105 protein-coding genes, 1 tRNA gene and 1 riboswitch (2 of these 107 cut by a window edge) are annotated in these 114,094 nt (G+C 57.6%); of the genes, 42 read left to right on the top strand and 64 right to left on the bottom strand.

The window, feature by feature from the left end; translation table 11 throughout:
• Positions 1–1,169: the 3' portion of a serine dehydratase subunit alpha family protein gene (locus IM300_RS02965; protein WP_193035236.1), read on the top strand. It extends 133 nt beyond the left edge of the window; only the last 1,169 of its 1,302 coding nucleotides appear in the window; its start codon lies off the left edge, out of view; it ends in the stop codon at positions 1,167–1,169.
• A gap of 47 nt (positions 1,170–1,216) precedes the next feature.
• On the opposite strand, the gene IM300_RS02960 is transcribed toward IM300_RS02965, so the two are convergent.
• A complete protein-coding gene (locus tag IM300_RS02960; RefSeq protein ID WP_063451087.1) occupies positions 1,217–1,918 on the bottom strand; it encodes a pirin family protein in 702 nt (233 codons plus the stop codon).
• Between the two features lie 104 nt (positions 1,919–2,022).
• Between IM300_RS02960 and yhaJ the strand changes: the two genes are divergently transcribed.
• Positions 2,023–2,925, top strand: coding sequence for a DNA-binding transcriptional regulator YhaJ (gene yhaJ / locus IM300_RS02955; protein ID WP_003862655.1), 903 nt, complete (start codon positions 2,023–2,025; stop codon positions 2,923–2,925).
• Positions 2,926–2,965: 40 nt separating this feature from the next.
• Here yhaJ and IM300_RS02950 read toward each other — a convergent pair whose 3' ends face one another.
• The 12 genes from IM300_RS02950 to IM300_RS02895 form a co-directional block, all read right to left on the bottom strand.
• On the bottom strand, positions 2,966–3,316 hold the full coding sequence (locus IM300_RS02950) for a DUF805 domain-containing protein (protein ID WP_193035234.1): 351 nt from the start codon (positions 3,314–3,316) through the stop codon (positions 2,966–2,968).
• Positions 3,317–3,471: 155 nt separating this feature from the next.
• On the bottom strand, positions 3,472–3,834 hold the full coding sequence (locus IM300_RS02945; protein WP_193035232.1) for a DUF805 domain-containing protein: 363 nt from the start codon (positions 3,832–3,834) through the stop codon (positions 3,472–3,474).
• 105 nt (positions 3,835–3,939) lie between these two features.
• Positions 3,940–4,926, bottom strand: a complete 987-nt coding sequence (locus IM300_RS02940) for a glutathione S-transferase family protein (RefSeq protein ID WP_112792114.1) — start codon at positions 4,924–4,926, stop codon at positions 3,940–3,942.
• A 72-nt stretch (positions 4,927–4,998) separates the two neighbouring features.
• Positions 4,999–5,391 (bottom strand): DoxX family protein, encoded by a 393-nt coding sequence (locus tag IM300_RS02935; protein ID WP_063867629.1) that lies wholly within the window; start codon positions 5,389–5,391, stop codon positions 4,999–5,001.
• Positions 5,392–5,644: 253 nt separating this feature from the next.
• Entirely contained in the window at positions 5,645–5,941 is a 297-nt protein-coding gene (locus IM300_RS02930) for a YqjK-like family protein (RefSeq protein WP_193035230.1), read from the bottom strand.
• The gene (locus IM300_RS02925; RefSeq protein WP_003862647.1) at positions 5,938–6,336 is read right to left on the bottom strand and encodes a phage holin family protein; all 399 of its coding nucleotides are present in this window, start codon (positions 6,334–6,336) and stop codon (positions 5,938–5,940) included. Before IM300_RS02925 ends, IM300_RS02930 begins: the two co-directional genes overlap by 4 nt.
• Positions 6,337–6,338: 2 nt before the next feature.
• Complete coding sequence (locus IM300_RS02920; RefSeq protein ID WP_003862645.1) at positions 6,339–6,644, bottom strand: YqjD family protein; 306 nt, start codon at positions 6,642–6,644, stop codon at positions 6,339–6,341.
• 29 nt (positions 6,645–6,673) lie between these two features.
• Positions 6,674–7,042, bottom strand: coding sequence for a DUF1090 domain-containing protein (locus IM300_RS02915; RefSeq protein WP_063451091.1), 369 nt, complete (start codon positions 7,040–7,042; stop codon positions 6,674–6,676).
• Positions 7,043–7,185: 143 nt separating this feature from the next.
• Positions 7,186–7,569 (bottom strand): EnvZ/OmpR regulon moderator MzrA, encoded by a 384-nt coding sequence (gene mzrA, locus IM300_RS02910; RefSeq protein ID WP_063867631.1) that lies wholly within the window; start codon positions 7,567–7,569, stop codon positions 7,186–7,188.
• Positions 7,570–7,571: 2 nt separating this feature from the next.
• On the bottom strand, positions 7,572–8,234 hold the full coding sequence (gene yqjA, locus IM300_RS02905; RefSeq protein ID WP_022649475.1) for a DedA family general envelope maintenance protein YqjA: 663 nt from the start codon (positions 8,232–8,234) through the stop codon (positions 7,572–7,574).
• Between the two features lie 341 nt (positions 8,235–8,575).
• Positions 8,576–9,352 (bottom strand): transcriptional regulator ExuR, encoded by a 777-nt coding sequence (gene exuR, locus IM300_RS02900; RefSeq protein ID WP_063451093.1) that lies wholly within the window; start codon positions 9,350–9,352, stop codon positions 8,576–8,578.
• A 180-nt stretch (positions 9,353–9,532) separates the two neighbouring features.
• Entirely contained in the window at positions 9,533–10,831 is a 1,299-nt protein-coding gene (locus IM300_RS02895) for an MFS transporter (protein WP_063451094.1), read from the bottom strand.
• 475 nt (positions 10,832–11,306) lie between these two features.
• Here IM300_RS02895 and uxaC point away from each other — a divergent pair, with 475 nt between their 5' ends.
• Together uxaC and IM300_RS02885 are read left to right on the top strand one after the other, a co-directional pair.
• Complete coding sequence (uxaC, locus tag IM300_RS02890) at positions 11,307–12,719, top strand: glucuronate isomerase (RefSeq protein WP_107533925.1); 1,413 nt, start codon at positions 11,307–11,309, stop codon at positions 12,717–12,719.
• 16 nt (positions 12,720–12,735) lie between these two features.
• Positions 12,736–14,223 (top strand): UxaA family hydrolase, encoded by a 1,488-nt coding sequence (locus IM300_RS02885; protein ID WP_112792112.1) that lies wholly within the window; start codon positions 12,736–12,738, stop codon positions 14,221–14,223.
• A gap of 86 nt (positions 14,224–14,309) precedes the next feature.
• On the opposite strand, the gene sstT is transcribed toward IM300_RS02885, so the two are convergent.
• The 4 genes from sstT to IM300_RS02865 all read right to left on the bottom strand — a co-directional run bounded on the left by sstT (position 14,310) and on the right by IM300_RS02865 (position 18,600).
• Positions 14,310–15,551, bottom strand: a complete 1,242-nt coding sequence (gene sstT / locus IM300_RS02880; protein ID WP_112792111.1) for a serine/threonine transporter SstT — start codon at positions 15,549–15,551, stop codon at positions 14,310–14,312.
• Positions 15,552–15,809: 258 nt separating this feature from the next.
• Positions 15,810–16,775 (bottom strand): TerC family protein, encoded by a 966-nt coding sequence (locus tag IM300_RS02875; RefSeq protein WP_063867641.1) that lies wholly within the window; start codon positions 16,773–16,775, stop codon positions 15,810–15,812.
• A 252-nt stretch (positions 16,776–17,027) separates the two neighbouring features.
• Entirely contained in the window at positions 17,028–18,026 is a 999-nt protein-coding gene (locus IM300_RS02870) for a Gfo/Idh/MocA family protein (protein ID WP_063867643.1), read from the bottom strand.
• A gap of 70 nt (positions 18,027–18,096) precedes the next feature.
• Positions 18,097–18,600 (bottom strand): YgjP-like metallopeptidase domain-containing protein, encoded by a 504-nt coding sequence (locus IM300_RS02865; RefSeq protein ID WP_063451100.1) that lies wholly within the window; start codon positions 18,598–18,600, stop codon positions 18,097–18,099.
• 83 nt (positions 18,601–18,683) lie between these two features.
• Between IM300_RS02865 and rlmG the strand changes: the two genes are divergently transcribed.
• A complete protein-coding gene (gene rlmG / locus IM300_RS02860; RefSeq protein ID WP_193035228.1) occupies positions 18,684–19,820 on the top strand; it encodes a 23S rRNA (guanine(1835)-N(2))-methyltransferase RlmG in 1,137 nt (378 codons plus the stop codon).
• Between the two features lie 82 nt (positions 19,821–19,902).
• On the opposite strand, the gene IM300_RS02855 is transcribed toward rlmG, so the two are convergent.
• The 3 genes from IM300_RS02855 to lsrR all read right to left on the bottom strand — a co-directional run bounded on the left by IM300_RS02855 (position 19,903) and on the right by lsrR (position 24,694).
• Positions 19,903–21,924, bottom strand: a complete 2,022-nt coding sequence (locus IM300_RS02855; protein WP_193035226.1) for an NADPH-dependent 2,4-dienoyl-CoA reductase — start codon at positions 21,922–21,924, stop codon at positions 19,903–19,905.
• Positions 21,925–22,109: 185 nt separating this feature from the next.
• Positions 22,110–23,690 carry an autoinducer-2 kinase gene (lsrK, locus tag IM300_RS02850; RefSeq protein ID WP_193035224.1) on the bottom strand — a complete coding sequence of 527 codons (1,581 nt, stop codon included), beginning with the start codon at positions 23,688–23,690 and terminating at the stop codon, positions 22,110–22,112.
• 32 nt (positions 23,691–23,722) lie between these two features.
• A complete protein-coding gene (lsrR, locus tag IM300_RS02845; RefSeq protein ID WP_063867652.1) occupies positions 23,723–24,694 on the bottom strand; it encodes a transcriptional regulator LsrR in 972 nt (323 codons plus the stop codon).
• A 215-nt stretch (positions 24,695–24,909) separates the two neighbouring features.
• Between lsrR and lsrA the strand changes: the two genes are divergently transcribed.
• Genes lsrA through lsrG form a run of 6 tightly spaced genes read left to right on the top strand, consistent with a single transcriptional unit; the run spans position 24,910 to position 30,595 of the window.
• The gene (lsrA, locus tag IM300_RS02840) at positions 24,910–26,397 is read left to right on the top strand and encodes an autoinducer 2 ABC transporter ATP-binding protein LsrA (protein WP_193035258.1); all 1,488 of its coding nucleotides are present in this window, start codon (positions 24,910–24,912) and stop codon (positions 26,395–26,397) included.
• Positions 26,394–27,425 carry an autoinducer 2 ABC transporter permease LsrC gene (gene lsrC, locus IM300_RS02835; RefSeq protein ID WP_193035222.1) on the top strand — a complete coding sequence of 344 codons (1,032 nt, stop codon included), beginning with the start codon at positions 26,394–26,396 and terminating at the stop codon, positions 27,423–27,425. Before lsrA ends, lsrC begins: the two co-directional genes overlap by 4 nt.
• Positions 27,426–28,403, top strand: a complete 978-nt coding sequence (lsrD, locus tag IM300_RS02830) for an autoinducer 2 ABC transporter permease LsrD (RefSeq protein ID WP_193035219.1) — start codon at positions 27,426–27,428, stop codon at positions 28,401–28,403.
• A gap of 1 nt (position 28,404) precedes the next feature.
• Positions 28,405–29,406 (top strand): autoinducer 2 ABC transporter substrate-binding protein LsrB, encoded by a 1,002-nt coding sequence (gene lsrB / locus IM300_RS02825; protein WP_107533906.1) that lies wholly within the window; start codon positions 28,405–28,407, stop codon positions 29,404–29,406.
• Between the two features lie 11 nt (positions 29,407–29,417).
• Positions 29,418–30,305 carry a 3-hydroxy-5-phosphonooxypentane-2,4-dione thiolase gene (lsrF, locus tag IM300_RS02820; RefSeq protein WP_193035217.1) on the top strand — a complete coding sequence of 296 codons (888 nt, stop codon included), beginning with the start codon at positions 29,418–29,420 and terminating at the stop codon, positions 30,303–30,305.
• Positions 30,302–30,595 carry a (4S)-4-hydroxy-5-phosphonooxypentane-2,3-dione isomerase gene (lsrG, locus tag IM300_RS02815; protein WP_047355093.1) on the top strand — a complete coding sequence of 98 codons (294 nt, stop codon included), beginning with the start codon at positions 30,302–30,304 and terminating at the stop codon, positions 30,593–30,595. The genes lsrF and lsrG overlap by 4 nt, the downstream gene beginning before the upstream one ends.
• Before the next feature lie 143 nt (positions 30,596–30,738).
• On the opposite strand, the gene IM300_RS02810 is transcribed toward lsrG, so the two are convergent.
• Together IM300_RS02810 and ygjG are read right to left on the bottom strand one after the other, a co-directional pair.
• Positions 30,739–31,587, bottom strand: coding sequence for a dihydrodipicolinate synthase family protein (locus IM300_RS02810; RefSeq protein ID WP_193035215.1), 849 nt, complete (start codon positions 31,585–31,587; stop codon positions 30,739–30,741).
• Positions 31,588–31,647: 60 nt separating this feature from the next.
• A complete protein-coding gene (ygjG, locus tag IM300_RS02805) occupies positions 31,648–33,027 on the bottom strand; it encodes a putrescine aminotransferase (protein WP_052682963.1) in 1,380 nt (459 codons plus the stop codon).
• Positions 33,028–33,449: 422 nt separating this feature from the next.
• On the opposite strand from ygjG, the gene IM300_RS02800 reads away from it, so the two are divergent.
• Both IM300_RS02800 and IM300_RS02795 read left to right on the top strand, forming a co-directional pair.
• Positions 33,450–34,970, top strand: coding sequence for a PAS domain-containing methyl-accepting chemotaxis protein (locus tag IM300_RS02800; RefSeq protein ID WP_112792151.1), 1,521 nt, complete (start codon positions 33,450–33,452; stop codon positions 34,968–34,970).
• Between the two features lie 240 nt (positions 34,971–35,210).
• Positions 35,211–36,770, top strand: a complete 1,560-nt coding sequence (locus IM300_RS02795) for a methyl-accepting chemotaxis protein (protein ID WP_193035213.1) — start codon at positions 35,211–35,213, stop codon at positions 36,768–36,770.
• On the opposite strand, the gene IM300_RS02790 is transcribed toward IM300_RS02795, so the two are convergent.
• The gene (locus IM300_RS02790) at positions 36,767–37,261 is read right to left on the bottom strand and encodes a PadR family transcriptional regulator (RefSeq protein ID WP_131636419.1); all 495 of its coding nucleotides are present in this window, start codon (positions 37,259–37,261) and stop codon (positions 36,767–36,769) included. The genes IM300_RS02795 and IM300_RS02790 overlap by 4 nt on opposite strands.
• A gap of 145 nt (positions 37,262–37,406) precedes the next feature.
• Between IM300_RS02790 and IM300_RS02785 the strand changes: the two genes are divergently transcribed.
• Positions 37,407–38,171 (top strand): siderophore-interacting protein, encoded by a 765-nt coding sequence (locus IM300_RS02785; RefSeq protein ID WP_193035211.1) that lies wholly within the window; start codon positions 37,407–37,409, stop codon positions 38,169–38,171.
• On the opposite strand, the gene IM300_RS02780 is transcribed toward IM300_RS02785, so the two are convergent.
• From IM300_RS02780 to IM300_RS02770, 3 genes are all read right to left on the bottom strand, one after another.
• Positions 38,172–39,341, bottom strand: coding sequence for a DNA repair protein (locus IM300_RS02780; protein WP_193035209.1), 1,170 nt, complete (start codon positions 39,339–39,341; stop codon positions 38,172–38,174). It lies immediately after the preceding gene.
• Between the two features lie 212 nt (positions 39,342–39,553).
• On the bottom strand, positions 39,554–40,126 hold the full coding sequence (locus tag IM300_RS02775) for a serine acetyltransferase (RefSeq protein WP_107533890.1): 573 nt from the start codon (positions 40,124–40,126) through the stop codon (positions 39,554–39,556).
• 217 nt (positions 40,127–40,343) lie between these two features.
• Positions 40,344–40,419, bottom strand: a tRNA-Ile gene (locus IM300_RS02770).
• 124 nt (positions 40,420–40,543) lie between these two features.
• Between IM300_RS02770 and mug the strand changes: the two genes are divergently transcribed.
• Positions 40,544–41,050, top strand: a complete 507-nt coding sequence (gene mug / locus IM300_RS02765) for a G/U mismatch-specific DNA glycosylase (protein WP_063451124.1) — start codon at positions 40,544–40,546, stop codon at positions 41,048–41,050.
• Positions 41,051–41,139: 89 nt separating this feature from the next.
• On the opposite strand, the gene rpoD is transcribed toward mug, so the two are convergent.
• The 3 genes from rpoD to rpsU form a co-directional block, all read right to left on the bottom strand.
• Positions 41,140–42,984 (bottom strand): RNA polymerase sigma factor RpoD, encoded by a 1,845-nt coding sequence (gene rpoD, locus IM300_RS02760; RefSeq protein ID WP_006812010.1) that lies wholly within the window; start codon positions 42,982–42,984, stop codon positions 41,140–41,142.
• A 153-nt stretch (positions 42,985–43,137) separates the two neighbouring features.
• Positions 43,138–44,883 carry a DNA primase gene (gene dnaG, locus IM300_RS02755; protein ID WP_063867680.1) on the bottom strand — a complete coding sequence of 582 codons (1,746 nt, stop codon included), beginning with the start codon at positions 44,881–44,883 and terminating at the stop codon, positions 43,138–43,140.
• A gap of 115 nt (positions 44,884–44,998) precedes the next feature.
• Positions 44,999–45,214 carry a 30S ribosomal protein S21 gene (gene rpsU / locus IM300_RS02750; protein ID WP_001144069.1) on the bottom strand — a complete coding sequence of 72 codons (216 nt, stop codon included), beginning with the start codon at positions 45,212–45,214 and terminating at the stop codon, positions 44,999–45,001.
• 236 nt (positions 45,215–45,450) lie between these two features.
• On the opposite strand from rpsU, the gene tsaD reads away from it, so the two are divergent.
• The gene (gene tsaD, locus IM300_RS02745; protein ID WP_193035207.1) at positions 45,451–46,464 is read left to right on the top strand and encodes a tRNA (adenosine(37)-N6)-threonylcarbamoyltransferase complex transferase subunit TsaD; all 1,014 of its coding nucleotides are present in this window, start codon (positions 45,451–45,453) and stop codon (positions 46,462–46,464) included.
• An 84-nt stretch (positions 46,465–46,548) separates the two neighbouring features.
• On the opposite strand, the gene ureG is transcribed toward tsaD, so the two are convergent.
• The 10 genes from ureG to plsY all read right to left on the bottom strand — a co-directional run bounded on the left by ureG (position 46,549) and on the right by plsY (position 54,345).
• Complete coding sequence (ureG, locus tag IM300_RS02740; protein ID WP_063867682.1) at positions 46,549–47,166, bottom strand: urease accessory protein UreG; 618 nt, start codon at positions 47,164–47,166, stop codon at positions 46,549–46,551.
• 9 nt (positions 47,167–47,175) lie between these two features.
• Positions 47,176–47,850, bottom strand: coding sequence for an urease accessory protein UreF (locus IM300_RS02735; protein ID WP_193035205.1), 675 nt, complete (start codon positions 47,848–47,850; stop codon positions 47,176–47,178).
• Entirely contained in the window at positions 47,850–48,389 is a 540-nt protein-coding gene (locus tag IM300_RS02730) for a HupE/UreJ family protein (protein WP_193035203.1), read from the bottom strand. Before IM300_RS02730 ends, IM300_RS02735 begins: the two co-directional genes overlap by 1 nt.
• A 9-nt stretch (positions 48,390–48,398) precedes the next feature.
• Complete coding sequence (ureE, locus tag IM300_RS02725; protein WP_193035256.1) at positions 48,399–48,863, bottom strand: urease accessory protein UreE; 465 nt, start codon at positions 48,861–48,863, stop codon at positions 48,399–48,401.
• 9 nt (positions 48,864–48,872) lie between these two features.
• Positions 48,873–50,576, bottom strand: coding sequence for an urease subunit alpha (gene ureC / locus IM300_RS02720; protein WP_193035201.1), 1,704 nt, complete (start codon positions 50,574–50,576; stop codon positions 48,873–48,875).
• A complete protein-coding gene (locus IM300_RS02715; RefSeq protein WP_063451131.1) occupies positions 50,569–50,883 on the bottom strand; it encodes an urease subunit beta in 315 nt (104 codons plus the stop codon). The genes ureC and IM300_RS02715 overlap by 8 nt, the downstream gene beginning before the upstream one ends.
• 10 nt (positions 50,884–50,893) lie before the next feature.
• A complete protein-coding gene (locus tag IM300_RS02710; RefSeq protein ID WP_063438602.1) occupies positions 50,894–51,196 on the bottom strand; it encodes an urease subunit gamma in 303 nt (100 codons plus the stop codon).
• 10 nt (positions 51,197–51,206) lie between these two features.
• Positions 51,207–52,034, bottom strand: coding sequence for an urease accessory protein UreD (locus tag IM300_RS02705; protein ID WP_193035199.1), 828 nt, complete (start codon positions 52,032–52,034; stop codon positions 51,207–51,209).
• Between the two features lie 137 nt (positions 52,035–52,171).
• Positions 52,172–53,638 carry an MFS transporter gene (locus IM300_RS02700; RefSeq protein WP_193035197.1) on the bottom strand — a complete coding sequence of 489 codons (1,467 nt, stop codon included), beginning with the start codon at positions 53,636–53,638 and terminating at the stop codon, positions 52,172–52,174.
• Positions 53,639–53,730: 92 nt separating this feature from the next.
• Positions 53,731–54,345, bottom strand: coding sequence for a glycerol-3-phosphate 1-O-acyltransferase PlsY (gene plsY, locus IM300_RS02695; protein WP_022649440.1), 615 nt, complete (start codon positions 54,343–54,345; stop codon positions 53,731–53,733).
• A gap of 107 nt (positions 54,346–54,452) precedes the next feature.
• Here plsY and folB point away from each other — a divergent pair, with 107 nt between their 5' ends.
• The gene (gene folB, locus IM300_RS02690) at positions 54,453–54,821 is read left to right on the top strand and encodes a bifunctional dihydroneopterin aldolase/7,8-dihydroneopterin epimerase (protein ID WP_063451134.1); all 369 of its coding nucleotides are present in this window, start codon (positions 54,453–54,455) and stop codon (positions 54,819–54,821) included.
• A gap of 106 nt (positions 54,822–54,927) precedes the next feature.
• The gene (gene bacA / locus IM300_RS02685; RefSeq protein WP_193035195.1) at positions 54,928–55,749 is read left to right on the top strand and encodes an undecaprenyl-diphosphate phosphatase; all 822 of its coding nucleotides are present in this window, start codon (positions 54,928–54,930) and stop codon (positions 55,747–55,749) included.
• Positions 55,750–55,762: 13 nt separating this feature from the next.
• Here the strand turns inward: bacA and IM300_RS02680 are convergent, their stop codons facing one another.
• On the bottom strand, positions 55,763–57,004 hold the full coding sequence (locus IM300_RS02680) for a multifunctional CCA addition/repair protein (RefSeq protein ID WP_193035193.1): 1,242 nt from the start codon (positions 57,002–57,004) through the stop codon (positions 55,763–55,765).
• A 61-nt stretch (positions 57,005–57,065) separates the two neighbouring features.
• A complete protein-coding gene (locus tag IM300_RS02675) occupies positions 57,066–57,686 on the bottom strand; it encodes a TIGR04211 family SH3 domain-containing protein (protein ID WP_001303390.1) in 621 nt (206 codons plus the stop codon).
• A 237-nt stretch (positions 57,687–57,923) separates the two neighbouring features.
• On the opposite strand from IM300_RS02675, the gene IM300_RS02670 reads away from it, so the two are divergent.
• Genes IM300_RS02670 through hldE form a run of 3 tightly spaced genes read left to right on the top strand, consistent with a single transcriptional unit; the run spans position 57,924 to position 63,573 of the window.
• Positions 57,924–59,225, top strand: coding sequence for an inorganic triphosphatase (locus IM300_RS02670; RefSeq protein WP_193035191.1), 1,302 nt, complete (start codon positions 57,924–57,926; stop codon positions 59,223–59,225).
• Between the two features lie 21 nt (positions 59,226–59,246).
• Positions 59,247–62,102: a bifunctional [glutamate--ammonia ligase]-adenylyl-L-tyrosine phosphorylase/[glutamate--ammonia-ligase] adenylyltransferase gene (gene glnE, locus IM300_RS02665; RefSeq protein ID WP_193035189.1), complete on the top strand. Its 2,856-nt coding sequence runs from the start codon at positions 59,247–59,249 to the stop codon at positions 62,100–62,102.
• 40 nt (positions 62,103–62,142) lie between these two features.
• Positions 62,143–63,573: a bifunctional D-glycero-beta-D-manno-heptose-7-phosphate kinase/D-glycero-beta-D-manno-heptose 1-phosphate adenylyltransferase HldE gene (hldE, locus tag IM300_RS02660; protein WP_063867704.1), complete on the top strand. Its 1,431-nt coding sequence runs from the start codon at positions 62,143–62,145 to the stop codon at positions 63,571–63,573.
• Positions 63,574–63,689: 116 nt separating this feature from the next.
• Here hldE and ubiK read toward each other — a convergent pair whose 3' ends face one another.
• Positions 63,690–63,986 (bottom strand): ubiquinone biosynthesis accessory factor UbiK, encoded by a 297-nt coding sequence (ubiK, locus tag IM300_RS02655; RefSeq protein ID WP_063451141.1) that lies wholly within the window; start codon positions 63,984–63,986, stop codon positions 63,690–63,692.
• Between the two features lie 120 nt (positions 63,987–64,106).
• Positions 64,107–64,257, top strand: a riboswitch (FMN riboswitch).
• 105 nt (positions 64,258–64,362) lie between these two features.
• Between ubiK and ribB the strand changes: the two genes are divergently transcribed.
• On the top strand, positions 64,363–65,016 hold the full coding sequence (gene ribB / locus IM300_RS02650; RefSeq protein ID WP_063451142.1) for a 3,4-dihydroxy-2-butanone-4-phosphate synthase: 654 nt from the start codon (positions 64,363–64,365) through the stop codon (positions 65,014–65,016).
• A 44-nt stretch (positions 65,017–65,060) separates the two neighbouring features.
• Here the strand turns inward: ribB and IM300_RS02645 are convergent, their stop codons facing one another.
• From IM300_RS02645 to zupT, 5 genes are all read right to left on the bottom strand, one after another.
• Positions 65,061–66,119, bottom strand: a complete 1,059-nt coding sequence (locus IM300_RS02645) for a type 1 fimbrial protein (RefSeq protein WP_131636410.1) — start codon at positions 66,117–66,119, stop codon at positions 65,061–65,063.
• The gene (locus IM300_RS02640) at positions 66,103–66,864 is read right to left on the bottom strand and encodes a molecular chaperone (RefSeq protein ID WP_193035254.1); all 762 of its coding nucleotides are present in this window, start codon (positions 66,862–66,864) and stop codon (positions 66,103–66,105) included. The genes IM300_RS02645 and IM300_RS02640 overlap by 17 nt, the downstream gene beginning before the upstream one ends.
• Before the next feature lie 9 nt (positions 66,865–66,873).
• Complete coding sequence (locus IM300_RS02635; RefSeq protein WP_193035187.1) at positions 66,874–69,321, bottom strand: fimbria/pilus outer membrane usher protein; 2,448 nt, start codon at positions 69,319–69,321, stop codon at positions 66,874–66,876.
• A gap of 75 nt (positions 69,322–69,396) precedes the next feature.
• On the bottom strand, positions 69,397–69,957 hold the full coding sequence (locus IM300_RS02630) for a fimbrial protein (RefSeq protein ID WP_063867712.1): 561 nt from the start codon (positions 69,955–69,957) through the stop codon (positions 69,397–69,399).
• A gap of 333 nt (positions 69,958–70,290) precedes the next feature.
• Entirely contained in the window at positions 70,291–71,064 is a 774-nt protein-coding gene (gene zupT, locus IM300_RS02625; protein WP_063867714.1) for a zinc transporter ZupT, read from the bottom strand.
• A gap of 130 nt (positions 71,065–71,194) precedes the next feature.
• On the opposite strand from zupT, the gene ygiD reads away from it, so the two are divergent.
• Positions 71,195–71,983 carry a 4,5-DOPA dioxygenase extradiol gene (gene ygiD, locus IM300_RS02620; protein ID WP_193035185.1) on the top strand — a complete coding sequence of 263 codons (789 nt, stop codon included), beginning with the start codon at positions 71,195–71,197 and terminating at the stop codon, positions 71,981–71,983.
• Between the two features lie 82 nt (positions 71,984–72,065).
• Here the strand turns inward: ygiD and IM300_RS02615 are convergent, their stop codons facing one another.
• The 3 genes from IM300_RS02615 to tolC form a co-directional block, all read right to left on the bottom strand.
• Positions 72,066–73,226, bottom strand: coding sequence for a glutathionylspermidine synthase family protein (locus IM300_RS02615; protein WP_107533828.1), 1,161 nt, complete (start codon positions 73,224–73,226; stop codon positions 72,066–72,068).
• 2 nt (positions 73,227–73,228) lie between these two features.
• Positions 73,229–73,894 (bottom strand): DUF1190 family protein, encoded by a 666-nt coding sequence (locus IM300_RS02610; RefSeq protein WP_063867719.1) that lies wholly within the window; start codon positions 73,892–73,894, stop codon positions 73,229–73,231.
• 193 nt (positions 73,895–74,087) lie between these two features.
• Positions 74,088–75,566, bottom strand: a complete 1,479-nt coding sequence (gene tolC, locus IM300_RS02605; RefSeq protein WP_063867721.1) for an outer membrane channel protein TolC — start codon at positions 75,564–75,566, stop codon at positions 74,088–74,090.
• 203 nt (positions 75,567–75,769) lie between these two features.
• Between tolC and nudF the strand changes: the two genes are divergently transcribed.
• The 5 genes from nudF to parE are packed head-to-tail and all read left to right on the top strand — an operon-like array spanning position 75,770 to position 80,178.
• Positions 75,770–76,402, top strand: a complete 633-nt coding sequence (nudF, locus tag IM300_RS02600) for an ADP-ribose diphosphatase (protein ID WP_102751121.1) — start codon at positions 75,770–75,772, stop codon at positions 76,400–76,402.
• Positions 76,399–76,821 carry a DUF1249 family protein gene (locus IM300_RS02595; RefSeq protein ID WP_063451153.1) on the top strand — a complete coding sequence of 141 codons (423 nt, stop codon included), beginning with the start codon at positions 76,399–76,401 and terminating at the stop codon, positions 76,819–76,821. The genes nudF and IM300_RS02595 overlap by 4 nt, the downstream gene beginning before the upstream one ends.
• A 27-nt stretch (positions 76,822–76,848) precedes the next feature.
• On the top strand, positions 76,849–77,676 hold the full coding sequence (gene cpdA, locus IM300_RS02590) for a 3',5'-cyclic-AMP phosphodiesterase (protein ID WP_063867725.1): 828 nt from the start codon (positions 76,849–76,851) through the stop codon (positions 77,674–77,676).
• Positions 77,676–78,257: an esterase YqiA gene (gene yqiA / locus IM300_RS02585; protein WP_023306967.1), complete on the top strand. Its 582-nt coding sequence runs from the start codon at positions 77,676–77,678 to the stop codon at positions 78,255–78,257. The genes cpdA and yqiA overlap by 1 nt, the downstream gene beginning before the upstream one ends.
• Positions 78,258–78,285: 28 nt before the next feature.
• Positions 78,286–80,178: a DNA topoisomerase IV subunit B gene (parE, locus tag IM300_RS02580; protein WP_063451156.1), complete on the top strand. Its 1,893-nt coding sequence runs from the start codon at positions 78,286–78,288 to the stop codon at positions 80,176–80,178.
• 66 nt (positions 80,179–80,244) lie between these two features.
• Here parE and IM300_RS02575 read toward each other — a convergent pair whose 3' ends face one another.
• From IM300_RS02575 to IM300_RS02555, 5 genes are all read right to left on the bottom strand, one after another.
• The gene (locus tag IM300_RS02575; protein WP_226842003.1) at positions 80,245–82,383 is read right to left on the bottom strand and encodes a fimbria/pilus outer membrane usher protein; all 2,139 of its coding nucleotides are present in this window, start codon (positions 82,381–82,383) and stop codon (positions 80,245–80,247) included.
• A gap of 38 nt (positions 82,384–82,421) precedes the next feature.
• Positions 82,422–82,856, bottom strand: a complete 435-nt coding sequence (locus tag IM300_RS02570) for a DUF1090 domain-containing protein (RefSeq protein ID WP_063451158.1) — start codon at positions 82,854–82,856, stop codon at positions 82,422–82,424.
• A 126-nt stretch (positions 82,857–82,982) separates the two neighbouring features.
• On the bottom strand, positions 82,983–86,135 hold the full coding sequence (locus tag IM300_RS02565) for a transporter substrate-binding domain-containing protein (RefSeq protein WP_193035183.1): 3,153 nt from the start codon (positions 86,133–86,135) through the stop codon (positions 82,983–82,985).
• Complete coding sequence (locus tag IM300_RS02560) at positions 86,122–86,757, bottom strand: response regulator transcription factor (RefSeq protein WP_063867728.1); 636 nt, start codon at positions 86,755–86,757, stop codon at positions 86,122–86,124. Before IM300_RS02560 ends, IM300_RS02565 begins: the two co-directional genes overlap by 14 nt.
• A gap of 265 nt (positions 86,758–87,022) precedes the next feature.
• Positions 87,023–89,152, bottom strand: coding sequence for a TonB-dependent siderophore receptor (locus IM300_RS02555; protein WP_193035181.1), 2,130 nt, complete (start codon positions 89,150–89,152; stop codon positions 87,023–87,025).
• Positions 89,153–89,528: 376 nt separating this feature from the next.
• On the opposite strand from IM300_RS02555, the gene IM300_RS02550 reads away from it, so the two are divergent.
• Genes IM300_RS02550 through IM300_RS02530 form a run of 5 tightly spaced genes read left to right on the top strand, consistent with a single transcriptional unit; the run spans position 89,529 to position 94,190 of the window.
• Complete coding sequence (locus IM300_RS02550; RefSeq protein WP_193035179.1) at positions 89,529–90,341, top strand: ABC transporter ATP-binding protein; 813 nt, start codon at positions 89,529–89,531, stop codon at positions 90,339–90,341.
• Complete coding sequence (locus IM300_RS02545) at positions 90,338–91,321, top strand: iron ABC transporter permease (protein ID WP_193035177.1); 984 nt, start codon at positions 90,338–90,340, stop codon at positions 91,319–91,321. The genes IM300_RS02550 and IM300_RS02545 overlap by 4 nt, the downstream gene beginning before the upstream one ends.
• A complete protein-coding gene (locus IM300_RS02540) occupies positions 91,318–92,358 on the top strand; it encodes an iron ABC transporter permease (RefSeq protein WP_193035175.1) in 1,041 nt (346 codons plus the stop codon). The genes IM300_RS02545 and IM300_RS02540 overlap by 4 nt, the downstream gene beginning before the upstream one ends.
• A 9-nt stretch (positions 92,359–92,367) precedes the next feature.
• The gene (locus IM300_RS02535) at positions 92,368–93,318 is read left to right on the top strand and encodes an iron-siderophore ABC transporter substrate-binding protein (protein WP_193035173.1); all 951 of its coding nucleotides are present in this window, start codon (positions 92,368–92,370) and stop codon (positions 93,316–93,318) included.
• Complete coding sequence (locus IM300_RS02530; RefSeq protein ID WP_063451166.1) at positions 93,315–94,190, top strand: MurR/RpiR family transcriptional regulator; 876 nt, start codon at positions 93,315–93,317, stop codon at positions 94,188–94,190. Before IM300_RS02535 ends, IM300_RS02530 begins: the two co-directional genes overlap by 4 nt.
• Before the next feature lie 52 nt (positions 94,191–94,242).
• Here the strand turns inward: IM300_RS02530 and IM300_RS02525 are convergent, their stop codons facing one another.
• The gene (locus IM300_RS02525) at positions 94,243–95,082 is read right to left on the bottom strand and encodes an AraC family transcriptional regulator (protein WP_063867740.1); all 840 of its coding nucleotides are present in this window, start codon (positions 95,080–95,082) and stop codon (positions 94,243–94,245) included.
• A 166-nt stretch (positions 95,083–95,248) separates the two neighbouring features.
• On the opposite strand from IM300_RS02525, the gene IM300_RS02520 reads away from it, so the two are divergent.
• From IM300_RS02520 to IM300_RS02510, 3 genes are read left to right on the top strand one after another with little or no spacing between them, the layout of a single operon-like run.
• Positions 95,249–97,063, top strand: a complete 1,815-nt coding sequence (locus IM300_RS02520; RefSeq protein ID WP_193035171.1) for a DUF2264 domain-containing protein — start codon at positions 95,249–95,251, stop codon at positions 97,061–97,063.
• 32 nt (positions 97,064–97,095) lie between these two features.
• Positions 97,096–98,361, top strand: a complete 1,266-nt coding sequence (locus IM300_RS02515) for an oligosaccharide MFS transporter (RefSeq protein ID WP_112792129.1) — start codon at positions 97,096–97,098, stop codon at positions 98,359–98,361.
• A 27-nt stretch (positions 98,362–98,388) separates the two neighbouring features.
• On the top strand, positions 98,389–99,576 hold the full coding sequence (locus IM300_RS02510) for a glycoside hydrolase family 88 protein (RefSeq protein WP_193035169.1): 1,188 nt from the start codon (positions 98,389–98,391) through the stop codon (positions 99,574–99,576).
• A gap of 12 nt (positions 99,577–99,588) precedes the next feature.
• Here the strand turns inward: IM300_RS02510 and IM300_RS02505 are convergent, their stop codons facing one another.
• The 6 genes from IM300_RS02505 to qseB form a co-directional block, all read right to left on the bottom strand.
• Positions 99,589–100,116, bottom strand: a complete 528-nt coding sequence (locus IM300_RS02505) for a hypothetical protein (protein ID WP_193035167.1) — start codon at positions 100,114–100,116, stop codon at positions 99,589–99,591.
• Positions 100,117–100,155: 39 nt separating this feature from the next.
• A complete protein-coding gene (gene lysM / locus IM300_RS02500) occupies positions 100,156–100,596 on the bottom strand; it encodes a peptidoglycan-binding protein LysM (RefSeq protein ID WP_003862507.1) in 441 nt (146 codons plus the stop codon).
• Between the two features lie 152 nt (positions 100,597–100,748).
• Complete coding sequence (locus IM300_RS02495; protein ID WP_008502984.1) at positions 100,749–101,063, bottom strand: putative quinol monooxygenase; 315 nt, start codon at positions 101,061–101,063, stop codon at positions 100,749–100,751.
• A gap of 30 nt (positions 101,064–101,093) precedes the next feature.
• On the bottom strand, positions 101,094–101,675 hold the full coding sequence (locus IM300_RS02490) for an NAD(P)H-dependent oxidoreductase (RefSeq protein ID WP_063451173.1): 582 nt from the start codon (positions 101,673–101,675) through the stop codon (positions 101,094–101,096).
• A gap of 103 nt (positions 101,676–101,778) precedes the next feature.
• The gene (gene qseC / locus IM300_RS02485) at positions 101,779–103,128 is read right to left on the bottom strand and encodes a quorum sensing histidine kinase QseC (protein ID WP_193035165.1); all 1,350 of its coding nucleotides are present in this window, start codon (positions 103,126–103,128) and stop codon (positions 101,779–101,781) included.
• Entirely contained in the window at positions 103,125–103,784 is a 660-nt protein-coding gene (gene qseB, locus IM300_RS02480; protein ID WP_193035163.1) for a quorum sensing response regulator transcription factor QseB, read from the bottom strand. Before qseB ends, qseC begins: the two co-directional genes overlap by 4 nt.
• Before the next feature lie 139 nt (positions 103,785–103,923).
• Between qseB and IM300_RS02475 the strand changes: the two genes are divergently transcribed.
• The 5 genes from IM300_RS02475 (at position 103,924) to IM300_RS02455 (ending at position 111,398) form a co-directional block, all read left to right on the top strand.
• On the top strand, positions 103,924–104,325 hold the full coding sequence (locus IM300_RS02475; RefSeq protein WP_063867755.1) for a YgiW/YdeI family stress tolerance OB fold protein: 402 nt from the start codon (positions 103,924–103,926) through the stop codon (positions 104,323–104,325).
• Between the two features lie 118 nt (positions 104,326–104,443).
• Complete coding sequence (parC, locus tag IM300_RS02470; protein ID WP_063867757.1) at positions 104,444–106,702, top strand: DNA topoisomerase IV subunit A; 2,259 nt, start codon at positions 104,444–104,446, stop codon at positions 106,700–106,702.
• 162 nt (positions 106,703–106,864) lie between these two features.
• Positions 106,865–107,602, top strand: a complete 738-nt coding sequence (gene plsC, locus IM300_RS02465) for a 1-acylglycerol-3-phosphate O-acyltransferase (protein WP_063451180.1) — start codon at positions 106,865–106,867, stop codon at positions 107,600–107,602.
• A gap of 60 nt (positions 107,603–107,662) precedes the next feature.
• Positions 107,663–109,075, top strand: coding sequence for a cell division protein FtsP (gene ftsP, locus IM300_RS02460; protein WP_063867761.1), 1,413 nt, complete (start codon positions 107,663–107,665; stop codon positions 109,073–109,075).
• A 151-nt stretch (positions 109,076–109,226) separates the two neighbouring features.
• Positions 109,227–111,398, top strand: coding sequence for a YgiQ family radical SAM protein (locus IM300_RS02455; RefSeq protein WP_226842001.1), 2,172 nt, complete (start codon positions 109,227–109,229; stop codon positions 111,396–111,398).
• Between the two features lie 33 nt (positions 111,399–111,431).
• On the opposite strand, the gene dkgA is transcribed toward IM300_RS02455, so the two are convergent.
• Together dkgA and yqhD are read right to left on the bottom strand one after the other, a co-directional pair.
• The gene (gene dkgA, locus IM300_RS02450) at positions 111,432–112,259 is read right to left on the bottom strand and encodes a 2,5-didehydrogluconate reductase DkgA (RefSeq protein ID WP_193035161.1); all 828 of its coding nucleotides are present in this window, start codon (positions 112,257–112,259) and stop codon (positions 111,432–111,434) included.
• A 105-nt stretch (positions 112,260–112,364) separates the two neighbouring features.
• Positions 112,365–113,528 carry an alcohol dehydrogenase gene (yqhD, locus tag IM300_RS02445; RefSeq protein WP_193035159.1) on the bottom strand — a complete coding sequence of 388 codons (1,164 nt, stop codon included), beginning with the start codon at positions 113,526–113,528 and terminating at the stop codon, positions 112,365–112,367.
• 195 nt (positions 113,529–113,723) lie between these two features.
• On the opposite strand from yqhD, the gene IM300_RS02440 reads away from it, so the two are divergent.
• On the top strand, positions 113,724–114,094 hold the 5' end (the start) of the coding sequence (locus IM300_RS02440; RefSeq protein WP_063451185.1) for an AraC family transcriptional regulator. The gene runs 529 nt beyond the window's last position; only the first 371 of its 900 coding nucleotides appear in the window; it begins with the start codon at positions 113,724–113,726; its stop codon lies off the right edge, out of view.

Raw genomic sequence — 114,094 nt, 5'->3', positions numbered from 1 at the left:
GTGAGGTGACGCGTATTGAGGCGTGGGTATCGCCAAACCTGATGAAAAACGGGCTAGGCGTAACGGTGCCCGGCACCGGCATGGTCGGTTTACCCATCGCGGCGGCGCTGGGCGCGACGGGCGGTAATGCCCACGCCGGGCTGGAGGTGTTGAAAGACGCTTCTGCCGAGGCGCTAACGCGCGCCAAAGCCATGCTCAAAGCAGGCCTGGTGCAGGTGAAATTGCAGGAGCCGTGCGATGAGATCCTTTATTCACGTGCCTGCGTGTACGCTGGAGATTCCTCGGCGATGGTGACTATCGCCGGCGGGCATACCCGCGTGGTGGAGGTGGTTTGTCAGGGCGAAACGCGCTTCAGGTTTGACGATCGGCAGACCGAGGTAAGTAACGATCCGCTGGCGGTACTGTCAAACACCACGCTCTCGCAGATCCTGGAGTTTGTGGAGCAGGTGCCGTTCGAGGCGATCCGCTTTATCCTGGAAGCAGGGCAATTGAACGATGCGCTCTCTCGTGAAGGGCTCAATGGGAAGTGGGGGTTGCACGTTGGCGCGACGCTCAATAAACAGCGCGCACGCGGATGGATGGGGCAGGATCTGGGTTCAGACATCGTTATCCGCACCAGCGCGGCTTCGGATGCTCGCATGGGCGGCGCGACGCTGCCGGCGATGAGCAACTCGGGCTCCGGGAATCAGGGGATTACGGCTACCATGCCGGTGGTGGTTGTGGCTGAGCACGTTCAGGCCGATGACGAACGGCTGGCGCGGGCGCTGATGCTCTCGCATCTGTCGGCTATCTACATCCATTACCAGCTTCCGCGTTTGTCCGCGCTGTGTGCGGCGACGACGGCGGCGATGGGCGCTGCGGCGGGAATGGCGTGGCTAATGGGCGGTTCTTACCAGACCATTTCCATGGCCATCGGCAGTATGATCGGTGATGTCAGCGGGATGATCTGCGACGGGGCGTCTAACAGCTGCGCCATGAAGGTCTCGACCAGCGTCACCAGCGCCTGGAAAGCCGTGATGATGGCGCTGGATGATACAGCCGTGACGGGTAACGAGGGGATTGTGGCCCACGACGTGGAACAGTCTATCTCTAACCTGTGCGCGCTGGCGTGTCGCTCAATGCAGGCAACGGACCGGCAGATTATTGAGATTATGGCGAGTAAGGTGTAAAAATTTCCCCTCTCCCCATTGGGGAGAGGGCTATGGTGAGGTTTTTTTTAAACCGGCAAATCAATCAGCAGCGCGCGCAGCGGCGTATCTGCCACCAGGGTGATATTCGCTTCATCACGAATAAACGCCCCGTCACCGCAGGTGAGTGCTTCTTTCTCTTCCGTATGCGTTACCGCATGTACCGTGCCGTGAATGGACTGTAAATAGGCGCGCGGGCCATGAAGCTGGAAGCTCACCTGTTCACCTTTTTTCAGTTCAATATGGTGCAGCCATACCTGCTGGCGTAACTGCAAGCTGCCTTTGCTGCCGTCTGGCGAGGCAATCAGCTGCTGTTTATCGCCCTTCAGGTCGATCTTTTGCACCAGGGGATTTTCCCGCTCCGGACAGGCATCCAGCCACAGCTGCATGCGGGTCAGCGTTTTGTCTTTGCTGAGGTTATGCTCGCTATAGCTAATACCGGGCTGCGTAGAAATTAACAGCGCCTCGCCAGCTTTTGCCTGGACATGATTGCCCTCGCTATCGCGGTATTCTGCCTCGCCTTCCAGGATCAGGTTCAGGATATCGACTTTCGGATACGCGCGCGGCTGGAAGGACGCGCCCGGAGCGAGCACCTCCTGATTCAGTACGCGCAGTGAAGCGTAACCAAGGAGTTTAGGGTCAAAGTAGTGTCCAAAGGAAAAGGTGTAGCGGGCCTGCAACCAACCGAAATCGGCTTGTCCGCACTGTTTCGCTGTTCTTGTCGTAATCATAAACTTGACCTCTCTTTACACTAAATCAATGGTAAAGGTATGGACGCTGCATTGTTAGCCAGATATTCTGCCCGGTATGTTCAAATTTCCTGAATGAGAACGAGATGGCTAAAGAGAGAGCATTGACGCTTGAGGCGCTTCGCGTCATGGACGCGATTGACAGGCGTGGCAGTTTTGCCGCCGCGGCAGATGAACTGGGGCGCGTTCCGTCTGCGCTGAGCTATACCATGCAAAAGCTGGAGGAGGAGCTGGATGTTGTGCTCTTCGATCGCTCCGGTCATCGAACAAAATTCACCAACGTTGGGCGTATGCTGCTGGAACGCGGCCGCGTGCTGCTGGAAGCGGCGGATAAGCTGACGACGGACGCCGAGGCGCTGGCCCGCGGCTGGGAAACCCATCTGACGCTAGTGACCGAAGCGCTGGTGCCCACCGAGGCGCTGTTCCCGCTGGTGGACCGCCTGGCCGCAAAAGCCAATACCCAGCTGTCGATCATCACCGAGGTGCTGGCCGGGGCGTGGGAGCGGCTGGAGACGGGCAGGGCGGATATCGTCATTGCGCCGGACATGCATTTCCGCTCATCGTCAGAAATCAACTCGCGCAAACTTTACAGCGTGATGAACGTCTACGTCGCCGCGCCGGATCACCCGATTCACCAGGAGCCGGAGCCGCTCTCTGAAGTGACGCGCGTGAAGTACCGCGGCGTGGCGGTGGCGGATACCGCGCGCGAGCGTCCGGTTCTGACGGTTCAGCTGCTGGATAAACAGCCGCGTCTAACGGTCACGTCGCTGGAAGATAAGCGCCAGGCGCTGCTCGCCGGGCTGGGCGTGGCGACCATGCCGTATCCGTTCGTCGAAAAGGATATTGCTGAGGGGCGGCTGCGCGTGGTCAGCCCGGAATACACCAGCGAAGTGGACATTATTATGGCGTGGCGCCGTGACAGCATGGGCGAAGCCAAATCGTGGTGTTTACGAGAAATACCCAAGCTCTTTGCGCATCACAACAAATAAGCGTGCAGGCCCGGTAAGCGTAAGCGCCACCGGGCAGAATTTACGCGCTTGTCTTAGGATCCGGACCAAAGCGGTTTTCGCCCGGATTGCCCTGCTTGCAGAAGAAAAAAAGCAAAATCAGCCAGCCAATCAGGGGAATAATAGACAATAATAACCACCATGCAGTTCGGCCGGTATCGTGCAGTCGTCGAGAAGCCAGCGCAATAGCCGGAATCAAGACAAGAAGCTGATATATGCCCTGAATATCAAAGTGCAAATCCAATATGATATGCAGAAGTGCTAAAAGTAATGTAATAAGGAAACTGACCAGGGAGAACATCCAATATTCCCTACGACATGCGCGACCACGAAAAACAAAATACTTTTTTAATACTTTTAAGTACCAACCCATGAATTCAATCCTTTCCTTTTGTATTAAATGCTTCTTCATTGAGCGGAAAAGATCATAGGTTAGCGCTACTGTAGGGTAAAGCGCGGTAACGCTATTTCAGAATAGCGAACACTTTTAAGGATCCTCTTATCCTCAACGTCACTGCGCAAGCATGATTAATCTCGTTTAGGATCCGGACCAAAGCGGTTTTCGCCCGGCGTTCCGCTCTGACAGTTGAAAATCAAAATCACGATCCAGCCGATAAGCGGGATCAACAGCAACAGCAGCCACCACGCCGAACGATCGGTGTCGTGGAGACGACGAAACAGCACGGCCCATGAAGGCAGCAGAACTAACACACCATAAATGGTGGTGAGTATGCCTTCACCCCCCTCTCGCTCCCAGCCGAGGATTTTGTCCACAATGCCCAGCACCATAATCAGGACGAAGTTCACCAGAACGAACATCCAGTACTCTTTGCGGCGGGCGCGGCCACCAAATCCAACGTAGTTGCGCAGTACTTTTAAATACCAGTCCATTTTCCTTGCCTCTTAATCAGTCAATCACTTGTTTTCTAATCGATCGAGGTAAGGATAGATGTATGCTGTGAATTAAAAAAGGGAATCAATTGATTCCCTAAATAATTATCCGAAACGCACGTCGCGCCCGTGCGGTTCATCCAGATCCTGCCACGGGCCAATGGAGATGATGCCCGTTGGGTTGATGGTCTTATGGCTGCGGAAATAGTGGGTGCGAATATGGTCAAAATCGACCGTCTCCGCAATCCCGGGCATCTGATAGATGTCGCGCAGGAAACCGTGCAGGTTCAGATAGTCGCTGATGCGATGCTTGTCGCACTTGAAGTGGGTGACGTAAACCGGATCAAAGCGGATCAGCGTCGTCCACAGGCGGATGTCCGCTTCGGTCAGACGATCGCCGGTTAAATAACGATGCTGGCCGAGGATCTGCTCCAGACGCTCCAGGGATTCAAAGACTTTTCCGACCGCTTCGTCGTAGGCTTCCTGGCTGGTGGCGAAACCGGCCTTATAGACGCCGTTGTTCACGTTGTCGTAGATCCAGCCGTTCAGCTCGTCAATTTTCTCGCGCAGCTCCGCCGGATAATAATCCCCGGCGCGGGCGCCGTGCGCGTCAAACGCGGTATTGAACATGCGAATGATTTCAGCGGATTCATTGCTGACGATCGTCTGGTTTTTCTTGTCCCACAGCACCGGTACGGTTACGCGTCCGGTGTAGTGCGGATCGGCGCGCAGATAGAGCTGATACAGGAAATCGTGGTGATAAAGTTCATCACCCGTCGCGGCAGGGAAATCGCTGTCAAAGGTCCAGCCGTTTTCCAGCATCAGCGGGTTCACCACCGAAACCGGAATTAACGATTCCAGGCCTTTAAGCTTGCGCACAATCAGCGTGCGGTGCGCCCACGGGCAGGCGAGAGAAACGTACAGATGATAACGATCTTTCTCCGCCGCGAAGCCCCCTTCGCCGCTCGGGCCGGGTGCGCCGTCGGCGGTCAGCCAGTTACGGAAGGCCGAAACAGAGCGCTTAAAGCGTCCGCCGGTGGATTTGGTGTCATACCAGACATCCTGCCAGACGCCGTCTACGAGTTGTCCCATTTTTTACTCCTCCGTCAGATAGCAAAAGCGAGGAGATGTCTCCTCGCTTTGAATTTAATCAGTATAGCGTGCTTACCACTTCTTATTCAGAAGACGGTCGATGCTGTAAGCGCCAGGGCCCGTGATGGCCAGCAGCAGATAGCCGCCTGCAATGGTCAGGTTTTTCATGAACATCAGGGAGTTCACGCCTTCGGCAAAGTTGCTGTGGAACAGGAACGCCGTCAGCAGGGTGAAGCCTGCGGTGAACAGCGCCGTGGTGCGGGTCAGGAAACCGAACAACACCGCCAGGCCGCCGCCGAACTCAAGCAGGATAGTCAGTGGCAGCAGGAACCCCGGCACGCCCATCGCTTCCATATACTGCTGGGTACCCGCATAACCGGTGATTTTGCCCCAGCCCGCGGTGATGAACAGAATTGGCATCAGAATACGCGCTACCAGTACACCAACATCTTCTAATTTTTTCATTTTACTCTCCAGGAAACCACATCAGCGGCTAAACGTTATTTGCTTGCAAAATCGGGTAGATACCGCGTCTTTGCTGTCGATGGAGAGGAGTGTAAACGGGGCGGGTGGCAATTGTTAGCAAGGAAAACTGTCAATCTTTTTCAAAGATATTGAGTAAGGGAGCATGAAGAGATGTTGCCGGGTGACGGCTACGCCTTACCCGGTCTACTTTTTACCGTAGGCCGGGTAAGCGCAGCGCCACCCGGGGAGAAGGCTAGCGCAGCTGCTGCTGACGCAGCGTAGTTTTCACCAGACGCCAGGCGCTCCAGGCACCAAAGCCGCGGCGTGCCCAGCGGATCAGCATATTAGGATGCCGAACCGACCAGACCGCCATTACGCTGCTGCCGACCAGCGCCCATGAGCGCAGGCTCAGAACAGTGTTCCAGCCCCGGTCAAACCGATGCGTGGCTTCAACCCAGTCGCGTCGGCTGGCGGACAGATCCAACCGCTGCTGTTGGATCTGGCTCAGCAGATACGCTTTACGCTTCTGACGTTCGGCTTTGTCGCTCACGACTTATCATCCTCCAGCAGGGCGCGGTCGTTGGCCAGCTCCTGACGCGTGTGGCGCAGGAAGGTCGAGGTGCGCGCTTTATGCAGGGTCCAGATACCGCCTATCAGCGCTGCAACCAGCAGAACCACGGTTGTGGCAATCATTGCGTTCAGACGATACTGTGGATCGATAGCCCAGATGATTAACACCATCAGGCTCATCAGGCCAAACGCGGCAAAGAGCATCGTAAGCCCGAGCATGAGCAGCATCTGGAAGAGGTTGGCTTTCTCCTCTTCCAGCTCCACTACCGCAAGCCGGACGCGCGTTTCGGCAATCCCGACCAGCGTCGTAAGAATACGCTGGCCGATGCCGAGGACGTTTTTAGCAGGCCCTTGTGCGTGACGTGGATCTTCCATAATCAACGACGCGTCAGCAGGACACCCAGCACCACACCCACTGCGGCGCCAATACCTACACCCGTCCATGGATTATCACGTACATATTCGTCTGCGCGCGCAGCCGCTTCGCGGGTCTGTTTCGCCAGCGCGTCGCCGGTTTCACCCAGACGGTAACGGCTCTCTTTCAGCGCCTGCTCCGCTTTGCTGCGCAGTTTGCTCACTTCTTCTTTCGATTTATCGGCAGAAGAGTTCAACACCTCTTCCAGGGTGTCCGCCAGGGATTTCAGTTCAGCGCGCAGATTTTCTGAAGTTGTATCTTTTGACATGATTCTCTCCTGTTGAGATTTCCGTTAACTCAATAATCGCGAGCTTCCAGCGCTTTCAGTTCGTCCTGCGCCTCTTGCAACTTCCTCTCGCGCTTGGCAATTTTTTCCGCATCACCTTTCTCTTTCGCTTCTTGCAGGTCTTGACGGCGCTCGGCTATCTCGTCCTTCTGTTCAGCGATTTTTTCCTGATGATCGGCACGCAGCTTGCTGTCCGTACAATTATCTTTCACTTCGCTCAACGCCTTTTTCAGACCGTCGATCCGGTGCTGATTGTTATGCTTCTCGGCATAACTGATTTCGCGTTGGATATCCTTTTCTTTCTCCTGACAAAGAGACATCGCGAAGGAAGCTGTGCTTAAAGAAAAAAGGGCCAGAGCAAGGGTGATGCGGTATTTCATTATAGAAACCTTCCATTGTGTTACGGCGTAAGCCGTGTTCCAGAACTTTGCGGAGAACATCTGAGGGGTGCTCCGCGTACTTAAGCATAGTAAGTAAACGGGAGTTTCACCAAAGTAGGTGAAAATATTCGGAATATTAGTCGTTAACCAAACCGATGCGACGTGTCGCGTAGCCGTGACATCCAGGAGGCGACGTGGCTGTCATCGTCCTGTTGCGCGATGATGTAACCCTGCGGCAGCGTTCGGTCCAGCACCGCTTTCGCCGCGGCGCTTTGCGCACTGGAGTCAAATTTTATCAGCAGGACATCGTCTTGCGGCGTGATGCTCTTAAAGCGGATCCCGTTTGCGTCCAGATGATGCCAGATGGAAAAACCATCCGGCACGCTGGTTCCTTGATTCACAGGACGGATAGCCAGCGTCGATTCCTGATGCTGTAGCGCAGACCACAGCAGAATGAGGGCGCTGAACATCATCAGCGCAACGATGGCGTAAGAGAAACGACGCAGGGCGAGCGGGGAGATAACCATCGTTAACCCCTGGCTCCGTATTTCTTCTTCCACAGTACAACCAGTGAACCGACCAGGCCAAACACCAGCAGAACGACCGGCAGCAGCATCAGGCAAGACATCAGCTGGTCTTCATACTTCATAAAGACCGGCGTTTTCCCGAGCGCGTAGCCGAGCGTGGTCAGGATCAGAACCCACAGCAAGCCGCTCATCCAGTTAAAGAACTGGAAGCGCGCGCTGCTGAGGCCAGACAGGCCCGCGATGGTGGGCAGCAGGGTGCGCACAAAGGCGATAAAGCGGCCGATCAGCAAGGCGGAAAGCCCGTGCTTATGGAACAGGTGGTGGGCTCGCTGGTGGTAATGTGCCGGAAGATGTGAAAGCCAGTTCTGGACGATCCGCGTGTTGCCCAGCCATCGCCCCTGAATATAACTCACCCAGCAACCCAGGCTGGCGGCAATGGTCAAAAGCAAGACCGTTTGCGGGAAAGCCATCGCCCCTTTTGCACAGAGCACCCCAACCAGCACCAGCAGGCTGTCGCCCGGTAAAAAGGCGGCAGGCAGCAGGCCGTTCTCAAGGAACAGGATCATAAATAACACAAAGTAGAGCATGCCAATCATGGATGGGTTGGCCAGCGTTTCGAAATCCTGAGCCCAGAGGGCATTCAGTAGTTGGGTCAAAAGTTCCATTCAGTGTTCCTGGAAATCGGTTAACGTCACGCCTGTCATTCGGGAAAACAGCACGGCGACATTGTTATGATTTCATTATGGTCGCTCGCGGACACATTGAGGTGTGGCCAACACTGTTCCCTGTTAATTGGCTGGTTAGCAAGCACTAACTTACAAAATAACGAAGTGAATCCAATTGTAACAAAGCCCGACGTTCTGCGTCACAGAATTTGAGGGGAAACACGATTTTGGCGTAAGCCACGGAGGGGAGCGAGAGATTTTACAAAGGCTGACACTATAGAGGTTTTCTTACCCTGTCTGGCCGGAAGGCGCGGCGGTGCGCCTGCCGGCAGAACGAAGGCTTATTTTGCGAGATTGGTCGCAGTATCGAGGTGAACCACCGGATTATCGGCAAAAAGATAGCGGTCAGCGTTAAATTCGAAGTCATCGCTGGTTTCATTAAACAGCATCTGTTTGGTGTTCTCCAGATGCTGCCACATCGCCAGTTTTGCCGCATGCGGATCCTTACGAATCAGCGCCTTGAGGATCTGGTCGTGGTCGTCACACCAGTTGTCTACCGTGCGGGAATCAATGTGATCGTGCAATTTCTTCCAGTACGGGTTGTGAACGCGCTGAGTCCACATTTTTTCAACGATTGCCGCCAGCGCCGTGTTTTGAGTCGCAAGGGCAACCTGGACGTGGAATTGCAGGTCCCATTCGGAATCGCGGAAGCATTTTTCTTTACGCGCGTGGTCCTGAATTTCCATCAGCTTCATGATGTCTTGCTTGGTCACCTGCGTCGCCGCAAATTCCGCAATGTTGCTCTCAATCAGCTGGCGAGCCTGGAGAAGCTCAAAGGGGCCGTAGCTGGCAAATTCCAGGCTTTCGTCCGGGGCGGGGGAGTGTTTGGCCTGGTTGGAAATAACGTGAATGCCGGAACCTTTGCGAACCTCAACGTAGCCTTCCACTTCCAGCATGATGATGGCTTCGCGCACCACGGTGCGGCTGACGCTTTTTTCATCCGCAATGAAACGCTCGGCGGGCAGTTTATCACCGACAAGATAGACACCTTGCTCGATGCGATCTTTCAGCTCGGCGGCAAGTTGTTGATATAAACGACGTGATTCGGTGATTTCCATATGCGCTCCAGGCTGGGTACGGCGATTGATTTGTTATACCACTTTTGCGTGCCAGTCTCCAGATTTCGCCATTAAAAAAGCCGCTACTCAGCGGCCTTTAAATGCCCGGCGGCGCTTCGCTTGCACGGGCCTACGGGTTTTGTAGGCCGGGTAAGCGTAGCGTCACCCGGCACAACAACGCTAACTCTGCGTCGCCGGTCCCCCAAGGGACTCTTTCGCCAGCTCGTCGGCGGATTTGCTTTTCAGCACCGTCCAGATAACCACCGCACCCAGCAGGTCGAAGATAGCCAGTACCGCGAACAGCGGGCTGAAGCCGATGGTATCCGCCAGCGCGCCGACCACCAGGGCAAACATCGTGCTCGCTGTCCAGGCGGCCATACCGGTCAGGCCGTTGGCGGTGGCCACTTCGTTACGGCCAAACACGTCGGAAGAGAGCGTAATCAGCGCGCCAGACAGGGACTGGTGAGCAAAGCCCCCGATACACAGCAGCGCGATAGCCACGTAAGGGCTGGTGAACAGGCCGATCATACCCGGGCCGATCATCAGCAGTGCGCCCATGGTCACCACCATCTTACGGGAGACAATCAGGTTCACGCCAAACCAGCGCTGGAACAGCGGTGGCAGGTAGCCGCCGACGATACAGCCCAGGTCAGCAAACAGCATTGGCATCCAGGCGAACATCGCGATCTCTTTCAGGTTAAAGCCGTAAACTTTAAACATGAACAGCGGGATCCAGGCGTTGAACGTACCCCAGGCCGGCTCTGCCAGGAAACGTGGCAGGGCGATACCCCAGAACTGACGGGTGCCCAGGATCTGCCAGACAGACATCTTTTTGCCGTTATCGGTCTGATGCTGAGATTCCTGGCCGTTAATAATGTAGTCACGTTCTTCGGTAGACAGCTTTTTCTGGTCGCGCGGGTGCTTGTAGAAGATCAGCCACGCCATGGCCCAGGCGAAGCTCAGCACCCCGGAGATGATGAACGCCATCTGCCAGCTGTGCATCACGATAGCCCACACCACGAGCGGCGGCGCAATCATCGCCCCGATGGATGAACCCACGTTGAAGTAACCCACCGCGATGGAACGCTCTTTTGCCGGGAACCACTCAGAGCTGGCTTTCAGACCTGCGGGGATCATCGCCGCTTCGGCGGCACCTACCGCGCCACGCGCCAGCGCCAGACCGCCCCAGCTGCCTGCCAGTGCGGTCGCGCCGCAGAACACGGCCCAGGCAACGGCGAAGAAGGCGTAACCAATTTTTGTACCCAGAATATCAAGAACATAACCTGCAACAGGCTGCATTACGGTGTAAGCGGCAGAATAGGCCGCAATGATGTAAGAGTATTGCTGCGTGGAGATGTGCAACTCTTCCATCAACGTTGGCGCCGCTGCTGCCACGGTGTTACGTGTCAGGTAGCCCAGCACGGTGCCGAGCGTCACCAGTGCAATCATGTACCAACGTAACCCTTTAATTTTACGCATGTAAAACCTCATCGTTATGTTATTTCCGTGTCGGGACACGGCAACAACTCAACCGTTGCCGGGAGCTGTTCTGTAACGGGAGGGGCGTAACCGGGAACCTGTCCCGGAACGGCCCGAACCTTGCCATAAATAATCGTGCTAAGTCGGCTTCCGTACCGTTAAATCCGATGTATCAAACACCGGTAATGCATTCCGTCGGCTTATAGTTTGCGACGGCGAAAAGATAACTTGTCATACAACTTTAAAAGGTGAGTGACATCACAAAAGTGTGAATCTTTGTGTGGTCATTAAGCGACGCGCGCAAAGCCAGATATGGCGCGGCTTGCAGGAGGGTTTACCCCTTTGAGGGTAATTTATTTGTCGACGTTTATTGATCTAACTCACGAAAAAAACGTCGGACTCTGGAAATTGGTGTGATAACTTTGCAGCATCTGAACATAAGCTTTCTGACGCTCCCGTAATGAGGAAGACGATAATGACGCCGTTTATGACCGAAGATTTTCTGTTAGATACCGAATTTGCTCGCCGCCTGTACCACGACTACGCGAAAGACCAGCCGATTTTCGACTACCACTGCCACTTACCGCCGCAGCAGGTTGCCGAAAATTACCGTTTCAAAAACCTGTATGATATCTGGCTGAAGGGTGACCACTATAAATGGCGCGCAATGCGCACCAACGGCGTGGCCGAGCGCCTGTGTACCGGTGACGCCACCGATCGCGAGAAGTTCGACGCCTGGGCCGCTACCGTGCCGCACACCATCGGGAACCCGCTTTACCACTGGACGCACCTCGAACTGCGTCGTCCGTTTGGTATCACTGGTAAGCTGTTGTCTCCCGCCACTGCGGATGAAATCTGGGACCAGTGCAACGAACTGCTGGCGCAGGATAGCTTCTCGGCGCGCGGCATCATGAAGCAGATGAACGTGAAAATGGTGGGCACCACCGACGATCCGATCGACTCCCTGGAGCACCACGCGGTTGTCGCGAAGGACAGCACGTTTGACATCAAGGTGCTGCCAAGCTGGCGCCCGGATAAAGCCTTCAACATCGAGCTGGCAACCTTTAACGACTACATGGCGAAACTGGCGGAAGTGTCTGATACCGACATCCGCCGTTTTGCCGATCTGCAATCTGCGCTGACCAAACGTCTGGATCACTTCGCCGCACACGGCTGTAAAGTGTCTGACCACGCGCTGGACGTGGTGCTGTTCGCGGAATCCAACGAAGCCGAACTGGACAGCATTCTGGCGCGTCGTCTCTCCGGCGAACAGTTAAGCGAGCATGAAGTCGCCCAGTTCAAAACGGCGGTGCTGGTGTTCCTCGGCGCGGAATATGCCCGTCGCGGCTGGGTGCAGCAGTACCACATCGGCGCGCTGCGTAATAACAACCAGCGTCAGTTCAAACTGCTGGGCGCGGACGTGGGCTTCGACTCCATCAACGACCGCCCGCTGGCGGAAGAGCTGTCTAAGCTGCTGAGCAAACAGAACGAGCAAAACCTGCTGCCGAAAACCATTCTTTACTGCCTGAACCCGCGCGATAACGAAGTGCTGGGCACCATGATCGGCAACTTCCAGGGGGAAGGCATGCCGGGCAAGATGCAGTTCGGCTCCGGCTGGTGGTTTAACGATCAGAAAGACGGCATGGAACGTCAGATGACGCAGCTGGCGCAGCTCGGTCTGTTAAGCCGCTTCGTGGGTATGCTGACCGACAGCCGCAGCTTCCTGTCCTATACCCGTCATGAATATTTCCGCCGCATTCTGTGCCAGATGATTGGCCGCTGGGTGCACGCGGGTGAAGCGCCAGCGGATATCCAGCTGCTGGGCGAAATGGTGAAAAACATCTGCTTTAACAATGCGCGTGACTACTTCGCCATTGAACTGAACTAGGCCGTTTGAGGTTGATATGCAATACATCAAAATCCATTCGCTGGATAACGTTGCCGTCGCGCTGGCAGATTTAGCCGAAGGGACGGAAGTTACCTTCGACAACCAGTCGGTAACGTTACGCCAGGCCATTGGACGTGGACATAAGTTTGCCCTGATCCCCATCGCGAAAGGGGAGAACGTGGTGAAGTACGGTTTGCCCATCGGTCATGCGCTGGCGGATATTGCGCCGGGTGAATATATTCATTCGCACAATACCCGCACCAATCTCAGCGATCTGGACGAGTACAGCTATCAACCTGACTTCCAGCCAGAAGAAGGACAGGCGGCCGATCGTGAGGTACAGATCTACCGCCGCGCCAGCGGCGAGGTGGGGATCCGCAATGAGCTGTGGATCCTTCCTACCGTCGGCTGCGTGAACGGGATCGCGCGTCAAATCCAGACGCGCTTCCTGAAAGAGACCAACGATGCTGAAGGCACCGACGGCGTGCACCTGTTCAGCCACACCTACGGCTGTTCGCAACTGGGTGACGACCACATCAACACCCGCACCATGCTGCAAAACATGGTGCGCCACCCGAATGCGGGCGCGGTGCTGGTGATCGGCCTGGGCTGCGAGAACAACCAGGTGGATGCCTTCCGCGAAACGCTGGGGGAATTCGACCCTGCGCGCGTGCACTTTATGGTGTGTCAGCACCAGGACGACGAAGTGGAAGCGGGCGTTGAACAGCTGCATCAGCTGTATGAGGTGATGCGCCACGACAGCCGCGAGCCGGGCAAGCTGAGCGAGCTGAAGTTTGGCCTGGAGTGCGGCGGATCTGACGGTCTTTCCGGCATTACGGCTAACCCAATGCTGGGCCGCTTCTCGGATTACGTGATTGCCAACGGCGGCACCACGGTGCTGACCGAAGTGCCGGAGATGTTTGGCGCGGAGCGCATTCTGATGAGCCACTGCCGCGACGAAGAGACGTTTGAGAAGACCGTCACCATGGTCAACGACTTCAAGCAGTACTTCATCGCCCATAACCAGCCGATTTATGAGAACCCGTCGCCGGGTAACAAAGCGGGGGGCATCACCACGCTGGAAGAGAAATCCCTCGGCTGCACTCAGAAAGCCGGGGCCAGCCAGGTGGTGGATGTGCTGCGCTACGGCGAACGGCTGAAAACCCATGGTCTGAACCTGCTGAGCGCGCCGGGTAACGACGCGGTCGCCACCAGTGCGCTGGCGGGGGCGGGCTGCCACATGGTGCTGTTCAGTACCGGGCGCGGTACGCCGTACGGCGGATTTGTGCCGACGGTGAAAATCGCCACCAACAGCGAACTGGCGGCGAAGAAAAAGCACTGGATCGACTTTGACGCGGGCCAGCTGATCCACGGCAAGGCGATGCCGCAGCTGCTCGATGAATTTGTTGATGTCATCGTGGAAATCGCCAGCGGCAAGCAAACCTGTAACGAGAAGAACGACTTCCGCGAGCTGGCGCTCTTTAAGAGTGGTGTGACGCTGTAAGCGTTATGTCGGGTGGCGCTAACGCTTACCCGACATACGATATTCTGTAGGCCCGGTAAGGCGTAGCCGCCACCGGGCTTTTCTTTTTAACCTCGCAGGGCATTCTTCGCTAAACGCGCGTCTTCCGCCTGACAGGCCGCAGCGGTGAACAGCACGTCGGTAGAGGAGTTCAGCGCCGTTTCGCAGGAATCCTGCAATACGCCGATAATAAAGCCGACCGCGACCACCTGCATGGCAATCTCGTTCGGGATACCGAACATATTGCACGCCAGCGGGATCAGCAGCAGCGAGCCGCCCGCCACGCCGGAGGCGCCACAGGCGCACAGCGATGCCACCACGCTCAGCAGCAGGGCGGTTGGCAGATCGACCGGAATACCCAGCGTATGCACGGCCGCCAGCGTCAGCACGGTGATGGTGATCGCCGCACCCGCCATGTTCACGGTTGCACCCAGTGGAATTGAAACCGAATAGGTATCGCGATCCAGGTTCAGCTTCTCCGCCAGCGCCATGTTGACCGGAATGTTTGCCGCCGAGCTGCGGGTAAAGAAGGCGTATACGCCGCTCTCGCGCAGGCAGGTGAGCACCAGCGGATACGGGTTACGGCGGATCTGCCAGAACACCAGCAGCGGGTTGATCACCAGCGCCACAAGCAGCATGCAGCCGACCAGCACCATCAGCAGCTGCGCGTAGCCCCACAGCGCGTCAAAGCCGGTTGTGGCCAGGGTAGACGACACCAGGCCGAAGATACCGATAGGCGCAAAGCGAATCACGACCTTCACGATAAAGGTCACGGCGTTGGACATGTCGTTGACCAGATTTTTCGTCGTTTCGTTGCCGTGACGCAGGGCGAAACCCAGGCCGATCGCCCACACCAGGATGCCAATGTAGTTGGCATTCAGCAGGGCATCAATGGGGTTAGAAACCATGCTCATCAGCAGGCCGCGCAGCACTTCCACAATGCCTGAAGGCGGCGTAACGTCGCCCGCCGCAGATGTCAGATGCAGCGTGGAGGGGAAGAGGAAGCTAAAGACCACTGCGGTCAGCGCAGCAGAAAACGTGCCCAGCAGATATAAAAAGAGAATCGGGCGAATGTTGGTTTTTTGTCCGTGCTGGTGATTGGCGATAGAAGCCATCACCAGCATCAGTACCAGCACCGGCGCAACGGCCTTCAGCGCGCCCACGAAAAGCGTTCCGAGAAGCCCTGTTGCTTCCGCGGCAGGTTTTGACACCAGCGCCAGCAGAATACCCAGAACCAGCCCTACCAGGATTTGTTTAACCAGGCTGCCCTGCGTCAGACGCGCAAGCAGGCCCTTAGATTGTGTGCTCATACTAAATTCCTAAGTGAAATTGTGTTCCATCCTGGATGTGCTCTAAGTCACATTTATTTCAGGATGTAAATATTTGTTTGCCTGGTTGAGTATCAAGGAAAGCGGGGAAAGGCGGAAGAGTAAAATGCTGGATTTTACGTGTTGCGTCATGTTTTTTAACTATTGATTAACGGAAAGGCCGGGTGGCGCTACGCTTACCCGGCCTAAGAATTGGGTCCGTGTAGGCCCGGTAAGCGCAGCGCCACCGGGCAATATGCACTAAACCTGCTGCTTTTTATCGTGCTGGCGGTTAACCCAGGTATTGATAACCAGCGTCACCAGCAGAATGCCAAACACCACGCCGAGCGAAATGGCGATCGGGATATGGTAGAAATCGACAATCAGCATCTTGATACCAATGAAGACCAGAATCACCGACAGACCGTACTTCAGCATGGAGAAGCGCTCTGCCGCCCCTGCCAGCAGGAAGTACATCGCACGCAGGCCGAGGATCGCAAACAGGTTCGAGGTCAGGACGATGAACGGGTCGGTGGTGACCGCGAAGATTGCCGGAATACTGTCCACCGCAAAGATAACGTCGCTCAGCTCGACCAGAATCAGCACCAGCAGCAGCGGGGTGGCGAACAGCAGGCCGTTCTTACGCACGAAGAAATGCTCGCTCTCGATCTTGTCCGTCATGCGCAGATGACCACGGATCCACTTCACCAGCGGCTTGTCACCGATACCGGTATCGTCTTCTTTCGCCAGCGCCATTTTGACCCCGGTGAACAGCAGGAACGCGCCGAACACGTACAGCAGCCATTCGAACTGGGTAATCAGCCAGCTGCCGGCGAAGATCATGATGGTACGCAGGATGATGGCACCCAGCACGCCGTAGACCAGCACGCGGCGTTGCAGGGCCGCAGGCACGGCGAAATAGCTGAACAGCATCAGCCAGACGAAGACGTTATCAACCGCCAGCGCTTTTTCAATCAGATAGCCGGTGAGGAAGGCGAGTGCCTGAGGATCCGCCACCGCACGGCCTTCGGTTGAGGCCAGGTACCACCAGAAGACGGCGCAGAAGAGGAGTGAGAGGGATACCCATACCAGCGACCAGACGGCGGCTTGCTTGACGCTCATGCCATGCTCGCCGCGACGACCCTGCAAAAAGAGGTCGATTGCCAGCATGATGAGCACGACTACCGCGAATCCGCCCCACAGCATTGGAGTGCCGACAGAATGCATACTATTTTCCTTACACATAAAAAAACAAAAACGGCTATGGTCAGAAGACGATAGCCGTTAGCTTTTTATGCATAGACCTCGCCTTCCGGCAAGGTCTCACTTACAACCATGAAGGTTGCCCGGCGACCGGATGCGGTTTTGCACGCATCGTAATGACGATCCACCGGCGAAGAAGTTACTCCCCTTTGCAGGTAACAAAATATGTCAGACCATCGATTTCGTCAACGCTCTGCACGGTTTCATTACACAGCTTTACGCGACGGCTTCCACATTCACGCCGTCTGCGGGGAAGACTACGCCGGTCTGTCGGCGGATCTCCGTTTGCAGCTTCGCCGTGGTGCGGCTGATCGCCAGCCCAGGGTGGTTCACTTCGTTGTCTTCTACCAGACGGGCGAAGACCTCTGCCTCATAAAGCATAGTGTTAATATGCTGAGGCTGCGTCAGCTCCTGCGCTTTTCCGCCGCGCGGGACGATGCTGAGCTTCTGGCATTCAGAGATTTTTTCGATCACCAGCGAGCCGTCTTCGCCCTGAATTTCGCTTGGCAGTACGGAGTCGCTGACCTTCGAGTGCTGCAACGTCACGCTGAAATCACCGTAGTCCAGCACCACGATACCGTGGGCGTCCACGCCGCTTTCCAGCAGGCTGGCGGTGGCCGTCACGCCGTGCGGCTCACCCCACAGCGCGACCGCAGAGGCCAGACAGTAAAAACCGATATCCATAATTGAGCCATTCGAGAAGGCCGGGTTAAAGGTATTCGGGTTTTCGCCGTCCAGATAGCGCTGGTAGCGCGAGGAATACTGGCAGTAGTTAATAAAAGCTTTACGCACTTTGCCAATTTTCGGCAGGGACTGCTGCAACAGCAGGAAGTTCGGCAGACTGGCGGTTTTGAACGCTTCAAACAGCACCACCTGGTTTTCCCGGGCAAGCTGAATGGCGGCTTCCACTTCCTCAATATTCGAGGCCAGCGGCTTCTCGCAGATCACGTGCTTTTTGTGGCTGAGGAACAGCTTCGTTTGCGGGAAATGCAGAGAATTCGGGCTGGCGATATAGACCGCGTCAATGGCGTCGCTTTGCGCCATCTCATCGAGCGAGGTGAACAGATGTTCAACCAGGTAGTCATTCGCAAAACTCTGCGCCTGCTCAAGGCTGCGGGAATAGACTGCGGTGAGCTTATATTTGCCGGTTTCGTGGGCGGCGTCGACGAACTGGCGCGTGATCCAGTTCGTACCGATGACTGCGAAACGTATCATAAACGTTTACGTACTCCGTAGCAGGGAACTTAAAACCACTGTAGCACGTCATCATGACATTTCGCGTGCGCTACTGCGCATTACTCTTTAACGATAAATGCGTCAGCCACAGCCGGGTATCAAACTCCAGCTGGTGGTACTGCGGCTCCATATGGCAGCACAGGGAATAGAAGGCTTTGTCGTGCTCTTTCTCTTTCAGGTGCGCCAGCTCGTGTACCACGATCATCCGCAGAAAGGCTTCCGGCGCGTTACGGAAAACGGTCGCCACGCGGATCTCCGCCTTAGCCTTCAGCTTGCCGCCCTGCACGCGGGAGATGGCGGTGTGCAGGCCGAGCGCATTTTTCAGCACGTGGATCTTGTTGTCGTACATCACCTTGTTGATCGGCGGGGCGCTTCTGAGATAACGGTTTTTCAGATCCTGCGTATACTGCCAGAGCGCCTTATCGGTCGCGAAATCGTGGGTGCCGGGATAGCGTTTTTCCAGCACCGCGCCGAGCTTCTGCTCGGCAATCAGGCTGCGAACCTGGGAAAGTAAATGCTCCGGATAGCCCTGGAGATAAGTAAGTTGGTTCATCAACGCCCCAAATCGACAATAAAACGGGTATACTCACGCACCCTTTTCAGGGATACGCCAAATTTTACCATTCAGGAGGGCCGATGAGCCACTTAGACAACGGTTTCCGTTCACTCAACCTTAAACGTTTCCCGGAAACGGACGACGTAAACCCGCTTCAGGCGTGGGAAGCGGCGGATGAATATCTGCTGCAACAGTTGGATGAGACTGAAATCCGCGGCCCGGTTCTGATCCTGAATGACGCGTTTGGCGCGCTGGGCTGCGCGCTGGCGGAACACACACCTTACAGCATCGGCGATTCTTACCTGAGCGAGCTGGCGACGCGTGAAAACCTGCGTCACAACGATATCGACGAATCCAGCGTGAAGTTCCTCGACAGCACCGCGGACTACCCGCAGGCGCCGGGCGTGGTGCTGATCAAAGTGCCCAAAACCATGGCGCTGCTGGAACAGCAGTTGCGCGCGCTGCGTAAGGTCGTGACGCCAGAAACGCGTATTATCGCGGGTGCGAAGGCGCGCGATATTCACACCTCGACGCTGGAGCTGTTCGAGAAAGTGCTCGGCCCGACCACCACCACGCTGGCCTGGAAAAAAGCGCGCCTGATCAACTGTACCTTTAGCGCGCCGGAACTGGCCGACGCGCCGGAGACCCTGAGCTGGAAGCTGGAAGGCACCGACTGGACCATCCACAACCATGCGAACGTTTTCTCACGCACCGGTCTGGACATCGGGGCGCGTTTCTTTATGGAACATCTGCCGGAAAATCTGGAAGGGGAAATTGTCGATCTGGGCTGCGGCAACGGGGTGATTGGCCTGACGCTGCTGGCGAAGAACCCGGACGCCAGCGTGGTGTTCAGCGACGAGTCGCCGATGGCGGTGGCCTCCAGCCGTCTGAACGTGGAAACCAACATGCCGGACGCGCTGGATCGCTGCGAGTTTATGATTAACAACGCGCTCTCCGGCATAGAGCCTTTCCGCTTTAACGCCGTGTTCTGCAACCCGCCGTTCCACCAGAAACACGCCCTGACGGATAACGTCGCGTGGGAGATGTTTCACCACGCGCGCCGCTGCCTGAAAATCAACGGCGAGCTGTACATCGTGGCGAACCGCCACCTGGACTACTTCCACAAGCTGAAAAAGATCTTCGGTAACTGCGTCACCATTGCGACGAACAACAAGTTTGTGGTGCTGAAAGCGGTGAAGCTGGGGCGTCGTCGGTAAGATGGTTTTGCCTGGCGGCGCTGCGCTTGCACAGGCCTACGGTTTTGTAGGCCCGGTAAGCGCAGCGCCACCGGGCAAGAAATCAAATCGCTAATGCCAATGTTGTCCCCTGCGCAATCGCCCGCCGCGCATCCAGCTCCATCGCCACATCGCACCCGCCAATCAAATGCACCGTTTTACCGGCTTCGCGCAGCGGATCGGCCAGATCGCGCTTCGGCTCCTGTCCGGCACATAAAATCACATGATCCACGCGCAGCAGCTGCGGTTCAGCGCCGATCAGCACGTGCAGCCCGTCGTCGTCGATCTTCTGGTAGCTCACCCCCGGGATCATCTTCACCCCGCGTGAGAGCAGGGTGGCGCGGTGGATCCAGCCCGTGGTTTTGCCCAGCCCTTCGCCCGGCTTGCTGGCCTTACGCTGGAGCATCACGATCTGACGCGGGCTTTTCGGCAGCTGTGGACCTTCCGGGCGCAGGCCCCCGGACTGACTGAGGCTGGTATCAATGCCCCATTCCACGCAAAACTCGGCGATGTTCTGGCTGGTGGCCTCGCCCGGCTGGCTTAAGTACATCGCGGTATCAAAGCCGATCCCGCCGCAGCCGATAATCGCCACCTTTTCACCAACGGGCGCTTTATCGCGCAGTACGTCCAGATAGCTCAACACCTTCGGATGATCGATGCCCTCGATCGCAGGCGTGCGCGGGGCGATCCCGCTCGCGAGGATCACCTCGTCGAAGTCGATGAGATCCGCCGCGCTGACAAACTGGTTAAGCCGCAGATCAACACCCGTCAGGTCGATCATCCGGCGGTAATAGCGCAGGGTTTCATAGAACTCCTCTTTGCCGGGGATCTGTTTGGCGATATTAAACTGCCCGCCAATTTCACCGGCGGCATCAAACAGCGTCACGCGGTGCCCGCGCGTGGCGGCATTGACCGCAAACGCCAGGCCAGCGGGGCCGGCACCCACGACGGCCAGGCGTTTTTGACTGACCGCCGGGACGACCGGCATTTTGGTTTCATGGCAGGCGCGGGGGTTTACCAGGCATGAGGTGACTTTGCCAACGAAGATCTGATCCAGACAGGCTTGGTTGCAGCCGATGCAGGTGTTGATCTCATCCGCACGGCCGCTTTGCGCTTTAGAGAGCAGTTCGGCATCCGCGAGGAACGGACGCGCCATTGAGACCATATCGGCATCGCCGCGTGAGATCACATCGTCCGCCACCTGCGGATCGTTAATGCGGTTAGTGGTGACCAGCGGAACGGAAACTTTGCCTTTCAGCTTGCGCGTTACCCAGCTGAACGCCGCGCGCGGCACCGGTGTGGCAATGGTCGGAACGCGCGCTTCGTGCCAGCCAATTCCGGTGTTGATAATCGTGGCGCCTGCGGCCTCGATCGCCTGCGCCAGCTGCACGGTTTCGTCGAACGTGCCGCCGCCTTCCACCAGGTCGAGCATTGACAGGCGGAAGATAATAATAAAATCCGCACCCGCACGATCACGCACCGCACGTACCACCTCCACGGCAAAACGCATCCGGCGGGCATAATCACCGCCCCATTCGTCGTCGCGCTGGTTGGTGCGGGCGGCGAGGAACTCGTTAATCAGATAGCCTTCAGAGCCCATCACCTCCACGCCGTCGTAGCCCGCCTCACGTGCCAGCGCGGCGCAGCGGGCAAAATCGTCGATCAGCGCCAGGATCTCGTCGTGGCTGAGGGCGTGAGGGGTAAAGCGGTTAATCGGCGCCTGAATAGCCGATGGCGCAACCAGCTTTGGCTGATAGCTGTAGCGCCCGGTATGCAGAATTTGCAGGGCGATTTTGCCGCCCTCGTTATGCACCGCGTCCGTGACAATGCGGTGATGCGGCAGCTGTGTCGCATCATTCAGAACTGCACCGCCCCCCATCGGCACGCCGGAAGGGGCAGGGGCTACGCCGCCGGTGACAATCAGCGCCACCCCGTGGCGCGCGCGCTCGGCGTAGAAGGCCGCCAGACGTTCAGCCCCGTCCGGACGCTCCTCCAGCCCGGTGTGCATCGAGCCCATCAACACGCGGTTTTTGAGGGTGGTAAACCCCAGATCGAGGGGGGCGAATAGCGACGGATAGCGGCTCATAGTCTCTTCCAGTGTAAAATTATTGTTATGTGGTCGGATGAGTTACTAATTTAGCCAGCGGCAGCAGAAAGGTAAAAGCGGGATCGAATGATTGTGATAGATCTCAAAGAACTTCCCCGGTGGCGCTACGCTTACCGGGGCTACAAAACCCCAGGACGGATAAGCGCAGCGCCATCCGGCGTTATTTACGGCATCGCTGCCCGCGCTAACCCCGGCGCCTGCCACATCGACGTCGTCAGCCCGCTGTCCACCAGGCCGAGCTGGTCGGCGTACACCGCCTGCCACTTCTGCATCATGCCGTCGTACAGCTCCCGGTGCTGCGGGTTTGGCGTAAACTCGCGGCTCCACTTCACCAGCCGCTCGCCCGTCGAGGCCATATCCGAAAACAGCCCCGCGCCCGTTCCGGCGGCAATGGCGCAGCCGAGCGCCGTTGCCTCTTTGACTTCCGGCACGCGCACCGGCAGGCCGGTGACGTCGCTTAAAATCTGGCTCCACAGGGTGCCCTTTGCGCCGCCGCCCGCAAACACCAGGCTATCAAACGTCACGCCGGAGAAGCGCGAAATCTGCGTCAGGTTACAGGCCGAGACGATCGCCGCGTTCTCCTCCAGCGCGCGGAACAGCGTCGCTTTGTTGCACTTTTCCGGGTCGATGGAGAGGTTAATAAACGACGGTGCGGCGTGGTACCACTGCTTAAAATGCATCGCGTCGGAGAAGATTGGCATTACGCCGTGGGAGCCAGCGGGCACGCGGCCCGCCATCTCTTCCAGCAGGGAATAGGTGTCCATCCCCATCCGCTCGGCAATCAGCTTCTCTTCGGCGCAGAAGGCGTCGCGGAACCAGCGCATGGTCAGCCCGGTAAAGAAGCTGATCGACTCCGCCTGCGCCATGCCGGGAATAACGTGCGGGTTCACGCGGATGTTCATCTCAGGATCGGTGCGCACCTGCGGCAGGTTAACCACCTGCTGCCAGAAGGTGCCGCCCAGCACCGCCGTTTGTCCGGCGCGGACCACGCCCAGCCCCAGGCAGCCCAGCTGCACGTCGCCGCCGCCCATCACGACCGGGGTGCCTTCGCGCAGGCCGCTCTGCTGCGCGGCTTCTTTGGTGATAGCGCCCAGCACGGTGCCGGTCTCTTTCACCGGCGAGAGAATATCGGCGCGCAGCCCGGCCATGTCGAGCAGTGCCGGACGCCAGTCGCGTGAAAAGAGATCCAGCATGCCGGTGGTACCCGCATTGGACGGGTCCACCGCCAGCTCGCCGGAAAGCTTTGCCGCCAGCCAGTCGCTGATCATGGTGATAGTGGCGGCCTTACGATAAATATCAGGGCGATGATGCGCCAGCCAGAGCAGGCGCGGCATGGCGCTAAGGGCAAGCGTCTGCCCGGAAACGTCATACACTTCGGATTCAAAACGATAGTCGTGGATCTCTTTGAGTTCAGCCACCTCGCGGCTGGCGCGGGCGTCGACGTTGGCGCAGGCCCAGATGGCCTCGCCGCTGCGATCGTACAGCACGATCCCTTCGCGCATCGAACAGCAGGCGACGGACTGAATATCCGCCGCGCTCAGGCGCGCGCGCTCCAGCGCCTGCTGAATGCACCGGCAGGCCAGCTGCCAGTTGGTGTCGAGGTCGAATTCCATCGACCCCGGCACGTTCTCCACGCTCAGGTGCTTCCACTCGGCCTGGCCGACGGCAATCTGGTTGCCCTGTAAATCGAAAATCACGGCGCGAACGCTGCCTGTCCCTGCATCTAACGCTAAAAGGTAACTCATGAGCTTGCCTCGCTGTTAGCGCAGGGCGACTCTTATTCGGCCAGAGCCAGCACCGCGCGGGCTGTCGTCTCTTCCGTCACCAGGCCATTAATACGGCGACCTTTCAGTGCGGCGTAAATCGCATCGGCTTTTTCTTCCCCTCCGGCCACGCCGACGATGGTGGGCAGCTGCGCCAGTTCATCGAGCGTGACGCCCAGTAATTCTTTGTGGATCTCCAGCTCCTCGACGCATTCCCCTTCGGCGTTAAGGAAATAGCCGAGGATATCGCCCACCGCCCCTTTACGGGCGTACATCAGCTGTTCACCTTCGCTGATATAGCCGGAGCGCAGTATCGTCGCGTCACGGCGCTGGTTCACGGAACCAATGCCGACCACCGCCACGTCAGCGGCGGTCGCGGCGAGGATCACGTCCCGCACGCTGGTTTCGCGCTTTAAGATCCCGGCGACTTCAGCGGATGACACGCGAAGCGGGGCGGGGATCATGCTGACGCTACAGGCCGCATCCAGCTGGCCGATACCGGTCATATACGGCCCCACGCCGCCGGAAAGCGTCACCAGGCGGATCTGCTGCGAGCTGATAAAGCCGCTTAAGTGTTGCAGACTGCTCATGGTGGTTTCACCGAAGCCCACCGCTAACAGCTGGCCGGGCGCCAGCACGCCCATCAGCGACTGCGCCGCGCCAATGCCCAGCCGCACGTTCATCGGCGGGGTGTTTAAGGCAGGCATCACGCGCACCAGCTTCAGGCCAAAGCGCTGCTGTAGCTCAGTTTCCAGCGCCAGGCAGCCCTCGTAGCGGGAGTTGATCTGCACGCGGATCACCCCCGACTGACGGCCTTTCTCCAGCAGGCGGGAGATCTTCAGGCGAGGCAAACCGAGCCGTTCGCCGATATCATTCTGGGTCAGCCCGTCGTGGTAGTAGCACCAGGCGACGCGCGCCACCAGCTCCTCTTCTGCCAGCGCCAGCCCGGCAAACCGTCCTTCTTCCGCAGTGCGTTTATCGCTCATAGTTGAACTCTTATAAAAATTTAGATCATATGTTCGTAATGGCGCGGCGTGAAAATGTGAGCCACGCGGCAAAACGGATCTTTTAGATCGTTTCTGGTTAATCTGAATCTCAATCGATAAAACTGTGATCCCTGCACGGTTGTAAATATAGTTCACCGTCTACGCTTTTGAACATTATTAAATCTAAAAATCATTTGTTCAATAGCGGAGCGATGATGACACCACTTCTCAACGCGCGGAATATCAGCAAGCAGTTCTCAGGCGTGCCGGTCTTAAAAGGCATTGATTTCACGCTGCTTGCGGGGCAGGTGCATGCGCTGATGGGCGGTAACGGCGCAGGAAAATCGACGCTAATGAAGATCATCGCCGGGGTGGAAACGCCGGATAGCGGTGAACTTTCGGTTGCTGGCGAGTCTTTTGCACGGCTTAACCCTGCGCAGGCGCACCGGTTAGGCATTTATCTGGTGCCGCAGGAGCCACTGCTTTTCCCCAACCTGACGGTGCGGGAAAACATCCTGTTCCGCCTGCCGCGAGAGCGCGATCGGGAAAAACGCCTGGCGGAGAAACTCCAGCAGCTGCAATGTCAGCTTAACCTCGACGCCACCGCCAGCACCCTGGAAGTGGCGGACCAGCAGATGGTGGAGATCCTGCGCGGGCTGATGCGCAACGCCAGAATTCTGATCCTCGACGAGCCCACGGCCTCGCTGACGCCCGGCGAAACCGAACGGCTGTTTCGCCAGATCCGCGCCTTACAGGCGTTCGGCGTCGGGATTGTCTTTATCTCGCATAAGCTGCCGGAAATCCGCACGCTGTCGAGCCACGTTTCGGTGATGCGCGACGGCGCGGTAGTGCTCAGCGGCGAAACTGCCCAGTTTGATGACAGCGCTCTGATCGCCGCCATGACGCCGGTCAGCCGCGAGAAAGGCTTAAGCGATGCGCAAAAGCTGTGGCTTGCGCTGCCGGGCAACCGCCGCACCCAGCCGCAGGATTTTCCGGTGCTGCGCGTGGAAGATCTCACCGGAGAGGGCTTTATCGATCTCAGCCTGGATATTTACGCCGGGGAGATCGTCGGCCTTGCCGGACTGGTGGGTTCCGGGCGCACCGAGTTTGCCGAAACGCTCTACGGCCTGCGTCCCGTACGCGGCGGGCGGGTGTGGCTGGAGAGCCGGGAGATCACCACCGATCCGGTGGGTTCACGTCTGGAAAAAGGGCTGGTTTATCTGCCGGAAGACAGGCAGGTGTCTGGCCTGTTTCTCGACGCGCCTGTGCGCTGGAACACGGTGGCGCTGAACGAGCCGTCGCTCTGGCAGCAGCGAAAGCGGGAGTCTGCGGTGGTGGAGCGCTATCACCGGGCGCTGGGGATCAAGCTCAACCATGCGGATCAAACCGTGCGCACGCTCTCAGGCGGCAATCAGCAGAAGGTGCTGCTGGCGCGCTGCCTGGAGGCCAATCCTTTATTGCTGATCGTCGATGAGCCGACGCGCGGTGTGGACGTGTCGGCACGCGCCGATATCTACCAGCTCATTAAAAGCGTGGCGGCGCAGAACGTTGCGGTGCTGATGATCTCAAGCGATCTCGATGAATTTCCCGGCCTCGCGGACCGCGTGCTGGTGATGCATCAGGGCGTACTCAGCGGCGAGCTGCCGCGCCACGCCGTCAGCCTCGACCGGATGATGGCGCTGGCGTTTGGAGGTCAATCATGAAGATCTTACTCAAAAACCGCGAGCTGAGCGCGTTTCTCGCCATTCTGGCGCTGTTCGCCGTGCTGGTGGCGCTGAATCCGTCCTACTTCAGCCTGCAAACGCTGGGGATGATCTTCGCCAGCGCGCAGATCCTGATCCTGCTGGCCATCGGCGCCGCGCTGGTGATGCTGACCCGCAATATCGACGTCTCCGTGGGTTCCACCGTCGGGCTGTCCGCCATTGCCGTGGGCGTGGCGCTCAACGGCGGCTACAGCCTGCCCGTTTCCATTCTCTTCGCGCTGTCGATTGGCGCGCTGGCGGGGACGTTCAACGGTTTTCTGGTGGTGGGACTGCGCATTCCGGCGATTGTCGCCACCCTCGGCACGCTGGGGCTCTACCGCGGCGCGATGCTGCTCTGGACCGGCGGGAAGTGGATAGAAGGGCTGCCGCCGGGGCTGAAATCTCTCTCTGAACCTGCCGCCATCGGCATTTCACCGCTCGGCGTGGGAGTGTTGATGCTCGTGGTCGTTGGCGCGTGGACGCTGTCGCGCACCGCGTTCGGGCGTGATTTTTACGCGGTGGGGGATAACCTCGCCGCCGCGCGCCAGCTGGGCGTGGCGGTGAACCGCACGCGCATGATCGCCTTCACCCTCAACGGCATGCTGGCGGCCTGCGCCGGAATTGTCTTTGCCGCGCAGATTGGCTTTGTGCCCAACCAGACCGGCAGCGGGCTGGAGATGAAGGCCATTGCGGCCTGCGTGCTCGGCGGCATTTCGCTGCTGGGCGGTACCGGTACGCTGGTCGGTGCGTTCCTCGGCGCGTTCTTCCTGACTCAAATCGATACCGTGCTGGTGCTGTTCAGGCTACCTGCGTGGTGGAACGACTTCATCGCCGGGCTGGTGCTGCTGGGCGTGCTGGTGCTCGACGGGCGGCTGCGCCAGGCGCTGTCACGCCATCAGCGGGCGCTGAAGTACGGCCGGTTCCAGCCTGGCAACAGAGGGGGAAAGCACGTCACCCCCTTTCCCAAACGCAACAAAGAGGTGGCGTAAATGAGGCTCAACTGGGAAAGCGCGCTGCTGATATTGCTGGTGCTGGAGATCCTGCTCTTCGGCGCGATTAACCCGCGCATGCTTGACGTTAACATGCTGCTGTTCAGCACCAGCGATTTCATCTGCATCGGCATCGTGGCGCTGCCGCTGACGCTGGTGATTATCAGCGGCGGGATCGACATTTCGCTGGGCTCCACCATCGGCCTGTGCGCCATCGCGCTGGGGGTGATGATGCAGGCGGGGTGGCCCATGGCGGTCGCTGTTCCGCTGACGCTGCTGCTTGGCCTGCTGTGCGGACTGGTGAATGCGGCGCTGATCCACTATACCGGCATCAGCCCTTTAGTCATTACCCTCGGCACGCTCTACCTCTACGGCGGCGGCGCGCTGCTGCTCTCCGGCATGGCGGGGGCGACGGGCTACGAGGGCATCGGCGGCTTCCCGGACGGTTTTACCGCGTTCGCTAACCTCACGGTGCTGGGGCTGCCGATCCCGCTGGTGCTGTTCGCGATAATTACCACCTTCTTCTGGCTGATTACCCATCGCGGGCGCTTTGGTCGCCATCTGTTTTTGATTGGGCAAAACCCGCGCGCGGCACGCTATGCGGCGCTGTCGGTGAACGGCATGCCGTACGCGCTGTACGGTCTGGTGGGCGTGGCGTCGGCGGTGGCCGCGCTGGTGATGGTCTCCTATTTCGGCTCTGCGCGTTCGGATCTGGGGCGCGATTTGCTGATGCCCGCGCTCACCGCCGCCGTACTCGGCGGGGCCAATATTTACGGCGGTTCAGGGTCGGTGCTGGGTACGGCGCTGGCGGCGCTGCTGGTGGGGTATCTCCAGCAGGGTTTACAGATGGTCGGCATCCCCAACCAGGTGTCGAGCGCGCTGTCGGGGGCGCTGCTGGTTGTGGTGGTAATGGGACGTTCGCTGAGTCTGCACCGCGAATGGGTGCGATCTCTCTTCAGAAAACTATCCGGAGCGTAAGATGAAAACAAAACTGCTCGTCCTGGCAATGGCCCTCAGCTTCGCTTCGGCGCAGGCGGCGGACCGTATTGCCTTTATCCCCAAGCTGGTGGGCGTGGGTTTCTTCACCAGCGGCGGCAACGGCGCGAAAGAGGCGGGGAAAGATCTTGGCGTGGACGTGACCTACGACGGCCCGACCGAGCCGAGCGTTTCCGGCCAGGTGCAGCTCATCAACAACTTCGTCAACCAGGGCTATAACGCCATTATCGTCTCCGCCGTGTCGCCGGACGGCCTCTGCCCGGCGCTGAAGCGCGCGATGCAGCGCGGCGTAAAGGTACTGACCTGGGATTCCGACACCAAACCGGAGTGCCGCAGCATTTATATCAACCAGGGAACGCCGGAACAGCTGGGCGGCCTGCTGGTGGAGATGGCGGGCAAACAGGTCACCAAACCGAATGCCAAAGTGGCGTTCTTCTACTCCAGCCCCACCGTCACCGACCAGAACCAGTGGGTGAAAGAGGCGAAGGCGAAAATCGAGAAAGATCACCCGCAGTGGCAGGTCGTGACCACCCAGTTTGGCTATAACGACGCCACCAAATCCCTGCAAACCGCCGAGGGGATCTTAAAAGCGTATCCGGATCTGGACGCGATCATCGCCCCGGACGCCAACGCCCTGCCGGCGGCGGCGCAGGCGGCGGAGAACCTGAAGCGGGAAGGGGTGGCGATTGTCGGCTTCAGCACGCCGAACGTCATGCGTCCGTACGTTGAGCGCGGGACGGTGAAGGCCTTCGGCCTGTGGGACGTGGTGCAGCAGGGCAAAATTGCGGTCAACGTCGCCGATCGCCTGTTGAAAAAGGGCGATCTTAACCCTGGCGACAGCGTAGACGTAAAAGGTATCGGGACGCTGAAGGTGGAGCCGAACAGCGTGCAGGGCTATCAGTATGAGGCGAAGGGCAACGGCATCGTGCTGCTGCCGGAGCGGGTGGTGTTCACCAAAGAGAACATCAGCAAATACGATTTCTGACGGGGGAGCAAATGGCTGATTTAGACGACATCAAAGACGGCAAGGATTTTGGCATCGGTACGCCGCAGGTCAACGTACCGTACACCCTGAAGGGCTGCGGCTCGCTCGACTGGGGCATGCAATCCCGGCTTTCGCGCATCTTCAATCCGCAGAGCAACCGCACGGTGATGCTGGCCTTTGACCACGGCTACTTTCAGGGGCCAACTACCGGTCTCGAGCGTATCGATCTCTCTATTGCGCCGCTGTTTGGCGAAACCGACGTGCTGATGTGCACGCGCGGTATCCTCAGGAGCCAGGTGCCCGCCGCGACGAACAAACCGGTGGTGCTGCGCGCCTCCGGCGGTAACTCGATTCTGGGCGAGCTGTCGAACGAGTGCGTGGCGGTGGCGATGGAGGATGCCCTGCGCCTGAACGTCTGCGCGGTGGCGGCGCAGGTGTACATCGGAAGCGAGTTTGAGCATCAGTCTATCAACAACATCATCAAGCTTGTCGATGCAGGGGCGCGCTACGGCATGCCGACGCTGGCGGTGACGGGCGTAGGAAAAGAGATGGCGCGTGACGCGCGCTACTTCTCGCTGGCCAGCCGCATCGCCGCCGAGATGGGGGCGCAGTTCGTCAAAACCTACTACGTGGACGAGGGCTTTGAAAAAGTGACCGCCAGCTGCCCGGTGCCGATTGTGATCGCCGGGGGCAAAAAGCTGCCGGAGCTTGAGGCGCTGGAGATGTGCTGGCGGGCGATTGACCAGGGCGCGTCGGGCGTGGACATGGGGCGCAACATCTTCCAGTCCAGCGCGCCGCTCGCCATGCTGAAGGCGGTGAAAAAAGTGGTTCACGAGAACGTGAGCGCTCGCGAGGCGTTCCAGTTCTGGCAGGAAGAAAAACAGGGAGAAGCGAAATGAACGTGACGTTAGTGGAGATCAACATCAAGCCCGAGCGGGTGGATGAGTTTCTGGAGGTGTTTCGCGCCAACCACGAGGGGGCCATCAGGGAGCCGGGCAACCTGCGCTTTGACGTGTTGCAGGACCCGCGGGTGAAAACCCGGTTCTTTATCTACGAGGCCTATAAGGATGAAGCGGCGGTGCTGGCGCACAAGCAAACCCCGCACTATCTGGCGTGCGTGGATAAGCTTGAGGAGCTGATGTCGGAGCCGCGCAAAAAGCGCTGTTTCGTCGGGCTGTTGCCGGAGTAACGTTTTGCCCGGTGGCGCTACGCTTACCGGGCCTACGGGTATGGTGCCGGGTTTGCCCGGTGGCGCTAACGCTTACCGGGCCTACGGGTACGGGGTTGTGTTGATTTTGTAGGCCGGGTAAGCGTAGCGCCACCCGGCGTTTTTCAGGACAGCTCAAAATCCGCAAGGATCGCAGAAAGCGCCTCCCGCGGCTCCTCCTGAATCGCCCGTAGCGGGAACGGCAGCGCCGGCGCTTCCACTTTCCCCATCATTTCGGCCGCTGCCGCTATCACCCGCAAACTGCCGTAGCGGCGGAATAGCGCCCAGAGCGGTTCCAGCCGATCGGACTGCGCCGTCTCTTTCGAACGCACAATCGCCAACGCCGTATGCGGGAACAGCCCGCCGATCACTGAATACCAGACGTCAAACCCGGCATGCAGTGCGGATGCTGCCTGCCAGTCCCCGCTGATGCCCATCGTGACCGTATCCGGCAGGCGAGCACGAACCAGCGCAATATCCTCCGGCACGCGTCCAAATTTCACCGAGCCGATATTGGGCAGCGCCGCCACGGCAACCATCAGCTCGTCGCTAAACGTAAACCCGGTGGTGGCGGGGTTATCGTAAACGCACAGCGGCACGGAGAGCTGCCGTGTCACCGTTTCATAAAGCGAATACACCTCATCGGACGTCAGCCGCTGATACGACACCGGTGCCATCAGTACTCTGGCCGCGCCTGCCGCCTGCGCGTTATCTGCCAGACGCAGAATATCGTCCAGCCGGAGTGCGCCGATGCTGACCATAACGGGAATATCGTTGGCATGCTCCACCGCGCAGCGGGCGATCTGCGTGCGCTCTTCAACGGTGAGATATGCGTAGCTGCCCGTCGAGCCGAGTATGCCCAGCGAATCCACCCTCGCGTCGACCAGCGGTGCCAAAAGTTTTATGAAAGACTGCTCGTTAAACTTCCCGTCTTTCAGGGGCGTTAACGGAAAGGCACTTAAGCCGTGAAACATCGCGTTGTCCTTTTACCGGGCTATTGTAGGCCGGGTAAGCGTAGCGCCACCCGGCGTTTTTCAGGCTTCCTCCACGCTTACCCGCAGTGCCGCCAGCGCCTTGCGCGCCGCCTTCAGCACCTGCTCGCACTGCTCAATGGTGAGCGTCAGCGGCGGTTCAATGCGGATGGTTTTCGAGTTGTTGAGCGTTCCTGCCACGAGAACCCGCTGGCGGAACATCTCGCTCGCGAAGCTGTAGCCGATTTCGTTATCAACGAACTCAATCGCCATCAGCATGCCTTTGCCGCGCGCCTCCTGCACCAGGTCCGGGTATTCCCGGCCCAGCTGACGGAAGCCGTCCAGCAGCATATCGCCTTTCTGCTCCGCCTGCGCGGGCAGGTTCTGCTCCAGCAGCACGTTGATGGTCGCCAGCGCCGCTGCACAGGCCAGCGGGTTACCGCCAAAGGTGGTGGTGTGCAGGAACGGATTGTCGAACAGCACGGAGAACACCTCCTCGGTAGCAACCGTCGCGCCAATCGGCATCACGCCGCCGCCGAGCGCTTTTGCCAGGCACAGAATGTCCGGCTGGACGTTCTCGTGCTCGCAGGCGAACATCCTGCCCGTGCGCCCCATCCCGGTCTGGACTTCGTCGAGGATCAGCAGCGCGCCAAACTCATCGCACAGCTGACGCACGGCGGGCAGATAGCCCTGCGGAGGCAAAATCACGCCGCCTTCACCCTGAATCGGTTCCAGGATCACCGCCGCCACGTCGTCACCGGTTTTACGGCATTCGCTCAGCACGGTACGCATGGCGTTAATGTCGCCGAACGGCACGTGGCGGAAGCCCGGCAGCAGCGGCATAAACGGCTTGCGGAAGGTGGATTTAGCGGTCGCAGACAGCGCACCCAGGGATTTACCGTGGAACGCGCCGCTGGTGGCAATGAAGGTGAATTTCCCGCGCGGCGACTGGTACGCTTTGGCGAGCTTGATTGCCGCTTCGACCGATTCCGTACCGCTGTTGCTAAAGAAGCTGTACTTCAGCTTGCCGGGCGTTAAGGCCGCCAGCGTTTTCGCGAGCATGGCGCGAAGCGGGTCGAGCAGCTCCTGGCTATGGAGAGGTTGTTTCGCAAGTTGATTCTGTACGGCGGAAACCACAACTGGATTACGGTGCCCCACGTTGAAGATACCAAAACCACCCAGGCAATCAATAAACTCCTGTCCCTGGGTGTCGACAAGCGTATTCAGACTGCCCGCTTGCCACTCTACGGCTCCGTAATCCCCGCCGGCGGTAACAGATTTGCGATACTCCAGAAAACCAGGATTGACGTGCTCTTTAAAGTAATCAATGACCTCTCGGTTAAGTTGTTTCATCTCCTCATGATCGAGCGTTCGCTTTTCAATGAGATTCAGTGCGTGCGCGGTACAGGCAAGAGCCGAGGCGCTGGAAGGTAACCTGTTCAAAATATGCTCCCGGGGATCGCGTATCACATGATACTGAGGTAAGTATTGCAGGGATTACGCCACCTCAGAGGGCTTAACGAAAATCGGGATAAACGCCAGGTTAAATCAAAGTTGCGCAATATTTAATCATGCCATTGCGCGCCGCACGGAATAAGGGATAACGGGCCAGTAATGAGGTTTCAGCAATTGCACTGCTCCAGGGCAGGGAATGCGACTTAAGGGTGCATTACAGGATCATGCTTTGTGGGTAGTTTCATTACGAAAGTATTTTAAATCAATTAATTAGAAAATCGTACGAAAAGTGCGGTTTAACCCGAATTTGCGATCTCAATCATATTTAACAACTAAAGATAAATTTTTTATCGCCGAAAAAACATAAGCCACAAAATTAACATTCAAATAACCTGCAAGGGATGCTCACTATGTCCTCTCCTGACTATGTCACCCAGAATGAATATCCGCTGGACGATGACACCACGCTTATGTCGACCACCGACCTCCACAGCTACATGACCCACACTAACGACACCTTTGTGCAGGTGAGCGGGTTTACGCTCCAGGAGCTGCTTGGGCAGCCGCACAATATCGTGCGCCATCCGGATATGCCGAAAGCGGCTTTTGCCGACATGTGGTACACGCTGCAAAAAGGCGAGCCCTGGAGCGGGATTGTCAAAAACCGACGTAAAAATGGCGATCACTATTGGGTACGCGCGAATGCGGTACCGATGGTGCGTAATGGCCAGAAGACGGGCTATATGTCGATTCGTACTCGCGCCACGGAGGAGGAGATAGCCGCGGTGGAGCCGCTTTACAAGGCGCTCAACGAAGGACGCTGCAAAAAACGCATTCATAAAGGGCTGGTGGTGCGCAAAGGCTGGCTCGGTAAATTACCGGCGATGCCGCTGCGCTGGCGCGTGCGTAGCGTAATGGCGGTACTGTTTGCGGTGATGGCCGCAACGCTGGTTGCCAGTGCTGCGGGATGGACGTCGCTGGTAGCGGCGGCCGTGGTGATGCTGCTTGGCACCCTGGTGTTTGAACAGCAGATCGTCCGCCCGGTTGAAAACGTGGCGCGGCAGGCGCTGAAGGTCGCCACCGGAGAGCGTAACAGCGTTCAGCATCTTAACCGCAGCGACGAGCTGGGCCTGACGCTGCGTGCCGTCGGACAGCTGGGGCTGATGTGCCGCTGGCTGATCAACGACGTGTCCAGCCAGGTCGTGAGCGTGCGCGACGGTAGCGACAGGCTGGCGCAGGGCAATGAAGATCTCAACGACCGCACGCGCCAGACCGTGGCGAACGTGCAGCAGACCGTGGCCACGATGAACCAGATGGCGGCGTCGGTGCAGAGCAACTCTGAGACCGCAGCCGAAGTCGACAAGCTGTCGATGGCCGCCAGCAGCGCGGCCACGCAGGGAGGCACCGTGATGCAGACCGTGGTGAAAACCATGGATGACATTGCCGACAGTACCCAGCGCATTGGCTCAATTACGTCTCTTATCAACGACATCGCCTTCCAGACCAATATTCTGGCGCTGAACGCCGCGGTTGAGGCGGCCCGCGCGGGCGAGCAGGGGAAAGGCTTTGCGGTGGTGGCTGGCGAAGTGCGCCATCTTGCCAGCCGCAGCGCCAATGCGGCGAACGATATTCGCAAGCTGATCGACGCCAGCGCCAGCAAAGTGCAGTCCGGCGCCAGTCAGGTACACGCTGCGGGTCGTACGATGGATGATATTGTCGAGCAGGTGAAAAACGTCACGCAGCTTATCGCGCAGATCAGCCATTCCACCTCCGAGCAGGCCACGGGATTGACCGAGCTGACGCGTGCCGTGGCGGAGCTGGACAGCATTACGCAAAAAAATGCGGACCTGGTCGAAGAGAGCGCACAGATTTCCGCGATGGTTAAGCACCGGGCCGGACGCCTGGAAGATGCGGTTACCGTGCTGCATTAAGAAATGCCTGCTTCGAAAAAGCCGTTTATTCCCCCGGGGGTAAACGGCTTTTTTGTTTTTCAGTATAAGTTATGTTGTTAATGAAATATTAAGTAACTAAAAAAACCTGCCGATTTTTAATTCTTGCGCCCCGACTTTCTTACGAGTGAAAAAGAAAAAAACGATCAAAGTCATAAAGTTAGCAAGTTTTCTTCCGATAACAGCGATCGTCTGAGAAATAATCACATCGATGGGGTAAATATGTTCATACATGACGTAAAGATCGGCACGAAATTATTTCTGGCGTTTGGATTATTTATTGTCCTGATGGTCGTCAGCGCAAGTTTGTCTCTGATGAGCCTGAATCGGGCAAACAATGGAATGCAAACCATCCTTACCAGCGACTATCCAACCACGGTTAAAGCGAACCAGCTAATCGACAACTTCCAGGAATTTATAAGCACACAGCAGCTTATGCTGCTGGACGAACAGGGGACGTACACGACGCAGTCAGAGCAGCGCCTGAAGGCCATCAGCGAGCGCATCACCGCAATCCTGAGCGAGCTGGACAACGCTCTCGAGGATAAGAAATCTCAACAGGCGCTGGCGGATATCCGCGGCGTACGTCAGCAATATCTCGACTCACGCTATCGCATTTTGCAGGCCGTGCAGAATAACGACCGTGCGGCTGCGATAAACGAGATGATGACCAACACCCTGAACCTGCAACAGTCCTACAAAGCGAAAGTGCAGGCGCTGATTGCGATCCAGGACCGGGCAATGCAGAGCGCGGGCGTGCAGGTGGAAGACGATTTCCGCACCAATCGTCTCCTGCTGATCGTGATTACGCTGTTCAGCGTCGTGGCAGCCAGCCTGATTGGCTGGCTCATTGTGCGATCCATTACCCGACCGCTGAATGACGCGGTGAATTTTGCACAAGCCATTGCCGATGGCGATCTGACGCGCAGCATTACCTCGCACGGTAAAGATGAAACCGGACTGCTTCTTACCGCACTGATGGAGATGAAAACGCGCCTGCTGGAGATTGTGCAGCAGGTGCAGACCGGGTCGGAAAACATCTCCAGCGCCGCCGCGCAGATTGTCGCTGGCAATCAGGATCTGGCCGCGCGCACGGAGGAGCAGGCCAGTTCTGTTGAACAGACGGCGGCCTCGATGGAGCAGATCACCGCCACGGTGAAGAACACAGCCTCGCACACCGGGGAAGCGACCAACCTGTCTGCCGATGCGGCTGCGGTGGTGAAAAACAACGGGGAGATGATGAAGCAGGTTACCAGCAAAATGCGCCTGATTAACGAAACATCGAACCGGATGTCCGACATTATCGACCTGATCGATGCCATTGCCTTCCAGACGAACATTCTGGCCCTGAATGCGGCGGTCGAAGCGGCCCGGGCGGGTGAGCATGGCCGTGGCTTTGCGGTGGTGGCGGGCGAGGTGCGCCAGCTCGCGCAGAAGAGTGCGACATCCGCAAGTGAGATCCGCCAGCTGATCGAAAGTTCGACAAGCCAGACGCAGGACGGCATGAACCTTGTGGAGAAAGCCAGCGGGCTTATCAACGGGATGGTCGGTAACGTGGAGGAGATGGACGTTATCCTGCGTGAAATCCGCCAGGCCAGCCACGAGCAGACGGAAGGCATCTCGCAGATCAACAGCGCGATTGGCCTGATAGACGCCACCACCCAGCAGAACTCCGCGCTGGTGGAGGAGTCTGTTGCGGCGGCGGCATCCCTGAACGAACAGGCGATGCACCTGAAAGCGCTGGTGCGCGTGTTCCGCGTGAGCGACGGTGTGCTGGCTTAATCCAGCTGGGATATCTCCAGCGCCGCGCGGTCAATCACGCCGATAATCTGTTTGAGCTGCGCGTCGCTGAGCTCTCCCTGGTTCACCTTCAGATCCAGGACCGCTTTGAAGTTATCTAAAGCCCGCTTCATCTGCGGGTTCTTGCGCAGCTGGAACCCGACGGAACGCGCCTTGATACGCGTCTGGATCTGCTCCAGCTGTTCCCGGTTAGCTTCCAGCCACTGCTCTCCGGCGGCGTTAATCGCGATCCGCTTACGGCCATTCTCTTCTTCGGTAATGGCGATCAGCGCCTGATCCTGCAAATAATCCAGCGTCGGGTAAATCACCCCGGGGCTTGGCGTGTAATGACCCTGCGTCAGGTTCTCGATCTCCTTAATCAGCTCGTAACCGTGGCTCGCGCTGCGCGTCAGGATGTCCAGGATCACCAGCCGTAAATCTCCATGGCCAAAAAATCGTGGCCTGCGTCCACCGCCGTCGTGTTCGTGTCGCATGTTTTTTCCTCAATTTGATATATCTAAACTATATCTTAGATATATTCAGATGCAATCTAAAAAATCTTGATTTCTTGGTTAATAGCAATCATTATCATTAAAAATTCATTCCGATATATCGTATTCACCTGAGAAGGGCATCACTATGGCATCTACCCGTTACCCTCAACGTGTCCGCAACGATCTGCGTTTTCGCGAGCTGAACGTGCTCCGCGCCGCGCGCGTCAGCCCAGGATTTCAGCGCATTGTGTTAGGCGGCGAGGCGCTGGAGGGCTTTAGCTCTCGGGGCTTTGACGACCATACCAAAGTCTTTTTCCCGGCACCGGGCACGTCCTTCGTGCCGCCTGTCGTCACCGATGAAGGCATTAATTGGGGCGACGGCGTGCGCCCGCAGGCGCGTGACTACACTCCGCTGTACAATGACGAAAAAAATGAGCTGGTGCTCGATTTCTTCGTTCATGATGGCGGCATTGCCAGCAACTGGGCGGTAGAGGCGAAGGCGGGCGACAAGCTGACCATCGGCGGTCCGCGCGGTTCGCTGGTGGTGCCGGAAGATTATGCCTGGCAGCTGTACGTGTGCGACGAGTCGGGCATGCCCGCGCTGCGCCGCCGTCTGAAAGGTATCGCAAAACTGCCGGTTCGCCCGGCGATCCACGCCATCGTCACCGTGGGCGATGCGTCGTATAAAGACTACCTGGCGCACCTGAGCGAGTTCAACATCACCTGGGTTATCGGCCACAGCGAGCAGGCGGTGGCGGAGCATCTGGCCGCGCTGACCGTGCCGGAAGAGGATTACTTTATCTGGCTGACCGGAGAGGGAAAGGTGGTGAAAAGCCTGAGCCGTCAGTTTGAAACCGATGCGATTGACCCGCAGCTGGTGCGTGCCAGCGCGTACTGGCACGCAAAATAGTCAGGCGGCGGGATCCAGTTGCGCTTCGCTCACCTGATGTTCGAGCGAGGCGCATACCTCTTTCAGCGCTTTCTCCTGCTGGGCAAAGTAGGCTTCCATATTGCTGAGCGACGAGACGAGCAGCCAGGATTCTTCCTTCTCCAGCTCTGCCAGTTCGCTCACCAGGGCGTCGATTTGCTCACGCACCTGCGCCATCTTTTTACGAATACGTTCCAGGTCGTTCAGCCTGTCGCTCGCCATCATCGGTTCGAACCCGTGTTGCAGACGGGCGACCAGCGAGCGTATGGCCTTCACGTCGCCGCGCTGTTTGGCCTGGTTGAGTTGCACCATCATCCGGTTGGCTTCTTCTTTTAAGTCATCGGCAACCAGATCCGGGTGGCATAGCCTGCTCGCCTGGCGCCAGAGCCGCTTCAGTTCGTTCCGATCCTCTTCAGAAAGAGCCTTGCCTTTACGCAGGCGCACTTCGGCATCATGATGCTGTTCGCGATACTTCCTGTACTCTTCATTGGCCTCATCGCGCGCCTGACGCGCCGGCTCTTCTTCACGCGTTAGTCCGGTCTCCAGCTCCTGCGCTTCGGCCAACAGGGTGGCAATAAGATGACTTTGCTGCTGAAGATGCTTGCGCGCCTCTGCCGCCTGAACGGAATCCGCAGGCAGTTGTTGCCAGCGCTGGGTGAGCGTCGACAGAACCTCCACGGCCTGCGCCATATAGCGCTGGCAGCGGCGGTAATCCTCTTCCCGGCGACGCGCCTCCGCCTGCTGACGACGCAGGTTCAGCTCCGCCAGCGTTTTACGCAGGACGAGGATCTGCTGCATCAGCGGCCCGAGGCGCGAAAAATAGAGATCGTTGAACTCATCAAGCTGCTGCACCCGGGCGTTACGGCGGTCAATCAGGTCACGCAGGCGCTCCTCCAGCGCTTTCAGCTCCAGCTTGCTGGCCGCCAGCTGCGGATCGCGCCACGGGGCAACGGCACGCTGGTTTTGCAGCCAGGCGGTGATAGCACGGATGGCCGCAGTGTAGTTTTGCTGCTCAAGCGCCGCGACGATGGACAGGAGATCATCGTCAAAGGCTTCATCTTTGAGGCGTTTCAGCTGGCTCTGGATGATGTCGTCATCTTCCAGCTCAATGGCATTTTTAATGATTTCTAGCCGTTTGATCGGTGTGCTCATGATGCCTTTCGCTCTGGCGCTTAAGTATTTGAGTTAAGGGTAGTTGTGGTCAACGCTACAGGAAATAATACACACGGATGATGATCGGCGCGATGGGGGATTTCTTTAGTTTTTAGGGGTTGTGAAGGGGAACCTCAGGGGTCAGCCGGCTGAGGGAGCTACACGGGCAGGCGAGGGGCTTTCATTCGACTGAAATGTGTAGCAGTGTCTGCTCATGCTGCATGTAATTTGTTAGACATGACATGCAAAGTCTTTTCGCTATAGACGGTGGTGTTGCTGGGAATGTCTTTGTTCACAAATGACATAGCGCCGATCACAACGTTGTCACCGATGCGAATCTTATCTGCGATGATGCAGGAACCCGCACCAATACTGACGTTGTTGCCAATTACAATGGATATTGGTCCTTTATTAACATTCGCGCCGGTAATGCCAATCGTGATGTTTTGTCTTATCCGGAGAGAATGACCTATTACAGCCGAACCATTTATTACAATCCCGTGATGATGAGTAATCACCATGCCGGGTCCGATGTGCGCCCCCAACTGAATCTCAGTTCCATATTTGAAAATGAGGTTTCTGTTTAATTTAGCGGCTCGTTTTTTCAGGAACTTGTTGCCCGAGCGATGCCAGTGCGACGCGATGCGCCACCAGAAGTGGAAGCGGCGATCCGGGCATTTGATAGCTTTATGCAGCACACTGAACCACGAAAACGTCTTAGAACTCATCATTACTTCCTGACGTAAGCATTCACGTAAATGAGTTGATCTGGCTTGTTTATCCATTACTTATCTTTCCCTTTCATTTGTCGCGGGAATTTAAAGTCAAAAGACTACGGAAAGCAACTTTTTGGCGTAGTAGTTATGTGGAGAGGGCTTGTCATAATCTTGAGGGGAGGGAGCACTCTTACTTTTGTGCGACACTTTTGCCTCACCCATGCATTAAGTAACAAAAAAGCCACTCGCGGGAGTGGCTTAACTGGATGATTCTAAAGCTAAAATTTGGTGGCCCCTGCTGGACTTGAACCAGCGACCAAGCGATTATGAGTCGCCTGCTCTAACCACTGAGCTAAGGGGCCGTGGCGGTGAATTATAAAGTAACTCCCCTCAGCAATCCAGCCATTCACACCTGCCTGCTGTTTTTATAAACAATGCATAATCAATCCTTTATACTTATCTTATGATGCATAAACAGGAGTAGAGATGATCAACGATATTCTGGCCCCTGGCCTGCGGGTGGTGTTCTGCGGTATCAATCCGGGTAAGTCATCGGCGCACACCGGTTTTCACTTTGCTCATCCGGGAAATCGCTTCTGGAAGGTGATCCATCAGGCCGGTTTTACCGAAAAACAGCTTAAGCCGGAAGAAGAGCAGCAGCTGCTGGATACGCGCTGCGGTATCACCATGCTGGTCGAGCGTCCCACGGTGCAGGCAAGCGAAGTGAATCTGCATGAGCTGCGCACCGGCGGGCGGGAACTGGTGAAGAAGATTGAAGACTATCAGCCCGCAGCGCTGGCGATCCTCGGTAAGCAGGCCTACGAGCAGGCGTTCAGCCAGCGCGGTGCTCAGTGGGGTAAGCAAAACATTACTATTGGCGTAACGCAGGTGTGGGTGCTGCCGAATCCGAGCGGGCTGAACAGGGCGACGCTGGATAAGCTGGTGGAGGCATACCGGGAACTTGATGAGGCGCTGATGGTGCGGGGGCTTTAGATCCTCTGCGGCCTGAGGCCCTCTCCCACGGGGAAGGGAATAAACAAAAAAAAAGCTCCCGATTGGGAGCTTTTTGCTGTTTACCTGGGTTAGTCGTCCAGGAAGCTACGCAGCACTTCAGAGCGGCTTGGGTGACGCAGCTTACGCAGCGCCTTCGCTTCGATCTGACGGATACGTTCGCGGGTAACGTCGAACTGTTTACCCACTTCTTCCAGCGTATGGTCGGTGTTCATGTCGATACCGAAACGCATACGCAGCACTTTCGCTTCACGGGCGGTCAGGCCAGCCAGAACGTCGTGCGTGGCGGCTCGCAGGCTCTCGGTGGTGGCCGAGTCCAGCGGCAGCTCGAGGGTGGTATCCTCGATGAAATCACCCAGATGCGAATCTTCATCGTCACCGATTGGTGTTTCCATGGAGATAGGCTCTTTAGCGATTTTCAGCACTTTACGGATCTTGTCTTCCGGCATCAGCATGCGTTCAGCCAGCTCTTCCGGCGTCGGCTCGCGGCCCATCTCCTGCAACATCTGGCGAGAAATACGGTTGAGTTTGTTGATGGTCTCAATCATATGCACCGGAATACGGATGGTGCGCGCCTGGTCTGCGATAGAGCGGGTGATCGCCTGACGGATCCACCAGGTAGCATAGGTGGAGAACTTGTAACCACGACGGTATTCAAACTTGTCTACCGCTTTCATCAGACCGATGTTGCCTTCCTGAATCAGATCCAGGAATTGCAGACCACGGTTGGTGTATTTCTTGGCGATAGAGATAACCAGACGTAAGTTCGCTTCAACCATCTCTTTCTTCGCACGGCGGGCTTTCGCTTCACCGATAGACATACGACGGTTGATGTCTTTCACCTGCTCGATGGTCAGGCCGGTCTCTTCTTCAATCTGATGCAGCTTTTGCAGGCCGCGCTGGACGTCTTCTTTCACGTCGTGCAGCTTTTCAGACCACGGCTTGTTCATCGCGATAGCGGCGTTGAACCAGGTTTCGCTGGTTTCATTGCCGGTGAAGAGGGTAATGAAGTTCTTCTTCGGCATTTTGCACTGTTCAACGCACAGCTTCATGATGATGCGTTCCTGGGTACGTACGCGATCCATCATCACGCGCATGCTGTTAACCAGGTAGTCGAACTGTTTTGGCACCAGGCGGAACTGTTTGAACACTTCAGACAGTTTCAGGATCTCTTCCTGAGCGGCGGCATGGCTGCGGCCTTTCGCTTTGATGGTGTCACGCGTCACTTCGTACTGGGTACGCAGCTCGGCAAACTTCTCGCGCGCCAGTTCCGGGTCGATGCTGTTGTCGTCGTCGCTGCTGTCGTCGTCTTCTTCTTCATCTTCGTCTTCGTCGTCATCCATCTCTTCCTGAGACAGCTCAGAACCGACGTGAGTGGCGGTTGGCGCCATATCTTCTTCAGCGTTCGGGTCGACAAAGCCAGTGATCAGATCGGACAGACGCGCTTCTTCCGCTTCAACGCGATCGTACTGCTCCAGCAGATAGGTAATCGCTTCCGGGTATTCGGCAACAGAGCACTGAACCTGGTTGATCCCGTCTTCGATGCGTTTTGCGATGTCAATTTCGCCTTCGCGGGTCAACAGTTCAACGGTACCCATTTCGCGCATGTACATGCGGACCGGGTCAGTGGTACGCCCGATTTCAGATTCCACGCTGGACAGGACCTGTGCAGCAGCTTCTTCCGCATCTTCGTCAGTGTTGTTGGAGGTTTCAGCCAGCAACAGATCATCGGCATCCGGTGCTTCTTCCATCACCTGAATGCCCATGTCATTGATCATTTGGATGATATCTTCGATCTGATCTGAATCGACGATATCTTCCGGCAGATGGTCATTGACCTCGGCATAGGTCAGATAGCCTTGCTCCTTACCGCGTTGGACAAGAAGTTTCAGCTGTGACTGCGGGTTTTGCTCCATAAGACGGTATCCACACTTAATTCGTTTGATTGGTGTCGGCGATGAGGCTGCCAACCTTTAAAGCGAGGGCGTACTTATATTTTTGCCGCTGCCTCTCAGTGCGGCTGCCGGGGGCTTCCCGATCGATATTCGGCACTTAAGCCGTTAAATTTTTTATTTCTTCGCCAGTTCCTGGTTAATCATCCAGAGCTCCCGGCGTTCTTCGCTGCTTAAGCCATGGGTGCGCTCGCGAGCTATCAACTCTTCCTGGCGCAGCTCAAGCATCGAATCAAACATATGGTTGAGTGAGTCGGTGAACGTTTTTTCTGCGATATCCTTATCTGCTATATCGTCCCACATCGACAGTTTTTCAAGGGTAGCGGCCTCTTTTGTGCCGCGATAATGCTCTAAAAGTTGTCCGGTGGTCAGACCTGGCTGAGACAAACAAGTGTTGACCAATTCTGAAAATAAGCCAAGTCCGGGCAATTTTTCGTGGTTCAAACCCGCCAGCGACGGCACTTGCGGAGCAAGTTCGGGGTTTTGCACCAGTAACCCTATCAGTATACGCATGGTTGTGCGTTTTAGCTGAGGCGCCGGACGTGCCGTACCGTTTTCAGCCTGCTTTGGCATTAAACGTTCAAGCTGGCTGTCGTCCAGTATGCCGAGCTTGTTGCCTAGCTCCTGTCGCAGATAGATGCGCAGCGTTTCGCCGGGCACCTGGCTGATTAACGGCAGCGCCAGCGTACTGAGCCGCGCGCGCCCGTCCGGGGTACTCAAATCCACCTGCGGCATCAGGCTGTTAAACAGAAACGTGGAGAGCGGCTGTGCCTGCTCCATCCGTGCTTCAAATGCCGCTTTGCCCTCTTTACGCACCAGCGTATCCGGGTCTTCACCGTCGGGCAGGAACATAAAGCGTAACTGACGTCCGTCGGTCATGTACGGCAGCGCGGTTTCCAGCGCGCGCCAGGCCGCGTCGCGCCCCGCGCGGTCACCGTCGTAGCAGCAAATCACGTTGTTGGTGACGCGAAACAACAGCTGGATATGGTCCGCCGTAGTGGACGTACCCAGTGACGCAACGGCATAGTTAATGTCGTACTGCGCCAGCGCAACGACGTCCATATAACCTTCGACGACCAGAAGCCGCGGAGGTTCCGCATTTTCCTGCTGCGCTTCATAAAGACCGTACAGCTGGCGGCCCTTATGGAAAATATCGGTTTCCGGGGAGTTGAGGTATTTCGGCAGGGCATCACCCAGCACGCGACCACCAAAACCGATCACCCGGCCACGCTTGTCGCGGATCGGGAACATCACCCGTTCACGGAAGCGGTCGTAGCTTCGTCCCTGGTCGTTGGTGACCAGCATGCCTGCGTCGATGAGGGATTTACGATCTTCGCTATTGCCGCCAAAACGCTTTAACACGTTGTCCCAGCCGGGCGGGGCGTAACCAATAGCGAAACGCGCAATCACATCGTCGCTCAGTCCGCGCTTGTTCAGATACTGACGCGCAGGCTCAGCCGCAGAGTGCTTAAGAGACTGTTGATAAAACGAATTCAGGCCATCCATCAGTTGATACAGCGTTTGCCGCTGATGGCGCTCGATCTGACTTGGCCCACTGCCCGCTTCATACGGCACTTCAAGGTTATGCATCGCCGCCAGCTCTTCGACGGTTTCAACGAACTCGAGCTTGTCGTAGTTCATCAAAAAATCGACGGCATTACCGTGTGCGCCACAGCCGAAGCAATGGTAGAACTGCTTTTCACCGTTTACGGTGAAAGAGGGGGTTTTTTCGTTATGGAACGGACAGCACGCATGGTAGTTCTTGCCCTGCTTTTTTAGCTTCACCCGCGCGTCGATGAGATCGACGATGTCGGTTCTGGCAAGCAGGTCATTGATGAAAACGCGTGGGATTCTTCCGGCCATATGCCCCAAAAATTTAAGCGACTTATAAACGAAAACAAGCCGCGCATTCCTTCCGGAAGCACGGCCTTACGACTACAACTCTGTCTGTCAATTGAGGGCGTTGGCCCTCAACAGATTAGTACAGACGAGTACGGCGTGCGTTTTCGCGAGCCAGTTTCTTCGCGTGACGTTTCACAGCGGAAGCTTTAGCGCGCTTACGTTCGGTCGTTGGTTTTTCATAAAACTCACGACGACGAACTTCAGCCAGAACACCTGCTTTCTCGCATGAACGTTTGAAGCGACGCAGTGCTACGTCGAACGGCTCGTTTTCACGTACTTTAATTACCGGCATGTAACTCTCACCTTTAATAAATTCGGTTTGCCGCTGGCATCAACGCCAGCTTATTTCAAAATGGTGCGGAATTTTACTGCAAATGCTGCTGCTTTGTAAAGCACCGATGCGATTTTGAAAGGGACTTTAATAAGGGTGAGGAGTATACACGAGGCTTCTTCCTGGGGCGAACAAAGTTTTACAACAATCCGCCCAGGCTCTACACTGCGCGGTATTGAAACGAGGTAAAACAAGTCATGCGTGTACTGGGTATTGAAACATCCTGCGATGAAACCGGCATCGCCATTTACGACGACGAAAAAGGGCTTCTGGCCAACCAGCTGTATAGTCAGGTGAAATTGCACGCTGACTACGGCGGCGTCGTGCCTGAACTGGCCTCTCGTGACCACGTGCGTAAGACGGTTCCCCTGATTCAGGCGGCGCTGAAAGAGGCTGGGTTGAGTGCAAAAGATATTGATGCCGTGGCCTATACCGCAGGGCCGGGCCTGGTCGGTGCGCTGCTGGTCGGCGCAACGGTAGGGCGTTCGCTGGCCTTCGCGTGGGACGTTCCCGCCATTCCGGTTCACCACATGGAAGGGCATCTTCTGGCGCCGATGCTGGAAGACAATCCGCCCGAATTCCCGTTTGTCGCGTTGCTGGTCTCCGGCGGTCATACGCAGTTAATTAGCGTAACGGGTATTGGCAAGTACGAGCTGCTGGGCGAGTCGATCGACGACGCCGCCGGCGAAGCGTTCGATAAAACCGCCAAGCTGCTGGGCCTGGATTACCCGGGCGGCCCGATGCTCTCTAAAATGGCGGCGCAGGGAACGGAAGGGCGCTTTGTTTTCCCGCGTCCGATGACCGATCGTCCGGGGCTGGATTTCAGCTTCTCCGGGCTGAAAACCTTCGCGGCGAACACCATCCGCAATAACGACGACAGCGAGCAGACCCGCGCCGATATCGCCCGCGCGTTTGAAGACGCGGTGGTGGATACGCTGATGATTAAGTGCAAGCGCGCGCTGGATCAGACCGGGTTTAAGCGCCTGGTGATGGCGGGCGGCGTCAGCGCCAACCGTACGCTGCGCGCGAAGCTCGCCGAAATGATGCAAAAGCGTCGCGGGGAAGTGTTCTATGCGCGTCCGGAATTCTGTACCGATAACGGGGCGATGATCGCCTACGCCGGGATGGTGCGCCTGAACGCTGGCGCCACGGCTGACCTGAGCGTGTCCGTGCGTCCGCGCTGGCCGCTGGCGGAACTGCCGGAGGCGTGAGTTTTTTTGCCGGGCGGCACGTCGTTTGCCCGGCCTACGGTTTTGTAGGCCCGGTAAGCGCAGCGCCACCGGGCAATAACCGCACTACACCCGCAGCATCCCTTTCTCTTCCAGAAACGCAATAATCGTCCCCAGACCGTCACCCGCCTTCAGGTTGGTAAACGTCCACGGGCGCTCGCCGCGCATGCGGTTGGTATCGCGCTCCATTACCTCCAGCGACGCCCCCACGTAGGGCGCAAGATCGGTTTTGTTGATCACCAGGAAATCGGATTTGGTGATCCCCGGCCCGCCCTTGCGCGGAATTTTTTCCCCTTCGGCCACGTCGATCACGTAGAGGGTCAGATCCGCCAGCTCCGGGCTGAAGGTCGCGCTCAGGTTGTCGCCGCCGCTTTCCACGAAGATCAGGTCCAGATTGCCGAACTTCTCGCTTAACGCTTCTACCGCCGCGAGGTTCATTGAGGCGTCCTCACGAATAGCGGTATGCGGGCAGCCTCCGGTCTCTACCCCCACGATGCGCTCTGGCTCAAGCGCGCCCGCCTCGGTCAGGATGCGCTGATCCTCTTTGGTGTAGATATCATTAGTCACCACTGCCAGATGGTACGTGTCGCGCATCGCCTTGCAGAGCGCTTCCAGCAGGGCGGTTTTGCCCGAGCCTACCGGGCCGCCCACGCCAACGCGCAGGGGATGTTTGTAATCAGCCATGTTGACTCCTCAGGAACGAAATAGTCGTGAATATTGGGTTTCGTGGCGCGCAGAGGCGATGGCGGACAGCGGCGTAGCGGCCCCCAGCGCGTCGTCGCTGCGTGAGAAAGCCTGTTCAAACCCGGCGGCAAAATGGTCGCTCAGGTCGATAATCAGCTGCTGTGCGGCCTGCTGCCCGAACGGCACCAGCTTGACGCCCGCCATCACCGCGCTCTCAATCCAGCTGTAGCCGAGGCTCAGCGCCAGCTCGCGCGCGCCAATTCCCCAGCGCACGCCGAGCCACGCCATGCCGCCGAGCTGGCTTTGCATCAACAGCGGCAGCCATTCTGCCGGGCAGGCGGGTTCCCAGCTTTTAACCAGGCGCGTAAAGGCCGCGCCGCGGTTGCGTTCTTCCTCGCGCAGTTCGCGCGTTTCCCGACAGGCGAGCAGGTATGCCGTCCAGCGTTTTGCTGCTGCGACGTCCTGCTGCTCGCAGGCACGGTACAGGCGGATGAACAGCGGCAGGTCGACGCAGAAAAAGCTCTGCTCCATCTGCTGGATTTGCCAGCGTCTGAACGCGTCGGCGCTGGTGATCCACCCGGCCTCGACGGCCCACTCCAGCCCCTGCGACCAGGTAAACGACCCGACCGGCAGGCTACTGCTGGAGAGCTGCATCAGGCGCAGCCACTGGCGGGCGTGCTCCATTAGCTCATCAGCGCCAGCAGGGCGGAGACGATCAGCCCGCCGCCGAAGGTTTTACGCAGACCGTCGTGGCGGCGCAGCAGCAGCCCCGCCGCGAAGCTGGCGCCCAGCACCGTCGCGCTGGCGAGCATAAAACCGCTGGTGAACAGCCAGAAGCTGTGGCCAGACATCTCCACGCCGTGCGCCCAGCCGTGGAACATCGCCAGGGCAGGCACCGCCAGCAGCAGGCGTTTTTCGGTCTTAAACATCATTACGCCGCAGACCGCCAGCGAGGCGATAATCAGCATCTCCATGCCGCTAAAGCTGCCGAGCAGGCTGCCCGCAATCGCGCCAATAAGCATCATGCCGAGGGTGGCAAACGGCAGCAGGAGCCTGCGGCCGCTCAGCGCCGAGAGCACGCCCGCGCCGGTCAGCATCAGCAGGTGATCGAGCCCGGTAAGCGGATGGAGAAAGCCGGCCTGGAAGCTGTCGGTGCCGTGTCCCGGATGGGCAAGCGCCGGAACGGAAAAGGCCAGCAATAACAAGGGTAAATACTTACGCATGATGGATCCTTAATGTGAATGAGCGTGAGAGTGGCTATGGCTGTGAGCATCGCTGGCGTAAGCGCCCGCTTCCGGTTCAAACGGCAGGCTGGAGAAGATCACCTCCAGCCCGAACTGACGCAGCATGTCGTCAAGGACGTGGTCATGGTGGTAGCGCAGCTCGCCGGGCATAATTTGCAGCGGCACGTGACGGTTGCCCAGGTGGTAACAGGCGCGGGCGAGCAGGAACGGGTCGGTGCAGCGCACCACGGAAACCGACTCCGGAGCGGCGATCACTTCGATCACCTCGCTGCCGTCGTCGGTGGTCAGCAGATCCCCGTCGCGCAGCAGCAAACCGCGCGGCAGCAGCAGCCCGGCTTCGCGACCGTCGTTCAGCGCCACGCGGGCGCGGCTTTTCACCCGCACGTCAATGGGCAGCGTGACGCTGGCGGTGATCGGGTGCGCGTGGTCCAGGCGTTGGGTTAGATAGATCATCATCACTCCTCAGAACAGGAAATAGCGTTGCGCCATCGGCAAAACCTCTGCCGGTTCGCTGGTAATCAGTTCGCCGTCGACGCGTACCTCGTAGGTTTGCGCGTCAACGGTGATATTGGGCTGTAAATCGTTGTGGATCATGTCGGCCTTTTTCACCGTCCGGCAGCCTTTCACCACTGCGGTAGCGCTTTGCAGGTTGAGCTGCTGCGGCACGCCACTGGCATGAGCAGCCTGCGAGATAAACGTCAGCCGCGTGGCGTGGCGTGCGGCGCCCAGGGCACCAAACATCGGGCGGTAATGCACCGGCTGCGGCGTGGGGATCGAGGCGTTGATATCGCCCATCGGCGCGCAGGCGATCATCCCGCCTTTGACGATGGTGGCCGGTTTTACGCCAAAGAAGGCGGGGGACCAGACCACCAGATCCGCCAGCTTGCCCGCCTCAATCGATCCCACTTCATGGGCGATGCCGTGGGTCAGCGCCGGGTTGATGGTGTATTTGGCGACATAGCGCTTCACCCGGAAGTTGTCGTTATCGCCGGTCTCTTCCGGCAGCGCGCCGCGCTGAACCTTCATGCGGTGCGCCACCTGCCAGGTGCGGATAATCACTTCCCCCACGCGGCCCATGGCCTGCGAATCTGACGAGGTGAGCGAGAACGCGCCGATATCGTGCAGCACGTCTTCAGCGGCGATGGTCTCCCGGCGAATGCGGGATTCGGCAAACGCCACGTCCTCGGCGATATCCGGGTCAAGGTGATGGCAAACCATCAGCATGTCGAGGTGCTCGTCGATGGTGTTAACCGTGTAGGGCAGCGTTGGGTTGGTGGAAGAGGGCAGAATATTCGGGTGCGCGCAGGCGGTGATGATATCCGGCGCGTGGCCGCCGCCCGCGCCTTCGGTATGGAAGGTGTGGATGGTGCGCCCGCCGATGGCCGCCAGCGTGTCTTCGACAAAACCGGACTCGTTCAGCGTATCGCTGTGCAGCGCCACCTGAATGTCCATCTCTTCAGCCACCTCCAGCGAGCAGTCGATCGCCGCGGGCGTCGCGCCCCAGTCCTCGTGGATCTTAAGCCCGATGGCGCCGGCGGCGATCTGCTCGCGCAGGGCGTCCGGGTTTGATCCGTTTCCTTTGCCCAGCAGGCCAATATTCACCGGCAGCGTATCGGCGGCCTGCAACATGCGGGCGATATACCACGGCCCCGGCGTGCAGGTGGTGGCGTTGGTGCCTGCCGCGGGGCCGGTGCCGCCGCCGATCATGGTGGTGACGCCGGAAACCAGCGCCTCTTCCGCCTGCTGCGGACAGATCCAGTGAATGTGGGTGTCGATCCCGCCGGCGGTGACGATCTTCCCTTCGGCGGCGATGACTTCCGTTGCGGCACCGATCGGGATCGTCACGCCGGGCTGAATATCCGGATTTCCGGCTTTGCCGACGGCGAAGATCCGCCCGTTCTTCACGCCGATATCGGCCTTCACGACCCCCCAGTGATCGACGATCAGCGCGTTGGTGAGCACCAGATCCACGCAGTCGTCGGCGGTCATCTGCCCTTGCCCCATGCCGTCGCGGATCACTTTTCCGCCGCCGAATTTAACTTCTTCGCCGTAGATCGTGAGATCGTCCTCCACTTCGATCCACAGCTCGCTGTCCGCCAGCCGCACTTTATCCCCGGTAGTGGGGCCAAACATATCGGCATACGCCTGGCGCGAAATGTCAGCCATGTTTCACCTCTCCCATGACCTCGCCGCGAAAGCCAAAAATGCGCTGAGCGCCCGTCACCTGAACCAGCGTCACCTCTCGCTTCTGGCCTGGCTCGAAGCGCACGGCAGTGCCCGCCGGAATGTTCAGCCGGTAACCTTTGGTGGCTTCCCGGTCAAACTTCAGCGCGGGGTTGACCTCGTAAAAGTGATAGTGCGATCCCACCTGGATCGGCCTGTCGCCGTGGTTTTCCACAATCACGCTTTGGGTGTCTCGCCCGACGTTGAGAGCAATGCTGCCGGACTGGATCCGGTATTCGCCTGGGATCATCACGCGTTCCTTACACGATCGGGTTGTGGACGGTGACGAGCTTGGATCCGTCCGGGAAGGTGGCTTCCACCTGAATATCCGGGATCATCTCCGGTACGCCCTCCATCACCTGATCGCGCGTCAGGACGTGGCGGCCCGCCTCCATCAGCGTGGCGACGGTTTCGCCGTCGCGTGCGCCTTCCATGATGAAGGCGCTGATCAGCGCGACCGATTCTGGATAATTGAGCTTTACCCCGCGCGCAAGGCGACGTTCGGCAACCAGCGCGGCGGTGAACAGCAACAGCTTGTCTTTTTCTCTGGGGGTCAGTTCCATAGCGTTTCTCTTATGTCTGCCAGATACGCGGCGAACAGGCGGTTTTGGGGGTTAACAGCGGGCGAAGCGACTGCCAGATATCGCGCATCATCCGCTGGCAAATAAGGTTGTCGTGGGAGAGAAAACGCACCGACAGCAGGCCGTCGGTGAGCGTTGCCCCGGCAACGTCTTCTGACGGGGTGAGCTGTTCGCGCACCGTGTCGAGATGTGCTTCCCGGGCCGGATAGAACAGCAGCGTGCCGACCCACGGATGGCCCGCGACGGGCGCGAGATCGCCTTCGCTGAGATGCTGGCGTTCAATCAGGCGCGGCTCGCCATCCACCCACACCTCAACGCGGCTCTCCAGCGTGCCGTGGCTGAAGGTTTCGTTTATCACCGGTCGCCCAAGGCAGTACAGCTCCCACGCCAGCAGCGTGCTGGTGGCGTGCAGGTGAAAGACGGAACGCAGCGCGGCGTGCGCACCGGGGAAAATTATGGTGTCTTGCGGCAGCCACTCCAGCGTAGCATCTTCGTCGAGATAAAAATGCTGATTGAGAGAGGCCTGCGGGCCGCTGCTGCGGTAGAACTTGCTGGCGCCGGGCATGGTGATAAGGGCATGGCTTTTGGCGTCGAGCCTCACAGAAATATCCAGCGTATCACCGCCCACAATCCCGCCTGGCGGGTGCAGCAGATAAAGGTGGCAGGTTTCCCCTTCGGGGTAAAACGGACGCTGAACGGTGAGCGGCCCGGTATGACGCGCGGAACGGAGGAGGGTTTTCTCAGGGGTATAACAAAACTGGAGGGCCAGCGATGCCTGCCAGCCTTTGTATGAATTATCAGTGACCTGAGTTGCTAACATGGTGCTTCCATTTCCGCACTATCGGGATACGTTTCAGTATGCCCTGGCAGAAATGAAGGCTGTCATATGAGTCGCTTATGGATAAAAAAACCGGCTCATGTGTGCCGGGTAAGCGCAGCGCCACCCGGCAAGAAAGGCTAGCGATAATCCTCTGCATCCACATCATACCCCGACGGCTCCCAGCGGATCGCCAGCAGGGACGCCAGTCCGATAAACGGCGCCAGCGCAATCACCCAGAACACGGCGGTATCCAGTGAGGCGACCAGCAGCGGGAACAGGAACAGCGATAGCGTGGAACTGCTGCGCATCAGCGTCTGGTTTAAGCCGACGCCCACGCCGCGCAGGGAGGTTGGATAGCTCAGAGAGGCAAACGTCATGGTGTGCGCGCCGGGTCCAAAACCCTGACCAAACAGAAACAGCGCCAGCATTGCGACGGCGACCACACCTTCCGTTGTTCCGTCAGGGCGGCCAATCAGCCCCAGCCCGAGCAGCGCCACAAGCTGGCAGGCGTAACCCGCCAGTGACATTCGCCACGCGCCGAAGCGCGGAACATAGCGCACCGCCAGCAGCCCACCGACAAACGCGAAAAGCAGATTAAGCGCGAGGGAGATCAGAATGGTGGTCAGCATCGACTGCACGAAGAAGCTGGAGATGATTACCGGGAGACCAAAGGCCACGGCGTTATAGGCGAACGAGGAGACAACCGACAGCAGCGTGGCGAGCGTGGTGCGCCGCAGATAGATACCACGGAACAGGTTCAGGTAGTTCGACCATTTAGCCTTATTGACCACCGGCGCGGGCTGGTCGAGCGCATCCTGTGGCACGTGGGCATTAATGTTGTACGACTGCCGTAAAATGGACGCCGCCTCTTTCAGGTTGCCCTGATTCGCCGCCCAGACCGGGGATTCGCTCATGTAGCGGCTGCGGATGGCGATAATCACCAGCGCGGGTACCGCGCCAAAGCCCAGTATCAGACGCCAGAGCCAGTCGCTGTGGCTTTCCGGCAGTACGGCGTAGAAAAAGAGAACCAGAAGGTAAGAGATGCTGATCGCCGCATACCAGGTAGGGCACCACATCGCGACGCTGGAGGCCTTATTCCCCGGGCCTTTCAGCCTGGCAAATTCACTGAGAAACGCCATCGCGACGGGAAGGTCGATCCCGACGCCAAGGCCCATCACAAAGCGCGCGCCCGCCAGCACATATTCATTCGGGGCCAGCGCGCAGGCGATAGCGGCGACGACAAAGAATACCATGTCGGCCATAAAGACGCGGTAGCGCCCGATTTTATCCGTGAGGTAACCGCCGAGCAGCGCCCCGACAATGGCGCCAAAGGTAATCGCCGAGGCCACCATGCCGGTACCGGCGGGCGTCAGGTTAAATTCGCGGGTGATGTCTTTGATACCAAAGGCCAGTGCACCCAGATCGTAGGCATCGAGGAAAATTCCCCCGAGCGCGATACCGACCACGATGCGGGCATTTGCCCGGCCCTGAGAGCCGTCGTTAACGAGACGTGAAACGTCCGAGGCGCTGCGTACCCACCTGATGTCACCATCCGGGGTGTTTCCTGCCGTTGGAAGGGGAGTTGCGTCTGTGATTTCTGCCATTTTCTTTTTGTGTAGTGGTGTTGTGTACCTAACAGTTACCACAGGCAGAAGGTGACAAAAATCACATTTGGTTATAAGGCATAACGAACGGTTTACTGAGCGTCTTTCTTCTTACGCTTGAGCTTCGTCCAGATCTTGGTTTCCTGACGACGCCACAGGCGCTGAATGTTGTCATGATGACGCAGCAGGATCAGGCACGAGAGCATCGACACCGGGAAGGTAAATTGCGGTTTGAACCACCAGACATAGAACGGAGCGATCAGCGCGCTGACGATGGCGCCCAGCGACGAATAGCCGCTGAGCAGGATGGTCAGCAGCCAGGTGCCCGCCATCACGCCGGTGAGATCCCAGCCGATAGGCGCAATCGCACCAAACGCGGTGGCAACGCCTTTGCCGCCCTTAAAACCAAAGAAAACGGGCCAGATATGGCCGACGCAGGCGGCGATGGCAATCAGCCCCAGCCAGAAGGGCGTGACGCCCAGCGCATACGCACCCCAGACGGGAAGCATTCCTTTCAGGACATCAAAAATCAAAACCGCTACGGCTGCTCCCTTGCCGCCAATTCGTAGTACATTGGTCGCCCCCGGATTCCCGGAACCACTTTCGCGTGGGTCGGGTAACCCCGCGATGCGGCAGACCAGAATGGCGCTGGAGATTGAGCCGCAAAGGTAGGCGAGGATGATCATTCCAGGCGCGATTGCACTCATAACGCTGTTCCGTTTTGAAAATGTATCTGTATTCTCAGCATCTGTGGATAATACGCATAATTCGCCGGAAGTGGTATCCGGTTTAGCCAAAAAGCAGGCAGGTCGTGATGGATATTGTATTTATAGAGCAACTTTCGGTAATCACCACAATTGGTGTTTACGACTGGGAACAGACCATCGAGCAGAAACTGGTGTTCGATATCGAAATGGGCTGGGATAACCGCAAGTCAGCAAAAAGCGACGATGTGAATGACTGTCTGAGCTACGCCGACATCAGTGAAGCGGTCATCGGCCACGTGGAAGGACAACGTTTTGCGCTGGTGGAACGCGTGGCGGAAGAGGTGGCGGAACTGCTGCTGAGCAAGTTTAACTCCCCGTGGGTGCGCATCAAGCTGAGCAAGCCGGGCGCGGTGGCGCGCGCCGCCAACGTGGGCGTCATTATCGAGCGTGGCACAAATCTGAAAGGAAAGATTTAACGTCATAATTGCTAAACCATTTTAGGTTATATCGGTCTTAACGCTGTATCTTTCACGGTTGTCCGTGTGGGGCACCGTTTTTTTATATCTTTTTAGGGGTTTATAGATGAGCGATATGCACTCGCTGCTGGTGGCGGCAATACTGGGTGTGGTCGAAGGATTGACGGAATTTTTGCCGGTGTCCAGTACGGGCCATATGATTATCGTTGGCCATCTGTTGGGCTTTGAAGGCGATACCGCAAAGACGTTTGAGGTGGTGATTCAGCTGGGCTCTATCCTGGCGGTGGTCGTGATGTTCTGGCGTCGTCTGTTTGGTCTGATCGGCATCCATTTCGGGCGTTTGCCGCAGCGTGAAGGAGAGGGCAAAGGGCGCCTGACGCTGATTCATATCCTGCTCGGGATGATCCCGGCAGTGGTGCTGGGGCTGGTGTTCCACGACACCATTAAATCGCTCTTTAACCCGATTAACGTGATGTACGCGCTGGTCGTCGGCGGCTTCCTGCTGATTGCCGCAGAAGTGCTGAAGCCAAAAACCACGCGTGCGGAAGGTCTGGACGATATGACCTATCGCCAGGCGTTTATCATTGGCTGCTTCCAGTGTCTGGCGCTGTGGCCGGGCTTCTCCCGTTCAGGAGCAACCATTTCCGGCGGGATGCTGATGGGCGTGAGCCGTTACGCCGCCTCTGAATTCTCATTCCTGCTGGCGGTGCCAATGATGATGGGCGCCACCGCGCTGGACCTCTACAAAAGCATCGACTTCCTGACCGTGGGCGACATTCCGATGTTCGCCGTAGGCTTTATCACCGCCTTTATCGTGGCGCTGATTGCCATCAAAACCTTCCTGCAACTGATTAAGCGTATCTCGTTTATTCCGTTCGCGATCTACCGCTTTATCGTCGCGGCTGCCGTGTACGTGGTCTTCTTCTGATGACCAACCGCCCTCAGTCTTTCGGCTGAGGGCAACGTTTTTCCTTCCACGCCGCTACCGCATCAATCCGCCGTTTCGTTAGCTCTTCGCGGATCGCCGGGCCTTTAAACCCAGCCTCCACCACCTCTTTCGTTGGCATCGCTTTTGCCACTTCCCACGCTTCGCGCAGCAAACGCCCCTGCGGGTAATCGGATGCTTCAAACCCGGTGCGGCCGCGCACGTCCGCTTCGCTGGTCAGCGCAATCTGCTCCACGCGCTGCGGCTTGCGCCAGGCGTCGATATTGTCGAACAGCTTAACGATAGTGGCGGGTTTGAGGATCGGGAAAGTGTGGATCAGGTCGTGAAATTCAGCGACCAGCTTTGCCAGGTCGCGAATGTCATTCGGCACGCGCAGGCGCTGGCACAGCCCGTCAACCAGCTTCACCCCTGCCGGGCCATGCCCGTGATGACGCGGCCAGAGTGCTTTAGGCGTTAATCCTTTACCGAGATCGTGACACAGGGTAGAGAAACGCACGTCCACCTCAGGGCTGAGCATGGCAGCCATGCTCAGCGTCATCAGGGTGTGAATGCCGGTATCAATTTCCGGGTGCCATTTCGCCGGGGCGGGCACGCCAAACAGCGCGTCTATTTCCGGGAACAGCACCTTCAGCGCTCCGCAGTCGCGCAGAACCTGGAAAAAGACCTGCGGGTTGCGGGTGGTCAGGGCGTTTTCGGTCTCTTTCCAGACGCGTTCTGGCGTCAGGTGTTCCAGCTCGCCCGCCTCGGTCATGGCCGTCATCAGCGCCATCGTCTCGTCGGCGATACGGAAGCTGAGATGGGCATAACGGGCGGCAAAACGCGCCACGCGCAGCACGCGAAGCGGATCTTCAGAAAAGGCGGGGGAAATATGGCGTAAAAGACGATCGCGCAGATCGTTCTGCCCGCCGTAGGCGTCGATGATATGGCCGTTTTCGTCCTGAGCCAGGGCGTTAATGGTGAGATCGCGGCGCAGCAGATCCTGCTCCAGCGTCACATCCGGTGCGGCATAACAGGTGAAGCCGGTATAACCGGAACCGGATTTCCGTTCCGTACGCGCCAGGGCGTACTCTTCCCGGCTTTGCGGATGGAGGAACACGGGAAAATCGCGGCCTACCTGCTGGTAGCCCGCGTCAATCATCGCTTCGGGCGTGGCGCCAACCACGACCCAGTCTTTATCTTTGACCGGCAGACCTAACAACGCATCACGTACCGCACCACCGACCAGATAACTCTTCACGCCTTACACTCCCGTTTTCTCTTTTCGCAAGATGATACGTAAGTGTGGCAGAGAAGACGAGTTAGTTCATCCAGCGGTCTTTACGTTTGCGGCTTGGGATGAGATGAGGAAGCACCAGGCCCAGCACCAGACCGACGCCCAGCACGCCGCCGCCATACATAAACCACTGCATGATGATGGTACGCTGTTTATCATCCAGCTGAAGGTTAGCGGCGTTTACTTTCTTCTGCGCGACGATCAGCTCGTTTTTCAGCTTCTGGTTTTCGTCTTTCAGACCGGCGATCACGCTGTCGCTTTGCGCGACTTTCTGCTGCATCTCTGCGGTGCGCTGGTTCCAGGTGCCGTCAATGTTGTTCAGCTTATCGGTCAGGGTTTTCACTTGATTTTCCAGATCCGGCACGCGGGTGCGCAGGCTTGGCACCGTGCTCAGCTCTTTCAGTGGGATCCACGAGGTGCGGCCGGAGCTGTCACGAACCTGACCATAATTTGTGTCTGCGTTAGTTTGCAGCAGAGTCACTTCCTCGCCGGCATTTACCGTACCCACGAGGCGATAATTGTCTCCAGGGCCGCTGCGTACCCAGGTGTTCAGTTCATCAGAAACGTAACGTTTCTCTTCAGCGTGGACCGCCGTTGCGGCGCTAAAAGCGAGTAAAGTAAGTCCAATCAGGCGTAATTTAAGCATATCAGTCGTTATTTTCATAAAAAGTGGAACGATAGTAGTGGTATCAGTGTCGCTACGCAAAGGATTCATCATCAATCGGAATCATCTGTGTCATGATTTCCACTGCTTTAAACTTTTACACCCGTCAAATTGCTCATTGCGTGGCAATTTGGCGCAAAATACTATGTACTGACAAACAAATGGCGAGGAAGTTCGCCTTCATCGACGCGTCTGTGACGCACGCAAAAGTACAAGGCTATGGCACAAGAGATTGAATTAAAGTTTATCGTCGAAAAAGACAGCGCTGACGCGCTCCGCCAGCATCTGAACACGCTGTCCGGCGAGCACCATGAACCCGTACAGCTGCTCAACATCTATTACGAAACGCCGGATAACTGGCTGCGCAACCACGATATGGGCCTGCGCATCCGCGGGGCGAACGGGCGCTACGAGATGACGATGAAAATCGCCGGTCGCGTGGTCGGCGGTTTGCACCAGCGTCCGGAATACAATATCGACATCAGTAAGCCAGAACTTGAGCTGGATCGTTTTCCGGCGGAAGTCTGGCCTGAAGGGACGCTGCCTGCAACGCTGTCGGCAGAAGCAAAACCGCTGTTCAGCACCGATTTCTGGCGCGAGAAATGGCTGGTGACGGAAGGCAAGAGCCGCATTGAAATCGCGTTTGATCGGGGTGAGATTAAGGCGGGTGAAGAGCAGGAGCCGATCTGCGAGCTGGAACTTGAACTGCTGGAAGGCGAGGCGAGCGATGTGCTGAAGCTGGCGCGCAAGCTGGTGAACCAGCCAGGCCTGCGTCAGGGCAGCCTGAGTAAAGCGGCGCGCGGCTATCACCTGGCCGCCGGGAATGCGCCGCGCGTGCTGCGGGAAACCCCGATTCTGCGCGTTGTGCCGAAAGCCAGCGTTGAGCAGGGCATGGAGGCGGCGCTGGAGCTGGCGCTCTCTCAGTGGCAGTACCACGAAGAGCTGTGGGCGCGTAACGTGAAAAACGCCAAAAAACAGGTGCTTGCTGCCATGGGGCTGGTGCGTCATACCCTGGCGCTGTTCGGCGGTATCGTCCCGCGTAAAGCGAGCGCTCACTTACGTGATTTGCTCACCCAAACCGAAACGCTGATGCTTTCCGACGTGTCGGCGCAAACGGCAATCTACAGCCCGCAAAACGCCAGCGCGAAACTGGCGCTGACCGAGTTTCTGGTGACCCGCGGCTGGCGCACCTTCCTGGATGCGAAAGGCCAGACCAAAATTGCGGAGAACTTCAAACGCTTCGCGGATATCCATCTTTCCCGTCACGCCGCCGAGCTGAGAACCACCTTCGCGCATCCGCTGGGCGACCAGTATGGCGACCAGATTCCCCGTCTGGCGCGTAACATCGACTGCATGCTGCTGCTGTCCGGTGCGTATGAGGGCGTGAAGGCGCAGGCCTGGCTGGAGAACTGGCAGGGGCTTCAGCATGCCATCGAGACCCGTCAGCAGATTGAGATCGAGCATTTCCGCAACGAGGCCATTTCGCAGGATCCGTACTGGCTGCACAGCGGAAAACGTTAATTCTGGCAAGGAACCCCTGATATGCCGCTTTCTTCGCAGTTACAGCAGCACTGGCAGACCGTTTGCGAACGTCTGCCCGAGTCGTTACCCGCGTCATCGTTAAGCGAGCAGGCGAAAAGCGTGCTCACGTTCAGTGATTTTGTGCAGGAGAGCATCAGCGCCAACCCGGACTGGCTGGCAGAGCTGGAAAGCGCGCCCCCGCAGGCTGACGAGTGGCGGCATTATGCTGGCTGGCTGCAAACCGCGCTGGAAGGGGTAGCGGATGAAGCCACGCTGATGCGCGTTCTGCGCCAGTTCCGCCGCCGGGTGATGGTACGCATTGCCTGGGCGCAGGCGCTGGCGTTGGTGAGCGAAGAGAGCACCTTGCAGCAGCTGAGCGAGCTGGCGCAGACGCTGATTGTTGCCGCGCGGGACTGGCTCTACGCCGCCTGCTGTAAGGAGTGGGGCACGCCGTGCAGCGAAGACGGGGTTCCGCAGCCGCTGTTGATTCTGGGGATGGGCAAGCTGGGCGGCTGCGAGCTGAACTTCTCCTCGGACATTGACCTGATTTTTGCCTGGCCGGAGAACGGCTCCACGCGCGGCGGTCGTCGCGAGCTGGATAACGCCCAGTTCTTTACCCGCCTGGGCCAGCGGCTGATTAAGGCGCTGGATCAGCCCACGCAGGACGGTTTTGTCTACCGCGTGGACATGCGCCTGCGTCCGTTTGGCGACAGCGGTCCGCTGGTGCTGAGCTTTGCTGCGCTTGAGGATTATTACCAGGAGCAGGGACGCGACTGGGAGCGTTACGCGATGGTCAAAGCGCGGATCATGGGCGACGGCGAAGACGCCTACGCCAACGAGCTGCGCGCCATGCTGCGCCCGTTCGTTTTCCGCCGCTACATCGACTTCAGCGTGATCCAGTCCCTGCGCAATATGAAAGGGATGATCGCCCGCGAGGTGCGCCGGCGCGGCCTGAAAGACAACATCAAGCTCGGCGCGGGCGGTATACGTGAAATCGAATTTATCGTGCAGGTCTTCCAGCTGATTCGCGGCGGGCGTGAGCCCTCGTTGCAGTCCCGCTCGCTGCTGCCGACGCTGAGCGCTATCGATCGGCTGCATCTCCTGCCGGAAGGCGACGCGCAAACGCTGCGGGAGGCCTATCTCTTCCTGCGCCGTCTGGAAAATCTGCTGCAAAGCATTAACGACGAACAGACCCAGACGTTGCCCGGCGACGAGCTGAACCGGGCGCGTCTGGCCTGGGGCATGCGGGTGGATGACTGGGCGGCGCTGACGGCACGACTGGAAGCCCATATGGCGGGCGTGCGCCGCATCTTTAACGATCTGATCGGCGACGACGAAAGTGAATCGCAGGACGACGCGCTCTCCGAGCACTGGCGCGAACTGTGGCAGGACGCGCTCCAGGAAGATGACACCACGCCGGTGCTGGCCCACCTCAGCGACGACGCCCGCCATCGCGTGGTGGCGTTGATTGCCGATTTCCGCCTTGAGCTGAACAAGCGCGCCATTGGCCCGCGCGGTCGGCAGGTGCTGGATCATCTGATGCCGCATCTGCTGAGCGACGTCTGCTCCCGCGAGGATGCGCCGGTGCCGCTGTCGCGCATGATGCCGCTGCTGAGCGGGATCGTCACGCGTACCACCTACCTGGAACTGCTGAGCGAGTTTCCCGGCGCGCTGAAGCACCTGATTTCCCTCTGCGCCGCCTCGCCGATGGTCGCCAACAAGCTGGCGCGTTATCCGTTGCTGCTGGACGAATTGCTCGATCCGAATACGCTCTATCAGCCGACGGCGACGGACGCCTACCGCGACGAGCTGCGCCAGTATCTACTGCGCGTGCCGGAAGAGGACGAAGAGCAGCAGCTTGAGGCGCTGCGTCAGTTTAAGCAGGCGCAGATGCTGCGCGTGGCGGCGGCGGATATCGCCGGTACGCTGCCGGTAATGAAAGTGAGCGATCACTTAACCTGGCTGGCGGAGGCGATCATCGACGCGGTAGTCCACCAGGCGTGGGTGCAGATGGTGGCCCGCTACGGCCAGCCGACGCACCTTGCCGACCGCGAAGGCCGTGGATTTGCGGTGGTGGGTTACGGCAAGCTGGGCGGCTGGGAGCTGGGCTACAGCTCCGATCTGGATCTGATTTTCCTGCACGACTGCCCGGTTGACGTAATGACCGACGGCGTACGTGAAATCGACGGGCGGCAGTTCTACCTTCGCCTGGCCCAGCGCATCATGCACCTGTTCAGCACCCGCACTTCGTCGGGCATTCTGTACGAGGTGGACGCGCGTCTGCGCCCGTCCGGCGCGGCAGGCATGCTGGTCACCTCGACAGACGCTTTTGCTGACTATCAGAAGAACGAAGCCTGGACGTGGGAACATCAGGCGCTGGTGCGCGCCCGCGTGGTGTATGGCGATCCGCAGCTCAAAACGCAGTTCGATGCGATCCGCAAGTCAGTCATGACGACCCCGCGCGAGGCCAGCACTTTGCAAACTGAAGTGCGTGAAATGCGTGAGAAAATGCGCGCGCATTTGGGCAACAAACATCGGGATCGCTTTGATATCAAAGCCGATGAGGGCGGAATTACCGATATTGAGTTCATCACCCAGTATCTGGTGCTGCTGCACGCGCACGACAAGCCGAAGCTGACCCGCTGGTCCGATAACGTGCGCATTCTGGAACTGCTCGCACAGAACGACATCATGGACGAGCAGGAGGCCCAGGCCTTAACCCGCGCCTACACCACGCTGCGTGATGAGCTGCACCACCTGGCGTTGCAGGAACAGCCGGGCCATGTGGCGCTGGACTGTTTCACCGATGAACGCGCGCAGGTGACCACAAGCTGGCAGAAGTGGCTGGTGGAACCGTGCGTAACAAAACAAGTGTGATATTATCGCGCGCAAATTGTGAATCTTTCTGGAGTCAGGAATGAAAGTAACACTGCCAGAGTTTGAACGTGCTGGAGTTATGGTTGTCGGTGATGTGATGCTGGATCGCTACTGGTATGGGCCGACCAGCCGTATCTCTCCGGAAGCGCCGGTGCCGGTGGTTAAGGTCGACACCATTGAAGAGCGCCCAGGCGGCGCGGCAAACGTGGCGATGAACATCGCCTCGCTGGGCGCGCATTCGCGTCTGGTGGGCCTGACCGGCATTGACGATGCGGCGCGTGCGCTGAGTCAGTCGCTGGCGGACGTGAACGTGAAGTGCGACTTCGTTTCTGTTCCGACACACCCAACCATCACCAAGCTGCGCGTGCTGTCGCGTAACCAGCAGCTGATCCGCCTCGATTTTGAAGAAGGGTTCGAAGGCGTTGATCCTGAGCCGCTGCACGAGCGCATCAGCCAGGCGCTGGGCAATATCGGCGCGCTGGTGCTGTCGGATTATGCCAAAGGTGCGCTGGCGAGCGTGCAGACCATGATCCAGCTGGCGCGTAAAGCCAGCGTACCGGTGCTGATCGACCCGAAAGGCACCGATTTTGAGCGCTATCGCGGCGCAACCCTGCTAACGCCAAACCTTTCTGAGTTCGAAGCGGTGGCGGGCAAGTGCAAAACGGAAGAAGAGCTGGTTGAGCGCGGCATGAAAATCATCGCTGATTTCGAGCTGTCTGCGCTGCTGGTCACCCGTTCTGAACAGGGCATGACGCTGCTGCAACCGGGCAAGGCACCGCTGCATATGCCAACCCAGGCGCAGGAAGTGTACGACGTGACCGGTGCCGGTGATACGGTGATCGGCGTGCTGGCGGCGACGCTGGCGGCGGGTAACTCCCTGGAAGAGGCGTGCTACTTCGCGAACGCCGCGGCGGGCGTGGTTGTCGGTAAACTCGGGACCTCCACCGTTTCGCCAATCGAGCTGGAAAACGCGGTGCGCGGGCGTGCGGATACCGGCTTTGGCGTCATGACCGAAGACGAGCTGAAGGTGGCCGTTGCCGCCGCGCGCAAACGCGGTGAAAAAGTGGTGATGACCAACGGTGTGTTCGACATCCTGCACGCGGGTCATGTTTCGTATCTGGCGAACGCGCGCAAGCTGGGCGATCGCCTGATTGTGGCGGTCAACAGCGATGCGTCGACCAAACGTCTGAAAGGCGAAACGCGCCCGGTTAACCCGCTGGAGCAGCGTATGATCGTGCTCGGCGCGCTGGAAGCGGTAGACTGGGTGGTGTCGTTTGAAGAAGATACCCCGCAGCGCCTGATTGCCGGGATCCTGCCTGACCTGCTGGTGAAGGGCGGCGATTACAAGCCAGAGCAAATCGCGGGTAGCGAAGAGGTCTGGGCGAATGGCGGTGAAGTGATGGTGCTCAACTTTGAGGACGGGTGCTCCACCACCAACATCATCAGGAAGATCCAGAAAGACAGTCAGTAAAAAAACGGGCCAGCTGGCCCGTTTTTTTATGTCGGGTGGCGGCTGCGCCTTACCCGACCTACGCGATCATCCAGGCCCGGTAAGGCAGAGCCGCCACCGGGCACAACAGGCCGCACTTACTCCTGGTCATCCACCGGCGGAATAGCCGGAGCCGGCTTCACTTCTTCCGGCGCATTACGGTTTTCCAGATCGCTCAGACGCTGTTCCAGCAGCGCCAGCTTCTCGCGGGTGCGCAGCAGAACCTGAGTCTGCACGTCAAACTCTTCGCGGCTGACTAAATCAAGGCGAACCAACTGTGCCTGCAACGTCTGGCGGATTTTCTTCTCAACGTCATCACCAAACTCACGAATGCCTTTCGGCATGGACTCATGAACCTGACGCGCGATCTGCTCAATTTTCTTTGGGTCAATCATTGTCGTTTCCCTTGATGAAAAGGTGTTAGTGCCTATTGTAGCGCGTCATGCCGCGGGTTAAACAAAATTGTTTGAAGCTTATGCATTGCCCAGGGTAATCAATAGCGTTATAGTTATCTCGCTTATTCTCAGGGCGGGGCGAAATTCCCCACCGGCGGTAAATCAGCTTAGCGCTGAAAGCCCGCGAGCGCTTTGGGTGAATTCTCAAAGGTCAGCAGATCCGGTGTAATTCCGGGGCCGACGGTTAGAGTCCGGATGGGAGAGAGTAACGATCAAGTCGGGCGAGGCCCGCTCACGTTATTTTTTTGCCGCTTGTACGGCGCTCCTAAGACTGCCCTGATTCTGGTAACCATAAAGTTAATGAGGTTTTTTTACCATGAATCAGACGCTACTTTCCTCTTTTGGCACTTCAACTCAACGTGTTGAACATGCACTGGATGCACTGCGCGAAGGCCGCGGCGTGATGGTGCTGGACAACGAAAATCGTGAAAACGAAGGCGATATGATTTTCGCCGCCGAAAACATGACCGTTGAGCAGATGGCGCTGACCATTCGTCACGGCAGCGGCATCGTATGCCTGTGTATTACCGAAGACCGCCGCCAGCAGCTTGAGCTGCCGATGATGGTTGAAAACAACACCAGCGCCTTCGGGACCGGTTTTACCGTGACCATTGAAGCGGCGCATGGCGTAACCACCGGCGTGTCGGCGGCTGACCGCCTGACTACCGTCCGTGCAGCCATTGCCGATGGCGCGAAACCTTCCGATCTGCACCGTCCTGGCCACGTCTTCCCGCTGCGCGCGCAGCCGGGCGGCGTGCTGACCCGTGGTGGTCATACCGAAGCGACCATCGATCTGGTGACGCTGGCTGGCTTCAAGCCTGCGGGCGTCCTGTGCGAGCTGACCAACGATGACGGCACCATGGCGCGCGCGCCGGAGTGCATCACCTTTGCCCGTCTGCACAACATGCCGGTGGTGACGATTGACGATCTGGTGGAGTACCGCCAGGCGCACGAGCGTAAGGCCAGTTGAACGCGCTGACGTGAAAAAGCCGGGGAAACCCGGCTTTTTTGTTGCTAGTGGTAGTTAATTTTGAACAGTACCACGGTTTCAAACGGCCCGGACCGGATCGCTTTTCCCTCCACCGGTGACAGCTCTGCGGTATAGTTTTGCTCATACTGCAACGTGCTGCCCGTAAAATCCGCATACTCTTTATACTGGTTAAACGTATAGGGCTCCGTCCCGTTCAGAATACGCAGCTTTAAGCCGTTGCCAATCAGCAGCGCGGTATCGTCCGCGGTGAGCGTGTCAGTAGTGTAAAACGACGAATCCATCTTAAAACCGTCGGAGCACTGGGCGTCCTGAACTTTCGTGGTCCTGACCGAAAAGGTCCGCTTGCGCGTTTGCTGGTTCACAATGTCGCGGGCGCTAAAGGTGCCGAAATCAATTTCCTGATTTTCCGGGAAAATGCTAAAGGTTGCCCCGCAGTCCAGTACCGTAATGTTTTGCAGGCCGTTGATGTGGTACTTAAGGTTCTTCGCGTCAACCATCTGGTTCACCCCGCCCTTGCCGTCAAACTGCACCACGATGTAATCGCTCAGCGAGCTGACGTAGCCGTGGGGCGGGACGGCCTTGATTTTGACGAACAGACGCAGGCGGGCGATAAACGTGCGCGAGGTGTGGATATCGTCCGGGTTACCGGAGCAGATGCGGTTTTCCCAGCCCATCTGCCGTATCTGTGAAGGGGTGTAGATCGTGATGTTATTGTTATCCAGGCACTGATGCGTATCAACGCCGTTGGACTGGCCTGTCGCATCGTAATCCATCCCTTCATACGTGACGCCGAGCTCATAGTAAGGATCGGTTGCGGAGGGGTACGGGTTGACCCAGGCATACACATCTTCTGGCTCAAACCCGCTGGTGACGTTGTGATCGCACGTCACCGGAATTTTAATGTCGTTCGATTCCCAGATTTTTTGCCCAACCTGCGCGTTGCTGGGGATAGCAAAAGGCGAAATCGTTTTTGTCTCCTCGACGGGCCCGCCCGAGCCGCCCAGATAGCAGTTAAGCGCCAGCGCCTCTTTCAGCGGTAAAAAGGCCAGCAGAAGCAGCATGAGGTTAATGAGCTTGCGCATCAGGGCTGACCTTCCGTTCGGTGAGCTTGCAGTAAGCCGTTCCCGCGCATTGCGCATCCACTTTCCTGAGCGCGCCGTAATCGTCGATATATCCGATGCTGTAATAGCTGCCGTGATAATCCCCGGTGGAGGTGGTTTCCGTGGCATAAGGCGCAATCATCAGGCTGTCAAAGCCCGGCAGCATGGTTTTGGCGTTTTTGCTCAGCCACGCCAGCGTAATGTAGTAGGGCGTCGGGTTATGCACCGTCAGGCCTTTCGCGCTGGCGGTAATTTCCATCCGCATTTCCGTCATCTCCCCCGGTTTTTTGGCGATCGCCTTTGGACGCCAGAACAGTTTGATTCGGCTCTGCATCGCCACCTGCATCACGCTGCGCTCCTCGCTTGCGCTGCTGCTTTTAGGCGGCACTTCGCGCAGGTTGAAGTAAAACAGGGACTCCCGGTCTTTGGGCAGCTGACCGGTCGCGGCTTGTTTCACAATTCTCACCTGGGATGAGGAGCCCGCCTCAATGCGCTGAATGGGCGGAAGCGCCATAAAGTGCGCGTCTTCTTTGCGCCCTTTTTCATCTTCAATCCAGGAAAGCGCCAGGTAAGGCAGCGCCTTGCTCTGGTTGTCCACTTTCAGGCTGCTGGCCTTATCGCTTTCGGGAAAGACAATGCGCGTGCGGTCCAGGTTAATGGCGGCGTGAGTGGTAAATGCTGCGCTGAAGAGCATCAGGCACAGGCTTTTAAGCGGGGTTAATTTCATCATGATTTCTTACTGACAAGGCAGTATCAGCTGCATACTGTTTTCTAAGTGAGAAGGTAGCGAGAAGCGACACTGCTGATTGTCGCCCCACGTCACCCGAAACTGTTGTTCTGGCTCAACCGCGCCCAGCCAGACGTGGCCTTCATCGGCGACCATCCCAACCTGCAAATCGCTCTCCTTAAGTCGAACGATCGCCCCCAGCGGCGGCGTGCCTGACGGCGTTCGTAAAATGCCCGCGATGTCCTTACCCGCCCGCGTGGCAATCTGACGGTATCCAATGGCGCCCTCGGTCCAGGTGGAGGTGACGACGCGGTTGTCCACATCCACGCCATCCGGGAGGTTGTTCATATTGACCTGCACGCTGGAGGGCGTATAGCTGGAGAATGACGGCAAAACGCCAATGCCAAACCGGTTGGTCTCATCCCGCGACATGTTCAGCGGGATACTGCCCACGCCGTCGGTGCTTACCATCACGCGCGGCTCATTGCCGTAGCTGCGTCGGTGCAGGGCGGCACCTTTCGCTGTTGAGGTGAACGATCCGTTCCAGCTTGCGCTGAGGGATGTGTATTCATCGGCCTTATAGCTGCCGGATAGATTCAGATCGCCAAAGGTCGAATAATGCTGATAATTTCCGCTGACCTGCGCCCCGGCGTCCGGCTTTTCACTTTCCGCACCTGCGGAAACGCCCCATGTATTATTGCGGTCCGAGGTGTCATACCACGACACGTTATGGCTAAGCGTGTCGCTGTTGCGCAGGTCATAGTTCAGGCGATGGTCAGGATCGAGCGGTACGCTGAGCGAGAGGTAAAACTGGGTGTCGTCGTTCTCGTCTTCATCTTCGTAATGCGTTTTACTCCAGGACACGCTCACGCCCAGGTTTTTCCAGCGGCCCACGTCAAAGTTGTAGCCCGCCGTGACGCTGCCCGTTGTGGAGGGCGCGTCGTTCCACCAGGTCTGGCGCAGCATGTTCACATACAGATTCAGCGATAGTGCCGAAATATACTGGCTTGCCGTGACGCTGAGCGTCTGTTTTTCGGTCTGGCGGTCACTGTCGTCATAGTCAAGATAACGGGCGTAGCTCAAAAACTGCGGGTCCGAGTAGCGATAGCTGGCAAGCGTGAGCTGGCTGCCGGTCGTATCGAAACGCTTACTGTAGTTAACGCGGTAGCTGTAGCCTGTCTGGCTGCTTTGGCCGGGTAGCTGGCTGGTGGACTGCGTAACGTCAAACGAGAGCGCGCCGAGGTACGCCATGTTCTGGCCTATCCCGGCGGCAACGGAACGATAATGGTCGCCATCAGCCAGCGTACCGCCGTACAGGGAGGTTTGTGACAGCACGCCCCAGGAAAACTCGCCGCTCATGAAGCCGTTATCTTCAACGTCGTGAGAGGCGTCCTTGCGCGCCTTCCCGGCCGCGAGCTTGTAGCGTAGCTGGCCCTTGCGCGTTAAGAAGGGGACGGATTCGGCAGAAACCTGGAAGGTGCTCACGCGCCCGTCCTCTTCCGTCACCTTAACGTCCAGCGTACCCTGAACCGACTGATTTAGATCCTGAATAACAAAGGGGCCGGGCGGCACTTTACTCTGGTAAATCACGCGGTCGGCAAGGCTAACGGTCACCGTGGCGTTGGTCTGGGCAATGCCGGTAATTTGCGGAGCATAGCCGCGCAACGACCACGGCAGCATGCGTTCGTCGCTGATCAGCGAGGCGCCGGTGTAGGTGAAGGCGTCGAAAATCGCGGACTGGAAATCCGTTTCCCCGAGCGTCAGCTTTGCGCCGAGCGAGGGCAGGGGGCGGAACATATAGACGCGAGAAAAACGGCCGTCGTGCTCCGAGCCCGCTTCGGTATGGCTTTGCGTGTACTGGAAATCACTGCGCAGCCGCCACGCCCCCATGTTCGCACCGGCGGTGCCGTAGGTGTTGGCGTTGTCATTGCTGCTGCCGCTATCGGGCTGATAATGGCTGGCGAAAAGATTGTAATCCAGCAGCACGCCCGGTACGCCGTTATCCCAGGTGGCCGGGGGCATCCAGTCGGCTGCGCGATACTGCAACCATGCCTGGGGGATCGTCACTTTCAGCGTCTGGCTGGCCTGCTCAAAGTTGAATTTGATGTCTGGCCTGGCGGTGAAGTCAACGCATCCCTCTTTTTCCGGTAACGCCTGACGAACGTTATCCTGCAACGCAAACGTATCGGCCAGCTCGGGAGGAATACAGACCTGAACCGCATCGTTTATTTCCCGCCAGCTTAGCTGCCAGCCGTTGGCCAGCGGAATATCATTAATTGAAACCGTGACGAAATAACGCCCCGGGATAACGGATATTTGATCTTTAAAAAGCGACAAATCAACGCCGCCGCGCTGATCTTTATCGATGGCATTAATGTTGAATTCGGTGGCAGAGGCGACTTTCGTCATTAACAGGGACGTAATGATGAGTATCCATTGTAATTTATATGTCATCATCCTGTTACTCGAAGAATAATATTTCGTGCCGACTGGCATAAAATGCCAGTCGGTTTATACCGTGACGCAACGTTTTTATTTGTACATCAGGACATAGTTAGCGGTAGCTTCCACCTGGCCTGCTGTCGCGGTTTTACCTGCCGCGACTTCCATAAGCGCTTTAAAATGCAGCGTCTGCGTGGTTGAACCTGGCAGCAGGTCAATCTCGTTAGCTTGTCCCAGCGTAATGTTGGACTCCGCGTTATCCATCAAACGCACACCCACGTTCTGAGCACCGCTGGCATAGGTGTTGCTCATCAGGCTGGTATCCGTCGCGTCCGTTGCTGCGCTGGTGAAGGTGACATCGACTTTGGTAATTGGCGTGTCGGTCTCGTCTGCCGGATCGTCAAGCTGGCAGTTTTCCAGATTAATATCGACCGGAACAGGCGTTGATTTTTTGTTGGCATTGATAACGGCGGTGGTGACTTCACCCAGGTCAACTTCTTTATCAACGCTGTCTGGTGCAATGCTGCACGGCGCATCGATGACCACACCTTTGAATTTGATTTTGCCTGAACCCTGTTCTTCAGCAAAAGCAGAACCCGAAACAATGGCAGCCATCGCAACCGCTAACAGTACTTTTTTACCCATATACATGAAAATATCCTTTTTCAATTGAATTCATAATCTGAATATTAATTTTCAGAATACTCGCAAAGTATAACGGGATGAGGGAGGTGTTTGCGATTAATGAGACTTAAAGATATTTTTAGATGAGGTTAATATATAATTTATTACTATCGTAACCGGTTAATATTTCATGCAGCAGCGGCTTTTTAAGCGCAATTTAATTGGGAAATATTGCGCTTAAAAATATCCATAAAAATTCTTGATTTTCCAATTGTAAATACAGAGTCGCAGACATTGTAAAATGCAACGGCTGCGCCGGGGCGCATTAAAGAATTGCCCTCATTGATGAGGGCATCCGAGTCAGCCTATACCTGCCGTTTGCAGCAGAACCAGGCTGAGCCCCATCACCGACATGCCGCACAGCACGCCGTAGCTGGGATTATTGTTAGGGTCGATCTCTTTCGCCAGCGGCATCAGCTCATCGACGGAGAGCGCGACCATGATCCCGGCCACCGCCGCCATGATGGCAGCCATCACCACAGGCGAAACGAGGCTGCCGAGGATCAGCCACGCCAGTACGCCGCCGAGAATTTCAGCCAGGCCGGAAACGCCTGCCCAGAGCACGGCAGTCCGTTTTGAACCGGTGGCCGCGTAGACCGGGCCGGCAACGGCAAGTCCTTCAGGAATATTGTGTAAGGCTACCGCCAGCGCCACGCCAAACCCCATCTCCAGATTGCTGCTGGCCGTGACGTAGGTGGCAACGCCTTCCGGAAAGTTATGCAGGCTGATGCCGAGCGTCAGCAGGATGGCCGTGCGCTTGATGTTGCCCGGAAGGGGAGCCGCGCGCTTTTGCATCAGATCCTGAGGGTGCGCGTGAGGCAGCATGCGGTCGAGCGCAAAATAGCCCAGCAGGCCGACGATGAACATGCCGTAGCCCAGCACTGGCGACATTCCCTCGGTATGAAGGGCTGCGGGCAGCATCTCCATCAGCGAGATAAGCAGCATGATCCCGGCGGCGAAACCCAGCGAAAAGGCCAGAAGGCGGTTAGACGGTTTTTGTCCGAGCACGCCGAGGAACGCGCCGATAAAGGTCGCGGCACCCGCAAGTACGGTCAAAATCAAGGGTACTGACATGCACTCTCCTTAAGATGTATCTGACATTCAAATTTCCTGATGATGATCTTCACGGTTATCTGCGTTCATCTTCACCTGAATGCGCGTAATGTAGAACCATCAAATTGACACCTCCTTTAAGGATATCACCATGTCTTCATCTCGTATGCCAGCACTGTTTTTAGGCCATGGCAGCCCAATGAACGTTCTGGAAGATAACGTCTATACCCGCACCTGGCGTCACCTGGGTGAGACGTTGCCGCGGCCGAAGGCGATTGTGGTGGTGTCTGCGCACTGGTTTACCCGTGGTACCGGCGTAACGGCCATGGAAGCGCCGAAAACTATCCATGATTTTGGCGGCTTTCCGCAGGCCCTGTATGACACGCACTATCCTGCGCCCGGCTCCCCTGCGCTGGCGCAGCGGCTGGTGGATCTGCTCGCACCGGTTCCGGTGACGCTGGATAAAGAAGCCTGGGGCTTTGACCATGGCTCCTGGGGCGTCCTGATTAAAATGTATCCCGAGGCCGATATCCCGATGGTGCAGCTGAGCGTCGACAGCACCAAACCAGCGGCCTGGCACATGGAGATGGGCCGCAAGCTGGCAACCCTGCGTGATGAAGGCATCATGCTGGTCGCGAGCGGTAACGTGGTGCATAACCTGCGTACGGCGCGCTGGCACGGGGAGAATACCCCGTATCCCTGGGCGACGTCTTTTAACAACTATGTTAAAGACAACCTCGCCTGGCAGGGGCCGGTTGAACAGCATCCGCTGGTGAACTATCTGGATCACGAAGGCGGTTCGCTCTCTAACCCCACGGCGGATCACTTCCTGCCGCTGCTGTATGTGTTAGGCACGTGGAATGGTCAGGAGGAGATTACCATCCCGGTCGATGGCATTGAGATGGGGAGTTTGAGTATGCTTTCGGTGCAGGTGGGGTAAAAACATGCCGGGTGGCGGCTTCGCCTTACCCGGCCTGTATGTTGAGCGTAGGCCCGGTAAGCGTAGCGCCACCGGGCAAGTTTTATTCAACAAAAATATGCGGATAGAACCGCGACAGATCCTGCGTAATCAGCGCGCGATCTTCGCGAATGCCAATCCCGGCAGGTTGATCGTTAATAAGCCAGCTGCCGATCAGCGTATAGCTGTCGCCAAACTTCGGCAGTTGATAAAACTCCTGGACGATCATCCCTTCTTCACCGTACGGCCCTTCAACCGCTTCCAGCGTTTTACCGTTTTCGATAATGGAGACGTTCGCGCCTTCGCGGGAGAAGATCGGCTTAACGACGTATTTCTCCATAGGCGGGAACTCATCTTCGGCAAAGTACGCAGGCAGCAGGTTCGGGTGGTTCGGGAACATCTCCCACAGCATCGGCAGCAGGGCTTTATTGGAGATAATGCTCTTCCAGGCCGGTTCCAGCCAGCGCACGCCGGCGTCTTCCAGTTTGGTCGAGAACATCTCGCGCAGCATGTACTCCCATGGATAGAGCTTGAACAGGTTGCTGATCACCTGATCCTGCATGTCCGTAAACTGACCTTTTTCACCTAAACCGATATCTTCGATATAGAGGAACTCCGTCGCCACTTCCGCTTCGGCTGCGCAGTCCTGCAAATACTGAACCGTACCGCGATCTTCTTCGGTATCGCGGCAGCAGGCGAGGTGCAGCAGGTTGAAACCGTGCTGTTCACGCAGTTCGGCGAAACGCTCAATCAGCTTTTCCTGTAGGCTGTTGAACTGGTCGCTGCCTTCCGGCAGGTTTCCGGCATTCGCCTGATCTTCCAGCCAGATCCACTGGAAGAACGCGGCTTCGTACAGCGAGGTTGGCGTATCCGCGTTGTTTTCTAACAGCTTCGGCTCACCGACGCCGTCCCATGCCAGATCGAGGCGAGAGTAAAGCGAAGGCTGATTCGTTTTCCAGGACTGACGGATGAAGCTCCAGGTGTGTTTTGGAATGCGGAATTTGGTCATCAGCGCATCGCTGTCGATGACTTTCTCGACCACCTTCAGGCACATCTGGTGCAGCTCAGCGGTCACCTCTTCAAGCTTTTCAACCTGAGCGAGCGTGAGCTTATAGTAAGCGTCTTCACACCAGTACGGCTCGCCGTACATGGTGTGAAAGTTGAAACCGTATTCGGTGGCTTTTTCGCGCCAGTCCGGGCGCTCGACAATACTGACTCGTTCCATGATCAGCCGCCCATTGAGCGAGTCGAAGAGCCGGCCGCACTACGCTGCATGGTGGTCTGTTTCGCCACGGACTCACCGAAGCCGCCACGGGTGATGGTGCTGGTGGTTGCGGGTTTCGGTGCCATCGCGGTTTTCGGTACGGTCATCGTACGGCCCGGCGTTGCTGCGCCGTAACCCTTGCCGGTAGCATCGGTGTATTTACCGTACGCCGGGCTGTTCGGGTTTTTGGAGCTAAACAGCGGCTGCTGCTGATAGCCCGCACCGCCGCTCATCAGACGGCCCATCATATAACCCGCCATCAGCGGCATCCAGAAGCTGCCGCTGGACTGAGCCTGCGCCTGGTTTTCCGGAGCCATACCCGCCTGAGCCGGCGCCTGCTGGCACTGGCCTTCACCGAATTCAGCGACACAGTCTTCGCGTGAGGCATATTTCGGCGCGGTACGTTCCGCTTCTTTCAGGGCGTTGTTATAGGCCGTTGTACATTCGGCGGCTTTACCGGTGGCAGCCGAACAGTCGTCCGCGTTTTGGTACATCGAGACCGTTTCGTCGCTCTGCTCACAGCCTGCCAGCATAAAGACGGCAGTGACCGCCAGCGCGACAGGTGTCAGGTGGCGCGCGTTCCAGCTTTTGCGGAACGACGCGTGATTCATCGTTTTTGTCCGTTTCATATTTGTCTTCCGGGACCCAGTGGTAATAACGCTCAGGATAGAGGATGAGTGGTTGAAAATGAAGCGAAGAGGGGCGAAATGCAGGGGATCTTTACGTTGGCTTACGTTCGTGGGGATTTTGCGCCGGGTGGCGCTGCGCTTACCCGGCCTACGATTCAGTAGGCCCGATAAGCGAAGCGCCATCGGGCAATGCTTAGTTACGGAACGGGTTAGAACCGCTGCTTGCAGGTGCCGTGCTACGCGCGGCCGCTGGCTGCGCTGCTGGCATGCTACCGTTAGCGTTGAAGTTATCAACCGCGGCATCCTGCTCTGGATTTTCCGGCGCGACGCTGTCAGGCGACGTGGAAACCGGTTTACCCAGCGTGCTGTTCAGCATTTGCAGATCCTGCTCGTTCAGCGTACCCAGAGCCTGCTTGATGTTCAGCTGGTTAATCAGGTACTGGTAACGTGCGCTGGAGAGCTGCTGCTTAGCGTTATACAGCGTGGTCGTTGCGTCTAACACGTCAACGATGGTACGCGTACCGACGGAGTAGCCCGCTTCCATCGCGTCCAGAGAGCTTTGCGCAGAGACAACGGCCTGTTTGTAGGCGTTGATGCTGCTGATAGACGCGTTCACGTTGTTAAAGGAAGAACGCACGGTTTGCACCACGTTGCGGTGCGCGCTTTCCAGCTGCTCGCTTGCGCCAACAAAGTTGTACTGCGCCTGTTTAACCTGGGAGTTAACCATCCCGCCCTGGTACAGCGGCAGGGAGAAGCTCAGGCCCACTTTGTTCTGACCAATGTTGTTGTCGTCATAGGCCTGAGACGTCGTTTTAGAGCCGCTGTAGCTGGTATCCGATACGCCGGTTGAGGCGCTCAGGCTCAGGGTTGGCAGGTGACCGTCCTGTGCAAGGCGAATCTGCTCGCGTGCCAGATCCTGGCTCAGGCGTGCCTGCAACAGGGTCAGGTTGCGGTTTTCCGCTTCTTTCAGCAGGGCGTTTACCGCCTGCGGTTTGTCCGTCTTGAAGCTGTCCACGTTCAGAGAGGCCAGCTCAGGATAGTAGTTACCGGTGACCTGGCGCAGAGCTTCCAGCGCGTTGTCGAGGTTGTTACGTGCGGTCACTTCGTTAGCCAGTACGGTATCGTACTGTGAACGGGCGTTCTGCACGTCAGTGATCGCAACCAGACCCACGTTGAAACGCTGGGTGGTTTGATCTAACTGACGGTAAATCGCCTGTTTCTGCGCTTCGGTGTAGGAGAGGGCGTCAATCGCGCTCAGTACCTGGAAATACGCGGTCGCGGTATTCAGGATCAGCGTTTGCTGATCGGTCTGATAGGTGACATCCTGAATGCCCGCACTCTTTTCCTGCAAACTCAGTTCACGCCATTTGGACATATCGAACAGAGTCTGTGTAAGCTGTAAAGAGGCGCTGGTGGCATTCGAGTCGATGCCGTTGTTATCGCGAAAACCGTTAGTGTAGGTATAATCTGCACCTAAGCCTAACTGCGGCAGCAGTGGGCTACGTGCTTCGTTAATCTTTTCAAACGCAGCATCACGATCGGCCGCTGATTTACGTAAATCAGGGTTGCCCAGACGTGCCTGCTGGTAGACCTGTAACAGGTTCTCTGCCTGGCTCATTGCACTGAAGCCCGTCAGGCTCAGGCCGATAAGGATGGGGAGCAATTTCTTCATTTGCATTCCTTGTTGTGAAGCAGTATTAGCGCTGATCTAATTAAAAATAATTGCCGATTCTAACAGAATCATCCACACCAAAAGGTTGGCGTAACGTGCCATCTGGCGGTAATTTGCTCCAATCTACCATATAGCCATACAAACGGCAGCCAAACAGCCTTGAAATTCACAATTTCATCACCATTGCTACCAGGACTTGACCGATGCAAAAACCAGAAAACGTGCCTGTCACCTTCGCCAAAAACGATGTAGAAATTATTGCACGAGAAACGCTTTATAGCGGTTTTTTTTCAATGGAACTTTACCGTTTCAGGCATCGTCTGTTTAACGGTGAAATGAGCGGCGAGATCAAACGCGAAATTTTTGAGCGCGGGCATGCGGCTGTGTTGCTACCCTTTGACCCAGTGCGTGATGAAGTTGTGCTGGTCGAGCAGGTTCGCATTGCGGCTTATGATACCAGCGAAACCCCGTGGCTGCTGGAAATGGTGGCCGGGATGATTGAAGAAGGTGAGTCGGTCGAGGACGTCGCTCGCCGCGAGGCGCTGGAAGAAGCGGGCCTGGTGGTGGGGCGGACGAAACCGGTGTTGAGCTACCTGGCAAGCCCGGGCGGCACAACGGAACGTTCATCTATTATGGTGGGCGAAGTGGACGCCACGACGGCGGAAGGGATCCACGGTCTGGCAGATGAAAACGAAGATATTCGGGTTCATGTGGTGAGTCGGGAGCAGGCTTACCAATGGGTAGAAGAGGGGAAAATCGACAACGCAGCGTCTGTCATTGCCCTGCAATGGCTGCAACTGCACTATCAGAGTTTACGAAACGAGTGGAAAAAATGAAGCGCTATACGCCTGACTTCCCAGAAATGATGCGCCTGTGCGAAACCAATTTTGCACAGCTGCGCCGCCTGCTGCCGCGAAACGACGCACCCGGCGAAACGGTGAGCTATCAGGTGAGCAACGCCCAGTATCGGTTAACGATAACAGAATCAACGCGCTACACTACGCTGGTGGAAATTGAGCAAACGGCGCCGAAAATCAGCTATTGGAGCCTGCCGTCGATGACGGTACGTCTTTATCACGATGCGATGGTCGCTGAAGTGTGTTCAAGCCAGCAGATCTTTCGCTTCAAAGCGCGGTATGATTACCCGAATAAAAAGTTGCATCAACGCGACGAAAAGCATCAAATTAACCAGTTTTTAGCCGACTGGCTAAGATATTGTTTAGCACATGGAGCAATGGCGATTCCGGTTTGTTAGCGTCATAAACCTACCTAAGGACACCATTTGGAAAGCCTGTTGAACCTGACTGTTGCTGGTGGGGCGCCAGTCAGGATATTACAAATCACCGACACCCACCTTTTTGCCGAAAAGCATGAGACGCTGCTGGGCGTGAACACCTGGGAGAGTTATCAGGCGGTGCTTAGCGCAATTCATGCTGAAAACCGGCCATGCGATCTGATCGTCGCGACGGGCGATCTGGCGCAGGATCAATCTTCCGCAGCCTATCAGCATTTCGCTGAAGGGATTGCGAGCTTTAGCGTGCCTTGCGTCTGGCTACCCGGCAACCACGATTTTCAGCCCGCCATGTACAGTTCGCTTCAGGACGCGGGGATTTCACCGGCAAAATGTGTCTTTGTGGGGGACCAGTGGCAAATTCTGCTCCTCGACAGCCAGGTGTTTGGCGTTCCGCACGGTGAGTTGAGCGACTATCAGCTTGACTGGCTGGAGACAAAACTGGCCGCCGAGCCGGATCGCAATACGCTGCTGCTACTGCATCATCATCCGCTGCCGGCAGGCTGTAGCTGGCTCGATCAGCACAGCTTGCGCAATTCAGCGGCGCTGGACAGCGTGCTGGCGAAATTCCCGCGCGTGAAGCATTTGCTGTGCGGGCATATTCACCAGGAGCAGGATCTCGACTGGAACGGTCGCCGCCTGCTCGCGACGCCATCCACCTGCGTGCAGTTTAAGCCGCATTGCGCCAACTTCACGCTGGATACCATCGCGCCGGGCTGGCGCTGGCTGGAACTGCATGCCGACGGCACGCTGACCACCGAAGTTTGCCGTCTGGCCGGGGCTGAATTCCGCCCGGATACCGCTTCAGAAGGCTACTGATGTCAACGCTCCTTTACCTCCATGGGTTCAACAGTTCACCGCGTTCCGCAAAGGCGACGCAGTTTCGCCAGTGGCTTAGCGAACATCATCCGCACGTGGAGATGATTATTCCGCAACTGCCCCCCTATCCGGCGGATGCGGCAGAGATGCTGGAATCGATTGTGCTTGAACACGGCGGCGAATCGTTTGGCGTTGTCGGGTCGTCGCTCGGCGGCTACTACGCCACCTGGCTGTCGCAGTGCTTTATGTTGCCCGCTGTCGTCGTCAACCCGGCGGTCCGGCCATTTGAGCTGTTAAGGGACTTTCTCGGTGAAAACGAGAACCCCTACACCGGCCAACAATATGTGCTAGAGTCACGCCATATTTACGATCTCAAAGTTATGCAGGTCGACCCGCTTGAAGCGCCCGATCTTATCTGGCTGCTGCAACAGACGGGAGATGAAGTGCTGGATTACCGCCAGGCAGTGGCGTATTACGCATCCTGCCGCCAGACTGTAGAGGAGGGCGGAAACCATGCTTTCACGGGCTTTGAAGATCATTTCACCCAGATTGTCGATTTTCTTGGACTGCACAGCCACTGACAATCAATGCGAATTGCTAGTTTAAATCATGACGCAAACCTATAACGCTGATGCCATTGAGGTACTCACCGGGCTTGAGCCGGTTCGCCGCCGCCCGGGGATGTACACCGATACGACGCGCCCAAACCACCTGGGCCAGGAAGTAATTGATAACAGTGTGGACGAAGCGCTGGCAGGCCATGCCAAACGCGTGGACGTTATCCTGCACGCCGATCAGTCGCTGGAAGTCATCGACGACGGCCGCGGCATGCCGGTGGATATTCACCCGGAAGAGGGCGTCCCTGCCGTTGAGCTGATTCTCTGTCGTCTGCACGCGGGCGGTAAGTTCTCCAACAAAAACTACCAGTTCTCCGGCGGTTTGCACGGCGTGGGGATCTCCGTGGTTAACGCCCTGTCGAAGCGCGTGGAAGTGAACGTCCGTCGCGACGGTCAGGTCTATAACATCGCGTTTGAAAACGGCGAAAAGGTGCAGGATTTGCAGGTCGTCGGGACGTGCGGTAAGCGCAACACCGGCACCAGCGTCCACTTCTGGCCTGACGAAAGCTTCTTCGACAGCCCACGTTTTTCCGTTTCTCGCCTGTCGCACCTGCTCAAAGCCAAAGCGGTGCTGTGCCCCGGCGTGGAAATTACCTTTAAGGATCACGTTAACAACACCGAGCAGAGCTGGCGCTACGAAAAGGGTCTCAACGACTACCTGAGCGAAGCGGTTAACGGCCTGCCGACCCTGCCGGAAAAACCGTTCGTCGGTAACTTCGAAGGCGACACCGAGGCGGTGGACTGGGCGCTGCTGTGGCTGCCGGAAGGCGGCGAGCTGCTGACCGAAAGCTACGTCAACCTGATCCCAACCATGCTCGGCGGTACGCACGTTAACGGCCTGCGTCAGGGTCTGCTGGATGCGATGCGCGAGTTCTGCGAATACCGCAACATTCTGCCGCGCGGCGTGAAGCTTTCCGCAGAAGATATCTGGGACCGCTGCGCCTACGTGCTTTCCGTGAAGATGCAGGATCCGCAGTTTGCCGGTCAGACTAAAGAGCGTCTGTCATCGCGCCAGTGCGCGGCGTTCGTTTCCGGCGTGGTGAAAGATGCGTTTACCCTGTGGCTGAACCAGAACGTTCAGGCCGCAGAGATGCTGGCTGAAATGGCCATCTCCAGCGCCCAGCGTCGTCTGCGCGCGGCGAAGAAAGTGGTGCGTAAAAAACTGACCAGCGGCCCCGCGCTGCCGGGCAAGCTGGCGGACTGTACCGCGCAGGATCTCAACCGCACCGAGCTGTTCCTCGTGGAAGGGGACTCGGCGGGCGGATCGGCCAAGCAGGCGCGCGATCGTGAATATCAGGCGATCATGCCGCTCAAGGGTAAGATCCTGAACACCTGGGAAGTCTCGTCCGATGAAGTGCTGGCCTCGCAGGAAGTGCACGACATCTCCGTGGCGATCGGCATCGATCCGGACAGCGACGATCTGAGCCAGCTGCGCTACGGCAAGATCTGCATTCTCGCGGATGCGGACTCCGATGGGCTGCACATCGCCACGCTGCTCTGTGCGCTGTTCGTGAAGCACTTCCGCACGCTGGTGAAAAACGGTCACGTCCACGTGGCGCTGCCGCCGCTGTACCGTATCGACCTCGGCAAAGAAGTTTACTATGCACTGACGGAAGAAGAGAAAGCGGGCGTACTGGAGCAGCTCAAACGCAAGAAGGGCAAACCGAACGTGCAGCGCTTTAAGGGGCTGGGCGAGATGAACCCGATGCAGCTGCGTGAAACCACGCTGGATCCGAACACTCGCCGTCTGGTGCAGCTGACCATCAGCGACGAAGACGAACAGCAAACCAACGCCGTGATGGACATGCTGCTGGCCAAGAAACGTTCTGAAGACCGACGTAACTGGCTACAGGAGAAAGGCGATATGGCGGATATTGAAGCCTGATGTACTGGCCCTCAGCCTCCCAGGCTGAGGGATCGCCGGGCACCGGGGCATTGCGCCATAATCCCGTCAGCGAAACGCTGTCTTTTCCGGTTTCAAAAAACGCAGATTAACAATTGCGCCGTCGGTGGGGACGGTCTCCAGCTCATTCACATCCATATCGGTCCCTTCTGGCAGGCTGAGGCTGTCAACCGTGATGCGGTTTACTCGCCAGGGGGTGAGGTAACTCACCAGCAGATCGCCCTCTGCGTTGGTGGTCGAACCGAACTGGTTATAAAATCCAATCTTCGCCGAACCTGGCACCTGAACCAGTGCCGCAGTGCTTCCCAGCGTCTGTCCCAGGACAACCCCCTCCTGATATAACAGCACGCTGCCGCTGACGTCTCCATGATAATCACGTTGCGTGCCGCTGCGGGTCATACTGACGTTCAGCTCCCCGCTGTTGTACTGATAGCCGATACTGCTTTTCAGGGCATCGTTCCCGTGTTCGCTATGCTCCGCCGTCACGTCATAACGCAGGCTATAATCCTCCAGCAGCGAGCCATTGACGTTGATTCCATGGGTATTCTTGTTTCGGCTGGCGAGGTCAGAAACCAGTCCCACATTGGTAAAATGGCTTCCAATGCTGAAGGGGATGCTGATGTTAAATCCCAGCGTTGATTCCGGGGCAGTGTCGCCGTAGCGGTCATAGCCGCCATAAAGCGAAAAATCGACGTTCTCCCAGCTGGCGTCCAGGCTCAGGGTGAGGCTGTTACTGCTCGCCTCGCGAGCGCGTGATTTCAGCCAGCGCCACGAGAGGCTCAGACTCGAGTTTTCATCGAAGTTTTGCGTCAGCTCAATCTGGCCCTCAAGGGCACGCTGGGTGGTGTCATCATCAAAACCCCAGGCCAGCACCGAGGCGCGGTTTAACCGCTCCTCAAGCGAACGATACTGGCTACCGCGCGGGTACCACTGAAGCTGGGCGTTAAGGCTGGTTTCGGTTTGAAAAAAAGTTTTGGCATAACGCATTCGCCCGACGCTGCCGCTCAGCGCTTTGCCCTGCTGACGGTAACGGGCGTTACGTATATCCACAGACAACGCTCCCCATTTGCCCATATTGCCGCCCAAACCCACAACATGACTGAAGTAATTCTCGCCCTGCTGTATGCCACCAAAAACGGTAGCGCGCGGGGCGACGCCCCAGGAGAGCGTGCTCTGCCAGAAACGATCTTTATCCAGCTCCACGCCGTGAAAGGGTTTATAACGCCCGGCGACCAGCTCGTAACTGAACATTTTATACTGCACCAGATTGGGCATGATCGAGTACGGAATGGACCGGGTACGCTCGCTCCCGTCGCTCTCCTGAATCGTCAGCTCAAGGTTGCCCTGTAAATCTGGTGGATAAAAATCACGGATAACAAAGGGCCCCGGTGGGACGTGAATGCGATAGACGCGCTCGCCGTTCTGGCGAAGCGTGACTTCTGCTTCGCTGCGCGCATAGCCGTTAATCAGCGGCGAATAGGGCCGCCAGCTATCCGGGAACATCGCCTCATCGCTGGCCAGGGAAATCCCCCGATAGGACATACTGTCGAACAGGTTCGATGAGGTGTAACCGTCGCCAAGGTTAAGCCGGGAGCGCATAGAGGTGATACTGCGCCAGACAGAGGCTGAATTGCTGTAAGAGCCGTGCTGGCGGTCCGCCTCTCGCCAGAATGTATTCTGGTAGCGCATGCGCCATGGTCCGACGTTGAGGCCGTTTTCCAGCACGAGCGTTGCATCGGTGCCCGGCGTATCCCAACGGTACTGTGCACGTTGGTTATTGACGTCCAGCCGATAGTTAACAAACAGGGCATTAATTCCATCATCCCAGCGGCTGGTACTGACCCCGTTTTGCTGCGGATTAAACGCCTCCTGGGGAAATAAAAGCGTGAGCAGGCTGGCATCCGGACGATACCAGGACTGGAGGTCGAAGGCGTTCGCCGAGTCGGCGCTCAGACATGCCCTGGTGTCCCAGTGAAGCCTGTCAAGCACGGAGGATTTTACGCCCCACTCTTCAAGGAGAGGACGCGTCAGGCAGGGTTTACCGGAGTGAAAATCAAGAAAGATTGAGCCTTTATAGTCGTTATTAAGAATAACCCATGTCTTTTCATTTGCAGACGCAGCGTTTGCTGTCAGTAACAGCACCATCACTCGAATTGCATGGTGGATCTGCATCTGCGTTAACATCATGGGCAGCTTTTGCTGCCCACGATTAAGCTCGTTATGGCTTATTTATTGAGGGCAGCCAGCTCAGCACGAGCCTGATTCAGCTCCTGCTGAATTTCACGCAGATCGGCCTGTTTTTCTGCCAGTTTTCTCTGGTACTTGGCGATCTTCTTAGCATCACCCTTCGCTTTAGCTTCTGCCAGATCGGCCTGAACTTCAGCAACGTCGCCACGTTTTTCAGCCAGTTTTTTCTCCAGCTTACGCACGTCTTTCTGGGCATCAGCCAGAACGCTTGCGTTAGTACAGTGGGCTTTGACTTCTGCCAGGGCTTTTTTCAGGCCATTCACTTTGTAGATATTGCCGTACTGCTGGGCAATTTTGATCTCTTTTTCCAGCGCAGCGCTTTTAGCAGCACAGCTTTCAGCGGCGTGTGCTGATGCTGTAGCGAACATACCAACAGCTGCAACGACAGACAGAACGGAAACTAATTTCTTCATAGTCTTTCTCCTTTGTTGATGTATTGCCTGAACGGATGCTCCGGCAATCTCCTGTGAACAAAAGAGTACTGCAACGCGGATAGCCAAAACGATGCAGACGCGTCCTCAACGCATGTAGGACGTGGATTAAGGTTGTCGTCCTGAATCGTACCAACGCTGTAATGCGGCGCGTAGCTGCTCAAGTTCAGCTAACAGCTGGTGGATGCCGTCGCGGTCCGGGTTGGCTTCCTGGGCTTCACAGCGGGCTATCAACGCGGGCACGCCCAGTAACGCCAGCCCGCCGCGCAGTTTGTGCAGCGTCTCACGCAGAGCGGTATCCGGCGTCACGAGCCAGGCGCGCAGGTGGACAAGGGATTCATCAATGACCGAAATCTGGAGCGAAAGGAACAGGGGCAGGTTATTCCCTTCCAGCAATTCGGGCGGCAGGTTGCACGCTATTGACCCTTGCGGGCTTTCGGCAATCGGGGCAGATCCCTTCAGGGGGGCCAGCAGTTCCGCAAGCATAGTGAGGGTGATCGGCTTAAACAGACAGTGGCGCATACCGGCTTCTCTTGCCCTCTCCCGGACAACTTCCCGTGCGTCAGCGGTCGCGCCAAAGACCACAATGTCGGGGTAGTTCGTATGAATTATCTGAGCCAGCTCAAACCCACTCATGCCGGGCATATTGCAATCGGTGATCACCGCATCCGGTTGCGCATGCTGTAGTGCTTCCAGCGCAGAGGCTGAGCTGTCGGCGTCGATCGCGCGATGACCGAGCCAGTTCAGCTGCTGGCTGAGTACCATTCTGCCGACGGGATTATCATCGACAATCAAAACGCGCAGGGAGGGGCGAGAAAGCGGGGGCGCGGGCTGTATATCAGGAACATCCTGGCGTTCTGCCATTATCGGCAGCTTAAGGGAGACTGTGACCGTCGTTCCCTGTCCAGGCTCGCTGTGGATCGCTAAACTGCCGCCCATCATCATTGTTAACGTGCGGCAGATATAAAGGCCCAGCCCGCTCCCCTGTGCAACGTTAGGGGTGTTTCCCTGAGCGAAGGGCTGGAATAACCGCTGTTGGGTGGCCTCGTCGATACCTACCCCGGTATCGACGACCGTGATACGCAACAGCAGATAGCCCTCGTCACGTCCGTCGAGCTGCACGCTCAGCGTTATCTGTCCGCGTTCGGTGAATTTGATCGCGTTTCCGACGATGTTAACCAGAATCTGCCTGAAACGGCTGCGATCGACCAATACGTCCTCCCGCAGTTCGGCATCACGTTCCAGTACGAAGGCCAGCCCTTTTTGCGCCGCCATGCCTTCGAACAACATGGCGGGCTCCTCAATCAGCTTGCGCAGCGAGGAACGCTCGGGGCGAAGCACCAGGCGGCCAGATTCGATACGCGACACATCGAGTATGTTGCCGATCAAATCCAGCAGGGCCTGGGCGGCATCCCACGCCACCTGCACGGACTGGCGGTTTTGCTGGGTATCACCAGGGCGTTTCATCACGAGCTCCAGCATCCCCATGATGGCGCCGATCGGTGTGCGTATCTCGTGGCTCATGGTTGTCAGAAACACGCTCTTCGCACGGCTGGCGCGGTGCGCAAGTTTCCTGGATTGTCGCTGGGCCGAAATGATTTTCAGCATGCGCTGCTGATAGTGCAGATGGCGACGATAACCCCACGCGGCGGCGAGGCAGAGAAGGAACGCGATTGCCAGTCCGACGCTCACTACCGTGCTCAGCGCGACCTGTTTTGGTCCTGTCGACGTGAAGCTGTTACCCGCATTTCCGCCACGGGTCAGGGCATGGAGATCCTCCGGCGGAATATTAATGAGCGCTTTATTGAGAATGGTGATCAAAGGCCAGGACTGGCGGGACGCCCCGAACGAGAAGCGCATTGGGTCGATGTCGATGCTTCCCAGAATACGGAGCGCGGCATACTCTTTATTCGCCAGGAGCGTATTGGCGACGATCAGCGGCATGGCCATCATTTTGTCGTTACTGTGAACAATGCGGTTAAGCCCCTGTCGCCAGGTGTCGACCTTTTCCGTTTGGCCCCCGCTCTGCTTACGTAACCACTCTTCGGGCGACTGCCCGTCCAGGCTGAGTACGCCGGGACTCACCGCGCCAGGAACAGAGTGCGCTTGTCCGACCATCACCCAGGAGTTATAGAGCCAGGTACGGGTGGTCAGTAAATCGGTGCGCCAGATATCCCCCTGCGTCACGCCTGCAACCAAATCCGATTTTCCCGCTTTTACCGACGCCAGGGCCGCCCTTTGGGTAGGAAAACGCTGGATAACAAAGGTAAACCCGGTGCGAAGCTGTAATGCGGTCAGGACATCGGCAATAATGCCACGCATCTTGCCGCCTTTATCAAAAAAGGCAATCGGTGGGTTATCCTCGGCCACTGCCACCCGTATACGTTTGTGCTCATCAATCCATTTATTCTCCAGCGACGTAAAGACCGGTTTCTGCTCGCTGAGTGAAAGCGGGATGCCGCCATTCCACCGACGGTGTATCTCTACGCTCGCACTTTCCGGTAACGCGGCCAGAAAGTTATTCAGCACCGTGATCCAGATGCGCATCTTTGGCATTGCCGCAAAGGAAAATCCTGACACGGGGAAGGGGGTGTCGAGAGGGCGAATAAGTAAGTTGCTGATGTTGGACTGGTTCACCAGATAGCGAGCGGTGACGCCATCGCAAAAGAAAAGGTCGATTTTTCGAAACGCGAGTGCTTCCAGCGCGTGGCGTGGTGAATAGAAGGGGACGATCTCCGCGTTCGGGTAGCGCTCCAGGACGCGTTGAGGATCGTAGCCCGGCGCGATGGCAATCTTTCTGACCGCATCATCCTGTGTGGCTTCGTTATTGACCACTTCAACGGCAGAATTTGGGCTGTAAGGATGGCTCAGTATCAGCCCCTGATGATGCTGGTTATCGCTGGCCTGCGCGATGAAATCGGCTTTCCCTGCGCGTAACGCTTCCAGTGCAGCCTGATAGTTTGGGTAGCGAATCACCTCTATTTCGACGCCCAGGTTATCCGCCGCCAGACCGATGAAATCGGCATTGATGCCACCGTAATCATTCAGACCGGTGGTAATGTCATAGGGCGGCGACATCGGCAGCCAGACGGCCAGGCGGATCTTGCGGTGTTCACGCAGCCAGCGCCATTCGCTTGCGCTCAGCCCCGGGTCGGCAATCGTCTCCATGCTGCGGGAGAGAAGCTTAAGAGGTTCTTGCGCCGTCGCACCTTGAGCCATAAACGCGACGAGCAACAGCAGCAGTCCGCTAAGTATTCTCATTATCAGACTCTCTGAAGATCAGCGAAATGAGCTGATTGAGATCGTCGCAGCCACATTTTTGCAGCATCCGGGTTTTATAGGTGCTAATGGTTTTATTGCTGAGCATCAGGAGATCGGCAATCTCTTTGTTACTCTTGCCCTGTTTCAGGTAATTGAGAACGGCCATTTCACGATCCGAGAAGCGGCTTGAGAGTGATTCAGGCGCATCGCTTTTTTCATTGACGCTGGCGGCTTTGAACAGCGTTCCTTCGGGAAAACATTGATAGCCCGTCATAATAAGCCGGCACAGTGGCTCAACGTTTTCCAGCGGCATATTTTTATTGATAAAGCCCTGCGCCCCGGCCTGGAGCGTTCTCAGCGCATATAACCCTGCTGACTGGCTGGTAAAGATCAGGATTTTAAGTTCCGGGAAGTGTTGTTTAATTCGGGGCAACAGGTCGAGGCCATCGGCGTGCTTAAGTTCGAGATCCAGAATTAATAAGTCCGGACGCTGCTGATGCAGCTGGGACAGCAGTTTTTCACCTGTAGAGGTACTGACGACCATATCTCCGTGCTTCTCCAGCAGTACCTTTAAAGCAAAGCAAATTGCTGGATGATCGTCTGCAAGCAAAATCGAAATCATACTACCGCTTGTCCTTTTGGTGGCTTCACTGACTCCTTCTACCTGAGGGGCAATATAGTAATCAACAGCGCATAAGAACGATATAGTAAAAGGCTGGATTTAAGAATTTGGAGCCAGGATTAAGGAAGCTTTTACTATTTCAGCGCGGCTTATTCCGAATAAAGAATTAAATGAAATGCGGAGGTTGTTAGCTATCGGGGCAATTAAGATTTTTCCTGTTAAAAGTCCTGGCCCGGTAGAGAGTATCGCCACCAGGCCGTTCTTATTAAAACGCCATCTTCACCGTAAACTGCACTTCACGCGGATCGCCAATCTGATTGCCCAGGTTGTTGGTCGCAATCGACGACGTGTAGTAGGTCTTATCAAACAGGTTCTTCACGTTCACCTGTAGCGTCACCGGATATTGCAGCTTTATTTTGTACGCCGCAAATGCATCCGCCACGAAATAGCCCGGCAGATAATAATCTGCACCGTTGGTTGCTGAACGACGGCTCACGCCGTGCCCGCCGCCGCCAATTGTCAGCGTATTCCCGGCAAACGCATTGTGAATATCGTACGTCAGGAACAGGGAGCCGGTATGGCGAGGCACGTTCGGCAGCGGTTTACCCGCGTAGTCCGGATCTTCCAGCACTTTCGCGTCGGTATAGCCATAGCTCGCGATAATGTTGGTGTTCTCCGTAAGCGATCCGGCGAGATCCACCTCCACGCCCTGCGAGCGCACGCGGCCTGCGGTTTTAGCCACGGTTTCGCCACCCACGCTCTCGGTATACAGCACGTTGCGCTTGTGAATATCAAACAGAGCGATATTAGCCGTAATTCCGTCAAACAGGTCGAACTTAGCGCCGATTTCATAGGCATTTGACGTCTCTGGTGGCAGGTTGCCGATGTAGCTCGCAATCGACGATTGCGGCATAAACGTCTGGGAATAGTTGGCAAATAAAGAGACCGCAGGCGTGAGCTTGTAAACCAGGCCCAGCTTCGGCGTCCACTGGTCGTCGCGGCTGTCGGTGTTCACGTTAAACGGACGGCCTTTGCCCGCGTACTGGGTGTAATACTGGTAGCGCAGACCGGCAACGGCAATCCATTTATCGGTCAGGTACAGCGCGTCCTGCGCATAGGCGGAGTAGCTCTCCTGCCTGATGGTCTGGTCGCTGTCGGAGGCTGAAACGGTGGTGCACTTGCCAATATCGCCATACGTCGGGTTGTAAATATTGAAACCTTTAACGTTCTTGCAGCGGATCATATCCGTGCGCAGCAGGTCGTAATTCTCATACGAGATGCCGGTCAGGATCTCATTGTAGAAGCCTGCGATATCCACGTTCCCCTGAAGATCCGCGCGGGTGGTGTGCATCCGCTGGGTCGATCCCTGCGTGGCATCCACGCGGCGAGTCAGGTTGCCGGTTTTTGAATCGTAGGCCATCACGCGCGCCTGGTTATCGCTGTATTTGTCCTGACTAAAGCTGTAGTCGAACTTCGCGGTCCACTGGCCGTTGAGGCGATATTCCGCGTTGAGCTGAGCGAGATCGGACTGCCCGTCAGTGACGTTAAACGGCTCGTCAAAGCGGGTTTTGCGATCCACGTTTACCGGCTGCTTAGTATTGAGATCGAAAATTGTCCCGCGATCGAACGGCGTCTTATAGTCGCGATGCGAATAGAGCACCGTCACGGTGGCATCATCGCCGAACCAGGTCAGCGACGGGGCGATAAAGGTGCTGCGCTCGGTGCCAAAATTGCGCCAGTAATCTTCATCCTGATATTCACCCGTCAGGCGATACGCCAGGCGCGTGCCTTCAACCGGGCCAGTGACATCGAACTGCCCGGTGCCGCCGCCAAAGCTCGAGGAGGTGGCTGATAGCGAGCCGCCAAAGTGGGTTTCCGGGCGTTTGGTCACCACGTTAATCAGCCCGCCGGGGTCGAGGATCCCGTACAGCGTTGAGGCTGGACCTTTCAGCACTTCCACGCGCTCGGTTGACGCGTTAAAGCTGCGTGGCAGCACGGTACGCAGGCCGTTGGTCATGATCGACCCGTCGCGGTTGGCGCCAAAACCGCGGCGCACAAAGGCATCCTGCGTGCCGCCCAGGGTGTTGGTCTGCACCACGTTGCTGACGTTATACAGCGCCTCGTCGAGCGTCGTCGCGTGTTGATCTTCCAGCACTTTGTCGCTAACCGTGTTCACCACCTGCGGGATGTCCAGCATCGGCATGTTGGTTAGCGTGGCGGTGGAGGTGTTCAGGGGCTGGTAGCCGCTGGTGGCGTCAAGAGTAGCATTCGGATCGGCGGTAACGGTCAGCGTGTCGCCGTCTTTTGCCGCTGCATGTACCAGGGGAGCCATAAACACCAGTGAAAAGAGCGCGCGCCCTTTTATCCCAGAGAATGAAGGTGTGAATTTAGCCATTAAATCTGTTATCCCGAAAAATCCGGCGAGTGAAGGCTCGCGGAGAAATGTGTGAGTCATTGCCCTTACGGTCTGTTCGTTAGCCTGAATGGCATCGAACTTGTAATTGAGAATCATTCAAACATGCGCAAATGTAGTAGTAAATGAAAAAAAGAAAAAATCGACTACAGCGAATTAGAGCAGCTATTAAGCGCAACCCTAAATATTTAAGTTACTAAAATAAAACAATAAATAGTTATTCCTGACTGTGGTGTGTTATGCATTCATCCCTGGTTTTTTTAGGGCTTTACATGGCTTGACTACTACACGGCGCAGCGGCAAACTTCTTAAAAGAGAATGAGTTTTATTTTTATTTATTTTTTACGTTGGCATTCACGTGGCTCACAACACGACAACCTCGGGTCTGGTTCTGAAGAACCTTTCGGCGGGTTACCAGAAAAAAATCATCGTTGATGATATCTCCCTCACGATCCCCCAGCAGAAAATAACCGTTCTGGTGGGGGCGAACGGCTGTGGAAAATCCACGCTGTTGAGCACCATCGCGCGTCTGCTCCAGCCGCTTGGCGGCAGCGCGGTGCTCGACGGCAAAGCCATCCAAGCGCAGCCCACCAAAGCGGTTGCCCGGCAGCTCGGCATCCTGCCGCAGTCTCCGCTGCTGCCGGAAGGGTTAACCGTATTTGAGCTGGTCTCGCGCGGGCGTTTTCCCTGGCAGAACCTTATGCGCCAGTGGAGCGAGGAAGATGAGCGGGCCGTGGAAGAGGCGTTATGTTTGACGGGCACGGCGGCGTTTGCCGATTTGCCCGTGGAAAGCCTGTCCGGCGGCCAGCGCCAGCGCTGCTGGATCGCAATGGCGCTGGCACAGCAAACGCCGTATATCCTGCTTGATGAGCCGACCACTTACCTCGATCTTCGCTATCAGGTAGAGATCCTCGAACTGCTGCATACGCTCACGCGCCGGCACGGACGCACGGTGGTAGTGGTACTGCACGATCTCAACTTCGCCGTAAACTACGGTGATTCGCTGGTCTTTTTACGTCAGGGGAAAGTCGAGGGCGTATTGCACGAAGGCGACACCTGCACGCCGGCGCTCATTAAATCGGTGTTTGATGTTGATGTGCATATGTCTGTTAATCCGCTGACCGGTAAACCCTTTTTTATGCCGTTTCGTCAGGCGGCCGACAAATCATGATGCGCACGTCTCTGGCTTTCATCCTGTTCACGTTGCTGCTGGGGGCAGGTGCGATTGCCCACCTGGGCATTGGCGCGCGCGTTATCGCTCCGCGAACGGTGGTGGAGGCATTTTTCCACTTCGATCCGCGCAATTTTGACCATAACGTGATCGTCAGGCTGCGCTTGATACGCCTGTGCGCCGCCATGGTGACGGGCGCCGCGCTCGGCGTCGCGGGCGTGCTGTTGCAGTCGGCGATCCGCAATCCGCTCGGTGAACCGCACATCCTGGGGCTAAATGCCGGGGCAGCGCTGGCGGTTGTGCTGACCAGCGCCCTCGGGCTTTCACTGCCGTTTGGGCGGCCGCTGATTGCCTGCGCAGGCGCCGCCGTGCTGTTTCTGCTGGTGCTGATGTTTTCCTCTTCCGGGCGTACCGGGCTCACACCGATGAAGGTCACGCTGTGCGGCGTGGCGATGTCGGCATTTGCCTCGTCGATTACCGCCACCGTGTTGATTCTGGATGAACAGACGCTGCTCGCCATGCGGACCTGGCTGGCGGGAGATTTGGCGGGGCTAAACGCAGACGCTATCCGCAGCGCTGCTGGGGTAGCAGCCGTGGGTTTTGCGCTGGCGCTCTGGCTGTCGCCAGCGATGAACATGCTGGCGCTGGGCGACAGAATGGCGCAGGGGCTTGGCGTGTCGCTCTTAAAAACCCGCCTGTTCGCGCTGCTGGCCATTGCCCTGCTGTGCGGCGCGGCCGTTTCCATTGCCGGGCCGATCGGGTTTATCGGGCTCGTGGTGCCGCAGCTCGTGCGTCGTCTGGTTTCGGTGGATCTGCGGGTGATGGTTCCGCTTTCGGCCCTGTGCGGGGCACTGGTTCTGCTGCTGGCGGATATCGCCGCCCGCACGCTGTTTACGCCCTATGAGCTGGCAACGGGCGTCATGACCGCCATGTTCGGCGCACCGATCTTTATCTTCATGGCCTCGAGGATGTTCAAATGAATCGGGCCGGGCTGCGTGCGTTACGCCTCGGGCCCCTCTCGGCGCTGGTTCGCCCGAGGGCGCTGTGGTATCTGACCGTTTTAACTCTTGCCGCTTTACTGCTGCTGAGTTTTGGCCTGACGCACGGCTCGCTGCCCATTCCTGCTTCCGCCATCGGACGTGCGCTGTTTTACCCTGAACGTCTGACGGCGGATGCGCATTACATTGTGATGGATATCCGCCTGCCGCGCCTGCTGATGGGGGTGCTGTGCGGGGCGATGCTTGGCATGGCGGGGGCAGCCATGCAGTCCATCACCCGTAATGGGCTCGCCGATCCCGGACTCATCGGCGTGAAAGAGGGCTGTAGCGCGGCGGTGCTGCTGCTGATTTTTCAGTTTCCGGCAGTGGGGCTGGCGTGGCGTCCGCTGGTCGGCATGGCGGGTGGGCTACTCACCGCGCTGCTGGTGGTGGCGCTGTCCTGCGATATCTCGCGTCCGCGATTCATCCTGATCGGCATAGGCGTGTCGTGGACGTTTGCCGCCGCGATGGGCGTCTTTATGACCACTGCCGACGTGCGCGACGTGCAGACCGCAATGCTGTGGCTGGCCGGAAGCCTGCATGCCGCTAACTGGACCCTGCTCGGCATGGCTGCGGCCTGGGCGCTGCCCGCGTTTGCCCTGCTGCTTTTTACCGGGCGCGCCGCGGACGTGGCCTTGCTCGGCAACCAGGCCGCAACGGGGCTCGGCGTGCGCACCTCACGTCTCGCGCTGCTGCGCGTGTTTGCGCCCGTGGTGCTGACGGCGGCCTGCGTCTCCTGCGTGGGGAGTATAGGTTTTGTCGGGCTGATTGCGCCGCATATGGCGCGCCTGCTGCTGCGCGGCGGGCAAACCGCATTGCTGACGGGAAGCGCCGTGCTGGGCGCGCTGCTGGTGCTGCTGGCGGATAACGTCGGGCGGCTGGCATTCCTCCCGTTGCAGCTGCCGGCGGGCATTGTCATTTCACTGATTGGCGGACCATTTTTCCTGCTGCTGCTCTGGCAACGACGGGACCGATTTTAGGAGTGTGTGATGCGCGTACTTTTCTCAATGCTGCTGCTGGTGGGCTTTGCTGTCGGAGCCGCAGAGCCAACGCAGACGTTTACTGACGACCTGAACCGCAAAGTGATGGTGCCGGTTAAGCCGAAACGAATTGTTTCCCTGCACGACCTGGATATTACCATTCCGCTGATCGAGCTTGGCGTACCGCCGGTTGCCAGTCATGGCCGTACCCGACCGGACGGCAGCCATTTTCTGCGTTCCAGCGGTATGCTGACGGGCATCGATTTTGATAATGCCGACATCAAATTCATCGGCACCGCGGATATCGATATCGAAGCCATCGCCGCCGCGAAGCCGGACCTGATCATCACTGAGCCAACCCGCAACACGCCGGTGGAACAGCTGGAAAAAATTGCCCCGACGGTGAGTATCGATCACCTGGACGGCGGCGCGCCGGAAATCTACCGCAAGCTGGCACAGCTGACCGGCACGCAGGCGAAGCTGAAGATTCTGGAGCGTCGCTACCAGGAGCAAATCAAGGCCCTGAAGGCGACCGTCGATACCCGCAAAATCACCGTCTCGGTGATTCAGGCTAACCAGGGAAAGATTAACGCCATGCACAGCTACCATTCACTTGGGCGCGTACTGCGCGATGCGGGATTTACGTTTCCGCCGTTGATCGAGAGCATCCCGGAGGGCGGGCGCATCGACGTCAGCGCCGAGCGCCTGCCGGAGCTGGATGCTGATTTCGTCTTTGCCACCTGGCGCGGTGATACCGGCGGTAAACCGCAGGACGAGCTGGCGGCGATGGACGCGGTGATGCCGGGCTGGTGCCAGTTTCTTAACGCCTGCCGGACCGGGCATTACGTGCTGATCTCCCGCGAGGAAGCGATCTCAAATTCGTTCGCCTCGCTAGGACTGATGGTCGCGCAGGTGCAGTCGCAGATAGCGGGCCGTCCGCTGCCGGAGGCCGCACGATGATTCGAAAAATAGATGTCTACGGCGACCGCTTTCGCTCGCGGGCGCACCAGCTGACACCGCGCCTGCTCCAGGTGGCGCGCTATATCAATGAAAACCGTGAAGCCGTTATGGAACAGACGGCCATGGAGATCGCCGCAGTGCTAAAAACCTCGGACGCTACCGTGGTGCGAGCCATTCAGGCGCTGGGGTTTGGCGGGCTACGGGATCTCAAGCAGACGCTTGAGCAGTGGTTTGGTCCGGTGGTCACCTCCAGCGAGAAGATGTCCACCACGGTGAATACGCTGACCAGTGACGTCAACGCGAGCATCGATTTTGTGCTGGAAGGGCATCAGCATACCTGTAATGTGTTGTCCGAACCGGGTAACCGTTACGCGATGGCGCAGGCCGTGTCGCTGCTGGCGCAGGCGAGACAGGTCGCTATTTTTGGTATTGGCGCATCCGGCATCCTGGCCGAGTATACCTCCCGCCTGTTTAGCCGCATCGGCCTGCCGGCGATCCCACTCAACCGCACCGGTATCGGTCTCGCCGAACAGCTGATAGCCTTACAGCGCGGTGATGTGCTGGTGATGATGGCGCAAAAATCCGCGCACCGGGAAGGGCTGACAACGCTGCGTGAAGCGAAGCGCCTGGGCATTCCCACCATATTGCTGACCAACGCCACTGACTCACGCTTTAGCAAAGAGGCCAGCGTGGTGATCCACGTCCCGCGCGGTGGCGAGAAGGGCAAAATCCCGCTGCACGGCACGGTGCTGCTGTGTCTGGAGATGATTATTTTGTCCGTCGCCTCCACCGAGCCGCAGCGCACCATCAGGTCTATGAAGCGCATCAACGAATTTCACCGAGGGTTAAAGCCGGGCAAGAAGAGCGGTTGATTTACACTCTCTCCGTGTGGGCTGGATGATAAGCCGTGAGCAGTCCCCTCGATCACACCGCACGATGGTTTTTCCGGTACTGCAACGGCGTCTCGCCAATCCCTTTTTTAAACGCGCTGATAAACCACGTCACGTCGGAAAAACCCGTCTGTGCGGCAATGTCACGCACGCTTGAATCAGTGTGGAGTAAACACTCACACGCCTTACGCAACCTTAGCGTATTCAGATAGTCATGAATTTTTTCGCCCGTTTCCGCATGGAATTTTCGCGATACGTAGCTGCGGGATTTCCCCAGCTCATTGGCCAGCGCGTCCAGGCGAAATTTCTCCTGGTAATGCTCGTCGAGCCAGAACATTACCCGGCTGGCGATCCCCTGGCTGTTGCCCGGCTCACCGTCGCGATCGGCGGGAAGCATCGCAAACAGCCCGATCAGCAGGCTGGCGATACTCTCGCTGTTCATCGGCGGTTTGTAGCAGCCAAACAGATGGTCGATATAGTGATGGCAGTGGGCTAAATCGGCGACCCACGCTTCGCCCCCGCGGCGTGACAGCCGCTCCAGCCGCTGCCGGCTCTGGGGAAAATCCCGCAGGATCTTCAGCACCGCGTGCTGGTCGAGGTGAATGATGGTGCGGCGGTAAATCGCCTCTGCCTGTTCGTCCACCATCACCTTATGCAGCGTAAAAGGCGGGAAGAAAAACAGCCTTCCGGGGCGCATGGTGTAGTGACGATTATCCACGATCGCTACGCCAAAGCCCTCTTCCACGTAGAGGATCTCCAGACACTGATGCCAGTGATGGTAGCGCACGGTATTGGCAAACAGGCGGCTGAACGAGGCCACGGTATCGTTCAGGGCGATCAGTTCCAGAAGGTCGGATGTCGGCGTGTCGCGCATAGTGCAATAAAACTCAACTTTTTCCCGTCCGACCGTCTTTATAAACCACCTTTTTAAATTTTCTCAACTGGAGGTTTATTCATCGTTCACGCCTGTGACACGGCTAACATTTCTGCCCCTTGCGGATTCACTATGCTTTGCCGCAGTTGATTACGAGGGCGAACCGATGTGGGCGGCAAACAAAGAAAAATCAAATCCGTTGTCTTCACGCCAGGATGTGGTGGCGTCGTTGAATGAGCTTTTACAAGCGCTGGACACGCAATTTCCGGCAAACCGTTCACGGTTCTCGCTGGGCGATACCTGCGCCCATTACACAACGGATATTGCGCAGATGGAGGGCCTTTCCCGCGCGCTGTGGGGGCTGTTTCCGCTGATGGCGTCCGGCGAAAGCACGCCGTTCAGCGAGAAGTACCTTACCGCCATCAAGATCGGTACCGACCCGCAAAGCACCGGTTACTGGGGCGAAACCGGCCCGTACGATCAGCGTCTGGTGGAGATGGCGGCCTACGGTCTGGGACTTGCTCTGCTGGGGGAGACGCTCACCGCGCGCTTTACCGGACGCGAGGTGATGAACCTGCACGCGTGGCTCAACCAAATCACCGATGCGCAGATGCCGGACAGCAACTGGAACTATTTTGCCATTATGGTTCAGCTCGGCTTTAAGCGCGCCGGGCTGCCGTACGACCAGGCCGCCATTGACCGTCGCTTTACGCTGATGGACGCCTACTACCTCGGCGACGGCTGGTATTCCGATGGCCCGGGCCGCCCGAAAGACTACTACATCTCCATGGCCTTCCACTTCTACGGCCTGATTTACGCCACCCTGAGCGGTGACGAGGCAAGGGCGGAGGTACTGCGCGAGCGCTCGCGCCTCTTCGCGGAAGACTTTATCTACTGGTCCGCCGCCGACGGCGCCTCGGTTCCGTTTGGCCGCAGCCTGACCTACCGCTTTGCGATGGTCGCCTTCTGGAGCTCGGTGGCCTTTTCCGGGCTGGACGTGTTCACGCCAGGCATCGTGAAGGGCATCGTGCTGCGGCATCTGCGCTGGTGGCAGCAGCAGCCGATTACCGACCGCGACGGCATTCTCACCCTCGGTTTTGCCTGCCCGAACCTGGCGATGTGCGAGGACTACAACTCCCCCGGTTCACCGTACTGGGCGCTGAAAACCTACCTGATCCTGGCGCTGCCGGAGACGCATCCGTTCTGGCAGGCCGACGAGCAGCCGCTACCCGCGCTGGCTGAGACGCGCGTGATCCCGCACGCGCAGCAGATCCTGATGCACTCGAAAGACTCTCAGCACGTCGTCATGCTCACCGCCGGCCAGCTGGAGCTGAACAACTACGTCAACACCGAAGCGAAATACACCAAATTTGCCTACTCCAGCCGCTTCGGCTTCACCATTGAGCGCGGGCGTTTTGGCCTGAAGCATGCGGCCTGCGATTCCATGCTGCTGCTGGCGGACGGAGACGACTATTTCCGCGGACGTCGCGAATGCGACGAGGTTCGGGTGGAGGAAAACTATATTTTTTCGCGCTGGTCGCCGTGGCGCGACGTGCACATAGAGACCTGGCAAATCCCGTTCGGGGAGTGGCACCTGCGCCTGCACCGTATCAACAGCGCACGTACCCTGCAAACCGTCGAGGGCGGCTTTGCGGTGCTGAAAACGGACCACCAGCTGCGCGAGCGGGGAAGTTACCTGACGGCAGAAAACGGCAGCAGCGCGATTGTCGATCTCTCGCCCGATATCACCCGCGCGCCGGGCAGCGTCGTCACCCCGCCCAACAGCAGCGTGATGTTTGCCGGGTGCGCCTCCATTCCGCTATTGCAAACCGAACTCCCGCCGGGGGAGAGCTGGCTCTGCTGCGCCGTCCTGGCCTGCGAAAAACCGATAGCTGCGGCGGTACCGCAGCTGAACATTACCCATCACCAGGTTGTGATCCACGAACCCGGAAGCGAACGTAAGCTGTCGTTCACACTATAAAAAATCTGGCCCTACACGTCGGCGAGGATGATATGAAAAGTACATCGACAACCAGCAGAACGGAATATTACAAAATCAGCAGCTTTATTTTTCTCTATTTCTTTACCTGGTCTGCCAGCATTGGCCTGCTGGCGATCTGGCTCGGCCAGAAAGCCAATCTTAGCGGGTCGGTGATTGGAACCGTCTTTGCGGTTAACGGGATCTTCTCCGTTATTCTCAAACCGATCTACGGCTATATTCTCGATAAGATCGGCATGAGCAAATACCTGCTCTATTTTGTGGTGATCATGTCGGCGCTAATGGCTCCGTTCTTTATTTATGTTTACCAGCCGCTGTTAATGTCCAACACCCTGCTGGGGATTATTATCGGCGCGCTCTATTTAAGCTTTGCCTGGTACGCGGGCGTGGCAGCGTGCGAATCTTATTCCGACCGCTTTAGCCGCCTGAACGGCATGGAGTTCGGGCAAATTCGCATGTGGGGCTCGCTCGGCTGGGCGGTGGCGTCGTCCTTCTCCGGCCTGCTGTTTAACCTCTCACCGGCGTACAATTTTATTCTCGGCAGCGTGGCGTCGGTGGTGATGCTGATCGTCCTGCTGAACCTGAAAGTGAACACTAACTCCGCTCACGCAGGGGAGGTGCTGACGAAAGAGAAAATCGCCCCGTCTGACGTTTACGCCCTGCTGCGAAACCGCAAATTCTGGGCCTTCTGCCTGTACGTGGCGGGCGTGGCGTGGATGATGTTTATCGCCGAGCAGCAGTTCTCGCGCTATTTCGTCACCTTCTTCGACGATATTCACGAGGGCAACGCGGTATTTGGCTACCTCGGTACGGTGCAGTCGGGCATGGAATTTGTCATGTATATGGTGGTCCCGCTGTTTGTGAATTTTATTGGCGCCAAGCGCGGGCTGTTAATTGTCGGGCTGATTGTCGGGGCGCGTCTGATTATTTCCGGCATGTGTGACTCTCACCTGTTAATTTCCGTGCTTAAGCCGCTGTACGGCCTGGAAATATGCCTGCTGCTGGTGTCGGTCTTTAAATATATCGCCGAGCATTTCGACAAGCGCGTCAATGCCACCATGTATTTACTTGGCTATCAGGCGATGCTGTACGTTGGCAACGTGGTGGTCTCTTCTCCTGCCGGCTATATGTACGACCGCATCGGCTTTGAGCACACCTATATCATCATGGGCGCTACGGCGCTGGCCTTTACCCTTATTTCTGCCTTTACGTTATCCGCCTGTCAGAGCAAGTGGCGCGGGGCCCGTGCGCTGAACGTAGCAGAAACGTCAACACGTTAATTACGCCGTCAAAGAAGGAACCGAAATATGTTAAGTCGTATCAAAGAGGAACGTCTGTCCGCTATCGCTGCGCCCGTTGATTCCAGCGCGTTCAGCGATGAGCTGAGTTCGGCCCGCGGCCACGTTCTCGACCTGATTAGCCGTCATTTAACGGCGTTCGGCGACAAATTCCCGGCGGAGACCTGTAAAGAGGGCTTTTATCCGCTGACCGAAAACGTGGAGTGGACCACCAGCTTCTGGACCGGCCAGCTGTGGCTGGCGTGGGAGATGAGCGGCGAGGAGAAATTTCGCGCGATGGCGGAAAAACACGTGCGCTCGTTTGGCCTGCGCATCGCCGGGCGCAACGACACCAACACCCACGATTTAGGCTTCCTGTACACGCTTTCTTGCGTGGCGGCCTGGCGACTGACCGGCAACCGCGAGGCGCGCGGCTTCTCGCTGCTGGCGGCGGAGGCGCTGCTGGAGCGCTTCCATGAGAAGGCGAAGATCATCCAGGCGTGGGGCGATCTCTCCGATCCCGATCAGGCCGGACGGATGATTATCGACTGCAACATGAACCTGCCGCTGCTCTACTGGGCAACCGAGCAGACGGGCGATCCGCGTTTTGCCGACGCGGCCAAAGCGCACGTCATGCAGGCGGCGACGTACCTTATTCGTGACGATGCGTCCACCTTCCACACCTACTATATGGATGTGTTAACCGGCGCGCCACGCTACGGCAACACGCAGCAGGGCTATGCCGACGACTCGTGCTGGTCGCGCGGGCAGGCGTGGGGGGTTTACGGCTTCCTGCTGAGCTATATCTATACCGGCGATGAAACGATGATTGCCCTGTCGAAACGGCTGGCGAACTACTTCCTCAACCGCCTGCCGGAGGATTACGTCTGCCACTGGGATCTGGCGCTGGTGGGCACCGACGCGCTGCGCGACTCGTCGTCGGCAGCAATTGCGGTGTGCGGGCTGCTGGAGCTGGTGAAGCATCTGCCGGTGACGGATCCGGACCGGGAGCGTTATCTGGAGTGGGCGAAAGGCATCATGTCGTCGCTGACGAAGCACTATCTGATGGGCAAAGACGAGAAGGGCAACGGGATCCTGAAGCACTCGGTATACCACCTGGCGAGCAACAAAGGCGTGGATGAGTGCGCAAGCTGGGGCGATTACTTCTACGTTGAGGCGCTGGTGCGCTTCACCCAGAGCTGGAAGCTGTACTGGTAACGGGCAGGGGGATCACCACCCAAGCACCTCTTTTATGGCGCGCCGGTAGGGCGTATCAAGCTGGGCAGGCACGCGGCAAATATAGTCCCGCGCATGGCTGCGGGTCTGTCCGCTGAGGCTGTCGAGATAGGCGATGGCCTCGTCCACGGCAGGAACCCTGCCTTCCTGCGACGCGCTTCTGGGGGGAAGCCCGGTCCAGATGAGCGCCTCAATTCCTCTCTCCCTCGCCCATGTCGAGATCACTCCCGCGTTGCGTCCGGTTATCAGCAGCGAGCCGATACCATCGCAACGATCGTCAGGAATGCCCTCCCGCTCGCGCAGGGCCTGAGAGGCCACGCTGAGCAAAGTGGCGTTCAGCCATACCCAAAGCACAGGCAGGGCGGGCGCGTTCATGCAGATGGCGGTCGCCAGTTCGCCGCCATCGCTTACGCGGCAGAACTCGACGGGCAGTGATGGCCCGTCGGTTTGCCACTCACCGGCTACCGGTAACGCGCCGCTTTTCCAGATTAACGAGCCCCAGCCAAGACAAGCGATTTTCATGCTGTTCCTCTGCGCGACGTGAACCAATATCCTCAGACGTTATGCCTTAGGAATACGCAGCGTCTGGCCGGGATAAATTTTATCCGGGCTGGAGAGCATCGGGCGGTTCGCCTCAAAGATCTTGTTGTACTGGTTGGCATCGCCGTACACGGTTTTAGAGATGGCGCTCAGGGTGTCGCCGGATTTCACCGTATAGTAGGTTGCTTCATCTTTAGCGTCCGTTGCGGTGATATTGTTCTCCACCTCGCTGACGCCCGCGATGTTGCCGACGGCGACCTGGATTTTTTCTTTCTGCTCCTGCGTCAGCCCGTCGCCCGTTACGCTGGCTTTGCCGTCGGTGACGTTAACCTGAACTTTATCGGAACCGGGAATGTTGAGTTTCTTGAGGTGCTCGGTGATTTTGTCGCTCTGACCCTTATGATCGGTCAGATTGTCCCACAGCTTTTCGCCTGCTTCTTTCACGAAGTTAAAAAGACCCATTCCATCCTCCTGTTAAACATGAAGTCAGAATAAGCATAGCAGTTGAGCGGTAAGGTGATAAAAAAAGCCCGGTGGCGTTAACGCTTACCGGGCCTGCGGGGGAAAGTTGTAGGCCGGGTAAACGCAGTGCCACCCGGCAAATTTCACGAAACTTAAACCCCTTGCTCCAGAATACGGATGTGGGTTTCAAGGACATCCCCTTTCACCGCATCGCTCCACGCTTTCATATGCGCGGTCTGCAAATGCGCTTCAAGGTGGGCGACGGTTTCCCACTGCTCCACCATGATGATGGAGTCTGGCGCGGTTGCCTGGAAGCTAGCGTCGGTAGCGGCATCCACCATCGGCGCGTAGCCGTGGCAGCCTTCTTCCTTCAGAACGGTCGGGATGATTTTCGCGAACTGATCCAGCACCGCCTGGCGGTGATGTTGGCCGGGACGCGTACGGATTTCAGCAATTACGGTAAGCATGGTTAACTCCTTCTAATTCCAGGCTAACAGTTAAGCAAAAATTTCCGCGAGATGCTTGCGATATTCTGCGATATAGCGCGGGACGTCCGGCATTTTAATCACGTCGTTGACGATAAAGGTCGGCAGCGGCGTCATGCCAAGGAACTGATTAGCCTTGTGGAACGGCAGATACGCGCCGTCTACGCCCACGCCTTCAAAGAACTGATCGTTCTCGGTGAACGCTTCAAGAGGCGCGTTCCAGGTCAGGGAGAGCATATATTTTTTGCCCTGAATCAGGCCGCCGGAACCGTATTTTTTAGACGCATCTGAACGGGTACGACCGTCGCTGGCATACAGCGAACCGTGACCTTCGGTGAACACGTCGTCCATGTATTTTTTCACGGTCCACGGTGCGCCCATCCACCAGCCCGGCATCTGCCAGATCACCACGTCGGCCCACAGGAAGTTCTGCACTTCGGCCTTCACGTCATAATCGCTGTCCGCGCGCACGACCTTAACATCATGTCCGGCGTCGCGCAGGAAACCATCCGCGACCTCGGTCAGGGTGTCATTCAGCTGGCCTTTAGAGTGCGCAAATTCTTTTGCGCCGTTGATAATCAGAATGTTGCTCATTATTTGTCCTCGATGCTGAGAGTATGCCGGGTATTCTACGCGCGAGGACGGAGCGGAAAAATAAGCAAAATGTGCAAAGTCTTTTGCGCTAAGCGCAATAATCTTACCAGCTGACGGTTACCGCAAAGCCCCCTTGGGGCGCATTGTCCAGCGAGACGCGCATCCCGTGTAACGTTGCGATACGCTTCACGATAGACAACCCCAGGCCGCTGCCGGTGGCGTCCTGCCCGGGTGGACGATAAAAACGCTCGCCGATGCGTGCCAGCGCTTCAGGAGAAATGCCCGGTCCGTTATCGCGCACGGTAAAGCTTTGGGTATTCAGCGTCACGTCCACCACGCTGCCGCGCGGGCTGTAACGAACGGCATTGTCCAGCAGGTTACGCGCCAGCAGGCTCAGCAGCAGCGGCTGCCCATGACGCATCACCTCGGGCGCATTAACGTTGAGCCGAACATCAATGCCCGCCTGCTGCGCCGGATGCCAGATGTCCAGCACCGCGGATTGCAGCAAATCAGCCATCGCCACGGGTTCGATGTCATCAAGGTTATCCAGTGAATCCAGGCGCGACAGGGTAAGAAGCTGGTCCACCAGCCGGGAGGCGCGGTCGATGCCCGCATGCAGTTGCCCCAGCGCTTTAGACTGCGCCTCGGGATCGTCGTGGGAAAGCTGCGCCACGTCGGTTTGCACCTTCAGCGCGGCCAGCGGGCTGCGCAGCTCGTGGGCGGCGTCCGAGGTGAAGCGGCGCTCGCGGGCCATCATCTCCTGCGTACGGGCAAAAAGATGGTTAAGCGCATCAAGCAGGGGACGAACCTCCGTCGGCACGCCGTGGGTGGGCAGCGTATCGGTCGCATCCGGCGAGCGCGAGCGCAGGGTCTGCGCCAGGTTTTTCAACGGCTTCAGTTCCCGGCTCAGCAGGACAATCAGCAACAGCAGCATCACGGGCAGCGCCACCAGCCACGGCGTCAGCTGCGAACTGACCACGTCCAGCGCCATATCCTGTCGGTACTCCCACTCCTGACCGACCACCACGCGGTATTTCCCGTCCGGGGAGGTTAGCCACAGGAAACGCCATTCGTCGCTGTCATCCTGCAACCGACCGTCTTCAAACCCGTCCCGGCGGTAGTGATAGGGGATGTCGCGCCCGTTCTCGCCGTCGTTAAGCACCATGCTACCGCCGGCGGTGAAGATCGCGAAGGCCAGCGCGTCGTCGTCAAGATGGCCGTGTTTCGCTTTTTTCGGCACCTCGCGCATACGCTCCGGCGCGCGGAGTTCGTCCACGTCCATCGTCAGCAGCCGTTTGGCAAACAGCATCTGCTGGGTATCGAACAGTTTATCGAGCTTGTCGGTTGTCTGGTGCCAGGCGACCACGCTTGCGGCAAACCAGGCCGCCAGGGAAAGCAGCAAAAAGAGCAGCGTCAGGCGCAGCTTCAGGCTCAGGCGTTGGGTCAGTTTCATGCGTCACCCAGGGTATAACCGATGCCGTGCACGGTGCGGATAAATTCGCTGCCGAGCTTGCGGCGTAAATGATGTACATGGACTTCGACGGCGTTGCTGGAGACGTCATCATCCCAGTTGTAGAGTTTCTCTTCGATGGCCTTGCGCGGCAGCACGCGGCCCGCGTTGCGCATCAGCAGTTCCAGCAGGGCGAACTCTTTTGGTTTAAGCACCAGCGTTTCGCCGTCCAGCGTGGCGACAAGGCTTGTCGGGTCGAACGTGACCTTGCCGTGACGCAGCTCGCTGCGCGCCTGCCCGTGGCTGCGGCGCACCAGCGCTTCGAGGCGGGCTGCCACTTCAATCAGCGCGAACGGTTTACACAGGTAATCATCCGCCCCCAGGCGTAAGCCTTCCACGCGCTGGTTCAGCGCATCCCGCGCCGTCAGGATCAGCACCGGCTCGCTCTTACCGCTTTCGCGCCAGGCGCGCAGGATCTCAAGGCCGTCCATTTCCGGCAGCGTCAGGTCCAGCACCACGGCATCGTACGGCGCGGTGTACAGGGCCGCCTGACCGGTTTTACCGTCGGTAAACCAGTCCACGTTAAAGCCCATTTTGCTTAAGCCCGCTTTGATGCCATCGCCGATAAGCTTGTCGTCTTCTACCAGTAAAATGCGCATTGTCCCTCCTTGATGCCGTCAGTAAACCTTCTGCACGCGCATGCTGTACAGTAAAAATAAATAAATTTTCCCCTTAAGAAGTTGTTAAGGTTTACCCTGTTTAATGGATTGTGAAACGACATTAAAGGGAGAGATTAAGATGAAAAAATACGCTGCAATTGCTGCCATCATGATGATGACCACTGCCCCTGTTTTTGCTGCACAGGGCGGCTTCACGGGCCCATCTGCAACACAGACCCAGACGCAAACCCAGCAGGGCGGCTTTGTCGATAACAACGCCAACCTCACCACCGCGGCTAAAGTGAAAGACATGAAGGACGACAGCTGGGTGAAGCTGCGCGGTAATATCACCGAGCGCCTGTCCGATGACCGTTACACCTTCCGCGACGAAAGCGGCACGGTGGTGGTTGAGATCGACCACAAGCGCTGGAACGGCGTGACGGTGACGCCACAGGATAAAGTCGAGCTTCAGGGGAAAATCGATAAAGACTGGAACGAGTTTGAAATCGACGTGAAGCAGGTTATCAAGCTGAACAAATAACCCGGAGAGGGCCGCATGAGCGGCCCTTTTTCTTTGTGACTCAACTCGCCAGATGAGGTAGTATCTGCGGCAATATTGCCTGAAACCCATCGGTTTCTGAGTTGAGGAATCACACGTAATGAGCGATATGGCAGAGCGCCTCGCGCTACATGAATTCACGGAAAACGCCTACCTGAACTACTCCATGTACGTCATCATGGACAGGGCGTTGCCGTTTATCGGGGATGGCCTGAAGCCCGTTCAGCGCCGCATCGTCTATGCGATGTCCGAACTGGGGCTGAATGCTACCGCCAAGTTCAAGAAATCCGCCCGTACCGTTGGTGACGTGCTGGGTAAATACCATCCGCACGGCGACAGCGCCTGCTATGAAGCGATGGTGCTGATGGCCCAGCCGTTCTCTTATCGCTATCCGCTGGTGGATGGCCAGGGGAACTGGGGGGCACCGGACGATCCGAAATCCTTCGCGGCGATGCGTTACACCGAATCCCGTCTGTCTAAATATGCCGAAGTGCTGCTGGGCGAGCTGGGGCAGGGCACGGTTGACTGGGTGCCAAACTTCGACGGTACGATGCAGGAGCCGAAAATGCTGCCTGCCCGCCTGCCGAACATCCTGCTGAACGGCACCACCGGTATCGCCGTGGGTATGGCGACGGACATTCCGCCGCACAACCTGCGTGAAGTGGCGAAAGCCGCCATCACCCTGATTGAGCAGCCGAAAACCTCGCTGGACGATCTGCTGGATATCGTGCAGGGGCCGGATTATCCGACCGAAGCCGAGATCATCACCTCGCGTGCTGAAATTCGCAAAATCTACCAGAACGGTCGCGGCTCCGTGCGCATGCGCGCGGTATGGACCAAAGAGGATGGCGCGGTGGTGATCACCGCGCTGCCGCACCAGGTTTCCGGGGCCAAAGTGCTGGAGCAGATCGCCACCCAGATGCGCAATAAAAAGCTGCCGATGGTGGACGACCTGCGCGACGAATCGGATCACGAAAACCCGACCCGTCTGGTGATTGTGCCGCGCTCTAACCGCGTGGACATGGAGCAGGTGATGAACCACCTGTTCGCCACTACCGATCTGGAAAAAAGCTATCGCATCAACCTGAACATGATTGGTCTGGACGGTCGTCCGGCAGTCAAAAACCTGCTGGAGATCCTCACCGAATGGCTGGCCTTCCGCCGCGATACGGTGCGCCGTCGTCTGAACCATCGTCTGGAAAAAGTGCTTAAGCGCCTGCATATTCTTGAAGGTTTGCTGGTGGCGTTCCTCAACATTGACGACGTGATCGAAATCATTCGTACCGAGGACGAACCTAAGCCCGCCCTGATGTCGCGCTTTGGCATCAGTGAAACCCAGGCCGAAGCAATTCTCGAACTGAAGCTGCGCCATCTCGCTAAGCTGGAAGAGATGAAGATCCGCGGCGAGCAGGACGAGCTGGAAAAAGAGCGCGATCAGCTTCAGGCGATTCTGGCGTCCGAGCGCAAGATGAACACCCTGCTGAAGAAAGAGTTGCAGGCCGACGCCGACGCCTTTGGCGATGACCGTCGTTCTCCGCTGCACGAGCGCGAAGAAGCGAAGGCGATGAACGAGCACGACATGCTGCCGTCCGAGCCGGTAACTATCGTGCTGTCCCAGAGCGGTTGGGTGCGTAGCGCCAAAGGCCACGATATCGACGCGCCGGGCCTGAGCTACAAGTCCGGCGACAGCTTTAAGGCGGCGGTGAAAGGCAAGAGCAACCAGCCGGTGGCGTTTATCGACTCCACGGGCCGCAGCTACGCCATTGACCCGATCACCCTGCCGTCCGCGCGCGGGCAGGGCGAGCCGCTGACCGGCAAGCTTACGCTGCCGCCGGGCGCCACGGTTGACCATATGCTGATGGAAGCCGACGACCAGAAGCTGCTGATGGCCTCCGATGCGGGCTACGGCTTTATCTGTACCTTTAACGATCTGGTGTCGCGTAACCGTGCCGGTAAAGCGCTGATCAGCCTGCCGGATAACGCACACGTGATGCCGCCGCTGATCATCGAGAACGAAAGCGACATGCTGCTGGCGATCACCTCTGCCGGACGTATGCTCATGTTCCCGGTCAGCGATCTGCCGGAGCTGTCGAAAGGGAAGGGCAACAAGATCATCAGTATCCCGTCAGCGGAAGCGGCAAAAGGCGAAGATGGCCTGGCGCATCTCTTCCTGCTGCCGCCGCAGAGCACGCTGACCATTCACGTCGGCAAACGTAAGATCAAACTGCGTCCGGAAGAGTTGCAGAAGGTGGTGGGTGAGCGCGGACGTCGCGGCTCACTGATGCGCGGCCTCCAGCGAATCGACCGCGTGGAGATCGACTCGCCGGTGCGCAGCAAAGCGGACGACAGCGAAGAGTAACCTGTTTCATCCCCCTCTGTCCGGAGGGGGTATTACCGTAAAATTTCCCGTAAAAACGTTGTTAATTCGTGCGTTGCGATTAACAATACGCGCTCGTAATAAAGTCCTTACCTGGCCACAGGTGAAGTATAATTGTCAGCTGTCAGGGCTTCAGAGGTCGCTATGCTATACATTGTTCGTCTCATTCTTACCGTTATTTACTGCATTCTGGTCTGTATTTTCGGATCGATTTACTGCCTGTTCAGCCCGCGTAACCCAAAGCATGTCGCGACGTTTGGCCACATGTTTGGCCGTCTTGCGCCGCTGTTTGGCCTGAAGGTTGAGAAGCGTCTGCCTGAAGGGGCGGAGAATTTCGGTAACGCCATCTATATCGCTAACCATCAGAACAACTTCGATATGGTGACGGCCTCAAATATTGTTCTTCCGCCGACCGTAACCGTGGGTAAAAAGAGCCTGCTGTGGATCCCGTTTTTCGGCCAGCTGTACTGGCTCACCGGTAACTTGCTGATTGACCGTAACAACCGCGCCAAGGCGCATGGCACCATTGCGGAAGTGGTGGATCAGTTTAAAAAGCGCCGGATCTCAATCTGGATGTTCCCGGAAGGGACGCGCAGCCGCGGTCGCGGCCTGCTGCCGTTCAAGACCGGCGCGTTTCATGCTGCAATTGCGGCAGGTGTTCCAATTATTCCCGTGTGTGTTTCCAATACATCGAATAAGATTAATCTTAACCGTCTGAATAACGGACTGGTGATTGTCGAAATGCTGCCGCCGGTGGATACCTCCAAATACGGTAAAGACCAGGTGCGCGAGCTGGCCACGCACTGTCGTGAGCTGATGGCTCAGCATATTGCGCAGCTCGATAAAGAAGTTGCAGAGCGAGAAGCCGCCGGTAAGATTTAACCGGCGTCGTTTAAGGGAAAACGAATTCCCGCGTTGTTAGTCGTTTCAGATGGAGCTTATATGTCACTCAGTCGGCGTCAGTTTATTCAGGCTTCGGGTATCGCCCTTTGTGCGGGTGCGATGCCGCGGACAGCCAGCGCCGCCGGGCAGCAACAGCCGCTGCCCATTCCGCCGTTGATTGAATCCCGTCGCGGGCAGCCGCTATTCCTCACGCTTCAGCGTAGCCACTGGTCCTTTACCCAGGGAACGCGCGCGCAGGTATGGGGCATTAACGGACGCTACCTTGGGCCGACTATTCGCGTGTGGAATGGCGATGACGTTAAGCTCATCTACAGTAACCGGACGACTGAAAATGTCGCGATGACCGTCAGTGGATTGCAGGTGCCGGGGCCGCTGATTGGCGGCGCGGCGCGCATGATGTCGCCGAATGCCGACTGGGCGCCCGTGCTCCCGATTCGTCAGAGCGCGGCGACACTGTGGTATCACGCCAATACCCCAAACCGCACCGCCCAGCAGGTCTACAACGGCCTGGCCGGGATGTGGCTGATTGAGGATGAGGTCAGTAAAACGCTGCCGATCCCAAATCACTACGGCGTGGACGATTTCCCGGTCATCATCCAGGACAAGCGCCTGGATAACTTTGGCACGCCGGAGTACAGCGAGCCGGGCAGCGGTGGCTTTGTGGGCGATACGCTGCTGGTTAACGGCGCGCAAAGCCCGTTTGTGGAAGTGTCACGTGGCTGGGTGCGCCTGCGTCTGCTGAACGCCTCCAACTCGCGCCGTTACCAGTTGCAGATGAGCGACGGCCGTGCGCTGCATGTTATTTCAGGCGATCAGGGATTATTACCCGCGCCGGTATCGGTGAAACAGCTGGCGCTGGCGCCGGGCGAACGGCGTGAAATCCTCGTTGATATGACCAACGGAGATGAAGTGTCCGTGACCTGCGGCGAAGCGGCAAGCATTGTTGACCGCATACGCGGGTTCTTTGAGCCGTCGAGCGTTCTGGTCTCCACGCTGGTGCTGACGCTGCGCCCGACCGGCCTGCTGCCGCTGGTGACCGACAGCCTGCCGATGCGCCTGCTGCCGCAGGAGATCGTGACCGGGCCGGCAGTGCGCAGTCGCGATATCAGCCTGGGCGATGACCCGGGCATCAACGGCGCGCTGTGGGACGTTAACCGCATTGATATCACCGCCCAGCAGGGAACCTGGGAGCGCTGGACCGTCCGCTCGGAGATGCCGCAGTCTTTCCATATTGAAGGGGTGTCGTTCCTGATCCGCAACGTCAACGGGGCGATGCCGTTCCCGGAAGACAGAGGCTGGAAAGATACCGTCTGGGTGGATGGACAGGTAGAACTGCTGGTCTACTATGGTCAACCGTCGTGGCCGCACTTCCCGTTCCTGTTCCACAGCCAGACGCTGGAGATGATGGACAGGGGCTCGGTAGGGCAGATGCTGGTCAATCCGGCGCCGTAAAACGTGTCGGGTGGCGGCTTCGCCTTACCCGACCTACAGGCGCGCAGGCCCGGTAAGCGTAGCGCCACCGGGCAATAAATACCCCTTCATTTCCCACAATGTTCCAGCGTATAATCCCGCTCCTTTTGTCTATTTTTTCTTCGGAAGCATTATGAGCGCTATTTCCCTGATCCAGCCGGATCGCGACCTCTTCTCCTGGCCCCAGTACTGGGCGGCCTGCTTTGGACCGGCGCCGTTTCTGCCGATGTCCCGGGAAGAGATGGATCAACTGGGCTGGGACAGCTGCGATATCATTCTGGTGACGGGTGATGCGTATGTCGATCACCCGAGCTTCGGCATGGCGATCTGTGGCCGTATGCTTGAAGCCCAGGGCTTCCGCGTGGGGATCATCTCCCAGCCTGACTGGAACAGCAAAGACGACTTCATGCGTCTGGGCAAGCCAAACCTGTTCTTCGGCGTGACCGCGGGCAACATGGACTCGATGATCAACCGCTATACCGCTGATCGTAAGCTGCGCCATGACGATGCTTATACGGCAGACAACGTGGCGGGTAAACGTCCCGATCGCGCGACCCTCGTTTACACCCAGCGATGCAAAGAAGCATGGAAAGACGTGCCGGTGATCCTGGGCGGCATCGAGGCGAGCCTGCGCCGTACCGCGCACTACGACTACTGGTCTGACACCGTGCGCCGCTCGGTGCTGGTGGATTCGAAAGCCGATATGCTGATCTTCGGTAACGGTGAGCGTCCGCTGGTGGAAGTGGCACACCGTCTGGCGCAGGGTGAAGCGGTCAGCGAGATCCGCGACGTGCGCAATACTGCGATCATGGTGAAAGAGGCGCTGCCGGGCTGGAGCGGGGTGGATTCCCGCATTATCGATATGCCGGGCAAAATCGACCCTATCCCACATCCGTACGGTGACGATCTGCCGTGCGCGGATAACAAACCGGTTGAACCAAAGAAAGCGGAAGCAAAGGCCGTGGTGGTGCAGCCGCCGCGTCCGAAACCGTGGGAGAAGACCTACGTGCTGCTGCCGTCTTACGAGAAGGTGAAAAGCGATAAGGTGCTCTACGCCCACGCGTCGCGTATTCTACACCACGAAACCAACCCGGGCTGCGCCCGTGCGCTGATGCAAAAGCACGGTGAGCGCTATATCTGGGTTAACCCGCCGGCGATCCCGCTCTCTACCGAAGAGATGGACAGCGTCTTTGCCCTGCCGTACAAGCGCGTGCCGCATCCGTCATACGGCAACAGCCGTATTCCGGCGTACGAGATGATCCGCTTTTCGGTCAATATCATGCGCGGCTGCTTTGGCGGGTGCTCCTTCTGTTCGATCACCGAACACGAAGGCCGTATTATCCAGAGCCGCTCCGAAGAGTCGATTGTTAACGAGATCGAAGCGATTCGCGACACGGTGCCGGGCTTTACCGGCGTGATCTCCGATCTGGGTGGCCCGACGGCGAACATGTATATGCTGCGTTGTAAATCGCCGCGCGCCGAGCAGACCTGCCGCCGTCTCTCCTGTGTCTATCCGAGCATTTGTGAGCATATGGACACCAACCACGAGCCGACGATCAACCTCTACCGCCGCGCGCGCGATCTCAAAGGCATCAAGAAGATCCTGATCGCCTCTGGCGTGCGTTACGACATCGCTGTGGAAGATCCGCGCTATATTAAAGAGCTGGCGACGCACCACGTGGGCGGGTATCTGAAGATCGCCCCGGAGCACACCGAAGAAGGCCCGCTGTCCAAAATGATGAAGCCGGGCATGGGCAGCTACGACCGCTTTAAACAGCTCTTCGACACCTACTCAAAACAGGCGGGGAAAGAGCAGTATCTGATCCCTTACTTCATCTCCGCGCACCCTGGCACGCGTGATGAAGACATGGTGAACCTGGCGCTGTGGCTGAAGCAGCGTCGGTTCCGTCTGGATCAGGTGCAGAACTTCTATCCGTCGCCGCTCGCTAACTCGACGACCATGTATTACACCGGCAAGAACCCGCTGAGTAAGATTGGCTATAAGAGTGAAGACGTGGTGGTGCCGAAAGGGGATAAACAGCGCCGTCTGCACAAAGCGCTGCTGCGCTATCACGACCCGAAAAACTGGCCGCTGATCCGTCAGGCGCTGGAAGAAATGGGCAAAAAGCACCTCATTGGCTCGCGTCGTGATTGTCTGGTGCCTGCGCCAACGCTGGAAGAGATGCGCGAAGCGCGCCGCCAGAACCGCAATACGCGCCCGGCGTTGACCAAGCACACGCCGATTGTGCATCAGCGTTCGAATGGTAATTCCAGCGCGAAGAAGCCCGTGAAGCGCAAAGCGTAAAAAAGAAAAACCCCGGCAAGCCGGGGTTTTTTATTAACCGCCGAACTGTTCCGGATCCGGCCCAAGGCGCTTACCCTGATCCAGCTTCGCAATCTCACCCAGTTCGTCTTTATCCAGGCGGAAATCCCAGACGTCGAAGTTCTCGGCGATACGCGACGGCGTGACCGATTTCGGGATCACCACCAGACCGCTGTCCAGATGCCAGCGGATGACAATCTGCGCCGGCGTTTTACCGTACTTATCCGCCAGTTCGCGGATAATTTTCTGGTCAAACACCCCTTCGCCGCCCTGGGCCAGCGGGCTCCAGGATTCGGTCTGGATCTTGTGCGTGGCGTTCCACGAATGAAGCTGGCGCTGCTGCATCAGCGGGTGCAGCTCAATCTGGTTAATTACCGGTGCGACGCCCGTTTCATCAATCAGGCGTTGCAGGTGATGAACCTGGAAATTACAGACGCCGATGCTTTTAATCAGCCCCTCTTTTTGCAGGTCAATCATCCCCTTCCAGGCATCAACGTAATGATCGATAGCCGGAACCGGCCAGTGCATCAGATAGAGATCGACAAAATCGAGCTGGAGTTTCTCCAGGCTCTCCTGCAACGCTTCGCGGGGACGCTTTTGATCGTCGTTCCACAGCTTGGTGGTGATGAATAACTCATCGCGGGGAACGCCAGCGCTGGCAAGCGCGGTCCCCACGCCGTCCTCGTTTTTATAGGCGGCGGCAGTATCGATGGACCGATAGCCGACTTCCAGGGCTTTATGAATGGCGGAGACGACCTCGTCGTTACCGGCTTTCCATACACCTAGCCCCAGCTGGGGCATCACGTTGCCGTCCTGTAGCTTGATTACGGTTTGGTTTGCCATTTTTCCTCCTTCAGGTGCTCATCGCCGGAGGGAACCTCCGACGATGTGATGTGCATTAAGTCTGGACGAAATGTCAAAAAACGAAAGTCAGGATCCTAAAAACGCTTAGCGTGCCGCTTCGTAAATGCGACGGCTGACGTCCAGGGTGATGTCGCCATGCTCGCCGATCTGCGTCATGCCGTGTGCTTCCAGTTTCGCCAGCAGGGCAGGGATGGAGCTGCCGTCCAGGCCGTAGTCAGAGAGACGCGTTGGCACACCCAGGCTTCCAAAGAACTGACGGGTGGCTGCAATCGCGGCATCAATACGCGCATCGTCGGAACCCTCGGTGATGTTCCACACGCGTTCGGCGTACTGGAGCAGCTTGGCGCGCTTAACGTCACGTTTTTCGTTCCACAGCGCAGGCAGAACCACCGCCAGCGTCTGGGCGTGATCCAGGCCGTGCATCGCCGTCAGCTCGTGGCCGAGCATATGGGTAGCCCAGTCCTGCGGCACGCCTGCGCCGATCAGGCCGTTCAGCGCCTGGGTGGCGGCCCACATGACGTTGGCACGCACGTCGTAGTTTTCAGGCTCTTTCAGCGCTTTCGGACCTTCCTCAATCAGCGTCAGCAGAATGCCTTCCGCAAAGCGATCCTGAATTTTGGCATTAACTGGATAAGTCACGTACTGCTCAACGGTGTGAACAAAGGCATCGACCACGCCGTTCGCCACCTGACGTGCAGGCAGGGTATAGGTGTAAACCGGATCGAGGATCGCGAAAACGGGCTGAACGTGTTCGTTCATAAAGGCCTGCTTGTCACCGGTGGTTTTACGGGAGATGACCGCGCCTTTGTTGGATTCAGAGCCGGTGGCCGGTAGCGTCAACACGGAACCCATCGGGATGGCACTGCTAATGTCGCTGCCGCCCGTTTCCAGAATATGCCACGGGTCGATGCCGTCAGCGTAATGCGCTGCCGCCGCGATGAATTTGGTGCCGTCCAGCACGGAGCCGCCGCCCACCGCCAGCAGGAAGGTGATCTGCTCCTCGCGGGCGATTTTCACCGCGTTCATCAGCGTTTCATAAGACGGGTTAGGCTCGATCCCGCCGAACTCGCGCACGTCCAGTCCTTCCAGCGCGCGGTAAACCTGATCCAGTACGCCGGTTTTTTTCACGCTGCCGCCGCCGTAGGTAATCAGGACGCGGGCGTCCGTCGGGATTTGTGCACGCAGGTCAGCGATAGCGTCTTTACCAAACAGAATGCGGGTTGGGGTGTGAAGGTTAAAGTTGTTCATGGCTTGTTCCCTGTAGTGGGTAAAAAATCGTGGTGGCGCAGAAGGCAACCTGATGCTGCACATTGTGGCGGGCAGGCGCTATCCTCTCAATGCACATTCCTGCCGATGTCTTGCCCATTTCTACAGCGCGCTGGAGAAACGGTAAGAAAATGCGCACACTGTTAACGTCGGAAACCGTACCCGGAGTAACTGAAAATGAACCGTGATGCCATCTGCCATCAGCTAACGTCGCAGATTAAGAGACTGACAGATAATGGAAATAATGTGTCCGGGCTATTGCCGGATATTCGGCTGCTCTACGGAACCCAGCCCGGTACACGCACCCCGGTGATGTATCAGCCCGGCATCGTTTTTCTCTTTTCTGGCCATAAGATTGGCTATATCAACGAGCGCGTTTTCCGTTACGATCCCAATGAATATCTGCTTCTGACAGTACCTTTACCCTTCGAATGTGAAACCTTCGCGACAGAGGATGTGCCCCTGGCCGGGATCCGCGTCAACGTCGATATCCTCCAGTTGCAGGAGCTGCTGATGGAGATAGGGGAGGACGAACTGTTCCGGCCGTC

This window comes from Enterobacter cloacae complex sp. I2 (assembly GCF_014896205.1).
Lineage (GTDB): Bacteria > Pseudomonadota > Gammaproteobacteria > Enterobacterales > Enterobacteriaceae > Enterobacter > Enterobacter quasihormaechei.
The sequence above is the reverse complement of the archived record's forward strand: the minus strand, read 5'-3'. Positions and strand labels throughout refer to the sequence as shown.

What these genes read in the sequence shown, in the direction of transcription:
- IM300_RS02520 (WP_193035171.1), top strand. Translation starts at nt 95,249, where the DNA reads ATGTGGGCGGCAAACAAAGAAAAATCAAATCCGTTGTCTTCACGCCAG.
- IM300_RS02570 (WP_063451158.1), bottom strand. Translation starts at nt 82,856, where the DNA reads ATGAAGAAATTAGTTTCCGTTCTGTCTGTCGTTGCAGCTGTTGGTATG.
- dkgA (WP_193035161.1), bottom strand. Translation starts at nt 112,259, where the DNA reads ATGGCAAACCAAACCGTAATCAAGCTACAGGACGGCAACGTGATGCCC.
- glnE (WP_193035189.1), top strand. Translation starts at nt 59,247, where the DNA reads ATGCCGCTTTCTTCGCAGTTACAGCAGCACTGGCAGACCGTTTGCGAA.
- lysM (WP_003862507.1), bottom strand. Translation starts at nt 100,596, where the DNA reads ATGGGTCTTTTTAACTTCGTGAAAGAAGCAGGCGAAAAGCTGTGGGAC.
- parC (WP_063867757.1), top strand. Translation starts at nt 104,444, where the DNA reads ATGAGCGATATGGCAGAGCGCCTCGCGCTACATGAATTCACGGAAAAC.
- IM300_RS02925 (WP_003862647.1), bottom strand. Translation starts at nt 6,336, where the DNA reads ATGGAAGATCCACGTCACGCACAAGGGCCTGCTAAAAACGTCCTCGGC.
- IM300_RS02575 (WP_226842003.1), bottom strand. Translation starts at nt 82,383, where the DNA reads ATGATGTTAACGCAGATGCAGATCCACCATGCAATTCGAGTGATGGTG.
- IM300_RS02635 (WP_193035187.1), bottom strand. Translation starts at nt 69,321, where the DNA reads ATGATGACATATAAATTACAATGGATACTCATCATTACGTCCCTGTTA.
- IM300_RS02560 (WP_063867728.1), bottom strand. Translation starts at nt 86,757, where the DNA reads ATGATTTCGATTTTGCTTGCAGACGATCATCCAGCAATTTGCTTTGCT.
- lsrR (WP_063867652.1), bottom strand. Translation starts at nt 24,694, where the DNA reads ATGAGCGATAAACGCACTGCGGAAGAAGGACGGTTTGCCGGGCTGGCG.
- IM300_RS02615 (WP_107533828.1), bottom strand. Translation starts at nt 73,226, where the DNA reads ATGGAACGAGTCAGTATTGTCGAGCGCCCGGACTGGCGCGAAAAAGCC.
- IM300_RS02875 (WP_063867641.1), bottom strand. Translation starts at nt 16,775, where the DNA reads ATGCATTCTGTCGGCACTCCAATGCTGTGGGGCGGATTCGCGGTAGTC.
- IM300_RS02610 (WP_063867719.1), bottom strand. Translation starts at nt 73,894, where the DNA reads ATGAAACGGACAAAAACGATGAATCACGCGTCGTTCCGCAAAAGCTGG.
- qseB (WP_193035163.1), bottom strand. Translation starts at nt 103,784, where the DNA reads ATGCGCATTTTACTGGTAGAAGACGACAAGCTTATCGGCGATGGCATC.
- IM300_RS02870 (WP_063867643.1), bottom strand. Translation starts at nt 18,026, where the DNA reads ATGATACGTTTCGCAGTCATCGGTACGAACTGGATCACGCGCCAGTTC.
- IM300_RS02865 (WP_063451100.1), bottom strand. Translation starts at nt 18,600, where the DNA reads ATGAACCAACTTACTTATCTCCAGGGCTATCCGGAGCATTTACTTTCC.
- IM300_RS02795 (WP_193035213.1), top strand. Translation starts at nt 35,211, where the DNA reads ATGTTCATACATGACGTAAAGATCGGCACGAAATTATTTCTGGCGTTT.
- IM300_RS02545 (WP_193035177.1), top strand. Translation starts at nt 90,338, where the DNA reads ATGATGCGCACGTCTCTGGCTTTCATCCTGTTCACGTTGCTGCTGGGG.
- IM300_RS02475 (WP_063867755.1), top strand. Translation starts at nt 103,924, where the DNA reads ATGAAAAAATACGCTGCAATTGCTGCCATCATGATGATGACCACTGCC.
- zupT (WP_063867714.1), bottom strand. Translation starts at nt 71,064, where the DNA reads ATGTCAGTACCCTTGATTTTGACCGTACTTGCGGGTGCCGCGACCTTT.
- IM300_RS02535 (WP_193035173.1), top strand. Translation starts at nt 92,368, where the DNA reads ATGCGCGTACTTTTCTCAATGCTGCTGCTGGTGGGCTTTGCTGTCGGA.
- ureE (WP_193035256.1), bottom strand. Translation starts at nt 48,863, where the DNA reads ATGATCTATCTAACCCAACGCCTGGACCACGCGCACCCGATCACCGCC.
- IM300_RS02735 (WP_193035205.1), bottom strand. Translation starts at nt 47,850, where the DNA reads ATGGAGCACGCCCGCCAGTGGCTGCGCCTGATGCAGCTCTCCAGCAGT.
- IM300_RS02780 (WP_193035209.1), bottom strand. Translation starts at nt 39,341, where the DNA reads ATGAGCACACCGATCAAACGGCTAGAAATCATTAAAAATGCCATTGAG.
- IM300_RS02510 (WP_193035169.1), top strand. Translation starts at nt 98,389, where the DNA reads ATGTTAAGTCGTATCAAAGAGGAACGTCTGTCCGCTATCGCTGCGCCC.
- uxaC (WP_107533925.1), top strand. Translation starts at nt 11,307, where the DNA reads ATGACGCCGTTTATGACCGAAGATTTTCTGTTAGATACCGAATTTGCT.
- IM300_RS02800 (WP_112792151.1), top strand. Translation starts at nt 33,450, where the DNA reads ATGTCCTCTCCTGACTATGTCACCCAGAATGAATATCCGCTGGACGAT.
- yqjA (WP_022649475.1), bottom strand. Translation starts at nt 8,234, where the DNA reads ATGGAACTTTTGACCCAACTACTGAATGCCCTCTGGGCTCAGGATTTC.
- parE (WP_063451156.1), top strand. Translation starts at nt 78,286, where the DNA reads ATGACGCAAACCTATAACGCTGATGCCATTGAGGTACTCACCGGGCTT.
- IM300_RS02555 (WP_193035181.1), bottom strand. Translation starts at nt 89,152, where the DNA reads ATGGCTAAATTCACACCTTCATTCTCTGGGATAAAAGGGCGCGCGCTC.
- IM300_RS02885 (WP_112792112.1), top strand. Translation starts at nt 12,736, where the DNA reads ATGCAATACATCAAAATCCATTCGCTGGATAACGTTGCCGTCGCGCTG.
- IM300_RS02960 (WP_063451087.1), bottom strand. Translation starts at nt 1,918, where the DNA reads ATGATTACGACAAGAACAGCGAAACAGTGCGGACAAGCCGATTTCGGT.
- exuR (WP_063451093.1), bottom strand. Translation starts at nt 9,352, where the DNA reads ATGGAAATCACCGAATCACGTCGTTTATATCAACAACTTGCCGCCGAG.
- IM300_RS02505 (WP_193035167.1), bottom strand. Translation starts at nt 100,116, where the DNA reads ATGAAAATCGCTTGTCTTGGCTGGGGCTCGTTAATCTGGAAAAGCGGC.
- yhaJ (WP_003862655.1), top strand. Translation starts at nt 2,023, where the DNA reads ATGGCTAAAGAGAGAGCATTGACGCTTGAGGCGCTTCGCGTCATGGAC.
- hldE (WP_063867704.1), top strand. Translation starts at nt 62,143, where the DNA reads ATGAAAGTAACACTGCCAGAGTTTGAACGTGCTGGAGTTATGGTTGTC.
- ureC (WP_193035201.1), bottom strand. Translation starts at nt 50,576, where the DNA reads ATGGCTGACATTTCGCGCCAGGCGTATGCCGATATGTTTGGCCCCACT.
- IM300_RS02730 (WP_193035203.1), bottom strand. Translation starts at nt 48,389, where the DNA reads ATGCGTAAGTATTTACCCTTGTTATTGCTGGCCTTTTCCGTTCCGGCG.
- rpoD (WP_006812010.1), bottom strand. Translation starts at nt 42,984, where the DNA reads ATGGAGCAAAACCCGCAGTCACAGCTGAAACTTCTTGTCCAACGCGGT.
- IM300_RS02645 (WP_131636410.1), bottom strand. Translation starts at nt 66,119, where the DNA reads ATGCGCAAGCTCATTAACCTCATGCTGCTTCTGCTGGCCTTTTTACCG.
- rpsU (WP_001144069.1), bottom strand. Translation starts at nt 45,214, where the DNA reads ATGCCGGTAATTAAAGTACGTGAAAACGAGCCGTTCGACGTAGCACTG.
- IM300_RS02495 (WP_008502984.1), bottom strand. Translation starts at nt 101,063, where the DNA reads ATGCTTACCGTAATTGCTGAAATCCGTACGCGTCCCGGCCAACATCAC.
- IM300_RS02940 (WP_112792114.1), bottom strand. Translation starts at nt 4,926, where the DNA reads ATGGGACAACTCGTAGACGGCGTCTGGCAGGATGTCTGGTATGACACC.
- lsrF (WP_193035217.1), top strand. Translation starts at nt 29,418, where the DNA reads ATGGCTGATTTAGACGACATCAAAGACGGCAAGGATTTTGGCATCGGT.
- lsrB (WP_107533906.1), top strand. Translation starts at nt 28,405, where the DNA reads ATGAAAACAAAACTGCTCGTCCTGGCAATGGCCCTCAGCTTCGCTTCG.
- lsrC (WP_193035222.1), top strand. Translation starts at nt 26,394, where the DNA reads ATGAAGATCTTACTCAAAAACCGCGAGCTGAGCGCGTTTCTCGCCATT.
- IM300_RS02945 (WP_193035232.1), bottom strand. Translation starts at nt 3,834, where the DNA reads ATGGACTGGTATTTAAAAGTACTGCGCAACTACGTTGGATTTGGTGGC.
- IM300_RS02785 (WP_193035211.1), top strand. Translation starts at nt 37,407, where the DNA reads ATGGCATCTACCCGTTACCCTCAACGTGTCCGCAACGATCTGCGTTTT.
- mug (WP_063451124.1), top strand. Translation starts at nt 40,544, where the DNA reads ATGATCAACGATATTCTGGCCCCTGGCCTGCGGGTGGTGTTCTGCGGT.
- IM300_RS02595 (WP_063451153.1), top strand. Translation starts at nt 76,399, where the DNA reads ATGAAGCGCTATACGCCTGACTTCCCAGAAATGATGCGCCTGTGCGAA.
- IM300_RS02775 (WP_107533890.1), bottom strand. Translation starts at nt 40,126, where the DNA reads ATGGATAAACAAGCCAGATCAACTCATTTACGTGAATGCTTACGTCAG.
- yqhD (WP_193035159.1), bottom strand. Translation starts at nt 113,528, where the DNA reads ATGAACAACTTTAACCTTCACACCCCAACCCGCATTCTGTTTGGTAAA.
- IM300_RS02640 (WP_193035254.1), bottom strand. Translation starts at nt 66,864, where the DNA reads ATGAAATTAACCCCGCTTAAAAGCCTGTGCCTGATGCTCTTCAGCGCA.
- ftsP (WP_063867761.1), top strand. Translation starts at nt 107,663, where the DNA reads ATGTCACTCAGTCGGCGTCAGTTTATTCAGGCTTCGGGTATCGCCCTT.
- dnaG (WP_063867680.1), bottom strand. Translation starts at nt 44,883, where the DNA reads ATGGCCGGAAGAATCCCACGCGTTTTCATCAATGACCTGCTTGCCAGA.
- IM300_RS02675 (WP_001303390.1), bottom strand. Translation starts at nt 57,686, where the DNA reads ATGCTTAAATTACGCCTGATTGGACTTACTTTACTCGCTTTTAGCGCC.
- ribB (WP_063451142.1), top strand. Translation starts at nt 64,363, where the DNA reads ATGAATCAGACGCTACTTTCCTCTTTTGGCACTTCAACTCAACGTGTT.
- IM300_RS02935 (WP_063867629.1), bottom strand. Translation starts at nt 5,391, where the DNA reads ATGAAAAAATTAGAAGATGTTGGTGTACTGGTAGCGCGTATTCTGATG.
- IM300_RS02790 (WP_131636419.1), bottom strand. Translation starts at nt 37,261, where the DNA reads ATGCGACACGAACACGACGGCGGTGGACGCAGGCCACGATTTTTTGGC.
- IM300_RS02670 (WP_193035191.1), top strand. Translation starts at nt 57,924, where the DNA reads ATGGCACAAGAGATTGAATTAAAGTTTATCGTCGAAAAAGACAGCGCT.
- IM300_RS02915 (WP_063451091.1), bottom strand. Translation starts at nt 7,042, where the DNA reads ATGAAATACCGCATCACCCTTGCTCTGGCCCTTTTTTCTTTAAGCACA.
- lsrD (WP_193035219.1), top strand. Translation starts at nt 27,426, where the DNA reads ATGAGGCTCAACTGGGAAAGCGCGCTGCTGATATTGCTGGTGCTGGAG.
- IM300_RS02630 (WP_063867712.1), bottom strand. Translation starts at nt 69,957, where the DNA reads ATGTATATGGGTAAAAAAGTACTGTTAGCGGTTGCGATGGCTGCCATT.
- IM300_RS02565 (WP_193035183.1), bottom strand. Translation starts at nt 86,135, where the DNA reads ATGAGAATACTTAGCGGACTGCTGCTGTTGCTCGTCGCGTTTATGGCT.
- plsY (WP_022649440.1), bottom strand. Translation starts at nt 54,345, where the DNA reads ATGAGTGCAATCGCGCCTGGAATGATCATCCTCGCCTACCTTTGCGGC.
- mzrA (WP_063867631.1), bottom strand. Translation starts at nt 7,569, where the DNA reads ATGGTTATCTCCCCGCTCGCCCTGCGTCGTTTCTCTTACGCCATCGTT.
- IM300_RS02515 (WP_112792129.1), top strand. Translation starts at nt 97,096, where the DNA reads ATGAAAAGTACATCGACAACCAGCAGAACGGAATATTACAAAATCAGC.
- IM300_RS02810 (WP_193035215.1), bottom strand. Translation starts at nt 31,587, where the DNA reads ATGTTTCACGGCTTAAGTGCCTTTCCGTTAACGCCCCTGAAAGACGGG.
- bacA (WP_193035195.1), top strand. Translation starts at nt 54,928, where the DNA reads ATGAGCGATATGCACTCGCTGCTGGTGGCGGCAATACTGGGTGTGGTC.
- lsrG (WP_047355093.1), top strand. Translation starts at nt 30,302, where the DNA reads ATGAACGTGACGTTAGTGGAGATCAACATCAAGCCCGAGCGGGTGGAT.
- ureG (WP_063867682.1), bottom strand. Translation starts at nt 47,166, where the DNA reads ATGGCTGATTACAAACATCCCCTGCGCGTTGGCGTGGGCGGCCCGGTA.
- tolC (WP_063867721.1), bottom strand. Translation starts at nt 75,566, where the DNA reads ATGAAGAAATTGCTCCCCATCCTTATCGGCCTGAGCCTGACGGGCTTC.
- IM300_RS02700 (WP_193035197.1), bottom strand. Translation starts at nt 53,638, where the DNA reads ATGGCAGAAATCACAGACGCAACTCCCCTTCCAACGGCAGGAAACACC.
- yqiA (WP_023306967.1), top strand. Translation starts at nt 77,676, where the DNA reads ATGTCAACGCTCCTTTACCTCCATGGGTTCAACAGTTCACCGCGTTCC.
- lsrA (WP_193035258.1), top strand. Translation starts at nt 24,910, where the DNA reads ATGACACCACTTCTCAACGCGCGGAATATCAGCAAGCAGTTCTCAGGC.
- IM300_RS02855 (WP_193035226.1), bottom strand. Translation starts at nt 21,924, where the DNA reads ATGAGCCGCTATCCGTCGCTATTCGCCCCCCTCGATCTGGGGTTTACC.
- ubiK (WP_063451141.1), bottom strand. Translation starts at nt 63,986, where the DNA reads ATGATTGACCCAAAGAAAATTGAGCAGATCGCGCGTCAGGTTCATGAG.
- nudF (WP_102751121.1), top strand. Translation starts at nt 75,770, where the DNA reads ATGCAAAAACCAGAAAACGTGCCTGTCACCTTCGCCAAAAACGATGTA.
- tsaD (WP_193035207.1), top strand. Translation starts at nt 45,451, where the DNA reads ATGCGTGTACTGGGTATTGAAACATCCTGCGATGAAACCGGCATCGCC.
- IM300_RS02710 (WP_063438602.1), bottom strand. Translation starts at nt 51,196, where the DNA reads ATGGAACTGACCCCCAGAGAAAAAGACAAGCTGTTGCTGTTCACCGCC.
- IM300_RS02525 (WP_063867740.1), bottom strand. Translation starts at nt 95,082, where the DNA reads ATGCGCGACACGCCGACATCCGACCTTCTGGAACTGATCGCCCTGAAC.
- IM300_RS02895 (WP_063451094.1), bottom strand. Translation starts at nt 10,831, where the DNA reads ATGCGTAAAATTAAAGGGTTACGTTGGTACATGATTGCACTGGTGACG.
- IM300_RS02920 (WP_003862645.1), bottom strand. Translation starts at nt 6,644, where the DNA reads ATGTCAAAAGATACAACTTCAGAAAATCTGCGCGCTGAACTGAAATCC.
- IM300_RS02455 (WP_226842001.1), top strand. Translation starts at nt 109,227, where the DNA reads ATGAGCGCTATTTCCCTGATCCAGCCGGATCGCGACCTCTTCTCCTGG.
- plsC (WP_063451180.1), top strand. Translation starts at nt 106,865, where the DNA reads ATGCTATACATTGTTCGTCTCATTCTTACCGTTATTTACTGCATTCTG.
- lsrK (WP_193035224.1), bottom strand. Translation starts at nt 23,690, where the DNA reads ATGAGTTACCTTTTAGCGTTAGATGCAGGGACAGGCAGCGTTCGCGCC.
- ygiD (WP_193035185.1), top strand. Translation starts at nt 71,195, where the DNA reads ATGTCTTCATCTCGTATGCCAGCACTGTTTTTAGGCCATGGCAGCCCA.
- IM300_RS02950 (WP_193035234.1), bottom strand. Translation starts at nt 3,316, where the DNA reads ATGGGTTGGTACTTAAAAGTATTAAAAAAGTATTTTGTTTTTCGTGGT.
- IM300_RS02530 (WP_063451166.1), top strand. Translation starts at nt 93,315, where the DNA reads ATGATTCGAAAAATAGATGTCTACGGCGACCGCTTTCGCTCGCGGGCG.
- folB (WP_063451134.1), top strand. Translation starts at nt 54,453, where the DNA reads ATGGATATTGTATTTATAGAGCAACTTTCGGTAATCACCACAATTGGT.
- sstT (WP_112792111.1), bottom strand. Translation starts at nt 15,551, where the DNA reads ATGAGCACACAATCTAAGGGCCTGCTTGCGCGTCTGACGCAGGGCAGC.
- IM300_RS02540 (WP_193035175.1), top strand. Translation starts at nt 91,318, where the DNA reads ATGAATCGGGCCGGGCTGCGTGCGTTACGCCTCGGGCCCCTCTCGGCG.
- qseC (WP_193035165.1), bottom strand. Translation starts at nt 103,128, where the DNA reads ATGAAACTGACCCAACGCCTGAGCCTGAAGCTGCGCCTGACGCTGCTC.
- IM300_RS02715 (WP_063451131.1), bottom strand. Translation starts at nt 50,883, where the DNA reads ATGATCCCAGGCGAATACCGGATCCAGTCCGGCAGCATTGCTCTCAAC.
- IM300_RS02490 (WP_063451173.1), bottom strand. Translation starts at nt 101,675, where the DNA reads ATGAGCAACATTCTGATTATCAACGGCGCAAAAGAATTTGCGCACTCT.
- IM300_RS02705 (WP_193035199.1), bottom strand. Translation starts at nt 52,034, where the DNA reads ATGTTAGCAACTCAGGTCACTGATAATTCATACAAAGGCTGGCAGGCA.
- rlmG (WP_193035228.1), top strand. Translation starts at nt 18,684, where the DNA reads ATGAGCCACTTAGACAACGGTTTCCGTTCACTCAACCTTAAACGTTTC.